Below are 115,343 nucleotides of genomic sequence, written 5' to 3' on the forward strand. Positions count from 1 at the left end.
GTCAGAGATCCAATCACTGAATAACATTAGCAACCCAGATAAAATTCAAGTCGGCCAAGTATTGAAAGTTTACGCTAGTGGCAATGATTCTGGCGGTGATGGTTCCACACGAAAAACGACCACTTATACTGTTAAATCTGGAGACAATTTAGGAAGTATCGCTCAACGATTTGGAATGACATTGTCAGAGATCCAATCACTGAATAACATTAGCAACCCAGATAAAATTCAAGTCGGCCAAGTATTGAAAGTTTACGCTAGTGGCAATGACTCTGGCGGTGATGGTTCCACACGAAAAACGACCACTTATACTGTTAAATCTGGAGACAATTTAGGAAGTATCGCCCAACGATTTGGAATGACATTGTCAGAGATCCAATCACTGAATAACATTAGCAACCCAGATAAAATTCAAGTCGGCCAAGTATTGAAAGTTTACGCTAGTGGCAATGATTCTGGCAGTGATGGTTCCACACGAAAAACGACCACTTATACTGTTAAATCTGGAGACAATTTAGGAAGTATCGCCCAACGATTTGGAATGACATTGTCAGAGATCCAATCACTGAATAACATTAGCAACCCAGATAAAATTCAAGTCGGCCAAGTATTGAAAGTTTATGATAATGGTAGTAACGATGATACAAAAGATGACAACTCGACTCCAGATAAAGGAGATGATGGTTCATCTGTAACTTATGTAACCGAGAGTCAGTTAAATCAAATTGGATGGTCAAGCTCTTATATTTCAAAAGCTATGTTGCAAGATTTGAATAATTGTTTAGAAAGATACAACATTACAACTAGATCTAGACTTTGTCATTTTATTAGTCAATGTAGTCATGAATCCGGAGCTGGACGATGGAGAAAAGAATTAGCATCAGGGAGAGCGTACGAGGGACGCGCAGATCTAGGCAATACTCAACCAGGTGATGGTCCAAAATTTAAAGGAGCAGGTTATATTCAATTAACAGGTCGTTATAACTACACACGTTTTTCCAACGCAATTGGTGATTCTAAAATTATAAGTCTAGGTGTTGATTATGTAGCTAATAATTATCCATGGACTAGTGCGGGATTTTGGTGGCATTCAAACAATATGAATGCACTATGTGACACTAATCCATCAGTTGAGGCAGTAACACGAAGGGTCAATGGCGGTTATAATGGATTAGAAGATCGTAGAATGTATTATAATAGATGTATTAAAGTATTCTAATTGATAGTGGAAATAGTATTTATCAGAGGGGCGGTTCAATGTATTGATGAACTGCCCCTTCTATTGAAAAATGTTTGGTATTTTCGTTTCAATAATTAGCGATGAATGATTAATGAATAACCATTATATCAATGAGTCGCTTAATTTTCTTATCGTCGCCTGTATCAACGTACACTTTTTTTGTATTTTTCTTAATGTCCTCAGTCTCTTTCTTCATTATCCCTTTATCTAAATTATCAGCGGAGTCCCAGCGTAAAGGAACATTGTATACATTAATCGTGCCATTCCCATTGCCGCTGTAAGTTACTGATCCATCCACTAACCGAGAACCTGCCAACTGGATCACATCTTCTGGATAGCTGGCACTGGAGTCATCATTAGGATTGATCGGTTCGCCGGCTGAAATATGGCGAACATTCAATTCATCTATATCTTGATTTGGCCCAAGCTGCAGCCAAACTCGGGCATATTCGATTTTATCGGATGAATATTCTCCCAGTACATTGTCATTTTCGCCTTTCCCCTCATTTCTTTCTTCTATTGAAGATGTTTCTTTTGAATGATCATCCGTTGCAGAACCTTTTGAAGAATTTTCCTCTGAATCCTTTGTTGCAGATTCTTTTGAGGAATTTTCCTCTGAATCTTTTGTTGCAGATTCTTTTGAGGAATTTTCCTCTGAATCCTTTGTTGCAGATTCTTTTGAGGAATTTTCCTCTGAATCCTTTGTTGCAGATTCTTTTGAATTTGGCTCCGATTCTTCCTTGCCTATTTGATTGCTATCTTTAGTCTCATCGTTATTTTCTTCAGAATGTAAAGCAGAATCATTATCTGAAGGATTTTTTGATTCTTCTTTCTTATTGCCCGAACATGCAGCAAGCAATAACACGAGCAGTAGCAGGGCAACATTACAATAAAATAGCTTTCTAAGTTTCTTCATTATTTTATTCCTCTCCTTCAATCAACAACATACCATACAGGGAAAATATGTCAAGATTCTATGAACCTTAAAGAGTGTACTTTGAAGTTCAACTCTAGGACGATTATTAATACTAATACTTAGATTGATTCCTCTAAGATCGCCCAAAGTAACAGTAAATTGCTGAGTTTGTTGGCTTCAATGGCCTCTGTCTGGTACACCCTGTGGCATTTCGCTAGAACTCCCTATTAGTATGGTAACATGGTGAATTTAGGAAAGGAGCGAAAACTGAAAAAATACAAAAAAACGGTTCTTTTTTACTGATTCTTTTTAATTATTTTACTCATGGGCAGGAGAAGCTGCTGAAGTCAGCTTCGGCGTGAATTCTCGTCAGCTTCTTGTACCAGTTCTATGTTTTTTCGCGTTTTGCCAGACTAAATGCATTAGCTAAGTTCATTAATGTTTCGGTTGGGTTTGCGGGATTGATTGATGACGCTATTTTGTTCCGTGCTTCCTGTTAGTCGGCTTGCTTTCAAGGAGAGACAGGGCTGGCTCCGGTTTGGAATGAGAAACTTGGCTGTTTCATTTATTCGTGCTTTTTAATGCCGGCGCGAATTATTTGGATGTGTATCTTCATTTAGTTTTCCCATTCATGCATGACGTTAAATCAATGCTGGGTCGGTTGGTTAATAAAGGAGATGATATCAAGTGCGTGAGAAAGATTCAAAATGCCGACATCATATTGTCCAAATGTGTTTAGAGAATTGTTGGCCTGAATTGGCGCATCGTTTGTCAGATTAGCTGCGCAGTTCTGCCAGTAGACGGCGTTTTTCTTTTTGATAGTGAATTTGGAGGTGCAAGAAGTGGAAAGGAACTGGTGATGCTTGGAACAAGACATCGGGGCTGGCATTTTGCAGGAGTGGATATGTCAGAGTGAATGCTAGATGAGTGTGAAAAAAATGATGTGCTGGAGAATCAAGCGGCTTTGATAGAAGAAGATATCACTCAACATTTATTTGATAGTGTGTTTTCGCGTGCGACATGTATGCTTGTGCTGCATTTTTTGCATGACTCTGAATGCAAACGTGAATTTTTGAGATGTATAACACATCAGCTGGAAAACGGAGATCTTCTGTGCTGGCTTCCATTTATGGGGAGTCCATTTATTTTCGTTTTAATGGCAGAGGGAAAGTAAGATCTTCTTATTTAGTTTTCTTTAATAAAAATTTATTTTTCAAATATTTCAGTTATAATGGTTTGGAACAGATAGGAGGGGCAAAGATGTATCAATCAAAGAAGGTTTTATTGTTAGGTTCAGGTGAGTTAGGTAAAGAGGTAGTGATTGAAGCCCAGCGTCTTGGGGTACTGACGGTGGCAGTTGACAGTTACGAGCATGCTCCGGCAATGCAGGTCGCGCATAACAGTTATGTCGTTGATATGCTGGACCCAGATCAGATCAGAACCATTATTGAGAAAGAAAAGCCGGATTTGATTGTGCCTGAGGTGGAGGCGATCGCGACGGATGAATTGCTGAAGCTTGAAGAGGAAGGATTTCACGTAATCCCGAATGCCCGTGCGGCCAAGCTGACGATGGATCGGGAAGGCATCAGACGGCTTGCGGCGGAAACGCTTGGACTTGCGACGGCTGGCTATGAATTTGCGAATACATATGATGAATTTATACAAGCGGCAGCACAGATCGGTTTTCCTTGTGTCGTTAAACCATTGATGAGTTCTTCTGGAAAAGGCCAAAGTATCTGCCGCTCTGAAGCGGATTTAGAGAGCTGCTGGGAGACGGCGATGGAAGGCGGACGGGTGAAAAACGGCCGCGTGATCGTTGAGGAGTTTATCCCATTCGAATCAGAAATCACACTCTTAACCGTACGTGCGGTTAACGGTACGGCATTTTGCGAGCCGATCGGTCATGTGCAAAAGGTCGGGGATTATATCGAATCATGGCAGCCGCATGATATGACAGAGCAGCAAATAGAAGAAGCGAAGCATATTGCGAAAACGATCACGGATGAGCTTGGCGGATACGGCCTGTTTGGTGTTGAGCTGTTCCTTGCGAAAGATAGGGTATATTTCAGTGAGGTATCTCCTCGTCCGCATGATACGGGTCTTGTCACGCTGGTGACGCAAAATTTGTCAGAATTTGCGCTGCATGTCCGGGCGATTCTGGGCTTTCCGATTACAGAAATCACACAGCTTTCTCCTGGCGCCAGCAGGCCCCTCAAAGCGCCGGAAGAATTAGCGGATTACACTGTTGAAGGATTGGAAAACGCACTGGCAGTCCCAAAGACTCAAGTGCGCGTCTTTGGAAAGCCGATAACGAAAGCCGGACGTCGTATGGCAGTTGCGCTTTCTGCTGCTGATACAGTTGAAACGGCAAGAGAGAATGCAAAGAAAGCGTTGGACCAGCTAATTTTAAAATAGAGTTTGAACAGGCCTTGTCATGGTACAAGGCCTGTTTTTTTCTTCCTCCATAAAAGTTTTATCATAAGAATCAGAAACCTGATTATAATGTAAAAGTCTTCCATCAATGCGGGTGGTTGACACTAAAGGAGGGAGATGACAAAATGAAATTAGTTCCAAGATTCAGAAAACAATGGTTCGCTTACTTAACGGTTTTGTGTTTGGCTTTGGCAGCAGCGGTTTCTTTTGGCGTACCGGCAAAAGCGGCAGAGAACCCGCAAACTTCTGTATCGAATACCGGTCAAGAAGCTGATGCTACGAAAAACCAAACGTCAAAAGCAGAACAGGTTTCCGCCCCTTATGAGGGAACCGGAAAAACAAGTAAATCGTTATACGGCGGCCAAACGGAACTGGAGAAAAATATTCAAACCTTACAGCCTTCGAGCATTATCGGAACTGATGAACGCACCAGAATCTCCAGCACGACATCTTTTCCATATAGAGCAACTGTTCAACTGTCAATCAAGTATCCCAACACTTCAAGCACTTATGGATGTACCGGATTTTTAGTCAATCCAAATACAGTCGTCACGGCTGGACATTGTGTGTACAGCCAGGATCATGGATGGGCTTCGACGATAACCGCCGCGCCGGGCCGCAATGGTTCGTCATATCCGTACGGTACTTATTCAGGCACGATGTTTTACTCCGTCAAAGGATGGACGGAAAGCAAAGACACTAATTATGATTACGGAGCTATTAAATTAAACGGTTCTCCTGGAAACACAGTTGGCTGGTACGGCTACCGGACTACAAACAGCAGCAGTCCCGTGGGCCTTTCCTCGTCAGTGACAGGATTCCCGTGTGACAAAACCTTTGGCACGATGTGGTCTGATACAAAGCCGATTCGCTCCGCTGAAACGTATAAGCTGACCTATACAACCGATACGTACGGCTGCCAAAGCGGCTCGCCTGTTTATCGAAACTACAGTGATACAGGGCAGACAGCTATTGCCATTCACACGAACGGAGGATCGTCATATAACTTGGGAACAAGGGTGACGAACGATGTATTCAACAATATTCAATATTGGGCAAATCAATAAATACAGCAAACTAGCCATATTCATGTCTATTTTGTTTTTATGCGGGTGCAGTTCGCAGACGCATTCTTCTCAAAAAGAAACGACTAATCCTGTCACTCTTCATGTGGAGGATGCTAAGGGGCTGCCGGTCGAAGGGGTTCAAGTGACGATTGTCAAAGCGCCCTCTTCAGATGAGGAGCCGAGTACAGAGATTGGCGAGATACTCGGTAAAACAGACAAAAACGGAGATATCAAATGGGATACCGGCAGAAAAGGCGATTACTCAGTCGCGTTGACGAAGGGTGAAACATCAGTAACCCATCACATCTCGTTAACAGAGGATAAAAAAGATCATGCCATTCCATTAGTCTTCAAAGAATAGCAGTTTCCTTGATTTTAAGGGAACTGCCTTTTTTATTTATTGCAGGAAACCAAACTATATACTGGAAATTTATTATGTGAGATAATAAGAAATAGGTATTTTTTCTTACGAGACAAAAGGGGCGTTATCCTTTATATCAATCAAACCCGGAGGAAAAAGAAGAAGATGATACAAGATTCAATGCAGTTTGCCGCGGTTGAAAGTGGTCTGCGCTTTTACCAGGCATATGATCAAAGCCTTTCTTTGTGGCCGATTGAGTCGGAAGCATTCTATGTTTCTACTCGTTTTGGAAAAACACATATCATTGCAAGTGGGCCAAAGGACGCACCTTCGCTCATTTTGCTTCACGGAGGCCTTTTCAGCTCTGCGATGTGGTATCCGAATATCGCAGCGTGGAGCAGTCAATTTCGTACATATGCGGTCGATATAATAGGAGACAAAAATAAAAGTATACCATCAGCAGCCATGGAAACGAGAGCTGATTTTGCAGAATGGATGAAAGATGTCTTTGATTCTCTTGGACTTGAGACGGCACACCTGGCCGGCCTTTCGCTTGGCGGGTCCCATATCGTGAATTTCTTACTCCGCGCGCCTGAAAGAGTAGGGCGGGCGGTTGTTATGAGTCCCGCTGAAGCGTTTATTTCATTTCATCCGGATGTCTATAAATACGCTGCAGAGCTTACAGGGGCAAGAGGAGCTGAATCATATATCAAGTGGATCACAGGCGACAGTTATGATCTGCATCCTTTACTGCAAAGACAAATTGTGGCGGGCGTGGAATGGAAGGATGAACAAAGGAGCCTGAAGCCGACAGAAAACGGCTTTCCGTACGTGTTCACAGACCAGGAATTGAAATCGATACAAGTCCCGGTACTGCTGATGTTCGGTGAGCACGAGGCCATGTACCATCAGCAAATGGCCTTTGAGCGGGCTTCGGTATTGGTGCCGGGAATTCAGGCTGAAATCGTAAAGAACGCCGGACATCTGTTATCTCTGGAGCAGCCAGAGTACGTCAATCAACGCGTCTTGTCCTTTTTATGCGGGGGGATAAAATAGTAAGGAACATGAAAAGATTGGCATTCATTTTTCAAAAGGTAACAAATGTTGTATAATAATAGAATTTGAATGCTGCTTTTTTTGGGAGCATTCTATGTTATCATGCTTATTGGAGAAAAATTTTTCCTGTAACGCTATTCGATCACTATCGTCAAATAATATAGATGGTTTTACAATTGGAGGTTTGGTTACACTGTGAATTACATCCCCTGTATGATTACGATAGGAAACTTCATTTGCGGATTGCTGGCGATTCATTCCTTGCTATATCACAACATTCATTCAGCAGTGCTTTTTATTTTTACAGGCATGTTCCTTGATTTCTTTGACGGGATGGCTGCTCGTAAGCTGAATGCCGTTTCTGATATGGGGAGAGAACTGGATTCGTTTGCCGATCTGGTTACGTTTGGGGTGGCTCCTTCTATGCTTGCTTACAGTGTCGCGTTGTATACCCTGCCATTTATCGGGATCTTATGCGCATTGACGTACAGCATTTGCGGAATGCTTCGCCTCTCTAAATTTAACATTGAACAAAGCAAGCTCCCGACATTTATCGGTATGCCGATTCCGTTTGCGGGCATGTGTCTCGTTATTCTAAGCTTCACCTATAACCCGATCCTTCTGGCAATCGGCACTTGCGGACTCTCATATTTGATGGTGAGTAAAATAAAATTCCCTCATTTTAAAAAACATGCGGCAGAAAACCTGGAGTCTGGGAGATGGAATTAGTTCAGCAGCTCATAGCGGATTACGGTTATCTCGCTATTTTTTTGATGCTGGTATTAGGAATTGTAGGATTGCCGATTCCAGATGAAGTGATGATGACCGTTGTTGGCTATTTCACGCATACCGATGTATTGAATTATGAGCTTTCGATATTGATTAGTTTTGTCGGGGCTTTGTTAGGTATGCTGATCAGCTACATGATTGGCAGAAAAGCCGGACGCCCGTTTATTGACAAGTACGGCAAGTGGGTAGGCTTAAAAGAAAAAAGAATGATGAAAGTGGAAAAATGGATGAAGAAATACGGTCCATATTCTCTTATTTTAGGTTATTTTATTCCCGGCGTCAGACATGTGACGTGCTACTTTTCGGGGATCGGCAAAATGGATCTGAAAACGTATGTTGCGTTTGCGGCAATCGGCGCCTTTTTATGGTGCTTTGTTTTTATTACAATCGGAAGGGTTATAGGGATTATTCATGTTTAATACGGCTGTAAAGATTCTGTATCGATCATTGATAGAGCTGACGAATCATCGTCTGTCATCCTATCTGATTAAAGGATTTTGCGAGTCGAAAATCAGCAAACCGGTCATTCCGCTTTTCTCAAAACATTTTCGGCTGAATTGGGATGATGTGGACGGTACGGCTGCTGATTACGGATCGCTGTCCGAATTGTTCATTCGACAAATAAATCTGGAGCGGCGCCCTGTGTCAAAAGAGGCGCATGCGGTGGTCAGCCCTGTTGACGGTGTGGTTCAGACGGTAGGAATCATCAACCCGAATCAAACCTTTACGGTGAAGGGAAAAGATTACTCATTCGCTGAACTCACCGGCTGTAAAAGCGCAGACCATCAATACAACGGCGGATATTTCGTCGTGCTGTATTTAAGCCCGAGGCATTATCACCGTTTCCATTCTCCGATCAGCTGCAGGTATCAAAAGCTGGCCGAGCTCGGAAATCGCTCATACCCGGTAAATCAACTTGGCTTAAAATACGGGAAAGATGTGCTGTCGAAAAATTACCGGTTTGTGTACGAGCTGAATAGCGGCAGCCGAAATGTCCTGATGATTCCTGTCGGCGCGATGAATATTAATTCTATCGTGCAGACGAGCACCCGTGCTGAATTGAAGATCGGCGAAGAGCTGGGATACTTTTCATTTGGCTCAACGGTCATTTTGATTTTTGAAAAAGACGCATTCCAGCCGTCCGCCCATTTAGCAGAAGGCCAAGAAGTCCAAGTCGGAGAACTGATAGGTTATGAAGAGTAAAAAGAGGAGCTTGCATAAACGCAGCGCCTCTTTTTTTGAAGAAAGGTGAGGCTTATGGAGAAACAAATCATCAGCTGGATTACAGATTATCAGAACACCGGAGATGAAGCCGTCCTGCGGCAAGTGCGAGAAGTGTGCTGGCCGATCGTTGAAGCGGTTTTGCAAGAGAAGGCAATAGATGATGAACAAGCGAACAATTTGCGCGAAAAAGGAATCGAGCGGTTTCCATTCATCATCAGCAAATACCAAGCGGATGTGCAGCTTCCGGTTGAGACATTTTTACGAAATACGTATCGGTTTTACTTTCATCAGGTGATGAGAGAATTCAGCTAAAGCTTCTTTCAACAGAGAAGCTTTTTTTTGTTGGTGAAAAAAGGAATCTTTTTCTATATCTATCTCGTAATGACTAGAGAACCTAGCAGAAAAGGAGAGATAGAATTGAAACGAATGATAGTGAGAATGACTCTGCCGCTGCTGATTGTCTGTCTGGCGTTTTCTTCTTTTTCAGTCTCGGCACGTGCTGCTTCTGAAGAAAAATATTGGGATTCATGGATTGAACGACATGCACAGCCACTGGATGCTTCTAATTCTTCAAACAAAGACCTTCGATTTCTAAAGAAGGTGCTGAAAGGGAAACGAATCGTTCAGTTAGGGGAAACGACACACGGCGCTGGTGAAATCAACGCCACAAAGGTCAGAATGATCAAATATCTCCACGAAGAGCTGGGATACGATGTATTGGCATTTGAGTCTGGCTTTCCTGATACAAATGCATCCTACCTTAATATGGACCAATTAACCCCTAAAAGCACGATGAAAAACTCCATTTACGCTGTATGGCACACAGAAGATGTCGTTGAATTGTTTGATTACATGAAAGAGCAAAAAGAGAAAGGCGATCCGCTGATCCTTACCGGTTTTGATATTCAGAGCATGAAGAATTCATTCAATGATGCTGCGACTCATTGGGTAAAAGCGGTGGACCCTGAGAAAGCAGAGTTGCTCTCCCAATCAGAAAATGATTTTTCAACATTAGTGACAGACAGCAATACGTTTGATGAATTTTCGCAAAAGAAGGAAAAGCTTGTGAAAAACTATCAGAAGCTGATCAAGTTCACTAAAACACATGCTTCAGAGCTAAAAGAAAACCTTCCAAAAGAGCCGAAAGCTTATGAGATGTTTATGCATTCTCTTCAGCTGAGAATTGACGTAATGGAAACGTTTATGCTGGAAGAAATGAAAGAAAAACTAGAGGAGTATCCGGAGAATATTGAGGATTTTTCATTCTTTATGAGAGACCGCATGATGGCTGAACAATTTCAGTGGGTAGCTGACACCCTTTATCCGAAAAAGAAAATCATTGTCTGGGGCCACAATTACCATCTACGCAAACAGAATACGAAGATGATAAAGGACTGGGTACAGCTAAACGGCCCTAACATGGGTGATTATTTGCCGGAGCAGCTGAAAAAACAAACATATACGATTGGCATTTATGCTTACTCAGGTGCGAGTCTTGATAGCTCCGATAATAAGACTGTTAAGCCGGTTACAAGCCCGCCGCCGTCTGAGAGCCTTGAAGCTTTGCTGAAAGCGGCGGACCGACCGGCTGTTTTTGTTGATTTTCTCCATACAAAAAACAAGAAAGGCACTTCGTGGATGTATACCCCCCGGACTGCGCTCTATTGGGGGTACATGGAAGAGCAGATGATCCTGAAGGAACAATATGACGGTGTCATTTGGCTGGAGCATATCACGCCCTCTGTCATTATCAAGTGAGCGGTGTCCCCTGTGGTAAACAGGGGATTTTTACATATCGCAAAAATAATCAAAACATATAATCCGTGATCCATTATTCTAAAACAGAAAGGAGATTGGAGCGTGCAATGTATTATGAAAAAGCTGTCCAGAAAACAATCAATTGGATTGAATCACATTTACATGAGCAAATATCAAACGAGGATATTGTTAACGTTTCAAGCTTTTCAAAATTCCATTTTCATCGGATTTTTCAAAAAGAAGTCGGCATGTCGGTTGCTTCTTATATTCGGTTAAGACGTCTTGCGAATGCGGCGGCAGCTTTGCTTTATACAGATCATCGTATTATCGATATTGCTTTGTATTATCAGTTTGAATCTCAAGAAGCATTTACGAGGACGTTCAAAAAGATGTATCACATGCCGCCAGGAGCATACCGAACATTTATGAAACGCTTTACTTCAAAAAAGGAGGAATCTTACATGGAGAAAAAAATGAAAGGCTGGTTATTGAGCGGGAGCCATCCGTTCCAATTCGAAATGGGGATTGACCGGGAAAATGTACATCAGGGAAAAGCTTCAGGGTATTTAAAGTCAACGATGGTTCAGGATATCGGTGAATTTGCGACGATGATGCAGCAATTCAAAGCAGATCGCTATCTAGGAAAAAGGCTTCGTCTATCAAGTTTTATCAAAACAAAGGGGGTGCAGCATTTTGCCTCACTTTGGATGCGGGTTGACAGTGCTGCTGATGATGTTCTCCAATTTGATAATATGAGCAACAGACCTATTACCGGAACAACCAATTGGAATCATTATGCTATCGTTTTAGATGTCCCAGAAAATAGCGCTGTGATATCTTTTGGCGTTCAATTATCTGGGCCGGGTCAGGTGTGGATGGATCATGTTGTTTTTGAAGAGGTAGATGAGAGCGTTCCTTCAACAAACCTTGAAATGCCGGGAGAACTTTTAGATGAACCGGTAAATTTATCTTTTGAAGAGGAACTACAAAAATAGTTTTCAGACAACTACTTTTATTAGTGAGTTAATGGAAAATACTATTTGTTATTAATAAACCCTTGTGCTGCTTAGGTTTGTAAGAGCTTGGATATTTTTATCAGTCTGGGCGGATCTGTTCATCTTTGCGGCATTTTCCTGTATGATATAGTAAGAGTGTGCATAGCAACTAACTATAATTGAACAGGGTGTTTAAACATGGAAAAACAATACAGAGTATTACTTTACTATAAATATGTTCCGATTGAAGATCCAGAGGCGTTTAGAGAGCAGCATCTGGCTTTTTGTAAGGAGCTTGGTTTGTTAGGCCGTATCCTTGTTTCTTCTGAAGGAATTAACGGTACGGTATCAGGTACGGTTGAACAGACTGAAAAATATATGGAAACAATGAAAGCTGATCCTCGTTTTGCGGACATGGTATTTAAAATTGATGAAGCAGAAGGCCATGCCTTCAAAAAAATCTTCGTCCGCCATAAAAAAGAGCTTGTAACGCTTCGTCTTGAAGATGATGTCGATCCGAACGAAACAACAGGCCAGCATTTGAAGCCTGCAGAATTTTATGAGAAGATGCAGGATCCAAACACAATTGTAATCGACGCGCGTAACGATTACGAGTATGACCTTGGCCATTTCAGAGGTGCGGTCCGTCCTGACATCGAAGCCTTCCGTGAATTACCTGAATGGATTGAAGAGCACAAAGATATGCTTGAAGGCAAAAAGATTTTAACGTACTGTACAGGCGGCGTGCGCTGTGAAAAGTTCTCAGGATGGCTGGTGAAGCAAGGCTTTGAAGATGTAGCACAGCTTGACGGCGGAATCGTGACATACGGAAAAGATCCAGAGGTGCAAGGCAAGCTTTGGGACGGCCAGTGCTACGTATTTGATGAAAGAATCAGCGTGCCTGTCAACCGTGTTGAGCATGTGATTGTCGGCAAGGACTACTTTACAGGAGAACCGTGTGAGCGTTATGTGAACTGCGCAAATCCATCTTGCAATAAAAAAATGATATGCACACCGGAAAATGAGTATAAATATATGCGCAGCTGCAGCCACGAATGCCGCACGAACCCAAGAAACCTGTATGTGAAAGAGCATAATATGACAGAAGAAGAAGTAAACGCAAGACTGGCAGCGATTGAAACAGAAGATCACGCTGCTGCTGAATAAAAAAAGAACACCTCGTATTGAGGTGTTCTTTTTTTCTATATGCTTTCAGTTTGGCTGTTTGCGGAAACCCATTCTTTTTGGCGGAAGGCCTTTTCCCATTTTGATACCACGATACAGGCGATCGCATGTCCCGGTACGTTCACGCCCGTTCTCGCCATGTCCATGACGCGGTCAACACCCGCGATAATGGCAACGCCTTCAGCCGGCAGTCCTACAGCATTGGCAGTCGCCAGAAGAACTACAAGCGATCCTGAGGGTACAGCTGCAATGCCTTTACTGGTCATCACAAGCACAAGCATCATGAGCAGCTGCTGGGACAATGTCATGTCTACTTGAAAGGCCTGTGCGAGAAAGATACAAGAAACCGATAAATATAAGCTGGAGCCGTCACAGTTCAATGACAAGCCGGAGGGAACGACAAATGATACCACTCGTTTGGGACAGCCGTATTTCTCCATTCTATCCATTAGCTGAGGGAGAATGGTTTCAGTGCTGGTGGTGGAAAATGCAATTAAAAACAGATCCCATATCATTTTCAATACTTCGAAATACTTAATCTGAAAGATGAGACCGACAAGCGGAAAGAGGACAAAGAGGATCAGGAACAGGCCAAGGAATACGGTGCCAACCAGCTTAAACATAGGGAGGAGGAGTTCAATGCCATATTGGCCCACAGAAGCTGCCATCAGGGCTAACACGCCGATAGGAGCAGTGACCATGACGATTTGCGTGAGCTTGAACATAATCTGAGCGGTAGATTCAAAGAACTTCATTACTGGTTCAGAAGCTTTGCCGATACCAGCGGCGGCGACACCAAATAAAATGGCGAAGAAAATAACGGCAAGCAAATCATTTCTGGCCATGACATCAATAATGTTTGTAGGGATAATATCCAGGATCATTTGCTTGAAATCAACAACTTTGTCTGTGTAGCCGGAAAGTTCATGAATATCTTTTTTTGCCAAATGGGAGAGGTCAAGCCCGACACCTGGTTTTAAGACATTCGCTAATAAAAGTCCAAGCCCTAATACCAACGTTGTAATCACTTCGAACCAAATGATCGTCTTGATGCCGAGACTGCCCATTTTTTTCATGCTTCCGCTTCCTGCGGCTCCAATGACAATGGTAGAAAACACAATCGGCACAACAATCATTTTAATCAGGCGGATAAATCCATCTCCGACAGGCCTCAGTGCCATCCCGAAATCAGGAAAAAAGTGGCCGATCACCGCGCCGACAGCCAAAGCGATTAAAATTTGAAACGCGATTAATTTTTTCAAATGAATCCCCCTTTAGAACGATAGAATGTAGGCATATTCATATCATTCGTGATTCAAATGCAAACACCTTTTTTCAAGTTATTTTATTTTGACAGCGCTTTTATTATGTTGGCGAAAAAGTCCCCCGCAGCAGGGGGGACTTTTTTACTTCATTTGAATGTGCTTTAGATCTTCTTCAGAGGTATTTGTGAAAATAACCGGTGTTATGGCTGAAGCGGCATGCTGCTTGATGTAATTGAGATCAAAGGTGAGAAGCAGTTCGCCTTGTTTGACGGCTTGTCCGCTTGTGACATGTGCTTCAAAGCCTTCCCCATTCAGTTTGACGGTATCGATGCCGACATGAATCAGGATTTCAGTGCCGCCGGCGCTCATAAAGCCGATGGCGTGTTTTGTCGGAAAAATCGAGACGATCTCGCCGTCCGCAGGTGCAACGACTTTTCCTTCTGATGGTATAATCGCAAATCCCTCGCCCATCATTTTTTCTGAAAAGACTTGATCAGGCACATCCCCTAAAGAGACTGTTTCTCCTTTAATCGGATAGATAAAGGTCTCACCGGAATCGGGCTTCTGCTGTTTGTCAGTTACCGTGTCCAGCGCGGCGGCGGTGGAAGGGACGCCTCCGGCCATGATTGTTTTGATGTCGTCTTTTAAGGCATCGGACTTGGTTCCGAATATTGCCTGGAAGTTGTTGTTGACCTCCAGTACACCTACTGCACCAAGCCGTTTTAATTCATCCTTGCTGACTTGGCTTGGCTGATGAACGGTCACACGAAGCCTTGTGATACATGCATCCAGGTTAGCGATATTTTGCTGTCCGCCCAAGGCCTGCAGCACGTGAAAGGCAAGCTGGTCTTTTGCAACTGGAGCTTTCTCCTCATTCTGACCGTCTTCATCTGTCTCACGGCCGGGCGTTTTCAAATTCCATTTCAGAATCGCAAATCGGAACAAATAATAATAAATGAAAGCAAACACGATCCCGACAGGAATGACAACCCAGCCGTTTGTAGACAGTCCGTAGTTCAAGACGTAGTCAATTCCGCCGCCTGAGAACGTATAGCCGTGGCGGACATGGAATAAATCACAAACGACAAAGATGACGCCGGCAAGAATAGAGTTAATCAAATAGAGCACGGGCGCAACGAACAAGAAAGAAAACTCAACCGGTTCTGTAATTCCGGTCAGCATAGATGTGAGCGCCGCAGAAATCATCACGCCGGAGATCATTTTTTTCTTTTCCGGACGCGCGGTATGGATAATGGCAAGAGCAACTGCCGGCAGACAGAAAATCATGTAAGGGAAATCCCCCATCATAAAGCGCCCGGCTGTCGGGTCTCCCGCGAAAAACCTTGTCAGGTCTCCGGTTACGGTGTTGCCTGTTGATGGGTCTGTGTATTCTCCCATCATAAAATAGAAAGGCGTATAAAAAATATGATGCAGGCCAAAAGGAATCAGCAAACGATAGATCGTTGCATAAAAGAACAGGCCGACTGTTGAATCGGCAATTAAACTGCTGGCTGCGTTAATTCCGTTTTGGATTAGCGGCCAAACGAATGAGAAAATGACGCCGATCACCAATGAACTGACGGAAGTAATAATCGGGACAAAGCGTTTTCCAGAGAAAAATCCAAGGACCGGATGCAGCTCGATTGATGAAAATCGCTTATATAAATAGGCGGCGAGAAGCCCGATAATGATTCCTCCGAAAACCCCCATATCAATCAGGTGCTCGGCTCCTTCATACGGAGGCTGAAGGCCGAGTAATTTTCCCATATTGTCGAGGGTGACGGTTAAAATTAAGTATCCGATGACAGCTGCAAGTCCGGCTACACCTTCTCCGCCGGCTAATCCGATCGCGACCCCCACGGCGAAAATCAGCGGGAGATTATCGAATACAACGCCGCCCGCATCCTTTATAATAGGAATGTTCAGTAAATCCTTGTCTCCGAAACGGAGCAAAAGACCGGCTGCCGGCAGGACGGCAACCGGAGTCATCAACGCGCGGCCAAGCTGCTGCAGAATTTGAAATGCCTTTTTAAACATGACAGTCTCCTTTTATTGTTTTATGAGCATGGTGCAATCTTTAATTTTTGAGCTGCTTTATAATCGGCGATAACGGTTACATGATTGTGTATTTGAAGAATAGAGGCTGGTACATCTGTCGTGACAGGACCTTCAGCCATCTTTTGAATAGCGTCTGCTTTTTCCTCGCCGCTTGCTAAAAGCACAATATGTTTGCTGAATTCCATGATGGTTTTAATGCCCATTGAAATCGCGAGTCTCGGAACCAGCACCGGATCGCCGCCGAAGAATCTGGCATTTGCCTGTATCGTGCTTTCCGAGAGCTTCACAACACGTGTCCGGTCTTCAAAATCAGATCCCGGTTCATTAAAACCGATATGGCCATTGGTGCCGATGCCGAGAATTTGGACATCAATGCCTCCCGCCTGGCGGATGAGATCCTCGTATACTTTGCATTCCGCCTCAAGCTGCGGATTGTCTCCTTGCGGGATATGAATATGATCAGGCTGCATATTGATATGCTGAAAAAGATGCTCATGCATAAAATGGTTATAACTTTGCGGATGAGATGGAGAGAGACCAGCGTATTCATCCAAATTAAATGTAGTAACCTTTGAAAAATCAATTTCGCCTGCCTGATAGTCTGAAATCAACTGCTTATACAAGCCGACCGGTGTGCTTCCTGTTGCCAGGCCGAGAACGGCATCTTTCTTAGCCTGTATTTGTTCTTTAATAATGGCAGCGCTTAACTTACAGAGTTCTTCGTAGTGCTCGGCGATCAGAATCTTCATGTGACACCCCCTCAAAGAGATAGACAAGCACCATATTTGTTATGACCAATTTATGATACTTGTCATTACGAATTTAGCACCGCCCTTATCAAACTGTCAATATTAATTTCTGAAAATTTGTTATAAAAGAAGGATACAAATCTTTCATATTGGGATGGCAAATGGTATTATGGTCTCAATGAAAAAGAACGGAATGCATACAGAATGGGGAGAATGAAATGACAGCTTTATATTCTGTTATCAAGTTTAAAATCATTGAGTTAATTAAATCGGGCAAATATCAGGCGAATGATCAGCTGCCGACGGAGAGTGAGTTTTGCGAACAATATGATGTCAGCAGAACAACTGTGAGACTGGCTCTGCAGCAGCTAGAGCTTGAGGGATATATTAAAAGGATTCAAGGAAAAGGGACATTTGTATCGGCGGCCAAAATACAAACGCCGATTCCGCATAAGATTACGAGCTTTGCAGAACAAATGAGAGGACTTCGTTCTGAATCAAAAGTGCTTGAGCTTGTGGTGATTCCTGCCGATCATTCCATTGCCGAGCTTTTGAAAATGAAAGAGAATGAACCTGTCAACAAGCTTGTCAGAGTCAGATACGCCGAGGGGGAACCTTTGCAGTATCATACCTCATATATTCCCTGGAAGGCGGCACCGGGGCTGGCACAGGAGGAATGCACCGGCTCACTGTTTGAATTGTTAAGGACAAAATACAATATTGAAATCAGCAGGGGCACGGAATCGATCGAACCGATTTTAACGGATGAAACGATCAGCGGCCACTTATTAACCAATGTCGGAGCGCCTGCGTTTTTATCAGAATCCCTTACCTATGATAAAAATGAAGAAGTGGTGGAATATGCGCAAATTATTACCCGTGGAGACCGAACGAAATTCACCGTTGAACAGTCATATCATTCATAAAGCAATGTGTTTTAAGAAGGGAATGGTGGTTCTATGTTTTTATTGACGAATGGAAAAGTGCTGTGGGGAGCAGTGATTGCTGCATTCATCCTTTCAATTGTATTTTACCCTTTTCTGCCGACGCAGATGCCGATTCATTATGATGTTGCGAACAGTCCGGATCTGACGGTTAACAAGCTGGCGGGGACTGTGATGCTGCCTGTTTTGATGGTGGTGTTTGCATGGGCGCGGAAGATCAATTGGCAATTAGTGTTCGCAGTGTATATTTTGCTGATTTGCCACATTGTCGTCCTTTGTTTAGCGCTCTAAATCAAACAGCCAGAATAAAACTGGCTGTTTTTCTTTAATTTCAGCTTCATCTGACAATGAATGTGGTGTATAATAGCTGATGATCCTAAAGAATATTCTGAAATTTATCGGTGTGGAGCGGCGTATCATGAAAGGAAGGGCTGTATGTTTTTTGCAGCCTTAAAAAGACTGAATATTTAAACAATTATGCGAAAGGTGTGCTGATTAGATTGAATAAGCTTATTGAACGAGAAAAAACTGTATATTATAAGGAAAAGCCCGACCCGTCTTCCTTGGGGTTTGGACAATATTTTACAGATTATATGTTTGTGATGGACTACGAAGAGGGGATTGGATGGCATCATCCGAGAATTGCGCCGTACGCACCGCTTACGCTTGATCCGTCTTCATCTGTTTTTCATTACGGCCAGGCTGTTTTTGAAGGATTAAAAGCATACAGAACAGACGACGGCAGGGTGCTCCTGTTCCGTCCGGATCAAAATATCAAACGGCTGAACAGATCGTGTGAGCGCATGAGCATGCCCCCTTTAGACGAAGAGCTGGTCCTTGAAGCATTGACACAATTAGTTGAGCTGGAGAAAGATTGGGTTCCAAAGAAAAAAGGAACGTCACTGTATATTCGTCCTTTTGTCATTGCCACAGAACCGAGTCTCGGTGTGAAGGCATCCAGGAGCTATACATTTATGATCGTGCTTTCGCCTGTCGGCTCCTATTATGGCGACGATCAGCTGAAGCCGGTTAGAATCTATGTCGAAGATGAGTATGTGCGGGCAGTCAACGGAGGAGTCGGGTTTGCAAAAACGGCTGGAAACTATGCCGCCAGTCTTCAGGCACAGCGGAAAGCGAATGAACTGGGCTATGACCAGGTACTGTGGCTGGACGCCATCGAAAAGAAATATGTGGAAGAAGTAGGGAGCATGAACATCTTTTTCGTCATAAACGGGGAAGCTGTCACACCTGCTTTAAGCGGAAGCATTTTAAGCGGGGTTACACGTGCGTCTGCGATTGAATTGATTCGAAGCTGGGGCATTCCGGTTCGTGAAGAGAGAATATCGATTGATGAGGTGTATGCGGCCTCTGCACGCGGAGAATTGACAGAGGTCTTCGGCACAGGCACGGCAGCCGTCGTTACGCCTGTCGGTGAACTCAACATTCATGGAAAAACGGTGATTGTAGGCGACGGGCAAATTGGGGACCTCTCGAAAAAGCTGTATGAAACGATAACAGATGTTCAGCTTGGCAAGGTGAAGGGCCCGTTTAACTGGACAGTGGAAGTGTGAAAATCGAAAAAGAACCTGCCCGGAGGCAGGTTCTTTTTATTTTGAATGAGTCATATCAGCAGCCGGCTGGCTTTTGCGGTTTTTTACATAATATATTGCATAGCAAATGGCCATAAATGGAACGCCGCAATAGAGTGCGATTCTTTGATTCGGATCAAAGGCAATGCCAACAACGGAAGCCAGGCATAACAGGAACGCTGCAATCGGCACGAACGGATACAAAGGGGTTCTGTATTTCAAATCAGTAACCTTGTTTCCCGCTTCGATATAACGTTTTCTGAACATGAATTGAGAAGCAGCGATTCCCATCCACACGACAACGACGGCAAAACCGGAAATCGACACGAGCACAACGTATACAGTGTCTGGCGCAAATACGCTGGACAGCAACGACAGAATGCCGCCGATCATGCTGAACACCAGCGCGTTAAAAGGGGTTCCTTTTGACGTCAGCTTTGCAAATGTCGGATGAAGCGTTTTTTCTTTTGATAAAGACCACAGCATCCGGGAAGAAGCGTAGAGTCCGGAATTAGCCGCTGACAGGATCGCTGTCAGGATAACAAAGTTCATGATATCGGCTGCGTATGGTACACCGACTCTGTCAAAGACAGCGACAAACGGGCTTTTGATGACACCTGCATCTTGAATCGGAATCAGCCCTGACAGCACAAAAATTGTTCCGACAAAGAAGAGTGAGAGACGCCAGACCGTTGTTTTAATCGCTTTTGGTATTGTCTTGTCAGGATCAACGCTTTCACCGGCTGCGATTCCGATTAGTTCCGTTCCCGAAAAGGCAAAATTAACGGACAGCATCGTCATCAAAATCGGGACAAATCCATTTGGAAAAAGCCCGCCTTCCGCGGTGAAGTTGGACAGCATCGGTGCGGCTTCTCCGCCTTTGATCGGGATGATGCCGAACATGGCAGAGCCGCCTAAAAGAATAAATAATACAATGGCTAATACTTTGATGCTGGAAAACCAAAATTCTGATTCAGCGAAAAACTTGACCGAAAATGCGTTAAGCAAGAAAATGAACAGCGCAAAGACGGCACTCCACATCCAAACCGATGTATGGGGGAACCAGCGCTGCATTAACAGGCCGACTGCTGTGAATTCTGATCCCAATGCCACGGTCCATGTCAGCCAATACAGCCAAGCGACCGTAAATCCGGTGCCCGGCCCTATGTATTTGGCTGCATAGGTGTGAAAGGCGCCGGTCACAGGCATGGCGACTGACAGCTCACCGAGGCATAGCATGACAAGGTAGACGATGCCGGCCCCGACTAAGTAGGCAAGTATCGTTCCGGCCGGGCCTGCTTGCTGAATGGTATAACCAGAGCTTAAAAACAGCCCGGTTCCGATGACACCTCCCAAGGAAAGCATAAAGAGGTGCCGGCTTTTCATACTTCTCTGAAAGGTTGTCTCATTCTTGTTGTGGGCAGCGTTCATCTTTTTCCAACTTTCTATCGGCGATTTATTTCCTTCCTAATAAAAAATCTCATGTCAGGAAGTGACACGAGACTCCGGCGAACCGGCTTTAAGTTAGAATATACAAACTATTCCGATAAGTCAAGTTGTTTTTAAAGAGCGGGCCCAAGCCGCAATTTCTTGAATATCTTCGGGTTTTGTCCGGCAGCAGCCGCCAATCAGCCTCGCTCCTTTTTCATGCCAGGTGCGGGCGCCCGCCCCGTAAGATTCTGCGCATGCTGCGCCGTTCCACGTTTTTGTTTCCGGATCATATTGCTCACCTGAATTCGGGTAGACAATGATCGGTTTTGACGTGTTCTTTTTTAACTCCTCTATCAAGGAAGGGATATGCTGAAGCGGCGTGCAGTTGATGCCGAGTGCTGCAATTTGGCGGTGTTCATCAAGCCATGATGCGCAGTCAGCTGCAGGTGTTCCGTCACTGATATGCAGGCCGTCTTTAGCACTGAAGCTGATCCATGCATACGTTTCAGGAAATTCCTTCAACAGCCGAACAATCGCTTTGGCTTCAGTCAGACACGGAATCGTTTCGCATGCCAAAACATCAGCTCCGGCTTCAATCAGCGCCTTCATCCGGGGGCGATGAAATTCAATCAGTTCATCTTCTGATATTGCGTAGTTGCCGCGATACTCAGACCCGTCTGCAAGATAAGCGCCATAAGGGCCTATAGAAGCCGCAATGATCGGTTTTGGCCGATTCAAACGGTTCTCTTCAAGCGACCAAAATTCATCACGTGCTTCAGCTGCGATGCTGACGGACAACTCGATGAGCCGGCGTGCTTCCGCTTCGCTCAGCCCGCGTGCGGCAAAGCCTTCAAATGTAGACTGATAGCTGGCAGTGATTGTACAATCGGCGCCTGCCGCGAAATAATCAGTATGAACTTGTTTAATCAGATTTGGCTCTTCCATCAGGATTTTTGCCGACCACAGACTGTCGTTCAAATCACAGCCCTTGCGTTCAAGCTCGGTCGCCATGGCGCCGTCTAGCACAATAAGCGGGTATGTATCTAATATGTGTTGGATAGGATTCATAGAATGTACCGATGCCTTCTTTCAGATTTTTTTGAAAAAGATATGAAAATCGTAATGGAGGCTTACGTGTTTGTCAATAAACGCAAAAAGGGAAAGGTGTTCAGCCCATATGTCTGAACACCCTTTTCTTATGATATTTGTTTGTTGTGCGTGTCAGTCTTTGTGTCTGAAACCGGCCAGCACTCAATGCCATTATGGTTTTTGAGCACATCTTTATAAAAGACCGGATCCTTGCCTGCTTTTTTCTGGCGTGTATAGTCTTTCAGCGCAGTAAAAACGATCTTTGATAGTAAGAAAATCGCGATTAAATTCACGACGACCATCAAACCCATGAACAAATCAGCAAGATCCCAGACGAGCTGGACTTTGGCAACACAGCCAAACACGATCATTGCCAGCACGCCGATACGGTAGACAAAAATCAGTTTTTTGCTTTTGTTCAAAAAGCCGATATTGGTTTCGCCATAATAATAGTTTCCAATTAAAGCACAGAATCCGAATAACAAAATCAGAATGGCGAGAAAGCCTGATGCCCATGATCCGACATGGGAGCTGAGAGAGGCTTGTGTCAAGGCGATTCCGCTCAGACCCGGAGTATGATAGGCATCCGAAAACAGGATGATAAAGGCGGTGCTTGTACAAATGACCAGTGTATCCGTCAGTACACCAAAAGCTTGGATCAGCCCCTGTTTGACGGGATGGCTTGTTGTGGCGGTGGCAGCGGCATTCGGTGCACTTCCCATTCCCGCTTCGTTTGAAAAAATTCCCCGTCTGACGCCTTGCATGAGTGCCGCGCCCAAAGCCCCGCCGGCGGCCTGATCAAAACCAAACGCATTTTTCACGATTAGCGCAAGCACACTTGGCAGCTGCGTAATGTTGGTGAAAATGACGAAAAACGCAACTCCGATATACAGGACAGCCAATACGACGACAATGGATTCAGCCAGCTTTGCAATGCGCTTGACTCCGCCAAAAATAATCGTGCCGAATACAGCAATTAAAATGAGTCCCAATGTCAGGCGGTTTGTGCCAAACGCGTTTTCAAAGGCAAGGCTGACTGTATTGGATTGAACCGAGTTGAAGACGATACCGAACGATAAGGTGATTAACACAGCGAACAGCGCGCCCATCCACCTTTTGTTCAGCCCTTTTTCCATGTAATACGCCGGCCCGCCGCGGAAGCCGTTTACATCTTTTACTTTATAAATCTGAGCCAGTGTGCTTTCCACAAAGCTGGATGCTGATCCGATAATGGCGATAATCCACATCCAGAAGATTGCCCCGGGCCCGCCGAGTGCAATGGCGATGGCAATGCCCGTAATATTTCCCGTTCCGACACGGGCCGCCATGCTGATGCAAAAGGCTTGAAACGGAGAAATGGTGTTTTTCGACCGGGAAGCAGCACCTTCTCTTAATACCCTGACCATTTCTTTCAGCATGCGAACCTGTAAAAACTTAAGCCTGAACGTAAAATAGATTCCCAGAGAAAGGAGCAAAACAATTAATAGCTTTGACCACAAAAGATCATTTGCAATACCGACGATATGTTCTAGGATTTGCTGCATACAATCACCTCTTTTTTCATATTTAAAAAATGCTGAGCTCCCATTCCTGCGCCATATGCTTCAGCAGCATACCGCCAGTGAGGCTGTTGCCGTATTCATCAATGGCAGGCCCGTAAATGCCGATGCCGCATCCGGATTGAAAAGGCTGTTCTCTTCTGGCGCTTGGAGGCACCAGCGCCATGATGCCGCCGGAGACGCCGCTTTTGGCCGGCACGCCGACAAACGCCGCATATTTGCCTGAAGCGTTGTACATGCCGCACGTCAGCATTAATGCCTTGGCTAATTTTGCCACATCTTTTGGAATCACCTGCTCGCGTCGAATCGGATGATACCCGTCATGAGCAAGGATCAGGCCGATCAACGCAATATCTTCTGTAGTGCTCTCCATAGCGCATTGCTTCAAGTACACCTCAAGTGTTTCTTCTACTTCAGCTTCTAAAAAGTTTGTTTCTTTTAAATAGTAGGCCAGCGCTCTGTTGCGGTGGGCGGTTTCCCATTCAGAACGGAATACTTCCTCATGAATTCTCGGCCGTTTTCCTATCAAAGTTTCCATCACCGAGTAAAGAAACTCGAGCTTTTCGTATGCCGATTCTCCGGGAAGGATCGAAGCGATGGTGAGGGCACCCGCGTTGATCATGGGATTGAACGGCTTTCCCGGCTTGTTGATTTCGAGCCGAATAATTGAATTAAAGGCGTCACCTGTCGGCTCGACATCCACGCGGTCCAGCACATAGGGAATGCCACGGCTCATGCAGGCGGCAATAAAGCTAATCACTTTTGAAATGCTTTGCAGGGTAAAAGAGACGTTCCAGTCGCCGGCGTGTATCATCGTTCCATCAGGCTCCAATACACAGATGCCGAGCTGTGAATCATTGACTTTTCCTAAAGCGGGGATATAGTTTGCGCTTTGTCCATTGGCGGCAAAAGGGCGATAGTATTCAACCCAATCATGAAGCTGTAACGCCGGGTTTATGTCTTTCTGGTGCTCTTTTATCAATTCTTTCATCGAATTCCTCCTCACTGATTTTTTTCTTAAAGGACTGAGGTGTATCAAAACGAAGGCTAAGGGGGCGTTAAACGCTTTCATAATAGCGGAAGGTATAATTACTGTATAATGGAGACTACAGAATCATACAAAATACGACAAAAACATTTTGAAAATAAGCAGTAAGATTTATAAAAACCTCATGTTCTGGGTCAAAAGCAATTTGCAGGTTTTCTCCCGATTCCCCAAAATAAAAAGCGAGGATGTGATCAACATAAAACTGGAACGGTTTATTGAAAAAGACGGATATATACTGGCCCTCATGCTGATTACGGTGCCGCTGGCCGGTGAACTGAAATTTTATCCCCTCAATGAAGAATTCCGGGTCAGCTTTGGGGCACCGGTTTTTTTCTTCTTTTTATCATTGTTGCGGCATGTGCCCGCTGTGCTGCCGGGTTTTCTGACTGGAGCGGCTGTTTTCATCTTTCGCGTCTTTCTGGAATTATGGGGCGGAGGACACAATGGGCTGACTCCGATTCTGTATGATCAAGCGTCTGGCTTTTTCTTTTATATGACTTACGCCTGTCTGTTTTCCATATTAAAGGCCAATCGTTTCCGTGAACGGCCGATTATGCTCGGTTTCATTGGGTTTATGATTGAAGTTGTGTCAGATTGTGTCGAGCTGGCTGTACAATTTCTCATTTTTCATACGGTTGTCACGCCTGAGAAAATCACTGACATTGCGGTGATTGCGATTTCTCACACATTTATTGTGATGAGCTTTTATAGTGTGCTGAAGCTATATGAAACACAATCGAGAGAAAAACAGACAAGGCAGCAGCACGAGCACATGCTGATGATCGTTTCCAATTTATATGAAGAAACGGTGCACCTAAAAAAGACATTGAAAACGACAGAGAAAGTGACAAACGATTCGTATCAGCTCTATCGGGAAATCAAGGGAAAGGATGTTCAGCTGAGCGGCAGAATCCTGAGACTGGCCGGAGAGATTCATGAAGTGAAAAAGGACAACCAGCGGATATTCGCAGGGCTTTCAAAACTGATTTCGAATGAGAGTTTGAGAGATTATATGAGGCCTTCTGATTTGCTGCAGCTCGTGATTCGAATGAATGAAAAGTACGCTGAAGCACTAGGGAAGCAGATTGATTTTTACTGCTCGATCGAGGGAGAGCATGACGAATATCACGTATTTATCGTGCTTTCGATCATTAATAATCTAACAGCAAATGCGGTAGAGGCTATGGATGAAGAGGGAATGGTCAGCCTGAGGCTCCGTAAGCCAAATGAGAGTATGGTAGAATTCCAGGTGGAAGACAATGGCCCCGGGATTTCCGAGAAAATCGGAGACATTGTGTTTGACCCGGGCTTTACTTCAAAATATGACGAATTTGGCACGCCTTCTACGGGTATCGGACTTTCCTACGTAAAGGAAATCGTGACAGAGCTAGAAGGGGATATCACGTTTGATAATCAGCAGCGGGGAGTGGTGTTTGCCATCAGGCTGCCTGTCCGGCATTTGATTCAGAAAGGGTGAACCAAAAGCTATGCGTTTTTTTATTGCAGATGATGACCGTGCGGTGCGGTCAATTTTAAGGCAGATCATTGAGGACGAAGATCTCGGGGAAGCTGCTGGTGAAGCAGACGACGGAAGCCAAGTGGAAGGGCATATGCTGCAATTTAAGCAGATTGATATTTTATTAATCGATCTGTTAATGCCCGGAAGAGACGGCATTGAGACGATTCGTCAGATCCAGAATATGTACTCCGGCAAAATCGTAATGATCTCTCAAGTGGAGGCGAAGGAAATGGTCGGGGAAGCGTACTCGCTCGGCATCGAATATTTTATCCATAAGCCGATTAACCGCATTGAAATTGTCGCGGTTCTCCAAAAGGTGAAGGAGCGGATCGAGCTTGAACACTCGATTGGAGCCATTCAGCATTCTCTAAGCCGGCTTGTTAATCGGACTGAACGGAAAGCGCGTCCCCAGCAGAAGAGTGACAGCGGTTTAAAAGAGGCAGGAACATTCCTGTTGTCCGAGCTGGGCATGATGGGAGAAGGCGGCGCACATGATCTCATGGCGGTCCTGCAGTATTTAGCAGAACACGAGCAATCCGAGCCGCACGAAAAACAAAGCCCTTCGCTAAAACAAATATTCACCCAAGTAGCGGTACGGAAGCTGGGGACAGGGGCCTCACAGACGGAAGTCAATCGCGAAATGAAAGCCTCGGAGCAGCGTATCCGCAGAGCGATTATTCATTCGCTGCACCATTTTGCTTCACTGGGCACAACTGATTTTTCGAATCCAAAATTTGAAACCTATGCATCCAAATTCTTTGATTTTCCGGTTGTCAGCCAGAAAATGAAAGAACTCCAATCCAAGGATGCAAAACCCCTTGCACCTGCTAGAATAAATATGAAAAAATTCATCCACGTGTTTTTTTTGGAAGCAAAGCTTTTGCATGAGACGATGAAACAAAGAAGGATATAAACCAAACAGCCGGCTGACCTGGCTGTTTTTTTGCTGCGCAGAATCCCGGCCGGACAGTGATTTACCGCTTTTTTATAAAATATCAGAAAATAAAGATATTGACTTATTGTTTATTTGTCTTACAATTAAACAAAAGGATATATGGGAAGGAGCGGATGTGAAAGAAAAATTAATAAAAGCGCTTACAGATAGAGGCTGTATACACAAATAACAGGAGGTTATGTTGATGAGCCGTATCAGAAAAGCACCCGCTGGAATTTTAGGTTTTCCGGTTGCTCCTTTTAACACACAAGGAAAACTGGAGGAAGAAGCTCTTTTTCAAAACATTGAGTTTTTGCTGAATGAGGGCTTGGAAGCGATATTTATCGCTTGCGGGTCTGGTGAATTCCAATCTCTCAGCCAGAAGGAATATGAGCAAATGGTGGAAGTCGCAGTCTCGGCAGCCGGAGGAAAGGTGCCGGTCTACACGGGGGTGGGCGGCAACCTCAGCACAGCGCTTGATTGGGCGCAGCTGTCGGAGAAAAAAGGCGCCGACGGCTACTTGATCCTGCCTCCGTATTTGGTGCATGGCGAACAGGAGGGGCTGTACCAGTATGCGAAAACGATTATTGAAAGCACTGACTTGAACGCAATTCTTTATCAGCGCGATAACGCCGTTCTCTCTGTTGAACAGATCAAACGTCTGACCGAATATGAACAGCTTGTCGGTGTCAAAGACGGGGTAGGAAATATGGATTTGAATATCAACCTCGTCTATACGATCGGCGACCGCTTAGGATGGCTCAACGGAATGCCGATGGCTGAAGTGACGATGCCGGCTTATCTGCCGATCGGGTTCCACTCTTACTCTTCAGCGATTTCAAATTATATCCCGCATATTTCGCGAATGTTCTATGATGCATTGAAAAACGGAAATGACGAGCTTGTGAAGGAACTCTATCGGCATGTGATTCTGCCGATCAACGACATTCGCAAACAACGAAAAGGCTACGCCGTATCCTTGATTAAAGCCGGTATGGAAATCATGGGTTTGAATGTAAGGAATACAGCCAGACCGCCTGTCGGCCCGGTTGAAAAAGATCATTATCAGCAATTGGAAGCAATTTTGAAGCAGGCGGCTGACCGTTTTCCGAAAAAAGCCGCGACGGTTTGACCAGAAAAAACACGAAAGGGGCAATGGGCATGTCTGTGATCACGGAACAAAACACGTACCTCAACTTTATTAACGGAGAGTGGGTTAAGTCTCAATCAGGCGATATGGTCAGGGTCGAAAACCCTGCCGATGTGAATGATATTGTCGGATATGTACAGAATTCAACAGCTGAAGATGTGGAACGTGCCGTCGCCGCCGCCAATGAAGCCAAAACGGCTTGGAGAAAGCTGACGGGTGCCGAACGCGGCCAATACTTATACAAAACAGCGGAGATCATGGAGCAGCGCTTGGAGGAAATCGCCGCCTGTGCAACGCGTGAAATGGGTAAAACATTGCCGGAAGCGAAGGGAGAAACAGCCCGGGGGATTGCCATTCTGCGCTATTACGCCGGAGAGGGCATGCGAAAAACGGGTGACGTCATTCCGTCTACTGACAAAGACGCGCTCATGTTTACCACCCGAGTTCCGCTCGGTGTGGTCGGCGTGATTTCTCCGTGGAACTTCCCAGTGGCGATTCCGATTTGGAAAATGGCGCCGGCATTGGTATACGGCAATACCGTTGTCATCAAACCGGCGACAGAAACAGCTGTGACATGCGCGAAGATCATTGCTTGCTTTGAGGAAGCGGGGCTCCCGGCAGGGGTCATCAATTTGGTGACAGGCCCGGGGTCTGTTGTCGGGCAGGGGCTTGCTGAGCATGACGGTGTAAACGCCGTTACGTTTACCGGTTCGAATCAAGTCGGAAAAATCATCGGGCAAGCCGCTTTAGCGAGGGGAGCCAAATATCAGCTTGAGATGGGCGGCAAAAACCCTGTCATCGTAGCTGATGACGCTGACCTTGAAGCTGCGGCAGAAGCAGTCATAACAGGGGCCTTCCGTTCAACCGGCCAGAAATGCACCGCGACAAGCCGTGTCATTGTACAAAGCGGAATTTATGAGCGCTTTAAAGAAAAACTGCTCCAGCGCACAAAAGATATTACAATCGGAGACAGCTTAAAAGAGGATGTCTGGATGGGGCCGATAGCCAGCAAGAATCAGCTTGATCACTGCCTGTCATACATTGAGAAAGGCAAACAGGAGGGCGCTTCCCTTTTAATAGGAGGAGAAAAGCTGGAGAACGGAAAGTATCAAAACGGCTATTATGTTCAGCCTGCCATCTTTGACAATGTGACATCTGAGATGACAATTGCCCAGGAGGAAATTTTCGGTCCGGTGATCGCCTTGATCAAGGTGGACTCGATGGAGGAGGCGCTGAACATCGCCAATGATGTGAAGTTCGGTTTAAGTGCATCCATCTTCACGGAAAACATCGGCCGAATGCTTTCTTTCATTGATGAAATCGATGCCGGGCTGGTTCGGATCAATGCAGAAAGCGCAGGTGTTGAGCTGCAGGCGCCTTTTGGCGGCATGAAGCAGTCGAGCTCCCACTCCCGAGAACAGGGTGAGGCAGCGAAGGACTTTTTCACAGCGATCAAAACTGTTTTTATGAAGCCGTAATGGTGCTGGAAAGAGGCGTGCGTCTCTTTCCCGGCTTTATCACAGCCAGCATATGATTCTCTACTTTGAAAAGGAGAAGATACTATGAAAAAAGACTTTGCGAGTGTTACTCCGGCGGGCAAAAAAACGTCCGTGCGCTGGTTCATCGTGTTTATGCTGTTTCTTGTGACCTCTATTAACTACGCGGATCGAGCGACGCTTTCCATCACCGGAGATTCCGTCCAGCATGATTTGGGATTGGACTCGGTCGCCATGGGATATGTCTTTTCTGCCTTTGGCTGGGCCTATGTCATCGGACAGCTTCCGGGCGGCTGGCTGCTGGACCGTTTTGGTTCAAAGACTATCATTGCGTTAAGCATCTTTTTCTGGTCGTTTTTTACGCTGCTGCAAGGGGCGATTGGCTTTTTCTCCGCCGGCACAGCGATTATCCTGCTGTTTGCACTGCGTTTTCTGGTTGGTTTATCAGAAGCGCCTTCATTTCCCGGAAACGGCAGAGTTGTTGCCTCATGGTTTCCAAGCTCCGAGCGCGGGACAGCTTCAGCCTTTTTTAATTCAGCACAATACTTCGCAATCGTCATTTTTTCTCCTTTAATGGGCTGGCTTACCCACTCTTTCGGCTGGCATTCCGTCTTCGTTGTTATGGGTATTGCGGGCATTCTTCTAGCTGTCATCTGGCTAAAAACGGTGTATGAACCGAAAAAACACCCAAAGGTTAATGAAGCTGAGCTTGCGTACATCGAACAGGGCGGCGGGCTGATTTCCATGGATGACAGTAAAAGCAAACAAGAAACAGAATCGAAATGGCCGTATATCAAACAGCTGTTAACGAACCGCATGCTGATTGGTGTGTACATCGCGCAATACTGTATTACGACTCTCACCTATTTCTTTCTCACATGGTTTCCGATATATTTGGTTCAGGCCCGCGGCATGTCTATTCTTGAAGCTGGGTTTGTCGCTTCCCTGCCGGCGCTGTGCGGATTTGCCGGCGGCGTGCTTGGGGGCATTGTGTCAGACATCTTGCTCAAAAAAGGCCGTTCACTGACCTTTGCAAGAAAAGTGCCAATCATTGCCGGCATGCTGCTGTCTTGCAGTATGATTGTCTGCAACTACACAGATTCAGCATGGCTCGTCGTTATCATTATGTCGCTCGCGTTTTTCGGAAAAGGCTTCGGCGCACTGGGTTGGGCTGTCGTGTCGGACACGTCTCCGAAAGAATGTGCAGGATTAAGCGGCAGTTTGTTCAACACTTTCGGCAATATTGCCTCAATTACAACACCGATTATTATCGGATACATTGTCAATGCCACTGGATCTTTCAATGGCGCGCTTGTGTTTGTCGGCGCTAACGCGATTGCGGCGATCCTCAGCTATTTGCTGCTGGTCGGGCCGATCAAACGGGTCGTGTTAAAGAAACAAGAACAAGACCCCGATCAATCGTTGCCTGTCTAATATTTATGAAAGCGCTTTATAAAGGGAGGAAAATGCATGAGTTCACCGATACAAGAGCAGGTTCAAAAAGAGAAAAGATCGAATATTCCCTCAATTACTGAAATGAAGGTGATTCCTGTTGCGGGACATGACAGCATGCTGCTGAATCTAAGCGGAGCACACAGCCCGTTTTTTACCCGGAATATCGTAATCTTAACGGACAGCAGCGGAAATCAGGGAGTCGGCGAGGTGCCTGGCGGAGAGCATATTCGGCGCACACTGGAGCTGTCAGAGCCGCTTGTTGTCGGAAAATCTATCGGTGCGTACCAAGCGATATTGCAAACGGTCAGAAAGCAGTTTGGCGATCAGGACAGGGGAGGGCGAGGAAACCAGACGTTTGATTTGCGCACCACTGTGCACGCCGTCACCGCACTGGAAGCGGCTTTGTTAGATTTGCTTGGAAAGTTTCTTCAGGAACCGGTCGCGGCTTTACTGGGCGAAGGGAAGCAGCGTGATGAAGTAAAAATGCTCGGTTACCTCTTTTACATCGGCGACCGAAAGCGGACGACCTTGCCGTATCAAAGCGATGAGCAGTCAGATTGTGCGTGGTTCCGTCTGCGCCATGAGGAAGCGCTGACGCCGGAGGCCATTGTGCGTCTTGCCGAATCCGCACAAGAGCGCTATGGCTTTCAGGATTTCAAATTGAAAGGCGGGGTGCTGCGGGGAGAAGAGGAAATCGAAGCTGTTACCGCATTATCGAAACGTTTTCCAGAGGCAAGGATCACTCTTGATCCGAACGGGGCATGGTCATTAGAGGAAGCTATTGCATTATGCAAAGGAAAGCAAGATGTGCTCGCGTATGCGGAAGATCCATGCGGGGATGAGAATGGCTACTCCGCTCGTGAAGTAATGGCTGAATTCCGCCGCGCGACAGGGCTTCCGACTGCGACAAATATGATTGCGACTGACTGGCGGGAAATGGGTCACGCGATTCAGCTCCATGCGGTCGATATACCGCTGGCTGATCCGCATTTTTGGACGATGCAAGGGTCGGTGCGGGTTGCGCAAATGTGCAATGATTGGGGTTTGACATGGGGCTCGCACTCCAACAACCACTTTGATATTTCCCTTGCGATGTTTACCCATGTGGCAGCAGCGGCTCCGGGGCGGATCACGGCGATTGATACCCATTGGATCTGGCAGGACGGGCAGCAATTAACGAAACAGCCTTTTAAGATTTCTTCTGGCTGTGTCAAGGTGCCGGATAAGCCTGGACTAGGCGTCGATATTGATATGGAACAAGTGGAAAAAGCGCATGAGATCTACCGGAAAATGAATTTAGGCGCACGGAATGACGCGATCCCAATGCAGTTCCTGATCCGCAACTGGGAATTTGACCGGAAGCGCCCGTGTCTTGTGCGATAAGTTTGTTTGTAAATATTGTCATATCCGCTATTTTGTCTTACAATTGAACAACTGAAGGGAGAGTTGTTCGTGTACGAAGGTTTAGAGGATTTGAAAGTCGATACAGTCAATCGGAAAACATTAGCCAAGCAGGTCATCGAACGGATTGTCCATTTATTATCGAGCGGACAGTTGAGGGCTGGAGACAAATTGCCGACCGAAATGGAACTGATGGACATTTTGCATGTCAGCAGGCCGGTGCTTCGGGAGGCACTCAGTTCACTTGAAACGCTGGGCGTCATTACGAGAAAAACACGAGGGGGCACATATTTCAACGATAAAATCGGCATGCAGCCATTTTCCGTCATGCTTGCTTTGGCCACTGATAATCTTCCGGCTATCATTGAAGCGCGGATGGCGCTAGAACTCGGACTCGTGACAATTGCCGCGGAAAAAATCAATGAGGAAGAGCTTCAGCGTTTGCAGAAGACGATCGACGATATTGCCAACAGCACTGACAATCATTATGGTGAAGCGGATAAAGAGTTCCATCGAATTATTGCGTTAAGCGCCAATAACCCCGTCGTTGAAGGGATGATTCAGTCCCTGCTGATCACCCATGCGAAAATTGACAGCCAAATTCCGTACAGGGAGAGAGATGTAACGGTCGAATATCACAAAAAAATCTACGACGCCCTTGCCAAAAGAGATCCGTACAAAGCACATTACCACATGTATGAGCATCTGAAATTTGTCCGTGACAAAATTCTAAAAGGAATGGATGAAAAATAATGGTGAGCAACCGCAGTTGAAACGTAAGAGCTGCGGTTTTTTTAAACCAATTTAGAAAACGCTTACTAAAATATGAGGAGTGATTTTCATATGGCGATGAACCTCAGGAAGAACCAAGCCCCCCTTTACATCAAAGTGCATGAAATAGATAACACCGCGATTATTGTAAATGATGGAGGACTTCCAAAGGGCACTGTTTTCTCATGCGGGCTCGTACTTGAAGAGGATGTTCCTCAAGGCCATAAGGTGGCCCTCACCGATCTCAATCAAGGGGACGAGATCGTGCGTTACGGAGAGGTGATCGGATTTGCTGATGAGACGATCAAACGCGGGAGCTGGATACGGGAAGCCCTCGTGAGAATGCCCGCTCCTCCGGCGTTAGACGATCTTCCTCTCGCAAACAGGGTGCCGCAGCCGCGGCCCCCACTTGAAGGATATACATTTGAAGGCTACCGGAATGCGGATGGCAGTGCGGGGACAAAAAATATCCTCGGCATCACGACAAGTGTTCAATGTGTTGTTGGCGTTTTGGATTATGCAGTCAAACGAATAAAAGAAGAGCTGCTGCCGAAATACCCAAATGTCGATGACGTTGTGCCGCTGCATCATCAATACGGATGCGGCGTGGCGATCAATGCGCCCGACGCTGTCATTCCGATCCGCACGATTCAAAATCTTGCGAAGCATCCGAACTTCGGCGGTGAAGTAATGGTAATCGGATTAGGATGTGAAAAGCTCCTCCCGGAAAGAATTGCCTCCGAAAATGATGATGACATTCTATCGCTCCAGGATCACCGAGGTTTTGCGGCGATGATCCAATCCATTTTGGAAATGGCGGAGGAACGGTTAATCAGGCTGAACAGCAGAACCCGGGTGTCATGCCCTGTTTCGGATCTGGTTATCGGCCTGCAATGCGGCGGCAGTGATGCGTTTTCCGGCGTGACGGCGAACCCTGCCGTGGGGTATGCGGCTGATTTATTGGTTCGCGCAGGTGCAACGGTTTTGTTTTCTGAAGTGACAGAGGTGCGGGATGCTATTCATTTATTAACGCCGCGGGCTGTCAGTGAAGAGGTCGGACAATCACTGATCAAAGAGATGAAGTGGTATGACAGCTATCTCCGGCGGGGAGACGCAGACCGAAGCGCAAACCCGTCACCAGGCAATAAAAAAGGCGGATTATCCAATGTGGTGGAAAAAGCGTTAGGCTCGGTAGCGAAATCAGGCACAAGCCCCATCTCTGGCGTGCTCGGCCCTGGTGAAAGAGCAGAGCAAAAAGGCCTGCTGTTCGCGGCGACACCGGCAAGCGATTTTGTGTGCGGCACCCTGCAGCTGGCTGCGGGCATGAATCTGCAGGTGTTTACGACAGGGAGGGGAACACCATATGGCCTGGCTGCTGCACCGGTGCTGAAAGTATCGACTCGGCATTCCTTATCAGAGCATTGGGCTGATTTAATCGATATCAATGCCGGCCGAATCGCGACAGGAGAGGCCAGTATTGAAGACGTAGGCTGGGAAATCTTCAGGACGATTTTGGATGTAGCAAGCGGCCATAAACAAACGTGGGCAGACCGTTGGGGCCTTCATAATGATTTGTGCTTGTTTAATCCTGCTCCAGTGACTTGATTCATGTTTTTATAGCGGGAAGATGGAATATGCTGTAAAATGAAAATCAGCGTATAGGAAACGGAGGGGTTACAGCATGGCATTCATTAGATTCCGAGTGACACGAATTCAATAGTGAACAACTCTCGCCTGAATGCGGGAGAATCGGGATGAATCCGCCTATGTATAAGCCCTTATATGGTTATCAAAAAAAGAGGGTGGCGTGCCTGCCCTTTTTTGTGCCTTCAAGCATCCCTTCTCTCTACTGCAGGCCTGAGCATGAGAAAGGGGAAATGGGATGACAAACCTTAACGAAAAACAGCTTATCACTGAGATTGTCGGGCTTGCACGCAGCCAAGGTTTGACGGTTCATTCTGAGAACGCGCAATTGAATGAAACCGGAATGGACTTTCAAGTTGTATTTGCCAAGGACGACACAGGTATGCCATGGGTGCTGCGAAAACCGCGGCGAAGTGATGTTGTGGAAAGAGCATCTGCAGAAGGCATAACGCTTGCCTTTCTCCGAGCGAATCTGACTGCTGATGTGCCGGATTGGAGAATTCATACACCGGAATTGATCGCTTACCCCATGTTAAAAGGAACGCCGGCTGCTGGAATTGACTTGGAACAAAAGCAATATGTATGGAATATGGATCATCAGCCGCCGTCAGACGACTTTGTCCGCACACTTGCCGACATACTGGCTGAATTACATGGCACGGATCAAATATCTGCTGGGCAATCCGGAATAGAAGTGATAAGGCCAGAAGATTTCAGGCAAATGACAGCAGACTCTATGGTTGATGTGAAGAATAAGCTTGGTGTATCTAGTCAGCTTTGGGAAAGATGGCAAAAGTGGATAAATGATGATGCATACTGGCCTGGTTTTTCTGCACTGATACACGGCGATCTCCACCCGCCGCATATTCTTATCGACCAAAATGAACGTGTCACAGGACTTCTGGATTGGACAGAAGCGAAGGTTGCCGATCCAGCCAAGGATTTTGTTCTTTATCAAACCATTTTCGGGGAAAAAGAAACTGCCCGTTTACTTGAATACTATAATCAAGCAGGCGGCCGGATATGGGCAAAAATGCAGGAACACATTTCAGAGATGCAGGCGGCGTATCCGGTGGAAATCGCCAAGCTCGCTCTGCAAACACAGCAGGAGGAGCACGTCAATATGGCGCTAGAAGCACTCGGTGTAATATCGGATTAAGAATTGACTTCATTTCATGAACCAAGTATTATAAACTTTACAAATAATAGAACGGAACAACAATCGTGAGGAAGAGCAAGTACGCATCAGAATGGAGGTTCAGAGAGTCGGTGGCAGGTGTGAACCGATCCTCCCCTGATGCCGAATGGGCTTCTGAATTGCTTTGCTGAACGGATAGTAGGCGATGCCGGGTTTCTCTCCCCGTTACCAAGAGAGGAGTATCGAAACATAGGTTTTCTGTACTTAGAGTGAACGGCTGTATAGCTGTTAATAAAGGTGGTACCGCGAGACCCTCGTCCTTTGCATAGGACGGGGGTTTTTTGTGTTTCTTAAAGGAGGTGACGGCCAATGGACGATGGCTGGTGGTGGCATAGCAGATGAGTTAGAAAGGAGGATATCAAATGGTCATTGCAACTGATGATCTTGAGGTCGCATGTCCTAAATGTGAAAGAGCGGGAGAAATCGAAGGAACACCTTGCCCGGCCTGCAGCGGAAAAGGTGTTATTCTGACTGCTCAAGGATATACGCTTCTGGATTTTATCCAAAAGCATTTGAATAAGTAAAGGAGAAAAGCTGAGCTGAGATGAGAGCAGAAGAGCAGAGTAAGATTCGTGAGGCCGCAGCAGGTACGATTTTTTTGCTGATCGGAACAGTTTGTTTTGCGTCTAAATCGATTTGGATAAAATGGGCATACCAAATGGGTGCTGAGCCAGATGCCGTGCTGCTATACAGGCAGCTGCTGGCTGTTCCGCTGTTTTGGCTGATTTTTTTAATATATCGTCCTCCAATGCCAGACGGTAAGAAAAAAGGAGACCTATGGAAGGCTTGTGGCGCGGGAGTGTTTTGTTTTTTTCTGTCTCCCTTGCTTGATTTTATCGGGCTGAACCATGTATCCGCAATGGTTGAACGTATATTGCTGATGAGCTATCCGTTGTTTGTGTTTGGATTCACCGCGTGTCGTGACCGGAAAATGTCCTCAATTCAGGACCTTTTCGCAGTTCTGGCGGTCATGTTTGGGCTTTTCTTGGCGCTGGGCGGCTGGAATGCTGAGCTTTTCCAGGCGAATATGATTGGAGCTGTATTCATTTTGTTATCTTCGGCCGTCTATGCTGGTTATCTTGTCCTTTCCGGGCATCTCGTCCATCAAATCGGAGGGATCCGTCTCAATGCATACGGGATGACAGCTGCTGGAGCTGCCATGATGCTTTACACAGGGATAAAATCGGCGGCTGGCATGAATACGCCAATGGCAGCATATCCGCTTTCTATGTATGGTTTGTTCGCGGTAATTGCAGTCGTTACCACAGTGATTCCATTTGTGCTAATGCTTGAGGGCATAAAACGAATCGGGGCACAGCGAGCCGCCGCCATTTCAATGGCAGGGCCTATCCTGACGATTTTCTATGGAGCTTTATTTCTCGGTGAACGGCTCGGGCTCATTCAAGTCATTGGATGCGGTGCCGTATTTTTTGTCATTACGGTGATGGAATACAGGAAGCTGAAAACAGGAAAATAAGAATAATTTATATAAAACACACACGTTTTTCAATTACAATAAGTGTAATTACGTGTGTGTTTTTTGATTTTGTAAAGGTTAGGTGAGAAGATGCAGCGCATATTGCTTGTAGAAGACGACCACTCAATCAGTGAAATGGTGGATCATTATTTAACAAAAGAAGGCTTTGGAATTGTGCATGCTTTCGACGGAGAAGAGGGCATCCGGCTGTTTCAGCAGAGTTCATACGATTTGGTCCTCCTTGATATCATGCTCCCGAAGCTGAACGGCATGGATTTTCTGAAAATCATCCGGGAAAAAAGCAACGTTCCGGTCTTAATGATTTCGGCAAAAGATGGAGATGTGGACAAGGCATTGGGACTGGGCTTTGGGGCGGATGATTATATCGCCAAACCGTTTTCGATGATTGAGCTGACAGCCAGAGTAAAAGCCGCGATACGGCGGGCGACGCAATATTCGGCAGAGGAGCCGGCTGTGAATAAGGTGATCCGGATTCACCAGCTTGCGATAGATATAGACAATGTTTCCGTTTTGAAAAACGGAGAGCCGCTCCAGCTGACGTCAACAGAATGGCAGCTGCTGTGCTTATTTGCATCAAATCCTAAAAAAGTGTTTACGAAAGAACAAATCTACCGTTCCGTTTGGAATGAAGAGTACTTTGAAGATCAGAACATCATTAACGTACATATGCGGCGGCTCAGAGAAAAGATTGAGGATGACCCCTCCTCCCCTCAATATATTAAAACGTTATGGGGCATCGGTTATAAATTAGGAGAGTTTTAGAATGACAGTGCTATGGGTGGCCGCTGTCATCGCTCTGGCGTGTCTGAATGTGATTCAATTCATAATGAAAAAGAAGCGGGACGGGAATCTGGCTTACACGGCTGACCAGCTTAGCTACATGCTCAGCCGGGATTCGGCAGGACAAATTTTGCTTCCTACAGACGATCATGCGCTCAAAGACTTGCTTGTTAACATCAATCTTATCGTTGAGAATCGTCAGCAGATCAGCGCCCAATTTGCCAAAACAGAGCAATCCATGAAGCGGATGCTGACCAATATGTCTCACGACCTGAAAACGCCGTTAACGGTCATTCTCGGTTATATCGAAGCCATTCAAAGTGACCCGAACATGCCGGACGAAGAGCGGGAAAGATTGCTGGGGAAGCTCCGCCAGAAAACAAATGAACTTATTCAGATGATCAATTCCTTTTTTGATTTAGCGAAATTAGAATCTGAAGATAAAGACATCCCAATCACCAAAGTACATATGAACGACATATGCAAACGAAATATCCTGCACTATTATGACGCTGTTCAGTCAAAAGGCTTTCAAGCAGCCATCGATATCCCGGATACGCCGGTGTATGCGCAGGCGAATGAAGAGGCTCTGGACAGAATCCTGCAAAACCTATTGTCCAATGCGATTCAATATGGCGCGGCCGGCAAGTTAATCGGGCTGACGCTGTCTTATGATGAGAGGAACATCGCCATCACCGTATGGGATCGCGGAAAAGGGATTAGTGAAACCGATCAGCAGCGGGTGTTTGAGAGGCTGTACACACTTGAAGAATCCAGAAATAAAGCATTTCAAGGAAGCGGCCTGGGTTTAACCATCACAAAACGGCTTACAGAAAAAATGGGAGGCACCATATCCGTCCAAAGCAAGCCGTACGAACGGACTGCATTTACGATCACCTTGAAACGCATGACATATTAATCGTAAGAATTTCTTAAGGTTTGAGAAATAAAAATGACAGGGCTCGCCGCTACAATAGAAAACAGGAAAAGAGAGGGAAGGAGAAACAAAGTTGACTTATATCGTACAAACAAACGGGCTGACCAAAACGTATCAGGGCAAAGAGGTCGTATCCAATGTCAGCATGCATATTAAAAAAGGTGAAATCTACGGCTTTCTCGGCCCGAACGGCGCGGGGAAAACAACCATTATGAAAATGCTGACGAGCCTTGTCAAACCGACAAGCGGTGAAATCATCATTCTTGGGAACAAGTTCACCCACACGTCATATGAGGTGCTGGGGAACATCGGCAGCATGATTGAATATCCGATTTTTTATGAAAACCTGACAGCTGAAGAAAATTTAGATCTGCATTGTGAATATATGGGATACCACAATAAAAAAGCCATACAAGAAGTGCTGGATATGGTGAATTTAAAACAAATCGATAAAAAACCCGTCAAAACCTTTTCCCTCGGGATGAAGCAGCGCCTTGGAATTGCGCGTGCCATCCTCACGAAGCCGGACCTGCTTATTCTGGATGAGCCGGTGAATGGTCTTGACCCTCTCGGCATTAAAAAGATCAGGCAATTGTTTCAAGTGCTGAGCAAAGAGTACGGTATGACGCTGCTGATCTCAAGCCACCTGCTGGGTGAAATCGAACAAATCGCGGACACAATCGGCGTCATTCGGGACGGCAGGCTGCTTGAAGAGGTATCAATGGAGGATGTCAGGGGCCAGAACACTGAATACATCGAGCTTGTCACGCCGAATCAGACAAGGGCCTGCTTTGTGCTGGAGAAAGAGCTGCAATTAACCAACTTTAAAATTTTAAATGAGAAAACAATCCGAATTTACGAGGCTGAAGCCTCTCAGGCTGCCATATCCAAAGCATTGATTTTAAATGATGTAGACATTGAATCAATGAACAAAAAGTATACGTCGCTGGAGGATTATTTTATCAAATTGATCAACGGCAATAGCATCAGTGCGTAAAGGAGGAGAGACACGTTGATGAATTTGATCAGAATCGAATTAAGAAAAATGAAAATGGGCTGGTATATGAGAGGTGCCCTCATTGCCAACGTGATCATTATGGGCTTTATGTGGCTGATCAGTTATTCCGAAAAAGCCGATGGCGGGGTTTCGTTCCAAAGTACGGATGAAGCATTCCTCATCATCGGCACCTTCGTCAGAGCGGTATTTATCGTATTTGGCGCTGTGCTGATCGTAAAATTGGTGATTTCGGAATATAAAAACAAAACCATTCTTGTGATGTTCACGTACCCGATCAGCCGTAAAAAGCTGCTCACCGCTAAGCTCATCATCGCGGGCGGACTGACGTTTATCACGATTTTACTTTCAAATATACTCATAGCCGCCGGTTTCTTTTGGCTGAACTCGATCTGCCATTTCATACCGGGAGAGCTTACTTCCGAGATCATTTCTCAACAGGCGGTCAAAATGGCGGTTTTCGCTTTTGGCGCCGCTGGAACCAGTTTAGTTCCCATCTTTTTTGGGATGCGTAGACACTCGGTTCCGGCGACCATCATTTCATCTGTAGTAATTGTGATGCTCATCAGCTCAACAAGTCCGGGCTTCTCGATTTCATCTGTTGTGTATATCCCGTTATCGTTAGCGGCATTCGGATTGTTCTTTTCCTACATGGCGATCAGGAATGCAGACAAGCAGGATGCGTAAACAAAGGCGCCCAATATGTATAAAAGGCCGATGCTGTCAGCATCGGCCTTTCCATTATGAGTCTGTTCTTGTTTCAAGATAATGCTTCTTGCCAATCTCTTTGCTCATCATATAGAAATGGAAGCAATATTCACCGATTGCCATGACGATTGCGCCGAATAAAGCCGCCAACGCAACTTCACCGCCAGTCATCCCCAGGGAAAGCGGCATGCCCATCAGCCAGATCACAAGAAAGGCCAAGCCAAAATCAGCCAAAGTTGCAATCATATTATTCCATCTCGGCAATACATAAAGATCGCCCAGCAAATAAGAAATAACCCCTAACACAATCGTCATTAGCAGCGTATCACCAAACGTGAAACCAAAGCCCAGACCAAGCACCAGATACAACACAATAATCGTCATAATACCTTTAATAGCGAGCGCTTTCACATGTGTCATTACAATTCCTCCTTTTGTCATTTGATTTGTTATGTATAATTCCTCAAATGTAAAAAGTTAAACCTTATTTCTTTTCGGAGGCGGGTGCAAATCTGCTGGGGAGGGGTCAATGATGTGAATCCAGGAATTGAGGCTGCGGCGCTTCGACAGCGGAAACGTGAAGCTTGTACTGCACCGGACGCTGCTTTGATGCCCAACAGCCCATTATGTTTGCTGTTTTTAGATGAATAAATTTAAAAACTTCTCCTGTCCCTCCGTCATCACTTCTGAAGTAATGAAATATGATGAAAAGAGATCAAGGGGAGGTGACGTGATGGCGGTCGTGAGAGCAACGAGTGCGGATGTCGATTTGATGGCAAGGCTGCTCAGAGCGGAAGCGGAAGGCGAAGGCAAGCAGGGGATGCTGCTTGTCGGCAACGTTGGAATTAATCGGCTGCGGGCGAATTGCTCAGATTTTAAAGGCCTCCGCACCATCAGGCAGATGATTTATCAGCCACACGCGTTTGAGGCTGTGACTCATGGATATTTTTATCAAAGGGCGCGAGATAGCGAGCGTGCCCTTGCACGCCGGTCGATTAATGGTGAAAGGCGCTGGCCTGCAAAATTTAGTTTATGGTACTTCAGGCCGCAGGGGGACTGTCCAGCCCAGTGGTATAACCAGCCGTTTGTGGCCAGATTTAAGTCACACTGCTTTTATCAGCCGACGGCGGAGACGTGTGAAAATGTATATAACACATTTTAGAGACAGGACACCGTTCAAATTGAACGGTGTTTTTCTTTGAAAAGATGCAATGCAAAATATTCCTGTGAGATAATCAAAGAAAAAAGAGCTGACGGAGATGACAGAATGGCAACAATTGACCTGCAAAAGAAAAGTGTAAAGATCGTACTGGAGAAAAAGCAGTTAACGAAGGTGACGGCTCGTGTTGGACTGGTTCTTGATATTACGGGATCGATGAGACCGCTCTACAAAAACGGGAGGTTCAAAATGTGGTGGAGCGGATTTTGGCAGTGGCTGATCAGTTTGATGATAACGGTTTGCTGGATGTATGGGTGTATGATAATGAATTTTCCCGATTAAAGCCAGTTTCAGAAAAGGATTTTTCGGGCTATGTCGATCGTGAAATTTTAAATAATGACCGCTTGCATAAATTCGGCAGAAATGATGAGCCGCCAGTCATGAAGGACGTGCTGCGCAAATATGTTACGGAGGAACCGAGCTCGTATCCTGCTTTCATTGTTTTTATCAATGACGGGGGCTGTAAAAAGTCAATCAAACCGATAATTGAAGCTTCTTCTGATAAACCGGTGTTCTGGCAGTTTGTCGGCATCGGAAACGGAAACTTTGATTTTCTCAATAAACTGGATACGTTAGAAGGGCGTGTCATTGATAACACGAACTTCCTGCATATCGAAGAGATTGACCGCATTTCTGATGATGAGTTTTATGATGCTCTGCTTGCTGAATTTCCATTTTGGCTGAAAGAAGCGAAGGAAAAAGGGATCGTAAGAGAACAAGAGCCTCCTGCTGAAAAGCCGAAAAAGAAGGGCTTTTTCAGCAGATTGTTTTCGAAATAACTGATAAAGAGCACTGAGTCATTCTGCGAAATGGCTCGGTGTTTTTGTTTTTTTAAGATCATGTGAAGAAAAATAGGCCGAATGGGCGGCTTGCAAACGACAGGATATGCAGAAAACGCGTCATTCAGCCAGCTTTCGGCATGTTTCAGCGGCAGGCTTGTGAGGGAAGACCTGTTTTTGATGTTCAGCGCTTACAATCGGTTCACACTTCTTCACAGTCGTTTAACAATGATTTCCTATAATGGAGATGATCAATGAGGAGAGAGGGGATCTTGAATGGCATACGACAGTCGTTTTGATGAATGGGTACAGAAACTGAAAGAGGAAAGCTTTCAAAACAATACGTTTGACCGCCGCAAATTTATTCAAGGAGCGGGGAAGATTGCAGGACTTTCTCTTGGATTAACGATTGCCCAGTCGGTTGGGGCCTTTGAAGTAAATGCTGCGCCTAAATTCTCAAGCTATCCGTTTACATTAGGGGTAGCGTCAGGTGATCCGCTTTCTGACAGTGTCGTGCTCTGGACGCGCCTGGCACCAGATCCGCTGAACGGCGGAGGAATGCCGAAGCAAGCGGTGCCTGTCAAATGGGAGGTCGCAAAGGATGAGCATTTCCGCAAAATCGTAAGAAAAGGCACTGAAATGGCTAAACCGAGTCTTGCCCATTCCGTTCATGTGGAAGCGGACGGGCTTGAGCCAAACAAAGTGTACTATTACCGTTTCAAAACCGGCCATGAATTAAGCCCTGTCGGAAAAACAAAAACACTGCCTGCCCCTGGCGCCAATGTGCCGCAAATGACCTTTGCATTTGCTTCCTGCCAGCAATATGAGCACGGATATTATACGGCCTACAAGCATATGGCAAAGGAAAAGCTTGATCTTGTCTTCCATCTCGGTGATTACATATATGAATACGGCCCAAATGAATATGTATCAAAAACAGGCAATGTCCGCACGCACAACAGCGCGGAAATCATTACGCTGCAAGACTATCGGAACCGTCACGCTCAATACCGTTCTGACGCCAATCTTAAAGCTGCACATGCGGCATTCCCTTGGGTTGTAACTTGGGATGACCATGAAGTTGAAAACAACTATGCCAATAAAATACCTGAAAAAGGACAGTCGGTTGAAGCATTCGTGCTCCGCCGCGCGGCAGCATACCAGGCATACTATGAACATATGCCGCTCCGCATTTCCTCTTTGCCGAATGGCCCAGATATGCAGCTGTACCGGCACTTTACGTACGGAAACCTGGCGTCCTTCAATGTGCTTGATACCCGCCAGTACAGGGACGACCAAGCCAATAATGACGGCAATAAGCCGCCTTCTGATGAATCGCTCAATCCGAATCGGACCCTGCTTGGAAAAGAACAGGAGCAGTGGCTCTTCAACAATTTGGGCAGCTCGACAGCCCACTGGAATGTGCTGGCGCAGCAGATTTTCTTTGCCAAGTGGAATTTCGGGACAAGCGCAAGCCCGATCTACAGCATGGATTCGTGGGACGGCTACCCGGCTCAGCGCGAACGGGTGATCAATTTCATTAAAAGCAAAAATCTGAATAATGTTGTCGTACTGACAGGTGATGTACACGCAAGCTGGGCATCGAATTTGCATGTCGATTTCGAGAAGACAAGTTCAAAAATATTCGGAGCCGAATTTGTTGGAACCTCGATCACTTCCGGAGGGAACGGAGCGGATAAGCGAGCGGATACGGACCAAATTTTAAAAGAAAATCCGCACATCAAGTTCTTTAACGACTATCGCGGATATGTCCGCTGTACAGTGACGCCTCACCAGTGGAAAGCCGATTATCGGGTGATGCCATTTGTGACCGAGCCGGGCGCAGCCATTTCCACGCGGGCTTCATTCGTTTACCAGAAAGACCAAACCGGGTTGAGAAAGGTATCATCCACAACAATCCAAGGCGGGGTGAAGCAATCCGATGAGGTCGAAGAGGATCGTTTCTTTGCGCACAACAAAGCCCACGAAAAACAAATGATTAAGAAGCGGGCAAAAATTACGAATTAAGGAGTGGAAATTATGTTTTCAAACATTGGAATACCGGGCTTGATTCTGATCTTCGTCATCGCCCTCATTATTTTTGGCCCTTCCAAGCTGCCAGAAATCGGGCGTGCCGCCGGACGGACACTGCTGGAATTTAAAAGCGCCACAAAATCACTTGTGTCTGGTGATGAAAAAGAAGAGAAATCAGCTGAGCTGACAGCGGTAAAGCAGGACAAAAACGCGGGCTGAATGCTGATGAGGCAGACACCGGGTCTGCCTCTTTTTTTATGAAAGGGAGGGCTTTTTTGAATGGATAAAAAAGAAACCCATTTGATCGGGCATTTAGAAGAGCTTCGCCGCCGGATTATCGTAACCCTCGCGGCATTTTTTCTATTTCTCATCACGGCTTTTTTGTTCGTACAGGACATTTATGACTGGCTAATCAGGGATTTGGATGGAAAGCTGGCTGTGCTTGGGCCGAGTGAAATCCTCTGGGTGTATATGATGCTTTCCGGCATTTGTGCCATTGCGGCTTCTATCCCTGTTGCCGCGTACCAGCTGTGGCGTTTCGTTGCACCGGCGCTGACGAAAACGGAGCGCAAGGTGACGCTCATGTACATACCAGGTTTATTTGCGTTGTTTTTGGCGGGCATCTCCTTCGGATACTTTGTCTTGTTTCCGATCGTGCTCAGCTTTTTGACTCATTTATCCTCCGGCCACTTTGAAACGATGTTTACGGCTGACCGCTACTTTCGGTTTATGGTGAATTTGAGCCTGCCGTTCGGCTTCTTGTTTGAGATGCCCTTGGTGGTGATGTTTTTAACAAGGCTGGGCATCTTAAATCCTTACAGACTGGCCAAAGCGAGAAAGCTGTCCTATTTTCTGCTGATTGTCGTATCTATATTGATTACACCGCCTGATTTTATTTCTGATTTTCTCGTGATGATCCCGCTTCTTGTCCTGTTTGAAGTGAGTGTCACCCTATCGGCGTTTGTCTACAAAAAGAGGCTGAGGGAAGAAACAGCGGCGGCCGCTTAGTGCAGCGTACCGCCCGGTGACTTCACATCCTCATCATATTGTGCGGCCGTAACAGCGGCGATTCTCAATGCCCGGACAATCTTGTCCAGGCTGAGGCTCGGCGCTGTTTTGTCGATTGTTTGCTGCGGAATGTAAGGAATATGAATAAAACCGCCGCGAATGTGCGGGGATGTCCGGCTAATGTGATCCATTAACCCGTAGAACAAATAGTTGCATACAAAGGTCCCCGCTGTGTAGGAAACCGCAGCTGGAATGCCGTGTTCCTTCATCTTAGCAGTCATTCGTTTCACGGGAAGCCCTGTCCAGTAAGCGGCGGGCCCATCTGGAGAAATTTCTTCATCAATCGGCTGATGTCCTTCGTTATCGGGGATTCGCGCATCTGCAAGGTTGATCGCCACTCGTTCCGGTGTAATCTGCATCCGTCCTCCTGCTTGGCCGACACAAATTACGATATCCGGTTGATGTTTTTGAATGGCTTGGCGCAGAGTGTCCAGAGCGGATCTAAAGACAGTAGGAATTTGTTCCGCTGTAATTATGGCTTCTTCCGTCTCGAAGCCATTAAGCCGTTTCGCCGCTTCCCATGATGGATTGACGGTTTCTTTGTCAAAAGGGTCAAAGCCAGTGATCAGCACTTTTTTTCTCATTCTCCCATCTCCTTTTTCTTTTATTCTATTGTTTATTTATGGGTTTTTCATCAAAATAATGTAAAGGAGTGAATCATAATGGAGCATTTGCCGCAGCAGTATCGTCATTTATTCCCAACCTTGCAGACGCATACGATGCTTGCCAGCTGTTCTCAGAGCGCATTGGCAGAGCCTGTATCAAGGGCGATCCAGGATTATCATGATAGCCTGCTGTATATGGGGACGAACTGGAAAGAAGCGATCGAAAAAACAGAGTTTGCGAGAAACGAGTTTGCAAAGCTGATCGGGGCTGAACCGGATGAAGTGGCGATTGTGCCGTCAGTTTCTGATGCGCTGGTTTCTGTAGCATCGTCCTTAACTGCATTTGGAAAGAAGCACGTTGTATATACAGATATGGATTTTCCGGCGGTGCCTCATGTTTGGCAGGCACACTCCGATTATACCGTATCCGTCATTCCATCAATAGACGGTGTGATGCCGCTCGAACAGTATGAAACGCATATTTCGGATGAAACAGTACTGACGTGTGTTCCTCACGTTCATTATCGTGACGGCTATGTTCAGGATATAAAAGCGATTGCCGAGATTTCTCAGAGAAAGGGCTCTTTATTGTTTGTAGATGCTTATCAATCAGCCGGGCATATTCCCATTGATGTGAAGGAATGGGGCGTAGATATGCTGGCGGCAGGCACCCGGAAGTATTTGCTCGGCATACCGGGTGTGGCGTTTCTTTATGTGAGGAAGGAGCTGGCTGACGCACTGAAGCCGAAAGCATCAGCTTGGTTCGGCAGAGAGAACGGATTTGATGGGGCTTATGCGAAAGGCGCGCGCCGTTTTCAAACGGGCACCCCAGCTTTTATCAGCGTATCCGCAGCTGTAGCGGCTTTATCGCTGCTGAATTATATTGGGGTTTCTCATATCCGGGATCATGTGAAAACGATCTGTGTCGATGCAGTTCAATATGCCGCTGAAAAAGGCCTGAAGCTGGCGGCGGCACAAGGTGGGGGTCAGCCGGGCATGGTTGCGATCCGGGATGAGCGGGCATCGGAAACGGCGGCGTTGCTGAAGAAGAAAAAAGTGATTTGTGCGCCGCGGGACAATGTCATCCGTCTCGCTCCCCATTTTTATAATACGAAGGAGGAAATGCGGCACGCGATTGATGAAATCGCGGCGAAAACGATCCACAAGTAAACATAAAAAAAAGCCCCTGAACACTAGTCAGGGGCTTTTCATATTAATGATCTACCTTCACGCGCTTCATAAAGAAAGCGCCAATTAAACCGATAATGGCAACAATCATTGCAAACACAAATGCGTGCTGTACGCCTGCTGTCAAAGCTTGCGGGATGACTGCCGGATCGGCAGGGTTTTTAACTGTATTCATATAATCATGCTGGCCTGCAGCCATAATGCTGACCGCAACCGCTGTTCCGATAGCGCCGGCCATTTGCTGCAGCGTGTTCATAATGGCGGTGCCGTCTGGATAAAATTCACGCGGCAGTTGGTTTAAACCGTTTGTCTGTGCAGGCATCATGATCATAGAAATCCCGATCATCAAGCAGGTGTGCAGGATGATAATCAGCACAGCCGTTGAAGTGGTCGTGACATTTGAGAAGAACCATAGTACAACAGCGACAATCACAAACCCCGGAATGACAAGCCATTTCGGCCCGTATTTATCGAACAAGCGGCCTGTAACAGGGGACATAAATCCATTTAAAATACCGCCCGGCAAGAGAACAAGACCAGATGCAAATGCAGTCAGGACTAAGCCGCCTTGCAGATACATCGGCAGAAGCAGCATAGATGACAGAATGACCATCATACAAATGAATACCATGATCACACCCAAAATAAACATCGGGTATTTGAACGCACGGAGGTTCATCATCGGCTGCTTCATTGTCAGCTGGCGGATTGAAAATAGGATAAGGCCGACAACGCCGACAATCAGCGACACGATAACAGTCGGGCTGGACCATCCCCCGGAGCCTTCACCCGCGTTGCTGAATCCGAACACAATGCCGCCGAAGCCAATCGTCGACAGGATGATAGACAATACATCGATTTTCGGCTTTGTCGTTTCAGATACATTCTGCATATATGCGATACCGAAAACAAGCGCCAGCACAAGGAATGGAAGAGAGATCCAGAAAATCCAGTGCCAGTTGAGATGCTCCAGAACCAATCCTGAGAAAGTCGGGCCGATGGCGGGCGCGAACATAATGACAAGCCCGATCGTTCCCATTGCGGCGCCCCGTTTATGAGGCGGGAAAATCACCAAGATTGTGTTAAACATCAGCGGCAGTAAAAGACCGGTTCCAAGTGCCTGAACGATCCTTGCCGCCAATAAAAACGGGAAGCTTGGCGCGAGTGCCGCGATCAAGGTTCCTATAATTGAAAAGATTAGTGACACGGTAAAAAGCTGTCTTGTTGTGAACCACTGCAACAGCAGTCCTGAAACAGGAACAAGGATACCGAGTACAAGCAGGTAGCCCGTCGTTAACCATTGGACGGTTGCCGCTGTAATGTTCAATTCCTTCATAAGGTCGGTTAACGCAATATTCAGTGCTGTTTCACTGAACATGCCGATAAAACCGGCCAACAGCAAGGAAATCATAATCGGCATCACTTTGTATTGCTGAGATGCTTTAGCTGTTGTTTCCAAAATCATTTCCCCTCTCTATCAACTGCATGTAGTATGTCGTTTTTTTATCTCTTCAGCAGGTCAGGAATGCAGCTGGAGATATGAAGGAGCGGCGTACTGTTTTTTGCCGTCAAAGATAAAAGAATGCCGCCTTCAATCATCGCGTTAACCACAGTGCTGGCTTCTTTTGCACGGTTCTCGCTGCAGCCAGTCTGCCGCAGTTTTTCCTCATATACAGAGGCCCATTCTTTGTAGGCTTCATGACAGGCTTCGCGCAACGGTTCGCTTTTCAATGACGTCTCAGCCGCTAGCAAGCCCACAGGCAAGCCTTCAATGTCTTCCGTACATGAAAACTGGCAGGAGAGCTCCTTCAAAAAGGCTTGAATGCCTTCCGCTGGATCGGTGCAGGCTTCCATGCAGTCCGCGATTTTCTGACGGATATACTCCTTCATCTCATTCACGGCTTCGATCGCAAGCTGTTCTTTACCCCCGGGAAAGTGGTAGTAAAGAGAGCCTTTAGGCGCGCCGCTTTCCTTTATAATCTGGTTCAGCCCCGTGCCGTAATACCCCTGCAGCTGAAAAAGCCGGGTAGCTGCCGAAAGGATTTTCTCACGGGAATCTCCATAACTCATAACATTCCCACCTTACTGAATTGCAATCAAAAATATAGTGACTGGTCTATTATCTTGATTCAATCATCAATTGTCAAGAAAAATTCATTGTATGAAAAGACAAAAAAAGAAGGATATGACAACAAAAAATACTGAGAGAAAAGCTGACTGATCTTTTGACTGAATAGATAAAATGTTCAATGATTAATCATCATATGGATGTAAGGAGAGAAATAGATGAAAAAACAACGAATGCTCGTACTTTTTACTGCACTATTGTTTGTTTTTACCGGATGTTCACATTCTCCTGAAACAAAAGAATCCCCGAAAGAAAAAACGCAGACACAAAAAGTCTCTTCGGCTTCTGCCTCTGCCTCTGAAAAAAAGGATCTGCCGAATATTAGAATTTTAGCGACAGGAGGCACGATAGCTGGTGCCGATCAATCGAAAACCTCAACAACTGAATATAAAGCAGGTGTTGTCGGCGTTGAATCACTGATCGAGGCAGTTCCAGAAATGAAGGACATTGCAAACGTCGGCGGCGAGCAGATTGTTAACGTCGGCAGCACAAATATTGATAATAAAATATTGCTGAAGCTGGCGAAACGCATCAACCACTTGCTCGCTTCAGATGATGTAGACGGAATCGTCGTGACTCATGGAACAGATACATTGGAGGAAACCGCTTATTTTTTGAATCTTACCGTGAAAAGTGATAAACCGGTTGTTATTGTCGGTTCGATGAGACCTTCCACAGCCATCAGCGCTGATGGGCCTTCTAACCTGTACAATGCAGTGAAAGTGGCAGGTGCCCCTGAGGCAAAAGGGAAAGGGACGCTTGTTGTTCTTAACGACCGGATTGCCTCAGCCCGATATGTCACCAAAACAAACACAACCACAACAGATACATTTAAATCAGAAGAAATGGGCTTCGTCGGAACAATTGCAGATGATATCTATTTTAATAATGAGATTACTCGTAAGCATACGAAGGACACGGATTTCTCGGTTTCTAATCTTGATGAGCTGCCGCAGGTTGACATTATCTATGGATACCAAAATGACGGAAGCTACCTGTTTGACGCTGCTGTAAAAGCCGGAGCAAAGGGGATTGTATTTGCCGGTTCTGGGAACGGGTCTTTATCTGACGCAGCCGAAAAAGGGGCGGACAGCGCAGTCAAAAAAGGCGTCACAGTGGTGCGCTCTACCCGCACGGGAAATGGTGTCGTCACACCAAACCAAGACTATGCGGAAAAGGACCTGCTGGCATCGAACTCTTTAAACCCCCAAAAAGCACGGATGTTGCTGATGCTTGCGCTTACCAAAACAAATGATCCTCAAAAAATCCAAGCTTATTTCAATGAGTATTGAAGAAAAGAAGGCGAATAAGCCTTCTTTTTTTGGCTTTTTAGGACCAATAATGACCTCTGAATCTTAAAATTTCTTTAAAAATAAGCCAAAATTACCCTTTACTTAATTAATTTGGTAACGTAATATAATTGAAGAATTTGTTACAAAAAAAGGAGGATATTATGAAATTTGTAAAAAGAAGGATCATTGCACTTGTAACAATTTTGATGCTGTCTGTTACATCGCTGTTTGCGTTGCAGCCGTCAGCAAAAGCCGCTGAACACAATCCAGTCGTTATGGTTCACGGTATTGGAGGGGCATCATTCAATTTTGCGGGAATTAAGAGCTATCTCGTATCTCAGGGCTGGTCGCGGGACAAGCTGTATGCAGTTGATTTTTGGGACAAGACAGGCACAAATTATAACAATGGCCCGGTATTGTCACGATTTGTGCAAAAGGTTTTAGATGAAACGGGTGCGAAAAAAGTGGATATTGTCGCTCACAGTATGGGGGGCGCGAACACACTTTACTACATAAAAAATCTGGACGGCGGAAATAAAGTTGCAAACGTCGTGACGCTTGGCGGCGCGAACCGTTTGACGACAGGCAAGGCGCTTCCGGGAACAGATCCAAATCAAAAGATTTTATACACATCCATTTACAGCAGTGCCGATATGATTGTCATGAATTATTTATCAAGATTAGACGGTGCTAGAAACGTTCAAATCCATGGCGTTGGACACATCGGCCTTCTGTACAGCAGCCAAGTCAACAGCCTGATTAAAGAAGGGCTGAACGGCGGGGGCCAGAATACAAACTAATGAGATAAATAACCTTGAAGAGTCCTATTCTTCAAGGTTATTCTGCTTTCAGCACAATGGTTTTCGCCGCCATATCATGAACGGTTTGTTTTTTCTTCGTAAATGCGGCTGTCAAATAGATCAGGCGGGAGAATACATGCACCCACGCTATGATGTAACGGACAATCGCCTGTAGGAAAGAAATTTTCTCGTGTGTTTCGTCCCTCACGATTTGCAGCCCGATGATTTTTTTGCCCAGTGTGCCCTTCCAATTTGTCAGCGGCATCAGCAAAGGGTACACAATCAGCATCAATATGGCGACAATAATGACACCGGCGGACCCATCGCCAAACGTAAATCCGGCTGCCAAAATCACTGCTGCGGCAATGATTACATCAAGTAAAAGAGCGCAGGCGCGCAGCATGAAACCAGCTAGTTCCAATAGAAACACTCCTTAAAATGTTAAATAAACACCTAATGATTGTAAAAAAGAAGGGCCTAAAGTGGGAATAGGTGATAAGCCTTAAATCACAAAAGTTGGTGAAAATGTCATAGGTAAATTGGCATAATCAGCCAGCTTATCACATTACCAAATTCTTTTTTAGCCCGAAACCAAGCCCTCAGAAGTTATTTTTGTTAAAATAGAAAAGTTACAACAGAATTCGGAGGGTTTATTGTGGGAAAAGTGAAACGAAATGCCCCTTGCCCATGTGGCAGCGGCAAGAAATATAAAAAATGCTGCGGAAGTAAAGTTGTCGACTTCCCGGCGGAACTAGCGGCAAAAGAAGCGAAACAAATTCAGGAAGACTTAGTGGAGTATGCCTTCACAGTACATAGAGAAAGCATTTCAGGCTTTATCAACCAGCATGATTTTCTTTCTGCTATGGACAGACAGACGAAAGACATCAGCGTATTTAATTTGGGTATCTGGGGAATCTTCTTCCACCCGCTTGCTGGTGAGAAGACAATCTTCGAAGAGTACCTTCAGAAAAAAGGCGATTCGATCACTCGTCCGAAAACGCGTGAGATCGTAGAATCATGGCAGAGCATGACGCCTGCTTTATTGCTGCTGAAGGACCTGAAGGAAGGCATCATTCACTTTGAAGATGTCATTACGGCAAAACAATTCGAAGTGGAAATGGACGCCAGCAATCAAGACCTTCCTCCAGTGGGAAGCCTGATTCTTGGATACCCAATCCACGAAGCGGAAAAAGCAGAATTCTTCATGCAGTTCACGATCTTCCCGGTGAAGAGAACAGAAGCGCTGATCAGCAAGGTGAAGAAATATGCGGATGCCGCTGTGAAGGAAGGCAAAACGCCGGAGGACTTCATGAAGCAGGAATTCAACAACGTTCTGTTCGCGTTGTTAGCTGAGAAAGATGAAGAGCCACAAGCAGAGAAAGCGGAAGTAAGCACTGTTGAGTGGGCAAACGACTTGGAGAAAGAAACCGCTGCGGCTATTGAAGAAGGCATGAGCGGGGAAGAGTATCCGACTGAATTGATCCCAGCTGTTATTGACATCTGGAAAACATTCTGCGAGAAAAAATCACCTGTCATCAGAAAGCCGGAAGCTTTTGCGGCGGCAGTTGAATATTATGTAAACGCGATTTCTCTTAACGGCGCGTCCGTTTCTCAAGCTAAACTGGCGAAAAAATACGGCGTCAGCGCATCAACGATTTCCAGCCGTTACAAAGAAATTGAAAGCACGCTGCAAGATGAAGCAGATCGTTTTGCCCAAGCGTTATCCTCATAATGAAAAAAACCTTGAAAAGCCGGGCTTTTCAAGGTTTTTTTATTTCTGAAACGGAATTTTGATTTCTAACCGGAAGATGGGGTGGCGGTAGGTAAAATCCAGCCTGCCAAAAGCGCCCTTCACCAGTTTTTGAATGATATATGTGCCCATGCCTTCATGAGCGCCGTTTTTCGTTGAGCAGCCAAACGCTTGATAAATTGTATCGAGCACTTTTGGGTCCATCCCGGGAGTGCTGTTTTCACAAGTCAGTACATAAAGTCCGCTGCGCAGTGAAGTCTCCAGTTTAATCTCTGCTTTTTCTCGGGTCTCCGCTGCGCTGTCGAGCGCATTTTCTAATATGTTGCCGACCAAGCTGACCTGATCAGCAGGCGAAAACGGAAGGGAAGAAAGCGGTGTATGCATATGCAGCGAAACACTCACATTCGAGGCGCGGGCTTTTTCTAAAAAATCATAAAGCACCCCTGCAACGTACGCGTTCTCTCCTTTCAAAAAACGGTCATATTGACTGAATTGATCCGCCCAGTTTTGAATATATGCTTGTGTATCTGCCTTGGGCTGAGCTGATTTGATTGCAGTGATATGTTTCATTGTGTCATGATTCCGGCTTCTGACATCAATCAGCATTTGATTGGCGTGCTGTTCAGCTTGAGTCAGCTTATCAATTTGATCAGAAAGCCTTGCCTGTAAAGCAGACTGTCCGATACGGAGCCCTTCACACCCTGCAAATATCGCGATTACACATAATGCCTGCATGATGTCTGTGCCGATCAGCACCACTCCCGCCGACATCACTTGAATCACGGCAATCCATGCACAAAGCCCTGAGGAACAGTGTTTCCACACCCGCTTCGTATTCCAAATGTACAATCCTGCAGCAGCTGCGCCTAAAACAGCGGTGAGCCAAGAGACGGCTGTGCTGTGTGAAAAAGCAGCAGCTCCCTGATAACATATGAAACTAAATAAAACCAGATAAAGACATTGAAAAAGGGTAATCACGTTCTGAACTCCTCAAAAGTAGTAGTTTTGAAAATAATCAAGCTGCTGCTTGGTGATCATCGCTTTTTTAGACGTTCCCTCAAAGGAAACTGTGAATGAATGCTTGGTATAAGCGGAAAAATGCTTTATGTAATGAATGTTGATAATAAAGGAACGATGCGAACGAAGAAAATCTTTTTCGGGCAGGTCGCCTTTAATATCATTTAATGTTTGATACGTTTGCACCTCTTCGGCGGTTGTCACAATCGTCGTCGAACGTCCCGTCCGTTCTGCGAAAATAATATCCTTCTTTTGCAGGACGTGCATTTCAGACTTTTGCTTTATCAATATACGCCCATTCAAACTCGTTTCCGTTTTCTTTTTCAAGTAGCGGTCGAAGGAAGCGGCCAGACGGTCGGCATAGTACGGCTTCATAATATAATCATGGACATTTAGGTCAAAGGCGTGAACCGCATAACCGCCGTGACCGGTAACAAAAATCACATCCACATCAAGTGAATGGGATTTGATCAAATCAGCAAGCTCGTAGCCAGACATATGGGGCATCTCGATATCGGCAAGCAGAAGATCAATGTCTCCGTTCTTTACCCGCCTGTAGGCTTCCTTCGCTGAATCGGTGGAAAAGACAATTTCGACGTCCTGCATTCTGGACACGATCGCTTCCAGCTTCTCTAAATCTACTCGATAATCATCTACAAGTCCGACTTTTACCATTATCATTCCCCTAGTTACATAGAATCATCTTTATTCTATCCCATTTCGCGACATAAAAAGAACTCTTCGCGACAACTTTATCCAACTAATCCAGCTTTTCGTATATAGTCATTACTAGAAATAAAGATAAGGGAGATTGTGACATGATTACACTGACCGATTGCAGCCGCAGGTTTCAGGATAAGAAAAAAGTAGTCAAAGCGGTGCGAGATGTAAGCTTAACAATTGAAAAAGGAGAAGTCGTCGGCATTCTCGGAGAAAACGGTGCCGGCAAAACGACGATGCTGAGAATGATTGCTTCCTTGCTTGAACCATCACAGGGTGTAATCACAGTAGACGGCTTTGACACGGTCAAGCAGCCGGCTGAGGTCAAACAAAGAATCGGTGTCTTATTCGGAGGAGAAACCGGGCTTTACGACAGGATGACCGCTAAAGAAAATCTCCAATACTTCGGCAGGCTGTATGGGCTGAACCGCCACGAGATCAAAGCAAGAATAGAAGATTTATCGAAACGGTTCGGCATGCGCGATTATATGAACCGGAGAGTGGGCGGGTTTTCGAAAGGGATGAGGCAGAAAGTCGCCATTGCCAGAGCGCTGATTCACGATCCGGACATCATTTTATTTGATGAGCCGACAACTGGGCTTGATATTACGTCAAGCAACATCTTCCGCGAATTTATACAGCAGCTGAAAAGAGAACAAAAAACGATTCTTTTCTCCAGCCACATTATGGAGGAAGTGCAGGCGCTCTGTGACAGTGTCATCATGATTCACAGCGGAGAGGTGATTTACCGAGGGGCGCTTAAATCACTATACGAGAGCGAGCGCAGTGAGGATTTGAATTACATCTTTATGTCTAAGCTTGTCAGGGGGATTTCTTAAATGCTGAGCCATATTTATAAAAAAGAAATGATCGACGCTTTGCGCGACAGAAAAACGATATTACTCACAATCTTAGTGCCGATGATTATGATGCTTGGACTTGTCTTTTTTTATGAAAGCATGCTGTCCGACAAAGGGGAGCAGTACACGCTGGCTGTCGGCCATTCGCTTCCGCCCGCACTGGAAAGCAAGCTTAATGAGATTGACGAAATCAGCGTAAAAACATTTGCAAAGCCTGAAGAGGCAGTTGATGAAGGAAAAGCAGATGCCTATCTGAACGTCCCGAAAGAGTTCGACTCATATGTCAACAGCATGACACCTTTTAAGGTTGATGTTTACGGCAATTCAATCGATCAAGGGTCGTCAAATGCCATGCAGCTTGTGCAGTCTGCCTTAGATCAGTACAAAAATGAAATTGTGCAGCAACGTTTAACAAATAAGCATATTGATCAATCGGTGATCCAGCCGTTTACAATTCAGCAAAAGGAAGCGGATGAGGAGAAAGGGACTTCCGCTATTATGCTTTCCGCCATTCTGCCCATGCTGATTCTGACTTCCATTGTTTCCGGCGCAATGCCGATCGCTCTTGATATCATGGCCGGTGAAAAGGACCGAAAGTCAATCGAGGCGCTGCTATTAACGCCAGTCAGCAGAAACAAAGTGCTGGTCGGCAAGTGGCTTGCGGTTTCCACTTTTGGCGTGGCTTCAGGTGTATTTGCTTTGGTGTTTTTGATTTTGTCCACTGTGTTATTTACCGAAAATTTAAAAACGGCCTTCCAGCTGGGAGATCATATGTGGAGTGTAATCGGCGCTTCAGCCTTAATCATTGTGCTCTCTGCATTGCTGATATCTGCGATGGAGCTTTTCATCAGCATCATGTCCAGCTCGGTAAAAGAAGCGCAAAGTTATATGTCTCTCGTCGTCTTTCTGCCTGTGTTCCCGATGTTTTTCATCTTCAGCAAGGCACCGAACCAATTTGACTTATCATACTTTCTCATCCCGTTTCTGAACCTGCATGCGTTATTTAAACAGCTTTTATTCGGGATGGTTGACCCGGCTGCCATTTTGTCTACGTCAGGAACCATCGCCGTGCTCATCGCCATCTTCTTTTTACTAGCCAGAGCCTGCTTCCTGAAAGACAAATGGGTTCTCCCAAAATAAACTTGCGAAAGGAGAAATACACTTTCTCCTTTTTGTATATCCTGAAAAAAGAAGGAAAATAGAAAAAGGATATCTAATACAAAAAGTGACCCTGCACTATTTTTCATCAAAATTGGTTTCAAAGGAGAAGGAACAATGGATCAAACACGTACACTCGGCAAAACGAAGCTGAAGGTGAAGCGGATCGGATTCGGCGCGAATGCGGTCGGCGGGCATAATCTATTTCCAAATCTAAATGATGAAACAGGGAAGGATTTAGTGCGCACGGCATTGGATGGCGGCGTCAATTTTATCGATACCGCCTTTATATATGGATTGGGGAGATCTGAAGAATTAATCGGCGAAGTCGTACAGGAACGCGGCGTGCGGAATGAGCTCATCATCTCCACCAAAGGAGCTCATAAAGAAGTGGACGGCAGCATTGAATTAGACAATAGCCGGGAGTTTCTTCGCAGCGAGGTCGAGAAGAGCCTGAAGCGGCTGAAAACAGATTATATTGATTTGTATTATGTTCACTTTCCGGATGGAAAAACACCTCTCGCTGAAGTGGCGGGCACTTTGAAAGAGCTGAAGGATGAGGGGAAAATCAAAGCAATCGGCGCTTCGAACCTCGATTATCAGCAATTGCAGGATTTTAATGCTGATGGCTATTTGGAGGTCTTCCAGGCCGAATATTCTCTCATACAGCGTGATGCCGAGAAAGAGCTTCTTCCATACTGTGAAAAACAAGGCATCTCCTTTATTCCTTACTTTCCGCTTGCGTCCGGACTGCTGACAGGAAAATTCACGCGAGACACAGTCTTTGATGATTTCAGAAAGGATAAACCTCAATTTCAGGGTGAAACGTTTATCCACAATCTCAAAAAAGTAGATAAGCTGAAAGCAGTAGCGGAGGAAAAACAAGTGGATACGGCACATGTCGCCTTGGCGTGGCTGTTAACGAGACCGGCGATTGATGCCATTATTCCAGGAGCTAAACGACCTGAGCAATTACAGGATAACCTGAAAACCTTGAACATTGAACTCACCGAAGATGAAGTGAATTTCATCAGCGACATTTTTAAATAAAAAGGAAATAGCCGTCATGGCTATTTCCTTTTGGTGTTTTATTCTTTGATGAATGCTTCGACTAATTCTGCTGCTCTGTAATCATCCATATCAAGCTGCCATTGGTCGATGTCATTTTTCTTCATTTTTACTTCGACTGTTTTTTCAGATGAAGCAGGTCCAAGCTTTTTAAATTCCTCAGGGTAGACTTGAAGCGCGTATTTCACTGCCTCTTCATAGCTGGCACTAGAGTTTTTACTGTAGTAGTCTTTCACTTTGTCTTCGATACGGTCTGAAAGAGAAGATGCATCTACAGGTTTAACTGTGGCTTCAACAATTGCTTCGTCTTTAGAGATTGAAGTCGTTTTTGCTTGAATGGAAGAGTTTTTGCTTAATCCCTCTTTAATGCCGTTCACGATATTATCAAGCGCTTTGCTGTCCGCATATGTGCTGGAAAGGCCGGAAGCTGAGAGATAACCGTCTTTGGCTGATTCATTGAAATCATTTACAATTTCATTTTTGTTAGCGCCGGTGATTTTTTCGAAATCGGCGTTATCTTTGCCGAAAAGAAGGACATCAACATAAGCTGATAACGCTTTTGCAGAATCTTGGAGCTTATCTGCCGTCGCCAGGATTTTTTTGTCTTTTCCGTCAATTTTAAAAGTAACTGATTTTGGCTTTTTATCACCGTAAGATTCCGGCGTATAGTTAAGCTCGTATTGCTTGCCTTTATCTACAACGAAGAAAAGATTTCCTTCAACGGATTTGTCAGCGTTAATGGTGCTGCCTTGAAGCTTTTCGCTATAGTCTTCAGGGTCTGTGTCAGACATTTTGGTATCACCTTGATACAATGTGAAATCCATACTGTCTACATTCAGCGGGTCTTTTCCTGTGTTTTTCACCGCGACATTGACTTTTAACACGAGCTGGTCATCTGAAGTGGACTTATCATATTTAGACGGAAGTGTGTAAGAGACATCCTTGATTTTGACTTGAGCTATATCTGAGCTTTTTTCTGTTTCTGATTCTTTCTTCTCCGCGCTTGTTTTGCTGCCGGAACAAGCAGCTGTAAACATCATCAGCAGAAGAATTAGGAAAACAGCGTACGTTTTTTTCTGAAACATTCATTTTTCCTCCTCAAATGGTTTAGGAAAGGGGAGTCTTTTGTCTTTGAGAAATGGATCTTTTTGAATGGATTAGCATCATATAACCAAAAAAATCAGTTCTTTTCTCACGGTTCTCACCGGATTTTCTGGAAACTCCGCCCTCCTTTGTCATGAATGGACCTATAAAAAGTTACAACGGAATTAATTTTAAGGTTATTAGCTTTTATATTGAATAGGTTCATCATCCTATTTTTGGTGAAAAATGTTCTGGTAAAACTGGTAAACTCAGAAAACTGTGTATTTTAGACTATTACTTTTTGATTAGTTGGAGGGAACTTAAGAAGGATGAAAGGGGCCGCCTTTGTGAAGAAAGAGGGACTGAAACAAAAAGCACTGGAAATCGGCCGGGTGCCGACACACTTAAAACTGGAAATTGAAGATTATGGCGGTGATGATAAAAGAGCTCATTTTTGTTGGGCAGATCCTCAGGATGAGAATACCGGCATTATCGTGGAGCTTGGACCGGACGGAGAGCTGGAATCCCTTTCCCGTGATATTGAGCCTGAAAGCGGAGAAAGGCTGTCTGAGGAGAAACTAGAGGATATCATGCGCCAATTTGTCGAGACTCATCATCCGGGGGCACTCTCTGCCTTTGTTCGTGAAGAAAATGACCGTGCATACGGCGATAAAGTGAGATTTTCATATGTTCAAATGGAGGCTGGGCTTCCTCTCCCCATGAGCGGATTTATGGCTGATGTTTCCTTATCAGGTGAGATTGTTTACTTCCGTTATTACGGCGAAGCGGGCAGCATCATCAAGCCAAAGCGGGTCGCGGATGTTGAAGAGGCACTTGCCTTTATCAAGAAGGACGTGGAGTTCGACCTTTTGTTTCAGGTTCTCCATCGTTCTGTTTACAAAAACGGAGATGATCAGCCGCATTTGGTGTACGAGCCTGAATGTAGGGCGATTACCGTACCTGCGGATTTGGTTCAAGAAGAACAAGCAGTTGATGATGACGATGATTACAGGGAGCCGGAGAGCTTTCCTCTCCCTTTATTCGAGGGCATCCGCGAAAAGGCCGATCCTGACAGCATGATTGGTATTGAAAATGGGTTTGTCAAAGAGCGGGAAGCGGATTTGGGAGATGGGAGAATTGGAATCGTTTGGCGGAATCCGGATGACCCTGTGTATCAGCCGGCGGATAAAAGCATGGACAGCTGGTTTAAGGGACGGACTCATCAAGTGCTGAAAACCATCTATAACAAAGAAACCGGAAAACTCGAAGGCGTCATGTCATTTATGGAGAAAAAAGGGCCGCTGACAGTAACCTTGGCAGAGTGTGAAAAAATCGCGCTTCGCTTTCTATTTGCTTTATTTCCGAATGCCGATCAATATTTTAGGATCAGATACGACGAAAAAGATGAAGAAGAAAACGCAGTCGCTGGTTTTACGTTTGAAGCGCATTGTCACGGAGTTCCGATCCGATTTGGGCAGATCAGAATTTGTGTCAGCCGCCAGACAGGGGATATCACTGTTTATATGGGACCGGATATTGACCCAAATAAGCTGGCAGCCATTGATCCCATTCCGGCCATTTCAGTTGAACAAGCCAAGGCTATCTTTTGGCAGCATTTTAAAGTTGAGCTTGGCTGGGAAAGAGAGTACGGAGATGATGAAGAACACAGCTACCGGCTCGTCTATAAGCCGGTGTATCCGCGTTTTATCGATGCACATACAGGAGAGCCTGTCTTCAGCTCATGGTAAAACAGCCAAAAGTCACGCAATTGCCTCAGGCATAGAAGAGAGTGCGTGATGAAAGTAACAGAAAGAATCTCGAAAAACAATGACAATAATAGAAAAGGACCTTTCTTCACTTTAAAAGAAGAAAGGTCTTTTTATATAATAAACAGGATTCTCTTTGTCGTAGACTCTTTGAAAGGGATGACTTCATTGGTTAATAAACAGCTGAAAAAGAAGGCGCAGGAGATCGGAAATGTACCGACGCATTATGAGCTTGAGATAGAAGATTACGACCAAAAGCAAAAGAAGAACGGGCAGGCATATTTTATCTGGAAGGACCCTAAAGATCCGGAAAAGCACATTACAGTTGAACTTAGAAATGACGGCGCTTTGCTCACCTTTTCAACAACTGTCCGCTCCGAACCAGACAAACAACTTCCAGATGCCGAGCTGAAGCTGACGGCTCTTCAGTTTGCCGCTGCCAATCATCCCGGCACATTTATGAATTTTCATTTTCAAGGCAAGGAAGAACGGGGGCAGCACATCCGGTTTGTCTATACCAAAATGGAGCTGGGGCTTCCGATTCCCAATTCCGGCTTTTTAATTGATATGACACGCAGCGGTCAGATTGTCCACTTTCTATATTACGGGGAAGGGCATAAAGCCGAAGTTCCGACGGAATTTGTAGCAAAAGAGAAGGTTGTGTCCCATTACTTAAACACAATGTCTTTTGAGCTGATGTACGATGTCATTGATGGCGAACAGGAACCAAGGCTTGTTTATGAACCGATTCTCCCGGGATACAGCTATCCCGCAGATGTAGACGAAATTGTGCCCGACCAGCATATCGCAGATGAAAGAATAGAAAACACGGCGCCACTGCCGCCGCTTCAGAACAAGGAAGAAGTTGATATATTTGCCTTGCTGGGTTTTACCTCTGATATGCAGAAAGTCAGTGAAAGAGACTTTGGAGAACAAATTGGAAGCACATGGCGCAGGGGCGCTGCGCCGGAGCGTAAGGATTTAAGCATAGGAAGCTATTTTGAAACGAGAAATAAAAACACAATCAAAATGAAGACGGATAAAAGAACCGGAAAATTAAAAGCAGCGCTTTCTTTTATGGAGCGGCAGAACAACCGCCAATGCTCCACGGAAGAATGCCAAGAGATAGCGCTTCAATTTTTGTATGCCCTCTATCCGAGAGCGGCTGAGTTTTTCAGGGTGAATCCCGTCCGAATTGATGAAAGAGGGAGAGTCCGCAACCATTTTTCTGTCTGGTATAAAGGAGTGCCGCTGCGGTTCGGCGCTGCCCGCATCATTGTCAATCCGGAAACTGGGTTGGTTGACGCTTTTATGGCGCCTGATATTGAACCTGAACAATTGGAAGCGATAAATCACAGGCCGGATGTTTCCGCTGAAGAAGCGAGAGAAGCGTTTTTAGGCGCTTTTGATGTGAAGCTGGAATGGCAGCCTGATTTTACAGCAGGCAGTGACCAGCACTACAAACTTGTCTATAAGCCGGTTTACCCTTCCTATATTGATGCGCACATAAGGAAAAAGAAAAGGCTGTGAGGGGTGTCTAGTTATGAATCATCTCCAAGTGGGGGTAGTCCTTGAATCGTTTCCAATCCCCGCCCCATTCAAAACCGAGTGTCTTAGCGATCTCGACAACCTCCAGCCAATCTGATTTTCCGTTTTGATTGCCGTCATATTCCATATCCCATATGATGCTCCCATCCTTTTTTTGAAGGGCGAAATCAATCGCTAAACCATAGTTATGATACGATTCCCCTCCTCTTGCATAGGTGACAATATTCCCTTTTTTTGTACGTCCCTGTTTATATAATTCATCTTGTTCCTTAAAGGACCTGAATCCTTCAGTAATGACGACGGTAATGCCTTTATTCGCTGCAGCGGCTTTGAGTGCATCGGCATTCTGCTTCACAATCGGATGAAGATCCGAGGGGACAGGCATGTCCTGCAAGGCGTTTTGAGAATGCCATTCATGCCGAATATAACTAAAACAAAGATCTAGAAGAAATAGAATACATAAGATAACAAATGTTTTTGCGGGTAACTTCATATCGGTCTCACTTTCTCAAGATGTGCTGAATGTTAACGCTTTTAAGTGATTGACTCTCTCTAAAAGCGAACAGCTATGATAAAATATAACATAAATAGTAGCAGGAGGAAGGAGGCAGACCGATGAGAGCAAAGATTCCATCAGAAGAAGTAGCAGTAAAGCTGAATGAATGGTACAAGCTCATTCGCGCATTTGAAGCAGATCAAGCAGAAGCGTTAAAGCAGGAGATTGAATACGATTTAGAAGATATGGAAGAGAACCAGGACTTGCTTTTATATTTTTCTTTGATGGAATTCCGGCATCGAATCATGCTTGATAAGCTGATGCCGGTGAAAGACAGCGACACCAAGCCTCCGTTCTCTGATATGCTGAACGAAATTGAAAGCAATCAGCAAAAACTCACGGGCTTACTGGAATACTACTTTTATTATTTCAGAGGAATGTACGAATTCAAGCAGAAAAATTTCATATTAGCGATTGACCATTATAAACATGCCGAGGAGAAGCTCGAGTATGTCGAGGATGAGATCGAAAAAGCTGAGTTTCTTTTTAAAGTCGCAGAAGTGTATTATCACATCAAACAAACGTATTTTTCCATGAATTATGCGAGCCAGGCGCTTGATATCTATACGAAATATGAACTGTACGGTCGCCGCCGGGTTCAGTGTGAATTTATCATCGCCGGAAATTTGACCGATGTGTATCATCATGAAAAAGCACTGACCCACTTGTGCAGCGCTTTAGAACATGCCAGGCAGCTTGAAGAAGCGTACATGATCGCCGCTGCCTATTATAATGTCGGACACTGTAAGTACAGTCTGGGTGATTACAAAGAAGCGGAGGGCTATTTCAAAACAGCCGCCGCCATTTTTGAGGAGCACAACTTTCAGCAAGCTGTTCAAGCTGTATTTTCACTGACCCATATCTACTGTAAAGAGGGAAAATACGACAAGGCAGTAGAGGCGTATGACCGCGGGATAAAGAGCGCGGCTGAATGGGAGGATGACATGTACTTGACGAAATTCCGCCTCATTCATGAGCTGTATCTTGGAAGCGGCGACCTGAACGTGCTTACAGAATGCTTTGACCTGCTGGAATCCAGGCAGCTTCTTGCTGACGCCGAAGATCTGCTGCATGATACAGCGGAACGTTTCAATCAGCTGGAACATTACGAGTCCGCCGCTTTCTTTTACCGCAGGCTGATGAATATTAAAAAGAAGCTTGCCGAGCAGCGTTTTCAATAGGAAATGGCAGAGAACTACAGGTTCTCTGCTTTTTTTGTGCTGTTTTCAACTCGGAAAAACAGGGTATTTTCCACTGCATAGTGAGAAACAGAGGAGGATATCAAGTATGTACAAAGATTTAACCGGAAAAACAGCGATTGTGACAGGGTCTTCAAAAGGAATCGGGAAAGCCATTGCGGAACGGTTCGGACAGGAGAGAATGAATGTTGTTGTAAACTACCACAGCGACCCGTCTGGAGCCGATGAAACCCTGGAAATCATTAAACAGAACGGAGGGAAAGCCGTCGCAGTTGAGGCGGACGTGTCAAAAGAAGAGGGGATTCAGGCGCTCTTGGACACAGCTTTAGAGCATTTCGGCACGCTCGATGTGATGGTAAACAACTCTGGTTTTAACGGCGTTGAGGCGATGCCGCATGAGATGAGTCTTGAAGATTGGCAGAGAGTGATTGATGTCAATGTTACCGGAACCTTTCTGGGAGCGAAAGCAGCACTTAACCACATGATGAAAAACAATATCAAGGGCAATGTGCTGAATATCTCAAGTGTTCACCAGCAGATTCCGCGCCCTGTAAACGTTCAGTATTCCACATCCAAAGGCGGCATCAAGATGATGACGGAAACGCTGGCGCTCAATTATGCGGATAAGGGAATCCGCGTCAATGCGATAGCGCCCGGCACCATTGCCACAGAATCAAATGTTGATACGAAAAAGGAAGAGAGCAGGCAAAAACAATTGAAAAAAATCCCGATGAAGGCCTTCGGAAAGCCTGAAGAAGTGGCGGCAGCAGCAGCTTGGCTCGTATCTGAGGAAGCAAGCTATGTGACCGGCGCAACACTTTTCGTCGACGGCGGAATGACACTTTATCCGTCTCAGCTTGAATAGAAGACAAAACAGGGGGATTGCGGGATGAAAACGGACTGGTGGAAGGATGCAGTGGTGTACCAAATTTACCCGAGAAGCTTTCAGGACAGCAATGGAGACGGAATTGGGGACTTGCGGGGGATTATTTCCCGTCTTGACTACATAAAGGAGCTCGGGGCAGATGTGATTTGGATTTGCCCGATCTATCCTTCTCCGAATGTTGATTACGGCTATGATGTGACAAACCATAAGGCGATTATGGATTCTTACGGAACAATGGACGATTTTCACGAGCTGCTGGACCAGGTGCATCAGCGGGGATTAAAGCTGGTGATGGACTTTGTGTTAAATCACACCTCGGTCGAGCATCCGTGGTTTAAAGAAGCGGAGCTGGACAAAAACAGCAAATACCGCAGCTATTATTATTGGCGTCCCGGCACAAAGAACGGCCCGCCGACGGACTGGCTCTCAAACTATGGATGCCCGGTCTGGCAATACGAAGAGCACACCGGAGAATACTATCTCCATATGAATGCCGTCAAACAAGCTGATTTAAACTGGGAAAATCCCGAAGTTCGCCAGGCGGTGTATGACATGATGAAATTTTGGCTCGATAAAGGGGTCGACGGTTTGCGAATTGATCAGCTCCATCTCATTTCTAAGAAAGAATATCTTCCTTCGTATGAGGACTATATCAATCAGCAGGCAGAGCCGAAGCCTTTTCAGCCAAATGGCGAACAAATCCATGACTATTTAAAAGAAATGACAGATGAAGTGTTTTCCCAATATGATGTCATGTCTGTCGGAGAGGTCGGCAGTGTCACACCGGAAGAAGGCCTGAAATATACGGGAACAGATAAGCATGAGCTGAATATGATTTTTCACTTTCAGCATATGGAGCTTGATCAGCAGCCCGGAAAAGAACATTGGGATTTGAAGCCCCTTGAGCTTTCTGATTTAAAATCGGTTTTGACAAAATGGCAAAAGAAGCTTGAACATCAAGGCTGGAATACATTGTTTTGGTGCAACCACGACCAGCCCCGGATTGTGTCCAGATTCGGAGACGATGGGGAATACCGCAAAGCATCAGCGAAAATGCTGGCAACCGTACTTTATTTTATGAAGGGCACGCCGTATATTTATCAGGGAGAAGAAATCGGGATGACAAACGCGCCGTTCACCCGGATTGAAGACTACAAAGATATCCAAACGATCAATATGTATCATAAACGGGTGTTTGAAAAAGGCTATGATCCAAATGATGTGATGAGATCGATCTTAGCCAAAAGCCGGGATCACGCCCGGACCCCGATGCAGTGGAACAGCGGCAAAAATGCCGGATTTACTGACGGCACGCCTTGGCTGAAGGTCAACCCAAACTTCACCGCAATCAATGTGGAGGAAGCGCAGGGAGATCCTGATTCTGTCTTAATCTATTACAAAAAGCTGATCAGCCTGAGAAAGCAGTATGCTGACCTCATGAAAGGGAGCTTTGATCTTTTGCTTCCGGATGATCCGCAGTTGTTTGTATACATGAGAGAAAACAGTAAACAGCAGCTTTTGTCGGTCAATAATTTTTCAAAAGAGCAGGCTGTTTTTCAGTGGCCTAAGAACTGCGGCAAAGCTCAGGCCTCTCTGCTTCTCAGCAATTATAACAACGATGATCTTGCTGACGAAATGGTGTTCCGGCCTTATGAGAGCAGGGTCTATCTTCTGGACAAAACAAACTAATGATTGAAGTAGCCCGGCATTCTTAGCCGGGTTTTTTTAGTACATATATTCGCTCTGCAGGCGGGAAGAATAAATGAAAATGAAATTTATTCTTGCAAAACGTAATGACTTCGGTTTATTATGATATAGGATTACAAAATCGTTATCATTTTGATTTAAAGTTACTGAAAAAGAGGGGATATACGATATGTTTAAAAAATGGAGCGGTTTGTTTGTGATTGCAGCGTGCTTTTTATTAGTTGCAGCATGCGGCAACTCATCAACAAAAGGGTCGGCGGATTCAAAGGATGATAAACTGCACGTTGTCACAACGTTCTACCCGATGTATGAATTCACAAAACAAATTGTAAAAGACAAAGGCGATGTGGATCTGTTAATCCCATCTTCCGTTGAACCGCATGATTGGGAACCGACGCCGAAAGACATTGCCAACATTCAGGATGCTGATTTGTTCGTTTATAATAGTGAATACATGGAGACATGGGTTCCGTCAGCTGAAAAAAGCATGGGCCAAGGCCATGCCGTTTTCGTTAATGCAAGCAAAGGCATTGATTTAATGGAAGGCTCTGAAGAAGAACACGAAGAGCATGAGCACAGTCATGCAATGGACCCTCACGTATGGCTCAGCCCTGTTCTGGCACAGAAGGAAGTTAAAAATATTACAGCGCAAATCGTGAAGCAGGACCCGGATAACAAAGAATACTATGAGAAAAATAGTAAAGAATATATTGCAAAACTGCAGGATCTTGATAAACTATATCGTACAACCGCAAAAAAAGCGGAGAAAAAAGAATTTATCACGCAGCATACAGCTTTTGGCTATCTGGCAAAAGAATACGGCTTGAAGCAGGTTCCGATTGCAGGGCTGTCACCTGACCAAGAACCGAGCGCAGCCAGCTTGGCAAAGCTGAAAACATATGCCAAAGAACATAATGTAAAAGTTATTTACTTTGAAGAAATTGCATCCTCAAAGGTCGCAGATACGCTCGCCAGTGAAATCGGCGCAAAGACAGAAGTGCTGAATACACTGGAAGGCTTGAGCAAAGAAGAACAGGATAAAGGTTTAGGGTATATCGACATTATGAAACAAAACCTCGATGCCCTGAAAGATTCACTATTGGTTAAATCATAAGATAGTGTGCGCCGGAGGGTGCACACTATTTCTTTGTGAGAAAGGAAGATTAACATGAATCTCGTCTCATTGAAAGATATCGTTTTCGGCTATTCCCATACGCCTGTTTTAGATAAAGTATCACTTGATATTGAAAGCGGTGAGTTCGTCGGCATCACTGGACCAAACGGCGCCTCTAAATCGACGCTCATAAAGGTAATGCTCGGCATGCTGAAACCGTGGGAAGGCACAGTGACGATCAGTAAAAGGAATACAGAAGGGAAACGCCTGACCATAGGGTACGTCCCGCAGCAAATTTCTTCATTTAATGCCGGCTTTCCGAGCACGGTGCTGGAGCTTGTTCAGTCAGGCCGCTATACAAAAGGGAAATGGTTTAAACGTTTAAATGAAGAAGATCATCTTGAAGTAGAAAAAGCACTGAAAATGGTGGAAATGTGGGAGCTCCGTCATCGTAAAATCGGTGATTTATCAGGCGGACAGAAACAGAAAATCTGTATCGCCAGAATGCTCGCCAGCAACCCGGATCTGCTGATGCTGGACGAACCGACGACAGCTGTTGATTACGACAGCAGAAAAGGATTTTACGAATTTATGCATCACCTTGTGAAAAATCACAACCGCACAGTTGTGATGGTTACTCACGAACAAAACGAAGTACAGCAATTTTTAGATAAAGTGATTCGATTAGAGAGAGGAGAAAAAGGCGGATGGAAATGTTTGACTTGGAATTCATGCGACGAGCTTTTCTAGCAGGCGGCATGATCGCCGTCATGGCTCCGATACTAGGAGTGTATCTCGTTCTCAGAAGACAGGCCTTAATGGCTGACACACTTTCACATATCTCATTGTCAGGTGTTGCCATCGGCTTTTTTCTCAGCACCAATATAACCGCAGCAAGCATAGTCGTCGTGACCATCGGCGCGATCGGAATTGAATACATGCGGCGGGCGTATCGGACTTATTCAGAAGTGTCCATTGCCATCTTAATGGCAGCTGGTTTGTCCTTCGCGATGTTTTTAATCAGCCTTTCCAAAGGCACAGCCAGTATGAGCATCGATCAATACCTATTTGGATCGCTTGTGACAGTAAACCAGCAGCAGGTCTATATTATCAGTATTATCACACTGCTGATCCTGCTTTATTTTATCGTACTGAGAAGGCCGCTCTACCTGCTGACGTTTGATGAAGCAACAGCCAAAACATCGGGAATCAATACAAACGTTCTCTCGTTGTCATTCAGTATTGTCACAGGCCTTGCGATTTCAGTCATTATTCCGATCATCGGGGTCCTTCTTGTATCGGCCCTGCTCGTATTGCCGGCAGCATTCGCCATCAGAATTGCAAAAGGCTTTAACATGGTTTTCATTACAGCCATACTCATTTCATTATTCAGCGTATTTACGGGACTGACATCATCCTATCAGCTCGGGACGCCGCCAGGTCCGTCTATTACCCTGCTATTGATCGTTTTGCTATTAATCGGATTTGCAGTTCAGGGAGTTTGGACGTTTATCAAAAAAGAAGCTCAGCGCAAAAAAAGGAGCCGATAACATGAAAAGCAGTTTTCCCTAGGGAAAACTGCTTTTTTTATAGAAACAATCCGGCAAGGCGCTCATAAGATTCTTTTTTCGCCTCAAAATCAAACACATTGCACAGAACCATGATTTCATTTGTTTCGTAGCGGCCTGTGAGGTCTAACAGCTGTTGTTTGACAGTGGTTGGAGAACCGATCACCATCCGCTTTCTGTTTTCTTCTATGAGTTTTTTATCGGACGCTGTGTAGGGATAGGCTTTCGCCTCCTCGATGCTTGGCACGCGGCTGTCCAAGCCTTTTCCGACGCGAAGAAGCCACAAATCCTGGCTTAATGCGAGTTCTTCTGCCTCTTCATCTGTTTTCGCGCAAATGACAAAAATCGTAAACAGTGCGGACGGATTCGAAAAATGGGCTGAGGGCCGAAAGCTTTCCCGGTAGATGCGGAATGCATTTTCTCCTCGCTCGGGATTAATGAAATGCCCAAACACATATCCAATCCCCTGGTGCGCCGCGCGTCTTGCGCTGTTTTCACCAAGACCAAGCGCCCATAGCTCGGGTGCAGTGTCAATAAGGGGTGCCGCTTTGATTCCGGCATACGGATGGTCGGGAGGAAGGGAATCTGTTAGAAAATAAGAGACATCCTGCAGCTGTCTGTTAAATTCGGTTAAGCTTTTTTTCACCCCGTCCGTTAACGCAATCCTGGTTTTTGTCGTGCCGCCGGGGGAACGACCGACGCCGAGGTCAATCCGGTTTGGATACAGGGCCTCAAGCTGGCGAAAGGTTTCAGCCACTTTAAATGGGCTGTATTGGGGCAGAAGCACGCCGCCTGATCCGACACGAATTGTGTTTGTCTGTGCTGCGATGCGGGCGATCATGATTTCAGGCGCTGTGCTTGCCAGTCCTTTCGTGCTGTGATGCTCGGCAAACCAATAACGCTTATAGCCCCACTCTTCGCTTAATTGGGCAAGCTCAACCGAATGCTGAAGAGTTGTCACAGGGCTCTCTCCTTTAGAAACAGGTGCCTGATCAAGTATGCTTAAATGAATCAAAAGGCCGCTTCCTTTCTGTCTGTTTTTAGATGGTGACACCAGAATAGGCAAAATGACTTGCCCGCGTCAAATGGTTTGTTTAAGAAGCGCACTTTATAGCATTTGCAAATCATATATCAAATATGGAAGTTTTTTTTCGAGGTTTTTCGTCAATTATTCTTAACTTTTACGAAACTTTGATATAATAACAAACGTATATATTAGTAATTTACGGCTTATTTTCCTTGTGAGCGTAAAAATAAATGTGACTATCTTCACATTTTGATGAGTAGGAGTGAATCGTGTGGCAATTTCTTTAGAAAAAGGTCAACGAATTGATTTAACAAAAGGAAAAGCCGGTCTGTCAAAATTGATGGTCGGTCTCGGCTGGGACCCAGTGTCCTCAGGCGGAGGATTCTTCAGCAAACTGCTTGGCGGAGGCGGTCCGAATATCGACTGTGACGCTTCAGTGCTGATGCTGGAAAACGGAAAATTCACCGATAAGAAAAACCTGATTTATTTCGGCAACCTGAAAAGCCGCTGCGGCGGTGTACAGCATACAGGCGACAACCTGACGGGTGACGGTGCGGGCGATGACGAGCAAATTATGATAGATTTAGATAAAGTGCCTGCAAACATCGATAAGCTTGTATTTGTAGTAAACATTTACGATTGTGTCAGAAGAAAACAAGATTTCGGCATGATTCAAAATGCTTTTATCCGCGTAGTTGATCAATCTAATCACGAGGAAATGCTCAAGTACAATTTGAGAGACAATTACGCCGGCAGAACAAGCCTGATTACAGCAGAAATCTACCGCAGCGGCAGTGAGTGGAAGTTTGCGGCGATCGGTGAAGGCACGAACGATACGAGATTAGAAGATATTATCAGCCGATACGTATAAAAGAAAAGGAGTGGATGAAACATGACAATTTCATTGGCAAAAGGACAAAAAGTAGATTTAACAAAAACAAATCCGGGTCTTTCAAAGGTTGTTGTCGGTTTAGGCTGGGATACGAACAAGTATGACGGCGGGCACGACTTTGATCTTGACTCAAGTGTGTTTCTGTTAGACGCCGCAGGCAAATGCGCGTCACCAAACGACTTTATTTTCTACAACCAGCTTGAAGGCGGCAACGGTTCAGTCGTTCATTCAGGCGACAACCTGACTGGTGCTGGCGAAGGCGACGATGAGAATGTAAAAGTAAATCTCAGCGCTGTACCGGCAAACATTGATAAAATCTCATTTGTTATTACCATTCACGATGCAGAAGCGCGCAGCCAAAACTTTGGACAAGTATCAAACGCGTTTGTCCGCATCGTAAATGAAGAAACAAATGAAGAGCTCATCCGTTACGATCTTGCAGAAGATTTCTCTATTGAAACGGCAATCATTGCAGGGGAGCTTTACAGACATAACGGCGAGTGGAAATTCTCAGCAATCGGCTCAGGCTACCAAGGCGGCCTTGCCCGCATTGCAACAGACTACGGTTTGCAAGTCGGTTAAGACAAATACGAAGAGCAGAAAGGAGAGAGGCAGTATGGCCATTCAATTATCAAAAGGACAGCGCATTGATTTAACAAAAACAAATCCGGGACTGACTAAAGCGGTGATCGGCTTAGGCTGGGATACAAACAAGTACTCCGGCGGACACGATTTTGACCTGGATGCTTCGGCCTTTTTAGTTGATGCGCATGATAACTGCGTAAATGATCTCGATTTCGTCTTCTATAATAACCTTGAACATCCGAGCGGCGGTGTCATCCATACGGGTGACAACCGCACGGGTGAGGGCGACGGAGATGATGAGCAGATTATCGTTGATTTCTCAAAAATCCCTGCTCACATTGAGAAAATCGGCATCACAGTGACCATTCACGACGCTGAAGCACGCAGCCAAAACTTTGGACAAGTTTCCAATGCATTTGTCCGCGTTGTGGATGAAGAAACGCAGAATGAGCTTCTTCGCTTCGATTTGGGAGAAGACTTCTCCATTGAAACAGCTGTTGTCGTTTGTGAGCTTTACAGACACGGCGGCGAGTGGAAATTCAATGCAATCGGCAGCGGATTTTCCGGCGGGCTGGCTGCATTGTGCCGGAATTACGGTTTGCAAGTGTAAGCGAGTGACAAATAGAGAAGTCACCGTTTCAAATTATAGGAGGAAAAAACTTGGACTTTTTACATCATATTTTGTCTACGTATGCTTCATTTTTCGATTGGAAAATGTGGGGGGAAGTTCTGACTGATCCTGTTTCCTGGGGTTTGATCGGTTCCCTTGTTGTTCTGGAAGGCCTTTTATCGGCCGATAACGCGCTTGTTCTTGCGGTCATGGTTAAACACCTGCCGGAAAAACAGCGGAAAAAAGCGTTAACGTATGGTTTGTTTGGAGCTTATATTTTCAGGTTTATTTTCATCGGGCTCGGTATGCTTCTCATTAAATTCTGGTGGATCAAGGTGCTTGGCGCGCTTTACCTGGCTTGGCTCGTCATTAAGCACTTCTGGATAGGCGAAAAAGAAGAGGAAGCGGACGGCATGAAGAAAAACTCTTGGATGGTCCGCACGTTCGGGATCTTCTGGGCGACTGTCATTTCAGTAGAATTAATGGATCTTGCCTTCTCTGTGGACAGCATCCTGGCCGCGTTTGCAGTATCTGAAAAAGTATGGGTGCTTCTGATTGGCGGTATGCTTGGTATTTTAATGATGCGTACAGTGGCAAAAGTGTTCCTTGTGCTGATTGATAAAATTCCTGAGCTGGAAAACACAGCATTCGTCTTAATCGGCATTATCGCGCTGAAAATGGCGGGGAGCGCTTTCCATTACGAAATGCCGCACTCTGTATTCTTCATTATCATTATCGCTGCATTTGCGGTAACATTGATCATTCACTACATCAATAAACAAAAGCAGGTGCGCGAACAAACAGCCGCTTCAAAAGAAGAATAAAACAAAACAAGGAGGGAGGTTCAATGTCCTTCCTTTTTTGTTACCGAAATATCGTTTCAATGACAAACCGGAAAGGAGGATATGATGAGACAAGAAGAACTAACCATTCATAAAGCACTTCCGGCTGATGGCGATTGGAAAAGCCTGCTGTTTCAGCCATTGCCGGAGCGGGATCACTATGAAACTGCACAAGGCCTTTCTTTTTCTCGTCTTGCCGGTCAGATATTGGGCACGCCTATTGATGAGACGGACTACTATAACGAGCTGTATGAGCTGTCTGTAAACGACCGCATAACGATTTTGAGTGAAACGCTTGATAAAACAATCGAACCGGAAACATTTCAAAAGCTTCAGCATATTCATTCCATCAATCAGAAAGAAAAAGGGCTGTCAGTCAGCCGCTTTGTTGCCTTTCTGGACGGGGAAAAGCTGATTGCGAAGCACTCAAATCCCTTGATGCACCGCCATTTAAGAAAAGCGTTGATGACGCTTTTACATACCTTTGCGGACAGTCATGAAAAGGGGCTGAATCATCCTGATTTTCGCAGAGTGCTGCTTGATGTCTCGAAGTTTTCCTTAAACCATCTGAACCCTTGGCTGGAAAAAACCGATATAGAGCGGGAGATGCCGAAGGTTGTTTGGTATGGAGATGCGACGAAAAGCCAGCTCTATTTCTTATATTATCTGATGCTGGTCGGCTGTGATGTACTGCTGTTCCATCCGGCGGGAACGGATCAGCTGGCGCTTGTCGACCCGAAGCAGGAGCTCGGTTTTACGGAAAAGCTCCCGGATGTTTCGGAGCTTCAGCCGTTTCCGAAAGAAAAACCAGACCGGAAATCAACAGTGGCTTACCGCTCAACAAAGGAAATTGAACATGTGCTGAATCACGAGGAATCCATGCTATATAAGCCGTGGCAGTTCAGAGATCACACACCGGTGTCCGTTACGCTGAAAACGACCTATGATGAATTGTTTTTAATCACGAAAGAACGCGCCTTTATTCGGCCGAATTTCAAAGCTGATAAACATTCCATTGAGATTCCGAATGTATTCGCCAAAATTATGGGCGTGTCGAAAGACAATAAGGAATATTGGAACAGGCTTCATACTCTAGCGGATTATCAGGAAACAGAAATGGTCAGAAGCTTTCCATTTACAGAAGAAATAAAGTCGAACTATCAATTTCACTACAGCCACGCACTTGATCAAGAAGGGAACATTGATCCGGACAAGCTGATGGCAAGCAATGTGTGGCAGTACAAACAGCTGCCGGCGGGCGTTCAGACTGCCATTGCCAAAACGATTTCGAGAATGTGCAGGTACCCGCGGCTTAAAGCCTTGCATCAGGAACAAGTCAAGGATGTTCAAATCTATTTGTTTAAACAAACAACAAACCTGCCTGCTAATCTGCTGAAATTGATTCAAATGTTCGACTATGCGCAAACCGTTCCGAAACTCGTTTTATATCATACGGAAATGAGCGGCGGACTCACGCGTTCGGATGCTGCCGCCCTGCTGTTCCTGAATGAAATCGGAATCGATATCATCATTTATAATCCGCCCGGACACCAAGATATTGAGCAGTTTATTGAAGAGGATCAGTATGATATCCACTGGCTGGATGACATGGTGTTTCAGCAGGACTACAAAGAGCCTTCGCTTGTGAAAAGGCTCTTCAGAACCATTACCCAAAAATAAGGAGAGAAGAAAAGCATGACAACAGAAAATCAAAATCCGCTTGTTCTCGATAAAAATGAAGAGATTTCCCAGCAAAAAGCTGACGATATCCGTCTTCAGCTCCGTCAGGAACCAGAAGTGAAGCGGCTTGCTCAACAAATTGACGTCAAAAACCAAATGGAGCTGCTTGAGTACGGCAAGGAGCCGGCCGTTGAAATATCCAAGTTCTCTGACCGCATCTTGGGGATGATGAAAACAACAAGCGTGACAGACTCCGGCACAATGCTGACTCAGCTTGGGAAAATCATGGACCGCTTCGACAAAAATGATTTTGATGAGCCAAAGGGATTAATGGCGAAAATTTTCAAACGCGGCGGCAGCATGATTGAAAAAATCTTTAAAAAGTATCAGACGCTTGGCGGAGAGATTGAAAAAATCCACGTTGAGATTTCAAAATACAAAGATGAGATGACGAAGACGAACTACACGCTCGATGAAATGTATGAAAACAATATCAAATACTATATGGAGCTTGAAAAATACGTCGTTGCCGGGCAGATGAAACTGGAAGAGATGCAGTCGATCCTTCCTTCATATGAGGAAAAAGCGGCAAGCGGGAACCAGCTGGCGCAAATGCAGCTCGATACGTTGCGCAACGGCATTCAGGCGCTTGAGGAACGGGTGTATGATCTTGACATGGCACGGATGGTGGCGCTTCAAACCGCACCTCAAATCCGTCTCCTGCAGCGAGGAAATGCAAAGCTGATCGGGAAAATCAACTCCGCGTTTATCATTACCATTCCGATTTTCAAAAACGGCATTATTCAGGCTGTTACGGTAAAGCGGCAAAAGCTTGTGGCTGATTCCATGAGCGAGCTTGACCGCCGGACAAACGAGATGCTGAAACGAAATGCTGAAAACATCTCGAGCCAAAGTGTTGAAATTGCGAGAATGGCCGGCAGACCGAGCATAGATATTGAAACGATTGAATCGTCTTGGAACACGATTGTCAGCGGCATGCAGGAAACAAAACAAATCGAAGAAGAAAACAAGCGCCTCCGCGAAGACGGCGCGAGACGAATTGCCCAGCTTCAGGATAATATTAAAAAAGCAGCATTGCAGCAATAATAAAAACCCCGCTTGTGGAACATAAGCGGGGTATTTCAATTACATCATTTAGTTAATGACAATGTGTAAAGACAGGTGTAAACTTAAACGGTAATCATTTTGCATATCAGAGGTGTTGGCAATGGGAAAACAACAGCCTATATCCCAGCGTAAACTGCTGGGCGTCGCCGGTTTGGGGTGGCTGTTTGATGCAATGGATGTCGGAATATTATCGTTTATTATCGCCGCGCTCCATGTAGAGTGGAATCTGTCGCCCGAAGAAATGAAATGGATCGGAAGCGTCAATTCCATCGGCATGGCTGCGGGTGCGTTTTTGTTTGGTTTGCTTGCTGATCGAATCGGCCGCAAAAAAGTGTTCATCATCACCCTTTTATGCTTTTCCATCGGAAGCGGCATTTCCGCTTTTGTGACGAGCTTATCGGCATTTCTAATCCTTCGTTTCGTGATTGGTATGGGACTTGGCGGCGAGCTTCCAGTCGCTTCAACACTCGTTTCGGAAGCGGTTGTGCCTGAAAAGCGGGGCAGAGTGATTGTGCTTTTGGAAAGCTTTTGGGCCGTGGGCTGGCTCGCAGCGGCCTTGATTTCTTACTTTGTGATACCAAGCTTCGGCTGGCAGGCTGCCCTTCTGTTAACTGCGCTGACTGCTTTTTATGCGCTGTACCTGCGGACGAGTCTACCTGATTCGCCGAAATATGAATCGCTTTCTGCCAAAAAGAGGTCGATGTGGGAGAATGTAAAAAGCGTCTGGGCAAGACAGTATATACGGCCGACGGTGATGCTGTCGATCGTTTGGTTCTGTGTGGTGTTTTCTTATTACGGCATGTTCCTATGGCTCCCGAGTGTCATGCTGCTGAAAGGCTTCAGCATGATTCAAAGCTTTGAATATGTCCTGCTGATGACGCTTGCTCAGCTACCTGGCTATTTCTCTGCCGCATGGCTGATTGAAAAAGCGGGCCGGAAGTGGATACTCGTCGTTTACTTGATTGGCACAGCAGGAAGCGCCTATTTCTTCGGAACGGCGGATTCCTTAAGTCTTCTGCTTACGGCTGGAGTGCTGTTATCGTTTTTCAATCTCGGTGCGTGGGGCGTGCTGTATGCTTATACCCCGGAGCAATACCCGACTGCGATTCGAGCAACAGGTTCAGGAACGACAGCAGCGTTTGGAAGAATCGGCGGCATCTTCGGGCCTTTGCTCGTCGGAACCCTGGCAGCCCGTCATATTTCGTTTTCGGTCATCTTTTCAATCTTTTGCATTGCAATCTTACTTGCGGTTGCTTGTATTTTGATTATGGGGAAAGAAACGAAACAAACTGAGCTAGAATAGGAAAAGCACCTCTTAAAAGAGGTGCTTTCAGCGTGTCGACAAACCCTCGCATTCGTTGTCAGGACTGCGCTTCGGTGCTCAATGCGAAGTGGATCAACGGCTAAATTCTCAGGCGTCCTGCCTAAACGCCGTCGTCATCACATCCTGTGAATGTCCGCTCCTATGCTCGTCCTTCCTAGACTTCAAGGGTTTTCAATCACGCTGAAAAGATTTTGTCAACAATCTGAGGCACCTCTTGAATGAGGTGCTTTTTTACAATTGCGCCCGGGCTGTGGATTGGCGTTTCCCGGTTTTACTGATTGTCTGGTAGAGCGTCATAGAAAGTATGAACAGAATGGCAGTAAATCCTGTGACAGCTCCGAAATGCTGTGTGCTTTGATATAAAAAACCTGCAATACTTGTACCGACAGTGGTTCCGGCATACATAGCGGCATTGGAAAGGGAAGCGATGGTTCCTCGCGCATTTGGTGCAATGGATTGAAAGACACCCATCATTAACGGAAAGATGATGCCAGCTGTAAAGAACGTGAGAAAAAAGCCGGCTTCTACTAAAAACAAGTTTGGAAAGAACGGAAGAGCGAAATAGAGAGCGCCCATTAGCAGCATCCCGCTGATCAGTGTTTTAAACATGCCCAGCTTTTCTGAAACCCGGCTGCCGATAAGGCTCCCGAGCATATTTCCCAGTCCGAGTACAAGCATAGCTGCGCCAATTTGTGACACGGTTAAATGATAATCCGCGGAAAGCCAAGTACCCAGAAAGCTGAACGATGCGAAGTTTCCGGTTTGAAACAGAAAATAGGCAAGCAGAATGACCGATGTTTTCGGCAATGAAAAAAGCTCCCGATAGGGGTTGACAATTGATGGGCGCGCCAATGGTTCAGAAGGCCGGATGCCAGGCATGACCGCCGCCAGGATCAATAGAAGAATAAGCGAGCACGCTGACAAAACGAAAAATGGCGTATGCCATGTAAAGGAAGCGAGAAACCCTCCAATAGGAAGTCCGAGCATTTGTGAAGCGGCCAAACCTGCTGTCGCAATCCCCATGCCTTTTATGATCTGAGAAGGCTGGACAATGACTGGGATGGACGCCCAAATTTGAGGCGTCACAAACGCAGCGCTAACGCCTGCGGCAAAACGGAACAGGCACATGGCGGCAAAAGAGGGAGCGATGCCGCATAAAAATGTGGATACGATAAAGCCTGCAAGTCCCCACAGCATGACTGTTTTCCTGTTCAGCCGGTCTGAGATTGGGCCTGCAATGAAAGCGAAGAGTGCATAACCGAGTGCATAAGCACTGACCATCCAGCCTGACAAATCAGTAGAGACATGAAACTGATCCTGTAAAAGGGGGAGAAGCGGCGAAAGCAAAAAGGTATCCGTGCCAATGACAAACATGACACTGAAGAAAAGCCAAATGCGATTCAAATTTTATCACTCCTATTGTTTTATAACTTTAAAACTATGAAACAGATATGTATAGAGAAAACCCTTTGTTAGAGGGTTTCCAAAAAGCCAGGCAGGTATGTTTGAAATGTGTCTTCACGCAGACTGACGTATTTTGTCCGCGAATCTTTCCGGGTTGCCGTCAATCCCGCTTCACGCAGCGTTTTAAAATGATAAGATGCCGTGGTTTTGACAATATTGCACTTTTCACCTACTTCACCGCAGCTGAGTTCTTTTCCGCTGACATAAAGCGTACGAATAATGGCAAGCCTTGATTCATCAGACAGTGCTTTAAAAATTTGCGCTCTGATTTGATCATCTGATTGTTTCATAGTCATGAAACTATAATACATAATGGGTGTTGAAAAAGCAACTTATTTTTCCAGTAAAGGAGCAGGAAGTCATAAGAGGAAGGAGGAATTCAATTCCAATAAAAGCGTTTTCAACTAAAGGTAGGAGAAAAATCACCCGTAAAATACAATCATATAGGAGGATTACAGAGCATTTAGAAGCATAAATAAGATCATGTGGTCACATGGATGTTTATAAAGAAATGGTACAGAATAAAAGAGAATATGCTGTTTGTGTGGGAAGTTACATAAATGTTACGGTAATAAAGATTGCTTAATATGGAGGGAAAATATGAGTGTAGATGAGAAACCAATTAAGATAAAAGTCGAGAAAGTCTCTAAGATTTTTGGGAAACAAACAAAGAAGGCAGTTCAAATGCTTGCCAACGGAAAGACAAAAAAAGAGATCCTGAAAGCAACCGGATCAACCGTTGGGGTTAATCAGGCAGATTTTGAAGTATATGATGGTGAGATATTTGTCATCATGGGTCTATCAGGGAGCGGTAAATCAACTTTAGTACGGATGTTAAACCGGCTTATTGAACCGACTGCCGGAAATATTTACATTGATGGTGACATGATAACAAATATGTCAAAAGACCAGCTCCGGGAAGTCCGCCGGAAAAAAATCAGCATGGTCTTCCAAAAGTTCGCTCTGTTTCCGCACAGAACGATACTTGAAAACACAGAATACGGACTGGAGCTTCAAGGTGTAGACAAACAAGAGCGGCAGCAAAAAGCGCTTGAGTCTCTTAAGCTCGTTGGACTGGAAGGATTTGAACACCAATATCCCGACCAGCTTTCCGGCGGGATGCAGCAGCGTGTCGGCCTTGCCCGCGCGTTGACGAATGACCCGGACATCCTTCTGATGGACGAAGCGTTCAGTGCGCTCGATCCACTGATTCGTAAAGATATGCAGGATGAGCTTCTTGATCTTCACGATAATGTCGGAAAAACAATTATCTTTATTACGCATGACTTGGACGAAGCGTTGCGGATCGGCGACAGAATTGTCCTAATGAAGGACGGCAACATCGTTCAAATCGGCACGCCTGAAGAAATCCTGATGAATCCATCTAACGAATATGTTGAGAAATTCGTCGAAGATGTTGATTTGTCTAAAGTCCTCACAGCAGGCCACATTATGAAACGCGCTGAAACAGTGCGGATTGATAAAGGGCCTCGCGTAGCATTGACACTGATGAAAAACCTTGGAATATCTTCAATTTATGCAGTGGATAAACAAAAGAAATTATTAGGTGTTATCTATGCGTCTGATGCGAAAAAAGCGGCTGAGTCTGATTTGTCACTTCAAGACATCTTGAATACAGAATTTACGACTGTACCAGAGAATACGTATCTGACTGAGATTTTTGACGTTGTGTCCGATGCGAATATTCCAATTGCGGTTGTGGATGAGAAGCAAAGAATGAAAGGAATTGTCGTAAGAGGCGCGCTGATTGGCGCACTTGCCGGCAATAACGAGTATATCAACGCTGAAGGCACTGGCGAACAAACACAAGATCCTTCTGTACAGGAGGTGAAGTAAGATGGATAGACTGCCTAGAATACCTTTAGCAGATATCATTGACCGTTTTGTTGACTGGATTACGATGACGTTTGGCGGATTCTTCGACGGAATTGCAAACGGATTGGCCGCTTTTGTAAATGGAATTGTCACCGGTCTTGGATTTATTCCATCTATTTTGTTAACGATTATTTTCGCCGCACTTGCGTGGTGGATCAGTACAAGGGGAATTGCGTTATTTACGTTGATTGGATTCCTCCTGATCGATTATTTAGGATATTGGGACCCAATGCTGCAAACATTGGCGCTTGTTTTGACATCTGTGATTATTTCGATTGTGGTCGGGGTTCCGATTGGAATTTGGGCGTCTCAGAAAGAAACGGTTCGCCGTATTGTAACGCCAATTCTTGATTTAATGCAGACAATGCCTGCTTTCGTATATCTATTGCCGGCGATTTTCTTCTTTAACATCGGTGTTGTGCCGGGTGTTGTTGCATCTGTTATCTTCGCGATGCCGCCGACAATCCGCATGACTGTTCTCGGTATTAAACAAGTGCCGGCGGATCTGATTGAAGCGACTGAGGCATTCGGTTCTACAACAGCTCAGCGTTTGTTTAAAGTTCAGCTTCCGCTTGCGACAAAAACGATTTTGGCCGGAATTAACCAGAGCATCATGCTTGCGTTATCAATGGTTGTTATCGCCGCAATGGTCGGTGCACCGGGACTTGGTTCTGAAGTATACAGTGCCGTTACACAGCTGAAAACCGGGGTCGGAGTAGAGGCTGGTATCGCCATCGTTATCGTTGCCATTACCCTGGACCGTATTACTCAAAATATTAAAGTGAAGAAGAAAAGCAGGGGGAATGCCTGATGCTTAAAAAAATCATCGGCATCGGCGTTTCCGCCATGCTGGCGCTCTCACTTGCGGCTTGCGGTTCAGAAAACGATGAAAATGCATCCGCAGCAGAACAGGTGAATAAGACCATCATCGGGATTGACCCCGGTTCAGGGATTATGTCCCTGACTGACAAAGCGATGAAGGATTATGACCTGAATGACTGGACATTGATTTCAGCGTCAAGTGCTGCGATGACCGCTACGCTTAAAAAGTCATACGACCGTAAGAAACCGATTATCATTACAGGATGGACACCGCACTGGATGTTCTCCAGATATAAGCTGAAATATCTCGATGATCCGAAACAATCTTATGGCAGCGCAGAGGAAATCCATACGATCACACGCAAAGGCTTCAGCAAAGAACAGCCGAATGCCGCAAAGCTTCTGAGCCAGTTTAAATGGACGCAGGACGAAATGGGCGAAATCATGATCAAGGTGGAAGAAGGCGAGAAACCTGCCAAAGTTGCTGCTGAGTACGTGAATAAACACAAGGATCAGATTGCCGAATGGACAAAAGGCGTTCAAAAGGTGAAGGGAGACAAAATCAACCTTGCCTATGTGGCGTGGGACAGTGAGATTGCAAGTACAAACGTCATAGGCAAAGTCTTAGAAGACTTGGGCTATGAGGTAACACTTACTCAGGTAGAGGCTGGGCCAATGTGGACTGCAATTGCAACGGGAAGTGCGGATGCATCCCTTTCCGCATGGCTGCCGAATACCCATAAAGCATACGCCGCTAAATATAAAGGCAAATATGATGATATTGGCACCAGTATGACGGGTGTGAAGATGGGGCTTGTTGTTCCTCAATATATGAAAAATGTCAACTCAATTGAAGATTTGAATAAATAATGAAGAAAGCAGCCTGTAGCCAGGCTGCTTTTTTGCGTTAAGAAGCGTTAGCGGCAGCAAGTGATTCCGCCTTCTGAAATGTTTTGAGCACGGCATTCGCTAAAATGTGAATGCCGTTGAACATCGCATTTCTGTCAAAGGTCATGTGCGGATGATGGAGCCCCGGCTGGAGCCCGCAGCCTAGGCCAAGCATCGTTGTTTTCAGATTCGGCACCTTCACGGCGTAAAAATGGAAATCCTCTCCGCCGGTAGTGACAAGCGGGTCATCAAGCCGCTCAGCCCCGATGATATCTGTAATGGCTTCTGCCATGATCGCTTCAGCTTCTTTGTTTTGTGTTGCCGCAGGAAGGCTGTGTTCTTTTTGCAGCTCGATTTTTGCGCCGAATGCAGCGGCGGCCGCTTCACAGGCTCTTTCTGTTTCGGCGATTAACGCCTCCATGGCTTCATTGGTCTGTGCGCGCAAATCAAGGCTGAACGATGCTTTTCCTGGAATGATGTTAGAGCTTTCACCGCCGGCTTGAAGTTTTGTCATTTTGACGGTATGCGGGATTTGCGGGTCAATATGAATGAGTCCGAGCTTATGTACAAGAAATGCCGCAATTTCAATGCTGTTTTTCCCGAGGTGCGGACGGGCGCCATGAGCTTCTTCCCCGATGATCGTTCCCTCAATGTGCTGGCTTGATCCGTGCAGAATAGACGGAGCGCAGCGGCCGTTCTGTGTTTCCTGGATCGGACGGACGTGAACGCCATACAAATAGTCGATATCATCAAGCACGCCTTCTTCTATCATTTTCAAGGCGCCGCCGCCTTTTTCTTCTGCCGGCTGAAAGATAAAACGGATTGTGCCCTTCGGAAGCTCAGGTTGTTTTTTTAGCAGCATTAATGTGCCCAATGCCATTGTCATATGTGAATCGTGTCCGCAGGAATGGTTGGCGCGAAATGTGCCGTTAACCTCCTGCCACAGCGCGTCAATATCAGCGCGTACCGCTACAACAGGTGAGCCTGAGCCGATTTCGCCGACAACCCCGGTGCAGTCTGAAAACGTGCGCGTCCGGCACCCTAAATCCTCAAGCTTTTGTTTCAAAAATGAAGTTGTCTCATATTCCTTCCAGCTGACTTCAGGGTTCGCGTGCAGATGCTCGAAGATGTCCATAATGGTTTGTTTCATGTCTTCTGAAAGCTTTTGCATGGTAAGAAATACCTCCTTCTATCAGAATGAATTTTTACCTTCTTTACTTTATTTATATTGAAACAGGAAGATAGGCTGTATATAATATAGCACATATTGCTACTATTCAGAATAATTAATATTTTCAAACAGAGGGGATGGATCGAAATATGAGTATGCCAGCAGCCGAAACACAGCCTAAGAAAAAACGAATGACATTTAAAATGCCTGACGCCTATGTCCTCTTATTTATGATTGCTTTCATTTGCGCAATCGCTTCATATATTGTGCCGGCAGGTGAATTTGACCGCGTGACAAAGGGGGATGTCACGACCGCTGTTCCGGGAAGCTATCATTCAATTGAACAGTCTCCGGTCAGCTTGATCAGCTTTTTTACTTCTCTACAGGATGGAATGGTTGGATCAGCACCCATCATCTTTCTGATTCTATTCACAGGCGGCACCATTGCTATTCTAGAAAAAACGGGTGCCATCAATGGCCTGATTTACAATGTCATCAGCAAATTCCGCACAAAGCAATTATTATTTATTTGTATTGTCGGCGCATTGTTCTCCATTCTCGGAACAACCGGGATTGTCGTGAATTCAGTTATCGGTTTTATCCCCATCGGCCTCATTGTGGCACGATCCTTAAAATGGGACGCAGTCGCGGGAGCCGCTGTTATATACATCGGCTGCTACGCTGGATTTAACTCCACCATATTATCACCGTCACCGCTCGGTTTATCACAATCAATCGCGGAGCTCCCTCTTTTCTCAGGAATCGGCCTGCGAGTTGTGATATACATATGCTTTTTGCTGTCTTCTATTATTTATATCTATTTGTATACGAGAAAATTAAAAAAATCAAAAGATGCCAGTGTGTTAGGAACAGATTGGTTCCCTGCGGCAGGAATGGCCGAAGCCGGTAAAGAAGAAGATCAGTCAGTGCCGTTTACCGTTCGCCATAAGCTGATTTTGGCTGTGGCGGGACTCTCACTTGTCGGATTTTTATACGGCGCTTTGAAGCTTGGCTGGTCAGATTCCCAAATGGCTGCGACATTTATTTTTATTTCTGTCCTTGCCGGTTTAATAGGCGGGCTTGCGGCGAACGATATTGCCAAAACCTTCATTACGGGCTGCCAAAGTCTTGTATACGGGGCGCTGATTGTCGGGATGGCACGAAGCATTTCCGTTATCCTTGAAAATGGAAAGCTTCTCGATACTGTCGTCAATGCTTTGGCTTCACTTTTGGATGGATTCAGCCCGATTGCCGGGGCAATCGGCATGTATATCGCCAGTGCGCTGCTTCATTTTCTCATCTCTTCAGGTTCTGGCGAAGCCGTTGTATTTATTCCAATCCTGGCGCCGCTCGCTGATTTGATGGGAATCACGAGACAGGTTGCGGTGGAGGCAGTTATGCTTGGAGAAGGGGTCGTCAACTGTGTGAACCCGACATCCGGCGTTCTCATGGCGGTGCTTGCCGCCAGCGGTATTCCGTATGTCAAGTGGCTGCGGTTTATGGTGCCGCTTGCTCTGATTTGGTTCTTGATCGGGCTTGTCTTTATCGTGATCGGCGTCATGATCAATTGGGGGCCGTTTTAACGATTGCTGCCCGCCGGCTTGTACGGCGGGCTTTTGAGTTATTCATTGCAGAAGCGCAAGCTGTTATTGTAACATGTAAGCCATAAGCCATTCGTAAAAGTGCGGGAGGAAGGTCATGAATAATCTGCGTAATAGACTTTCAGGCGTGAATGGGAAAAATAAGAGAGTAAAAGAAAAAGAACAAAAAATCTGGTCGGAGATTGGGATGATAGCGGGAGCATTTGCGCTGCTTGATGTGATCATCCGCGGCATTATGTTTGAATTTCCGTTTAAAGAATGGGCTGCAAGCCTTGTGTTTTTGTTCATCATTATCTTATATTACTGCATCAGGGCTGCGGCATCCGGAATGCTCATGCCGAGAATAGACACCAAAGAAGAACTGCAAAAACGGGTGAAGCAGCAGCGAATAGAATCAATTGCGGTCGCCTTTGCGGTAGTGGTGCTTACGATGTACGACAGGGGGATTCCCCATACATTCTTCGCTTGGCTAAAAATGATTCTTCTTTTTATCGTCTGCGGCGGTGTTCTGTTTCTGCTTCGGTATGTGATTGTGAAGCTGGCTTACAGAAGAGCGGTAAAAGAAGAAATAAAAAAGAAATCATCTTGAAAAATAGATGGTTTCTTTTTTTGTTTGGAAAGCGAGGGAAGCGTTCACAGTTTCGGGCAGCTTTTTTTATAGGAACATTGATTTGTATTCACTCTGCCAAGTTGTTTTGATAGAGTGATTGTGATAATTTAAAATGTAAGCGTTAACAAAATTATCCAGTCTTCACATCAGGTTGAAAGGAGGAAGCGGAAGATTGAAGTAAGAGCGATTTTTGACTCCGAAGTAAGTCTTCAAAAAATCAAATAAGGAGTGTCAAGAATGTTTGCAAAACGATTCAAAACCTCTTTACTGCCGTTATTCGCTGGATTTTTATTGCTGTTTCATTTGGTTCTGGCAGGACCGGCGGCTGCGAGTGCTGAAACGGCGAACAAATCGAATGAGCTTACAGCACCGTCGATCAAAAGCGGAACCATTCTTCATGCATGGAATTGGTCGTTCAATACGTTAAAACATAATATGAAGGATATTCATGATGCAGGATATACAGCCATTCAGACATCTCCGATTAACCAAGTAAAGGAAGGGAACCAAGGAAATAAAAGCATGTCGAACTGGTACTGGCTCTATCAGCCGACATCGTACCAAATTGGCAACCGTTACTTAGGAACTGAACAAGAATTTAAAGAAATGTGTGCAGCCGCTGAAGAATATGGCATAAAGGTCATTGTTGACGCGGTCATCAATCATACCACCAGTGACTATGCAGCGATTTCCAATGAAATTAAGAGTATTCCAAACTGGACACATGGAAACACACAAATTAAAAACTGGTCTGATCGATGGGATGTCACGCAGAATTCATTGCTCGGGCTGTATGACTGGAATACACAAAATACACAAGTACAGTCCTATTTGAAACGGTTCTTAGAAAGAGCATTGAATGACGGGGCAGATGGATTTCGCTTTGATGCCGCTAAACATATAGAGCTTCCGGATGATGGGAGTTACGGCAGTCAATTTTGGCCGAATATCACAAATACAGCTGCAGAGTTCCAATACGGAGAAATCCTGCAGGATAGTGCCTCCAGAGATGCTGCATATGCGAATTATATGGATGTGACAGCGTCTAACTATGGGCATTCCTTAAGGTCCGCTTTAAAGAATCGTAATCTGGGCGTGTCGAATATCTCCCACTATGCATCTGATGTGTCTGCGGACAAGCTAGTGACATGGGTAGAGTCGCATGATACGTATGCCAATGATGATGAAGAGTCGACATGGATGAGCGATGATGATATCCGTTTAGGCTGGGCGGTGATAGCTTCTCGTTCAGGCAGTACGCCTCTTTTCTTTTCCAGACCTGAGGGAGGCGGAAATGGTGTGAGGTTCCCGGGGAAAAGCCAAATAGGCGATCGCGGGAGTGCTTTATTTGAAGATCAGGCTATCACTGCGGTCAATAGATTTCACAATGTGATGGCTGGACAGCCTGAGGAACTCTCGAACCCGAATGGAAACAACCAGATATTTATGAATCAGCGCGGCTCACATGGCGTTGTGCTGGCAAATGCAGGTTCATCCTCTGTCTCTATCAATACGGCAACAAAATTGCCTGATGGCAGATATGACAATAAAGCTGGGGCAGGTTCATTTCAAGTGAATGATGGTAAACTGACAGGCACGATCAATGCCAGGTCTGTGGCTGTGCTTTATCCTGATGATATTGCAAAAGCGCCTCATGTTTTCCTTGAGAATTACAAAACAGGTGTAACACATTCTTTCAATGATCAACTGACGATTACCTTGCGTGCAGATGCGAATACAACAAAAGCCGTTTATCAAATCAATAATGGACCAGAGACGGCGTTTAAGGATGGAGATCAATTCACAATCGGAAAAGGAGATCCATTTGGCAAAACATACACCATCATGTTAAAAGGAACGAACAGTGATGGTGTAACGAGGGCCGAGGAATACAGCTTTGTTAAAAGAGATCCAGCTTCGGCCAAAACCATCGGCTATCAAAATCCGAATCATTGGAGCCAGGTAAATGCTTATATCTATAAACATGATGGGGGCCGGGCAATTGAATTGACCGGATCTTGGCCTGGAAAACCAATGACTAAAAATGCAGATGGAATTTACACGCTGACGCTGCCTGCGGACACGGATACAACCAACGCCAAAGTGATTTTTAATAATGGCAGCTCCCAAGTGCCCGGCCAGAATCAGCCTGGCTTTGATTACGTGCAAAATGGTTTATATAATGACTCGGGCTTAAGCGGTTCTCTTCCTCATTGAGGGCAATGCTAGACGGGACTTACCGAAAGAAACCATCTATGATGGTTTCTTTTTTGTTCATAAATCAGACAAAACTTTTCTCTTGCAAAAGTTTGTGAAGTATTGCACAATATAAATGTGAAATACTTCACAAATAAAAAGACATCAAAGAGAAACATACCCTGGAAGGATGATTAATGATGAACAAACATGTAAATAAAGTAGCTTTAATCGGAGCGGGTTTTGTTGGAAGCAGTTATGCATTTGCGTTAATTAACCAAGGGATCACAGATGAGCTTGTGGTCATTGATGTAAATAAAGAAAAAGCAATGGGCGATGTGATGGATTTAAACCACGGAAAGGCGTTTGCGCCACAACCGGTCAAAACATCTTACGGAACATATGAAGACTGCAAGGATGCTGATATTGTCTGCATTTGCGCCGGAGCAAACCAAAAACCTGGTGAGACACGCCTTGAATTAGTAGAAAAGAACTTGAAGATTTTCAAAGGCATCGTTAGTGAAGTCATGGCGAGCGGATTTGACGGTATTTTCTTAATCGCGACAAATCCGGTTGATATCCTGACTTACGCAACATGGAAATTCAGCGGCCTGCCAAGAGAGCGGGTGATTGGAAGCGGCACAACACTTGATTCTGCGAGATTCCGTTTCATGCTGAGCGAATACTTTGGCGCAGCGCCTCAAAACGTGCACGCGCATATTATCGGAGAGCACGGCGACACAGAGCTTCCTGTTTGGAGCCACGCGAATGTCGGCGGTGTGCCGGTCAGTGAACTCGTTGAGAAAAACGATGCGTACAAACAAGAGGAGCTGGACCAAATTGTAGATGATGTGAAAAACGCAGCTTACCATATCATTGAGAAAAAAGGCGCGACTTATTATGGGGTTGCGATGAGTCTTGCTCGCATTACAAAAGCCATTCTTCATAATGAAAACAGCATATTAACTGTCAGCACATATTTGGACGGGCAATACGGTGCAGATGACGTGTACATCGGTGTGCCGGCTGTCGTGAACCGCGGAGGGATCGCAGGTATCACTGAGCTGAACTTAAATGAGAAAGAAAAAGAACAGTTCCTTCACAGCGCCGGCGTCCTTAAAAACATTTTAAAACCTCATTTTGCAGAACAAAAAGTCAACTAACCGCAACTTTAGAGTAAAGGGCTGATTGTCAATGTGGGAGCAGTTGTATGATCCGTTTGGAAACGAGTATGTGAGCGCACTTGTGGCGCTCACACCGATTCTCTTTTTTCTTTTGGCTTTAACTGTTTTGAAAATGAAAGGCATTCTTGCGGCATTTCTTACCCTAGCCGTCAGTTTCTTCGTCTCCGTTTTGGCATTTCATATGCCGGTTGAAAAAGCGATTTCTTCTGTTTTGTTAGGAATCGGGAGCGGGCTGTGGCCTATTGGCTACATCGTCCTGATGGCGGTGTGGCTGTATAAAATCGCAGTGAAAACCGGGAAATTTACCATTATTCGGTCCAGCATTGCCGGCATTTCGCCTGACCAACGATTACAGCTATTATTAATTGGTTTTTGTTTTAACGCGTTTTTAGAAGGCGCGGCCGGTTTTGGTGTTCCGATTGCGATTAGTGCGGCGCTGCTCGTCGAACTTGGTTTTAAACCGTTAAAAGCGGCGGCGCTCTGCTTGATTGCAAACGCCGCCTCCGGAGCCTTTGGGGCGATTGGGATTCCTGTCATCACAGGGGCGCAGATTGGTGATTTGTCTGCTCTTGAGCTGTCTCGGACATTAATGTGGACACTGCCGATGATCTCATTTTTCATACCATTCCTGCTTGTATTCCTATTAGACCGAATGAAAGGAATCAAACAGACATGGCCCGCTCTTCTGGTTGTGAGCGGTGGGTATACAGCGGTTCAGACACTGACAATGGCGGTGCTCGGGCCGGAATTAGCAAACATTTTGGCGGCCTTATTCAGCATGGGCGGGCTTGCCCTCTTCCTCCGCAAATGGCAGCCGAAAGAGATTTACCGCGAGGCAGGGGCCGGCGATGCTGGTGAGAAAAAGGCATACCGTGCCGCTGACATTGCGAAAGCGTGGTCTCCTTTCTACATTTTAACTGCGGCGATCACCATTTGGAGCCTTCCTGCCTTCAAAGCGCTTTTCCAAGAAGGCGGGCTGTTATATCAATCAACGCTCCTGTTCAAAATGCCTTTTCTGCATCAGCAAATTATGAAAATGCCGCCGATTGCGCCATCTGCCATGCCGTTAGATGCAGTCTTTAAAGTTGATCTGCTGTCAGCGACTGGAACAGCGATTTTAGCGGCGGTCATCGTGACAGGGCTGTTCAGCAAAAATTTCTCTTATCGGGATGCCTTTGCTTCCTTGAAGGAGACGGGAAAAGAGCTGTGGGTGCCGATTATCACGATCTGCTTCGTGATGGGGTTTGCCAATCTGGCCAACTTCGCAGGGCTCAGCTCTTCAATTGGGTTAGCATTGGCGAAAACAGGAGACCTGTTCCCGTTTGTCAGTCCTGTTCTCGGCTGGATTGGCGTGTTCATCACCGGTTCTGTTGTCAGCAATAATGCTTTGTTCGGCCATTTGCAGGTTGTCACGGGAGCGCAGATCGGTGCGGGTTCAGATTTGCTGTTAGCCGCAAATACGGCGGGCGGTGTCATGGCGAAACTTGTTTCTCCTCAATCTATCGCCATCGCTGCCGCAGCGGTCGGCCAAACAGGCAAGGAATCTAAACTGTTTAAAAGGACAGTGGCGTACAGCCTGATTCTGTTATTGATCATTTGTATATGGACGTTTATTCTTGCAAGATTAGGAGTGTAATATAAAAAAGCAGTACATGCCCAGCATGTACTGCTTTTTTATGTTAATTTGCTTTCTTTGTCATTTCGGCTGTTGTTTTCACTCTGGCTTTCCCCATAAATAAAATGGTAACCGCCGCGAGGACAATTGGAATCAAAGCGAGCAAAAACACATACGTAATACTTGATGACATCGCGTCAATAATGCGATTCAGGATCGCATCAGGAATCTGGGAACGTGTTCCCGCTTGGAATATCTCCTGCGGGTCGCCAATATTTTGCGCAGCACCTGATCCCGCTGAGCCTTTCATACCGCTGAAGGCGTCGCTCAGCTTGTTCGTGAATACGTTTGTTTGCACCGTTCCGAAAATGGTGACGCCTAAGGTCATGCCAAATGATCGCAAAAATGAATTTGTAGAGTTTGCCGTTCCCCGAAAGCGAGGTTCAAGATCATTCATCGATGCCGCCGGCAGCAGGGAGAAGTTAAAGCCTACACCAAAGCCTGAAATCATCATAAAGACTGTCAGCCATACCCGTGCTGTGTCAGGCGTCATATTGGAAAGAAGCAGCATGCCGATAAAGAAAGCTATAACAGATATCAGCATCAAATTGCGGAAGCTTGCCTTCGTTTGGAAGATCCCGCCGATCATGCTTCCGATGACTGATCCAATCATCATCGGCGTCAGAATGAAGCCCGCGCTTGTCGCCGAGCTGCCGTAGACCGCCTGAACGAAAATCGGAATAAATACCGCTAAAATAATAAATGTTCCGCCATACAGGAAAGCGAGAATCTGCGCTGTGGCAAACAAGCGGTTCTTAAACATCCAGAAAGAAATAATCGGCTCTTCTGCTTTTCTCTCCACAATAAAAAAGGCAATGAAGAAAACGGCGAATACAATAAACAGCCCGATGATCTGAATGGAATTCCAATCGTATGTTTTGCCGCCAAGCTCAAGGGCGAACATCAGACATACAATGGATACGACTAAGGTAATCGCGCCGCCCCAGTCTATTTTCTGCTTTCTGTGCTCCAGAGATTCTTTGTAGTAGCGAATAATGAAAAACAATGACAATGCGCCGATCGGCACATTGATGTAAAACACCCAGTGCCAGCTGATCGAATCTGTAATGATCGCGCCTAAGAGCGGACCAAGAACACTGGATAATCCAAATACAGCACCGAACATGCCGGACATTTTTCCGCGTTTTTCCGGCGGAAACAAATCAAAGATAATGGTAAAGGCAATCGGCAGGAGCGCGCCGCCTCCGATCCCTTGAATGGCCCGGAAGATGATCAGCTGATTCATCGTCTGGGCAATCCCGCATAAAGCAGAACCGATTAAGAAAAAAATAAGTCCAAACAGGAAAAAACGTTTTCGGCCGTACATATCGGAAAGCTTGCCGTAAATCGGCATGCCAGCCATAACCGCCACCATATAGGATGCCGTCACCCAGGCAAATTTATCGAAGCTTCCAAGATCGGCTACGATATTGCCCATCGCGGTGGCAACAATCGTATTGTCCATTGCAGACATCAAGATGCCCAGCAGGAGACCGAGGACCACAAATTTGGTGGAAGCCTGTTTTGCTGTTGTTGTGTCCATTTGTTCTACCTCCTCTTACTTTTCTATGTAAGTTCTGATATCATGATAATAGTTTGATTGTTGAATATCTCGATTATCAAGATAAACTCGATTTTATAGGGAGGACTGTCAGTTGTCAACAAGAAATTCCAGAAGTGAGTTGGAAAAGACTGCTGTTCAGCTTTTTCGAAAACTGGGCACAAGAACGGTTCTGTTTCATCAGGCAGCCGCTCAAGCTCTCGGTCTGTTTCCCACCGATTTGAAATCAGCTGACATTTTAAATGAAGCAGGGCCGATGACGGCCGGAGAGTTGGGGAAAAAAACCGGCCTCAGCACGGGTTCCGTCACGGCGCTTGTTGACCGGCTGGAAAAAGCGGGGTATGTGGCTCGTGAAAAGGACCCGAACGATCGCAGGAGAGTCGTAATCGTCCCTTTGACTGCTTCGAAAAAACATATAAAGGATTTGTTCCGTCCTCTGTCTGAGTCAACGATGGATTTGTGCCGCGAATATACGGAAGAGGAGCTGGAACTCATTTTCAGTTTTGTAGGCAAAGCCGCCGATATTATGGAGGAAGAGCTTGAACGTCTGAAACAGTAAGTGAATTTGTGCATAGCTTGGCCCGTTCCCGAATAAATTGTACAAGTTACATAAGAGAAGGGAGTACGGGCCGGTGAACATTTTTTTGAGCTATATTGTGCTGGGACTGTCCTTGTCTGCGCCTGTGGGGCCAGTGAATGCGGCGCAAATAGACAAAGGAATTAAAAACGGTTTTTGGCATGCATGGATTTTCGGTTTAGGCGCCATGACAGCGGATGGGCTGTACATGCTTTTTATCTATTTCGGGTTGTCGCAGTTCTTGACCGCTCCATTTGTGAAAACGTTTTTGTGGCTCTTCGGCTTTTTTGTCCTGACCTATACCGGAATTGAAACGCTGAAAAACGTCAGAGAACCGATGGATGTGCGAAGCTCGCGGGGGAAACCGTCATACAGGAAAACATTCGCATCGGGTTTTCTCATTTCATTGTCAAACCCATTGAGCATCCTTTTTTGGCTTGGAATTTACGGAAGCATTCTTGCGAAAACAGCAGAGGCCTACAATATGAATCAGCTTCTAATCTATAGCTCCGGCATCATGATCGGCATTTTAATCTGGGATTTCTGCATGGCTATCACAGCCAGTACGTTCAGAAACCTGCTTCATGAAAAGCTATTGAGAGGATTGACCGGAATCGCCGGTGTATCCCTCCTTGTGTTTGGCTTTTACTTTGGTTATCAGGGCATCCAACAGTTATTGGGCTGATTCATGAAGGACAGTCACCTGCCGCTTCCAGTTTTAATATAGTATCCAGATGATACTGGAGGTGGATCAATGGTGAATGGGATTTACACCAAAAGTTTTCTGGAACGTATTCAGGAAGAGCTTCCTGAATGGCAAAGAATCGCTTTTGAGCTGCTGGCAGAAACTCTGGGGGACGACGCGGATACGTTTCCGTGCATTCCCGGACGCCAGGCGTTTCTGACTGATCAGCTTCGGATTGCTTTTGCCGGAGATCCGCGGGAAAACTGTACAGCGGAGGAACTGGCTCCGTTGCTTGCGGAGTACGGCAAGATATCGCGGGACACGGGAAAATATGCATCCCTCGTTGTGTTGTTTGATACACCGGAAGATTTGGCGGAGCATTATTCGATTGAAGCGTATGAAGAGCTGTTTTGGCGCTTTTTAAATAGACTGAGTCATCAAGACGAAAAAGAATGGCCGGAAGACATTCCGGCCGATCCTGAGCATTATAAATGGGAGTTTTGTTTTGACGGCGAGCCGTATTTCATTCTGTGCGCTACACCGGGGCACGAGGCAAGAAGAAGCCGGAGCTTTCCTTTTTTTATGGTCACGTTTCAGCCAAGGTGGGTGTTTGATGACCTAAATGGATCAACTGCATTTGGCCGTAACATGAGCAGGCTGATCCGATCTCGTTTAGAGGCCTATGATCAGGCTCCGATTCACCCGCAATTAGGCTGGTACGGAGGAAAGGATAATCGTGAATGGAAGCAGTATTTCCTCCGTGATGACGAAAAACAGGTATCGAAGTGCCCGTTTTCTTATTTAAAGAACATGTTCAACAAAATGAAATAAATCAAGGACTGGCAGGGCGATCTTTATGACCCTGCTTTTTTTGATAGATCATGGTAACGATGGCGATGATCACGAGAAAACCTATGCTGACGAAAAAACCGGGCCGGCTTGATTTTTCAAACAATGTACCGGACACAGCCGCAGCAATCAGAACCATCGCTAAATAAATTTGCGTTTTTCCCATGCCCTCGGGATCAGTCAGCTTTTTGCTGGAGAACAGGATAAACAGCCAAGTGTATAAAAGCATAAGCCCCGCAGCTGTTGTCATATGCTCATAAATGTTTTTAGGCAGCACTAACGACAGAATAATGGAGAGAACAAGCCCCGCAAACGTCAGCCCAAGTGCCGGCCAGCATATTTTTTTGCCTTCCTTGAGAGTAAAGCATTTCGGCGCGTCGCCGTCATCAGCCATCGTACAAAGCAATGTCGTAACGGCAAAAAGCGAAGCGACAAGGGTCGAGAACCCGGCGATGATGAAAATCCCGTTAAATATATCAAGGATGATCTCAAGGTTATATCCTTTTAATGATGTAATGAACGGACTGTCCTGTTCAGTAAACGCGTGTAACGGAACCAAAAGCAGAGCAAGCCCGATTGAAATGATATAAATAATCGCCAGCGTCGCCAGCATCAGTTTCCCTGATTTAGACGCTTCCTCAGGTTTTTTTAAGTGAACCGCCATCAGCCCCATGACCTCAATTCCGCCAAAAGCGTAAAACGCGTAGATTAAACCTGTCCACAGCCCCATGGCGCCGTATGGGAAAAACTCACTCGTCTTATTTGGAACATGTATGCCATGATTTCCGCCGGACAGGATACCGCATAAAGCCAGGATGGCAATGACAATAAACATAAAAATAGCAGCTGTTTTAATCACTGCCAGCACGTTTTCTGTTTTTTCAAAGACGGACAGGCCGGTGAAAATAATAAGGAGCCCAAGTACTGCGTAGATTGAGGCAAACACCCATAGCGGCACTTGAGGAAACCAATGCTTCGTAAAGAGCGAAATGGCTGTCAGCTGGCTTCCGGTAATCAGCATTTCTGATGTCCAGTACACCCAGCCGTTGCTGAAGCCTGCCCATTTGCCGAATGCTTTTCGGGCATACGCACAAAACGAGCCCTTTTCCGGCTGCTTCGCCGATAGCTTGGCGAGCTGTTCAAAGACAAAATACGTACCGATCCCTGCGATCAGAAATGAAAGGAGAACGGAAAAACCGCTTTTTACAATTGCGATGCTGGAACCGAGAAAGAAGCCTGTTCCAATCGTGCAGCCGACTCCGATCAGTGACAGCTGCCACCAAGCCAGATTCCCTTTTGGCTGGTCTTTTTTTGTTTGGCTCATTATTTATTCAACCCCTTTTATCTAAGGTTAGATTGTGATCTGTCCGAAGCTTATATACATCGGATTTTTGCCTCTTTTTACATGGAGAAGGAAGCGGACGCTCATACTAATGAAAAAAGGAGCAAACCAATGACACAGCAATATATTGTGGAGCCGAAAAAAGGGCTTGGGCTGAAGCTGAAAAAGGGTCAGATTTTAAAGGTGGTTGATGTAGAAGGGCAGCAGGTGGCTGATTTTGTCGCATACCATGCCAAGGATTTTTATGAACACCTTGATCAGGGAGCGACGATAGACGCCAATTACTCCATTCATGTGAAGGTCAACGACCATCTCTACTCCAACCTGTATAAGCCGATGTTAACCCTGATTGAAGATACGGTCGGCAAGCATGATCTGCTGCTGCCCGCCTGCCGTCCTGATATGAACAGGCTCTTATATGGGAAGCAAAAGGATGAGTTTCAGGATACGTGCTATGACAATATGAACCGTGCGCTTGAGCAGTTTGGCGTACCGAAGCCTCACATGCATTACCCATTTGCGATTTTTATGAATACTGTCCTTGATGAGAAAGGGAATCTGTCTGTGGAAACGCCGCTTTCGAATGCCGGAGATTATGTAAGGCTCAGGGCGGAGATGGATTTAATTGTCGCGTTTTCTTCCTGCCCGATTGAAAAAGGGAAATGCAATGGCGACAGTGTGACATCCATACGGGTTGAAGTCAGCTGATCTCTCTTGTTCACTGTGAATGAAGACCTGTGCTATATTTAATAGGGATACATAACAGTCATGATTCATTTTCATTGATTTGGGGAAATGATCAGTAACAAGGGAAAATGTACAGGAGGAATGATTGGGATGAGCATGCAGGAAAAGATTATGCGTGAGTTACATGTGAAGCCCTCAATTGATCCAAAGCAAGAAATTGAGGACCGAGTCAATTTTTTAAAACAATATGTAAAGAAAACTGGTGCTAAAGGCTTTGTATTGGGAATCAGCGGCGGCCAGGATTCAACACTTGCGGGAAGACTCGCTCAGCTTGCGGTGGAGAGCATTCGCGAGGAGGGCGGAGACGCTCAATTTATCGCTGTCCGTCTTCCGCATGGCACACAGCAGGATGAAGACGATGCCCAGCTTGCTTTGAAGTTTATTAAGCCGGATAAATCATGGAAGTTTGATATTAAATCAACAGTCAGCGCTTTTTCTGATCAGTATCAGCAGGAAACAGGCGATCAGCTGACTGACTTTAATAAAGGAAACGTAAAAGCAAGAACAAGAATGATCGCGCAATACGCGATCGGCGGCCAGGAAGGCCTTCTTGTGTTAGGAACAGACCATGCTGCTGAAGCAGTGACTGGTTTCTTTACGAAGTACGGTGACGGCGGAGCAGACCTCCTGCCGCTGACAGGCTTGACGAAGCGCCAGGGAAGAACCCTGCTGAAAGAGCTGGGTGCACCGGAACGCTTATACTTAAAAGAGCCGACTGCCGATCTGCTCGACGAAAAACCGCAGCAGTCGGATGAAACAGAGCTTGGCATTTCCTACGACGAGATTGACGATTATCTCGAAGGAAAAGAAGTATCAGCGAAAGTATCAGAAGCGCTGGAAAAACGCTACAGCATGACTGAACATAAACGCCAGGTCCCGGCGTCTATGTTTGATGACTGGTGGAAATAAGTTGAAGAAAGCCCGCTCTCGGAGCGGGCTTTTGTCGTGTACAGAAGCTTTATTTGATGCGGATATGATTCAGCTTTACCATTAATCTGTCGGCGAACCTTCGGAGGCTGCCTCTCGTATCAGGATCTAATGGGAGTTCGGCTCTCGCGGCAATGTTCTCTGCCACATCCTGAATCGACAGGTTGTCTGTTTGAATGTGGTCCTCAAAAATGGGTGATGATAAACCTTCAATGCAGCGGTCAATTTGTTTGGCGGCCCAGGAGTTTTTTCCTTCTGCTCTGGTGCGCAGCCTTTTTAACAAGGTTTCCTTTGAAGCCATTAGTGTAAAGTGGCGAACGATCCTGCCTTCATGCCTGAGCCTGCCGATGATCTCATTGAAGTATTCAGGATGTACAATCGTCATAGGCACAATAATGATGCCGCGGTATGTATCTGTCAGAGAAGCTAGCAAACTGTAATTGAACGCCCGCCATAAAGGATAGCTTTGAAAATCGTCCTTTGCGATCTCCTGCGGCACCATGGAGCGCAGCGCAAAACCCATTTTCTCGGGATCATACACGTAAGATGGGTTCAGCCTTCTGTGCAGTTCGAAGGCTGTTTGTGTTTTTCCGGAACCGAATGCCCCGTTTATCCAAATGATCATCGCCATTTCTCCCTTCCTATTTATCATACAGAAAAAGACCCTTCCATCGAAGAGTCAGCTGGAAAAACAATAAAGGCGGAAGGTTTTAACGCTTTTTTGCGTCGAAGTATTAAAATACCTGCAGAAATGTTGTACAATGAATGTCATTCAGGCAAAAATGATTAAAAAAAAAAGCGCACTATAAGCTTGACCGGTAAAGCCGGTATCTATATAAATATTCGCTAAATAAGCATATAATGAATATAAAATTTCATTCCTTAGGAGGATTTCGCCGAAGATGAACGCTAAACGAGCCATCCCAGTAAGAGAAAGAAATATCGTCCTGATCGGATTCATGGGTGTAGGAAAAACGACAATCGGCCAATTGGTCGCTAAAAAATTATATAGAGATTTTATTGATATTGACCAACAGATCGAAAAGGATTTCAATATGTCAATTCCTGAGATATTTGAGAAAAAGGGGGAAGACTTTTTCCGGAAAACGGAGAAGGAATATATTTTAGACATCTGCCATCATAAACGATTCAAAATCGTATCTCTGGGCGGGGGATCTTTTAAACAAGAAGAAATCAGAAATTGCTGTCTGGAAAACTGTCTCGTGCTTCATCTGGACCTGTCATGGGAGAACTGGAAGCAGCGCGCGGATTTATTGATCGAAAGCCGCCCTGTACTGCATAACCGTTCAATGGATGAAATGGAACAGCTGTTTAACGAAAGAAAAGTCATTTATGACAAGCACAATTCAAAAGTGGCAACAGACAACCTTTCCCCGGAAGAGGTTGCCGATTACATTGTTGAGACATTAAAAATTGGCTGGGATCTTTATCAGCCGATGTAAAAAGCCGTGCGCAGCGCACGGCTTTTTTTATCGTTTTATCCCTTGTATCAAAATCGCTTTTAAACAAAAGGAGATGGGCTGTCCGTTTTGGTTCAATGTAATACAGAACGTGTCGCGTGCTTCGTCTGATGCGTGATTCAAGTGGGTAATGATTTGTTTTTTCCGGTCAGCGGGAGTTCCGCCTCGTTTGATCCAGCTATCGTATTGAATCGGCAAGTTCCACTTTTGGATGTCTTGATAGGGCAGTTGATTGGCGCTGAACATCGACTGCCATTCTGATAATGAGCTTTCTCGAACATGGGAAGGGTCTCGAAGCCGGTTCAAATGATTGACAAACTCATCAAGAACGGGATCTTCAGGCGCGTAATGATCAACTAAGAGAAAACGTCCGTCCTGTTTTAGTACGCGTGCAACCTCGCTGACAGCTTTGCGGACATCTGAAAAATGGTGGGCTGCGTATCGGCAGGTGATGATGTCAAATGAATCGTCGGGGAAGGGGAGTGACTCTGCCGTTCCTTGCTGAAAGCGTACGTTTTCAGCTCCTTTTTCTTGCGCGAAGGAGGACGCAACCTCAACCATCTCTTTCGTCGCATCAACACCGATGCACTCCTGTACATAAGGAGAAAATGCCAGCGCCGTATGGCCGGCGCCCGCTCCTATATCCAGCACTCGATGCTCTGCCCGGCATTCCGCTGTTTTGATCATCAACCCCAAATCTTCCCCCTCGGCAAATACCTTTTCATCCCGATACATCTCGGCGTTTTTAGAAAACGGTGTTTCATTAGTCATTTGAACCAGCTCCTTCTTTTCGTAAATGATGATATGGATTATGTTAGCAATTTTTGTTATGATTCGTCCAAGATATAAAAATGATGAAAATGATAGGTTCAACCTATGGAGGCTGAAATGGATATTAAAGTGATGGAATATGCAGCGGAAATTGCCCGGCGCCAAAGCTTTACAAAGGCGGCGGAACATCTTCATATCGCACAGCCGTCTCTCAGCCAGCAAATCAAAAAGCTTGAGGCTGAGCTGGGGCTTACCCTTTTTCACAGATCCCATAGCTCTGTTACACTGACACCTCACGGCAGGCGTTTCATTGAAAAAGCCGAGGACATCATTCGTTCCAGAGATGATTTGCTTCGGGAAATGCAGGAGCGATCACAGGGAATCGGTCATAAATTATCCATCGGGATTCCTGCTGTAACAGGGAGATATCTCTTTCCCCCGCTGCTGAAGCAGTTTTTGGCGCGCTATCCTCATGTGGAGGTTCAGCTTGTTGAAAAAGATCCGGTTTCATTGGAGGAGATGACGGCAAAGGGAGAAGTTGACCTTTCTGTTATATCCTTGCCCATCGAGGATGAACGGCTCTCCATTACACCCTTGCTCACGGAACCGGTTGTTCTCGCGGTGCCGAAGGAAAAACAAAGGTGGATGCCGCCGGAATTGGTCGCGCTGATTGAGAAAGCGCTGGAAGAAGATGAGGGACGCCAGCCGTGTGTGCCGATTGACATGGTAAGGAACGTGCCCTTTATTCTGTTAAAAGAAGGCTTCGGCTTTCGCAGGACAGTTCTCGATCTCTGTGCGGAAAGCGGCTTTAAGCCGAATGCTGCCTTTAAGACGAGCCATATTGAAACCGCCCAATCTCTTGTGGCTAATGGATTAGGTGTGACTATGGCACCGAATATGGTCAGAAGGGATAAAGATCCGGGTGTGATCTATTTATCGATTCAATCCGCGCCATCACGAACCCTCGTCTTTGTCTTTTTAAAGAACCGCTATGTCAGTCTGACGGCCCAGGCCTTTATGGAACTAAGCCGGGAAAGTCTTAAACAAACGTTTGATGAAGGCTGTCTGGGAAACAAAGATGAAAATATTTAGAAAACAAAGACGAAACGTGGTAGTATAGGAATACAAACTAAATCTTATAAAACAAAGGGGAATAATCGGAAATGCAACTATTCGATCTGCCGCTCGACCAATTGCAAACATATAAGCCTGAAAAAACAGCACCGAAAGATTTTTCTGAGTTTTGGAAATTATCTTTGGAGGAACTTGCAAAAGTCCAAGCAGAACCTGATTTACAGCCGGTTGACTATCCTGCTGACGGAGTAAAAGTGTACCGTCTCACATATAAAAGCTTCGGAAACGCCCGCATTACCGGATGGTACGCGGTGCCTGACAAGGAAGGCCCGCATCCGGCGATCGTGAAATATCATGGCTACAATGCAAGCTATGATGGTGAGATTCATGAAATGGTAAACTGGGCACTCCATGGCTACGCCGCATTCGGCATGCTTGTCCGCGGCCAGCAGAGCAGCGAGGATACGAGTATTTCACCGCACGGTCACGCTTTGGGCTGGATGACGAAAGGAATTCTTGATAAAGATACATACTATTACCGCGGTGTTTATTTGGACGCCGTCCGCGCGCTTGAGGTCATCAGCAGCTTCGACGAGGTTGACGAAACAAGGATCGGTGTGACAGGAGGAAGCCAAGGCGGAGGTTTAACCATTGCCGCAGCGGCGCTGTCAGACATTCCAAAAGCCGCGGTTGCTGATTATCCTTATTTAAGCAACTTCGAACGGGCCATTGATGTGGCGCTTGAACAGCCGTATCTTGAAATCAATTCCTTCTTCAGAAGAAATGGCAGTCCGGAAACAGAAGTGCAGGCGATGAAGACACTTTCATATTTCGATATTATGAATCTCGCTGACCGAGTGAAGGTGCCTGTCCTGATGTCAATCGGCCTGATAGACAAGGTCACGCCGCCGTCCACCGTGTTTGCCGCCTACAATCATTTGGAAACAGAGAAAGAGCTGAAGGTGTACCGCTACTTCGGACATGAGTATATCCCTGCTTTTCAAACGGAAAAACTTGCTTTTTTTAAGCAGCATCTTAAAGGCTGATAAATGTGAAAAGCCGCCGCATATCATCAGGCGGTTTTTTTCTGCAAACTGCCGGAATGAGAACAGACTGGAGACGAATAGATATGAAACAAAGAATCATTGATGAATTAAAACGGATCGAGCAGTCATACGGAGTCAAAATCGTGTATGCCGTCGAGTCAGGAAGCCGCGCATGGGGATTTCCCTCGCAGGATAGTGATTACGACGTCCGCTTTATTTATGTGCCGAAAAAGGAGTGGTATTTTTCAATTGAGCAGGAGCGTGATGTCATTGAGGAACCGATTCACGATTTGCTGGATATCAGCGGCTGGGAGCTGAGAAAAACGCTTCGGCTTTTCAAAAAATCAAACCCTCCGCTCCTCGAATGGCTGTCCTCAGACATTGTGTATTATGAAGCATTTACGACCGCAGAGCAGTTAAGAAAACTGCGCACGGAGGCATTTAAGCCTGAAGCAAGCGTGTATCACTATATCAATATGGCAAGAAGGAACGTCAAGGATTATCTACAAGGACAAGAGGTCAAAATTAAAAAGTACTTCTACGTTCTTCGGCCTATTTTGGCCTGCCAATGGATTGAAAAGCACGGAACCATACCGCCAATGGACTTTACTGTTTTGATGAATGAACTTGTTGCTGAACCCGAGCTGAAGGCTGAAATGGAAACCTTGCTTGAACGGAAAAGAAGAGGGGAAGAGCTTGACCTCGAAGCAAGAATCGATGTTATTCACCAATTCATTGAAACGGAAATTGAAAGAATCATGGAAGCGGCAAAAGAACTGAAGGCAGAGAAAAAAGATATGACATCTGAATTGAACCGTTTGCTTTTGAATACGGTTGAAGAAGTGTGGAAGGATGGAGGAAGCTGATGTTTTTTGTCGCTTCCTTTTCTCCTTTATTCGACAGAATACCCCCCGACTTTCTAACTATCTGATTGTGGCAAACCCACAAAAATAATCAGAATCTTTGTATTTTGAGAATATTGTGAACGCCTGTTTTGTCCATTTACAATAAACTCATACAAATACTTCTTAGATTGCGGGGTGTTGAGGTTGGAAGTGATCACAAGAGATTTTTTCTTATTTTTATCCAAAAGCGGCTTTCTCAATAAAATGGCGAGGAACTGGGGAAGCCGGGTAGCAGCGGGTAAAATTATCGGCGGGAATGACTTTAATAGTTCAATCCCGACCATTCGACAGCTTAACAGCCAAGGCCTGTCAGTTACTGTCGATCATTTAGGCGAGTTTGTGAACAGTGCCGAGGTCGCACGGGAGCGTACGGAAGAGTGCATTCAAACCATTGCGACCATCGCGGATCAGGAGCTGAACTCACACGTTTCTTTAAAAATGACGTCTTTAGGTTTGGATATAGATATGGATTTGGTGTATGAAAATATGACAAAAATCCTTCAGACGGCCGAGAAACATAAAATCATGGTCACCATTGACATGGAGGACGAAGTCAGATGCCAGAAAACGCTTGATATTTTCAAAGATTTCAGAAAGAAATACGAGCATGTGAGCACAGTGCTGCAAGCCTATCTGTACCGGACGGAAAAAGACATTGACGATTTGGATTCTTTAAACCCGTTCCTTCGCCTTGTAAAAGGAGCTTATAAAGAATCAGAAAAAGTAGCTTTCCCGGAGAAAAGCGATGTCGATGAAAATTACAAAAAAATCATCCGAAAGCAGCTCTTAAACGGTCACTATACAGCGATTGCCACACATGACGACAAAATGATCGACTTTACAAAGCAGCTTGCCAAGGAACATGGCATTGCCAATGACAAGTTTGAATTTCAGATGCTGTACGGCATGCGGTCGCAAACCCAGCTCAGCCTCGTAAAAGAAGGTTATAACATGAGAGTCTACCTGCCATACGGCGAGGATTGGTACGGCTACTTTATGAGACGCCTTGCAGAACGTCCGTCAAACATTGCATTTGCTTTCAAAGGAATGACAAAGAAGTAAAAAAGGAGAGATTATCATGACAACACCTTACAAACACGAGCCATTCACAAATTTCCAAGATCAAAACAACGTGGAAGCGTTTAAAAAAGCGCTTGCGACAGTAAGCGAATATTTAGGAAAAGACTATCCGCTTGTCATTAACGGCGAGAGAGTGGAAACGGAAGCGAAAATCGTTTCAATCAACCCGGCTGATAAAGAAGAAGTCGTCGGCCGAGTGTCAAAAGCGTCTCAAGAGCACGCTGAGCAAGCGATTCAAGCGGCTGCAAAAGCATTTGAAGAGTGGAGATATACGTCTCCTGAAGAGAGAGCGGCTGTCCTGTTCCGCGCTGCTGCCAAAGTCCGCAGAAGAAAACATGAATTCTCAGCTTTGCTTGTGAAAGAAGCAGGAAAGCCTTGGAACGAGGCGGATGCCGATACGGCTGAAGCGATTGACTTCATGGAGTATTATGCACGCCAAATGATCGAACTGGCAAAAGGCAAACCGGTCAACAGCCGTGAAGGCGAGAAAAACCAATATGTATACACGCCGACTGGAGTGACAGTCGTTATCCCGCCTTGGAACTTCTTGTTTGCGATCATGGCAGGCACAACAGTGGCGCCGATCGTTACTGGAAACACAGTGGTTCTGAAACCTGCGAGTGCTACACCTGTTATTGCAGCAAAATTTGTTGAGGTGCTTGAAGAGTCAGGATTGCCAAAAGGCGTAGTCAACTTTGTTCCGGGAAGCGGAGCGGAAGTAGGCGACTATCTTGTTGACCATCCGAAAACAAGCCTTATCACATTTACGGGATCAAGAGAAGTTGGTACGAGAATTTTCGAACGCGCGGCGAAGGTTCAGCCGGGCCAGCAGCATTTAAAGCGTGTCATCGCTGAAATGGGCGGTAAAGATACGGTTGTTGTTGATGAGGATGCGGACATTGAATTAGCGGCTCAATCGATCTTTACTTCAGCATTCGGCTTTGCGGGACAAAAATGCTCTGCAGGTTCACGTGCAGTTGTTCATGAAAAAGTGTATGATCAAGTATTAGAGCGTGTCATTGAAATTACGGAATCAAAAGTAACAGCTAAACCTGACAGTGCAGATGTTTATATGGGACCTGTCATTGACCAAGGTTCTTATGATAAAATTATGAGCTATATTGAGATTGGAAAACAGGAAGGGCGTCTAGTAAGCGGCGGTACTGGTGATGATTCGAAAGGATACTTCATCAAACCGACGATCTTCGCTGACCTTGATCCGAAAGCAAGACTCATGCAGGAAGAAATTTTCGGACCTGTCGTTGCATTTTGTAAAGTGTCAGACTTTGATGAAGCTTTAGAAGTGGCAAACAATACTGAATATGGTTTGACAGGCGCGGTTATCACAAACAACCGCAAGCACATCGAGCGTGCGAAACAGGAATTCCATGTTGGAAACCTATACTTCAACCGCAACTGTACAGGTGCTATCGTCGGCTACCATCCGTTTGGCGGCTTCAAAATGTCGGGAACGGATTCAAAAGCAGGGGGGCCGGATTACTTAGCTCTGCATATGCAAGCAAAAACAATCAGTGAAATGTTCTAAGCGGGACTAAATGGGCATCCTCCCTGCGGGGGTGTCCATTTCATCCATATACTATAAAAAAGAGGAGGAAGTGCCATAGAAAACACACAGCTGATTATTTCGATTTGTATTTATATGGCGGGAATGCTGCTAATCGGCTACTTTGCTTACAAGCGTACGTCGAATCTGACGGATTACATGCTGGGAGGACGCTCTTTGGGTCCGGCAGTAACTGCTCTCAGTGCCGGCGCTGCCGATATGAGCGGCTGGCTGCTAATGGGGCTTCCGGGCGCCATGTTTTCTACTGGTCTGAGCGGCGCTTGGATCGTCATCGGACTTTGCCTTGGAGCGTGGGCGAACTGGCTTTACGTCGCACCGCGGCTGAGAACCTATACTGAAAAAGCGGGGAATTCGATTACAATTCCCGGATTCCTGGAAAATCGCTTCGGAGATCAAACAAAGCTTCTCAGACTGTTTTCAGGAATTGTCATTTTAGTCTTTTTCACGTTTTATGTATCGTCCGGAATGGTGTCCGGCGGCGTCTTATTCAACAGCATCTTGGGGATGGATTATCACACCGGCCTGTGGATTGTGACGGGTGTTGTTGTGGCATATACCCTGTTTGGCGGCTTTTTGGCAGTCAGCTGGACAGATTTTGTTCAGGGGATCATTATGTTTGCCGCACTCATTCTTGTGCCGATCGTTACGTTTTTCCACACGGGAGGAGCAGGTGATACAGTTGCTGAAATCCGCTCTGTAGATCCTGATATGTTTAATATTTTCAAAGGAACGAGCGTCCTTGGCATTATTTCTTTGTTTGCCTGGGGGCTGGGATACTTTGGCCAGCCGCATATTATTGTGCGTTTTATGGCGATAACGTCCGTAAAAGAGATCAAAAGAGCGCGCAGAATTGGGATGGGCTGGATGATTTTGTCTGCAGTAGGCGCAGTGCTGACCGGTTTGGGCGGAATCGCTTATTACCATCAGCGCGGCATGACACTGAAGGACCCAGAGACGATTTTTATTCAATTAGGGAATATCTTGTTCCATCCGATTATCACGGGTTTTCTGATTTCAGCGATTTTGGCCGCGATTATGAGTACAATTTCTTCCCAGCTGCTTGTGACATCAAGCTCTCTGGTAGAAGATTTGTATAAGTCGATGTTCAGACGCTCAGCTTCAGATAAAGAACTGGTGTTTTTAGGCCGTCTGGCTGTTCTGGCTGTTTCAATTGTCGCGTTGGTTCTGGCTTGGGAGAAAAATAACACCATCCTTGGATTGGTCAGCTACGCGTGGGCGGGCTTCGGTGCATCATTCGGGCCGGTTGTACTGCTCAGTCTGTTTTGGAAACGAATGACCAAATGGGGGGCACTCGCCGGCATGATTGTGGGAGCAGCGACTGTAATCATTTGGGCGAATGCCGGTCTTTCGGACTTTCTGTATGAAATGATACCTGGTTTTGCTGCGAGTCTATTATCCGTCTTTTTTGTCAGCATATTGACGCAGGCTCCGTCACAAGCTGTCACAGACCAGTTCAACGACTACCAAGATACAATGTCACAATAAAGATCGAAAGGAGGAGGAAGGGGCTGTCCCTTTTTCCTCTTTTCTCCTTTTAAGCGGCCATTTTTTTCTTTTGGAAACAAACGTATTTTTTTCTATACAAAAAGACCCCGTATGGATATGATTAAAGTAAAAAAAGTATAGGAGAAAAAGGTATGGAAGAGCTTTTAGAGAGAGTTTTTTCATTTTCAGATGTTGATAAGCTGATTGATTTTATTAGCTATGAACTGCAAAAGCCAGTGATACTGGAAAGCGCGGATTTCTTTTTGTTAGCCTATAATTCTTACTATATTAACCATTTTGATTCTGCCAACCAGCAGACTATTTTTTCGAAAAAGTGTCCGGTCCAGATTTTTGAGAGGTTTCTGAAGGACGGAATTATTGAAAAATTGAAAACAGAGCCTGAGCCTTTTCGCGTCAATAAAATTGAAAGCATTGGGTTAAACCAGAGGGTGGTCGTGAGTGCAAAGCACAAAGGGGAAGTCATGGGCTACATCTGGATTCAGGAGCTGGACCAAAATCTGACGGATGAAGAGCTCGACTTTTTGTACGAGACCTCCTTCCATGTCGGGAAAATCATTTATAAAACGAATAAATTGAAACAGGAAAAGGAAGAAAAAGCAGAGGATCTCATCAAACGGGCGATCTATCAGCAATTTACCTCTGAGAAGGAACTCAGACGGGAAGCTGAAAGGATCAACACCGTGCTGCCTTCCATGTTTTCAGTTGTTATCCTGCACGCCGCAAATGGGGATGGGGAAGCGGTTGAGGATTTAAAGGAAAATATCAGGTCGTACCTGAATTTACGGGATAAGGTCAGTCATGTCTTAACGATCGAATCAAACATTGTCATCGTCGTAGCGAGTTTTTCCCAAAAAAGCTCCGTCTCCTCAGCAGCTTCTGAGTTTATTAACAAGCTGTTAACACATTTTCACTTTCAAAAAATACCTACCCCTATTTATATCGGTATCGGAAACGAATATAATCACCTATTAAAACTTGGCAAGAGCTACACAGAAGCACTTGAAGTCATCAAAGCCGCAGAAATCACCGGCAATCAGGAAAACATTCCATATGAATATGCCAAACTCGGCATTTACCGCTATTTAGAAAGCATCGAACAGAAAAATGAATTTTTAGAATACGAGAATAAAGATTTAGCTTTATTAAAAGCAAAAGACGAAGAAAGCAGCACTGAGCTGCTCAAAACCTTGGAAATCTATCTCCTCAACAACTGCAAAACAAAACCAGCGGCAGAACAGCTGTTTATTCACCAAAATACATTGAATTACCGCATCAAACAGATTACTGAGATGACGTCGATCGATTTAAGCGATTTCAGAACGCGGTGCCAGCTCTATCTCGATTTGATGCTGATGAAAAAGAAATAAAAAAGAAACCAGTACTTGTACTGGTTTCGTCTTCACTTAAAATCCTCTGTAAACATACGGATCATCAGGTTTTTTAATGGTATTCCAGTCAGTTACTTTGACGACAGGGAGAGTTGACTTGAATGGCTGGTAATATTCTGAGGCCAGAGTGCCCTTAATGTGAATCCATTCATCATCCTTGATGTCCATGTCCTTCGGAAATTCCACAAGCATCCCGTACACGCCGGAATCAGCGATACAGTGAATGATGCCAAACCTTAATACGAACAACTGATTTTTGTTAATTGCGTTTCCTTTGTAAGCAAATCCATGAAATTCTATCGTCCGTCCGAGAAATTCACCCGGATAGTTATAGATGGTTTCCATTCCTTTTAGGAAATCGTCATCGGTCAGAGAAATCTCTTTTTTGCTGGAATACTTATTAAACAGCTGTTTCATTTGTTTGTCATAGCTGTCTTGCGCGTAATAAAGGCTGGCATCAGGCCGCAAATACTGTGTTTGGGAGTAGTGATCTCCGCTCTCCATCGCCTTAAACGAGAACCCTTTTGTTTTGACAATGGATGAGTCAAGCGTTGCAATCGGGAAGAAGATGCCTGACACCAAAGGAAAAAGAAAAACAACATAAATCAAATAACGCTGATAAAATGGCTTGTTTTGTTCATGGTCATGCTCGTGATCATGGCCGCACCCGCAATCATGGTCATGGTGATGCCCGCTTTTTTCAGGCGACTTGATAAATAGGTACGCTTGGACGGCGGTCAGAATAGCCAGCAGGAAGATCGCAATAAAGGACAGATAGGAATATTTCATATTGATATATTTTGTTAGATTTCCTGAGGCATGCAGATGATAAAAGAAAAACGTAAATCCCATCAGCACCAATAGACGAAACACCCAATCACCCCTTTACCAGTAGTGATCCCGCTAAAACAATCACGACAATGTATGTAATCAGCAGGAAAACAAATCGTTTTTTGAAGGCCGCAAGCATCATCAATAGATTCTTAATATCCACCATTGCGCCAAAGACGAGAAAGGCGATTAACGATCCTAATGAAAATGTGCTGCTGAAGGAAGACGCGATGAACGCATCAACTTCTGAACAAAGCGACAGGACAAACGCCAGACCCATCATCACGAGGGAAGAGGATACATCATTCTGCCCGATCGCAAGCAGAGTGGATGTTTTGACATACGTCTGCATAGCGGCTGCGATAAAGGCGCCGATGATTAAGTATTTTCCCACGGAGAAAAATTCATCAATGGCATGCCGCAAGGTCCCGCCCAGTTTTTGGAGCAAGGTGCCGTGATGATGATGGTGGTGCCCGGGTTCATCAGGCTTCAAAAGCTGGTTATCCTTAAATTGATAGGATAAGATGACCCCGATGATCAGCGAAACGGCGAGAGCCAGTCCGCCTCTGTAAAAGACAACGCTCCATCTATTCCCGAACGCAATATAAGTAGAAAATAAAACGATAGGATTAATGATAGGCGCGGTCAGCATGAAAGCAACCCCCGCATGCAGAGGAACTCCCTTTAACAGAAGCCGCCTCGTAATCGGGATGATGCCGCATTCGCAGGCGGGAAATAAAACGCCGGCCAGCGCACCGAATAAAACGGCGAGAAAACGGTTTTTCGGCATGATTCTTGCAATCATTTCTTCAGAAACAAACATTTGAATGATTCCGGAAAGTATGACGCCAATCAGAATAAACGGAATGGCTTCTATTAAAATGCTGATAAAAATAGAATTCAGCTGAAGAAAAGATGATTGTGCTGTCACAATAAAACCTCCGCTCATGTTAAGCTGCCTTTCTTATGATACCAGAAAAAAAAGGCACTGCTTGTTTGACGGAGGAGGGGAAAGGATCGTTTCACTTTGGTTAGGATTCCAAAAAGCCGAGTAAGATACTGTCTGTTTCTGCAGCTTCTTTTCCGAGCCAAATCAGGTGTCCCCATGAGTGAAGCAAACAGAGAGCAGCGCCACGAATGTGCTCTTTTGCATGATGTGCATGTGACAAGTCAACCAATCCATCATAAACACTTTGCATAATCAGCACAGGACATATGATGGCTTGCAGGTCTTTTAAAGAGACAGCGGCGGTTTGTGACAAGTCAAGCAGAAATCCTTCACCCGAGCGCTGCCGGTTGTTCATTTTCCGAAATGCTTCTATGTCTTTTTCATCCATCAAGGACTTGATTCGCTGAAACGGAAGCGTGCTGAATTGGGGGCTCATAGCTCGAAACATCAAACCCGGGAAAGCGTTATTCAAAGAAGAAATCAGCTTCCATATCCACTTTTCCACCGGCGGGCGGAAGAGAATTCTCCCCAATTTATATTCAGTGTCTTTTGGGGTGAGCCACTCTTTGGTGACCGCGGATTGCAGAGTCAATGTATTTACTCTTTCTGGATAATGTGAGGCAAAGCATATGCCGCTCGGCCCTCCCTGCTGAGATGGCGATCACATGGACACTGTCGATTTGTAAATGATCTAATAATTTCACATAGAAACGGCAGGCGTTGGCAAGACTTTTTCCAATTTCTTTTGACGTTCGTCTATAGCCGGGCCTTGAAGGCGTAATGATGGAATACCCTTGCTCAATCAACGCTGTGTATCCGAATTCCTCGTAACAATTTGAATGTCCGCCATGCATGACAAGGATGGGGGTACCCTTGCCTGTCACAGAATATTCTAGTGTACTGCCATCGAAGGTGATCGTTTCGACTCGTCTTTTCATCTGTTACTCCCATTTGTTTTTTGCCTATTATAGAGTTTTCAGCAATTGACCACAAGGAGAAGAAATGAATAAACAAAGGCCCTTGAAATATGATATACTTTTTATTGATATTCATTCTCAATTAAAACTTTGATATAGATGTGAACGGGAGGCAGGACGGATGGCTGAGAATCAAGAGGTATATGACGTTACGATTATAGGCGGGGGGCCGATTGGGCTGTTTACTGCTTTTTACTGCGGGATGCGGGAGCTAAAAACAAAGGTAATCGAATTTTTGCCGAAGCTCGGAGGAAAGGTGTCTTTATTCTTTCCTGAGAAAATCATTCGCGATATCGGCGGCATACCGGGGATTGCGGGAAAGCAGCTGATCGAGCAGTTGAAGGAGCAGGCGGCAACGTTTGATCCTGATATCGTATTGAATCAGCGTGTGACCGGGTTTGAACGCCTGAATGACGGCACCATTGTACTGACGGGTTCTGAAGGGGAGAAGCACTATACAAGAACTGTGATTTTGGCTTGCGGCATGGGTACACTTGAGGTCAATGAGTTTGACAGCGAGGATGCGGCCAGATATGCGGGCAAAAATCTTCATTATGGAGTGGAGAAGCTCGATGCGTTTAAAGATAAGCGCGTGGTGATATCAGGCGGCGGAGATACTGCGGTCGATTGGGCTAATGAGCTTGAACCGATTGCGGCGTCTGTGACTGTCGTTCATCGGCGTGAGGAATTCGGCGGAATGGAAAGCAGCGTGACGAAAATGAAGCAATCATCGGTGCGGGTGCTTACGCCTTATCGGCTGGAGCAGTTGAACGGAGATGAAGAGGGCATCAAAAGCGTGACCGTTTGTCATACTGAGTCTGGCCAGAGGAAAGACATAGAAATTGATGAGCTGATCATTAATCATGGGTTCAAAATTGATCTCGGGCCGATGATGGAGTGGGGGCTGGAGATTGAAGAAGGAAGGGTGAAAGCTGACAGACATATGCGAACGAATCTTCCGGGCGTGTTTGTGGCGGGCGACGCGGCTTTTTATGAAAGCAAGCTGAGATTGATTGCCGGCGGATTTACGGAAGGCCCGACAGCGGTCAACAGTGCCAAGGCTTATCTGGACCCTAAGGCCGAGAATATGGCGATGTATTCCACCCATCATAAAAAATTGGTGCATAAATAAAACAGCCCTTGGGGGAAAGGGCTGCCAGCCATCAGCTGTGAAGGAGCTTTTTCTGCGTCTGTTGATTCTGAATGAAAGCTAGCAATTCATCCTGTTCTTGTACAGCTGTGAATCCATAAGCTTCGGCAGCTGAGTCATCGCCTATACAGACGATAGGGGGCCGGCTTGCTGACAATTCCGGCGAAATGCCAATTTGTTCGCCACCATTGATCAATTGCTGAACGGACAGCTTGTTCGGGCAAATGACCATGTGCAGCGGGGATTCACTGATGGTACGCTGAATCATGTGGGTGAACCGGTCATCTATGACGTTTTCATGAGTGATATAAAACGAACAGGATTCATGCTTTTGCATGTTTTCCACTGCATGGCGGCTCCCGACAACAAGACGTTTCTCTGAATCAGGCTGAATGGCGGTGACAAGAAAGCCCCGTTTCTCAAGCTCTGTCTTTGCTTGCTCAGATGCTGCACTCAGTTTGGCTGTCAGCTGGCGGATGTCGATTTTCTGAGAAGCCAGTGCTCTGAAAAATTCACAAACCGCCCGGCGCGATGTGAAAAAAACGTCTTCAAAGGTGCCAATCTTTCGAAGAATTTCTTCATTGACAGGCATGTTTTCGGTCCGCCATTTCGGCCACTCGATGAGATCGGCGCCGGAATCGCGCAGCTTGTCTGCAAGCGGGTCTTCATCTTCGCCATGAGTCACAACCATCAAATGCCGTCCGATGAGCGGTTTGCTTTCAAACCAGCTGTGTGTTTGAAAGTTGACGATGTCTCCGATGACGATAATCGCAGGGTTTGTAATCTGGTGTTCCTGCACTTTTTGCTGAATGTTCTCAAGTGTTCCTTTCACACTCCGCTGGCGGCCCCACGTTCCCCATTGGATGACAATGACAGGGACAGAAGGCGATTTCCCGTATGAAATAAGCTGCTGGCAAATATAAGACAAGTTCTTGACACCCATGTAAAAAACAAGGGTTTGAACGCTTCGGGCCAGCCCTTCCCAGTCAAGGTTCGGCGTGCCTTTTAATGATTTATCATGCGCTGTAATCATGGCAAAAGACGATGCAAAATCCCGATGCGTGACGGGGATGCCCGCATATAGCGGCGCTGCAATTCCAGAGGTGATTCCCGGCACCATTTCATAGCGAATGCCGTGCTCATGAAGAGCATCTGCTTCCTCGCCGACTCTGCCGAATACGCTCGGATCTCCGCCCTTCAAGCGAACGACGGTTAACCCATTTAATGCTTTTTCAACCAGCAGGGCGTTAATTTCTTTTTGTTTCATAAAATGGCGGTTTGGCAGTTTTCCGCAATAAATAAACTGGCAGTCCGGTGATGCAAATTCGAGCAGCTTCGGGTTGGCGAGCCGGTCATATAAAATCACATCTGCTTCCTTGAGCGCCTGTTTTCCTTTGATGGTGAGCAGGCCTGGGTCGCCGGGTCCGGCTCCCACGAAATATACGATTCCGTTCTTCATGATCATGTCATCCTTCCGTCACTGTAAAAAATGAAGGACCACTAGAAAAGTGATCCGGTCTTTTGATCAATATACGAGATAAACATGTTCTCCTTCGATCAGCGTTTCATATGTTTTGACACATCCGTGGTCAGGTTCTTGGACGATTCCGTCTTCTAAGGAAATTTTCCAGTCATGCATCGGGCAGAAAACATATTCACCGCTGACGATGCCTTCTGCCAGGACGCCGCCCTTATGCGGACAGCGGTTTTCGATGGCGCGGATGCTTCCGTCTGAAAGCTTGAAAACCGCGAGCTCCTTATCTTCAATATACACTGTTTTGCCTAATTGTTCAGGCAATTCTTCAATTTTTCCGATACATACTTTTGTTACGTCTTTGTTTACCATGTCCATTCCTCCTCAATGATTGTTTTTGTCATTATGATGTGGTCACGACATTTTCAAATAATTCTTTAGAGGTTT

General features: G+C 45.6%; 110 protein-coding genes, 3 pseudogenes and 1 other annotated feature (2 of these 114 running past the window's edge). Of the genes and pseudogenes, 80 read left to right on the plus strand and 33 right to left on the minus strand.

The features are described from left to right. On the plus strand, positions 1–1,219 hold the 3' portion of the coding sequence (locus NSQ16_RS01315; protein ID WP_339232521.1) for a LysM peptidoglycan-binding domain-containing protein. Its footprint begins 818 nt before the window's first position; the window shows 1,219 of its 2,037 coding nt (coding positions 819–2,037); its start codon lies off the left edge, out of view; it ends in the stop codon at positions 1,217–1,219. Positions 1,220–1,328: 109 nt separating this feature from the next. Here the strand turns inward: NSQ16_RS01315 and NSQ16_RS01320 are convergent, their stop codons facing one another. Beyond that, the gene (locus NSQ16_RS01320; protein ID WP_327837459.1) at positions 1,329–2,156 is read right to left on the minus strand and encodes a hypothetical protein; all 828 of its coding nucleotides are present in this window, start codon (positions 2,154–2,156) and stop codon (positions 1,329–1,331) included. 1,245 nt (positions 2,157–3,401) lie between these two features. Here NSQ16_RS01320 and purT point away from each other — a divergent pair. The 11 genes from purT to NSQ16_RS01375 all read left to right on the plus strand — a co-directional run bounded on the left by purT (position 3,402) and on the right by NSQ16_RS01375 (position 13,006). Next, complete coding sequence (gene purT, locus NSQ16_RS01325; RefSeq protein ID WP_329956612.1) at positions 3,402–4,571, plus strand: phosphoribosylglycinamide formyltransferase 2; 1,170 nt, start codon at positions 3,402–3,404, stop codon at positions 4,569–4,571. 143 nt (positions 4,572–4,714) lie between these two features. Further along, complete coding sequence (gene mpr, locus NSQ16_RS01330) at positions 4,715–5,656, plus strand: extracellular metalloprotease Mpr (protein ID WP_041850652.1); 942 nt, start codon at positions 4,715–4,717, stop codon at positions 5,654–5,656. Beyond that, positions 5,619–6,017 carry a YbfJ family protein gene (locus NSQ16_RS01335; RefSeq protein ID WP_230488388.1) on the plus strand — a complete coding sequence of 133 codons (399 nt, stop codon included), beginning with the start codon at positions 5,619–5,621 and terminating at the stop codon, positions 6,015–6,017. Before mpr ends, NSQ16_RS01335 begins: the two co-directional genes overlap by 38 nt. A 165-nt stretch (positions 6,018–6,182) precedes the next feature. Next, positions 6,183–7,073 (plus strand): enantioselective carboxylesterase CesB, encoded by an 891-nt coding sequence (gene cesB, locus NSQ16_RS01340; RefSeq protein ID WP_230488387.1) that lies wholly within the window; start codon positions 6,183–6,185, stop codon positions 7,071–7,073. Positions 7,074–7,268: 195 nt separating this feature from the next. Beyond that, positions 7,269–7,802 carry a CDP-diacylglycerol--serine O-phosphatidyltransferase gene (pssA, locus tag NSQ16_RS01345; protein ID WP_009966430.1) on the plus strand — a complete coding sequence of 178 codons (534 nt, stop codon included), beginning with the start codon at positions 7,269–7,271 and terminating at the stop codon, positions 7,800–7,802. Further along, entirely contained in the window at positions 7,793–8,281 is a 489-nt protein-coding gene (locus NSQ16_RS01350; RefSeq protein WP_003234861.1) for a DedA family protein, read from the plus strand. The genes pssA and NSQ16_RS01350 overlap by 10 nt, the downstream gene beginning before the upstream one ends. Further along, on the plus strand, positions 8,274–9,065 hold the full coding sequence (locus NSQ16_RS01355) for a phosphatidylserine decarboxylase (protein ID WP_024573652.1): 792 nt from the start codon (positions 8,274–8,276) through the stop codon (positions 9,063–9,065). Before NSQ16_RS01350 ends, NSQ16_RS01355 begins: the two co-directional genes overlap by 8 nt. 54 nt (positions 9,066–9,119) lie before the next feature. Beyond that, complete coding sequence (locus NSQ16_RS01360) at positions 9,120–9,398, plus strand: hypothetical protein (protein WP_121591389.1); 279 nt, start codon at positions 9,120–9,122, stop codon at positions 9,396–9,398. Between the two features lie 105 nt (positions 9,399–9,503). Further along, on the plus strand, positions 9,504–10,844 hold the full coding sequence (locus NSQ16_RS01365) for an erythromycin esterase family protein (RefSeq protein ID WP_230488386.1): 1,341 nt from the start codon (positions 9,504–9,506) through the stop codon (positions 10,842–10,844). Positions 10,845–10,951: 107 nt separating this feature from the next. Then, entirely contained in the window at positions 10,952–11,839 is an 888-nt protein-coding gene (locus NSQ16_RS01370; RefSeq protein ID WP_230488385.1) for an AraC family transcriptional regulator, read from the plus strand. A gap of 198 nt (positions 11,840–12,037) precedes the next feature. Continuing rightward, positions 12,038–13,006: a rhodanese-related sulfurtransferase gene (locus tag NSQ16_RS01375; RefSeq protein WP_003246287.1), complete on the plus strand. Its 969-nt coding sequence runs from the start codon at positions 12,038–12,040 to the stop codon at positions 13,004–13,006. Positions 13,007–13,041: 35 nt separating this feature from the next. Here NSQ16_RS01375 and gltP read toward each other — a convergent pair whose 3' ends face one another. The 3 genes from gltP to nagB form a co-directional block, all read right to left on the minus strand. Next, positions 13,042–14,286, minus strand: a complete 1,245-nt coding sequence (gene gltP / locus NSQ16_RS01380) for a glutamate-aspartate/proton symporter GltP (protein WP_003234847.1) — start codon at positions 14,284–14,286, stop codon at positions 13,042–13,044. Between the two features lie 144 nt (positions 14,287–14,430). Then, complete coding sequence (gene ptsG / locus NSQ16_RS01385) at positions 14,431–16,326, minus strand: glucose-specific PTS transporter subunit IIBC (RefSeq protein WP_230488384.1); 1,896 nt, start codon at positions 16,324–16,326, stop codon at positions 14,431–14,433. Positions 16,327–16,346: 20 nt separating this feature from the next. Then, complete coding sequence (gene nagB, locus NSQ16_RS01390) at positions 16,347–17,096, minus strand: glucosamine-6-phosphate deaminase (RefSeq protein WP_080528870.1); 750 nt, start codon at positions 17,094–17,096, stop codon at positions 16,347–16,349. Positions 17,097–17,314: 218 nt separating this feature from the next. On the opposite strand from nagB, the gene gamR reads away from it, so the two are divergent. From gamR to NSQ16_RS01405, 3 genes are all read left to right on the plus strand, one after another. Continuing rightward, positions 17,315–18,022, plus strand: coding sequence for a transcriptional regulator GamR (gene gamR / locus NSQ16_RS01395; RefSeq protein WP_003234841.1), 708 nt, complete (start codon positions 17,315–17,317; stop codon positions 18,020–18,022). Between the two features lie 33 nt (positions 18,023–18,055). Beyond that, a complete protein-coding gene (locus tag NSQ16_RS01400) occupies positions 18,056–18,331 on the plus strand; it encodes a DUF1648 domain-containing protein (protein ID WP_043858201.1) in 276 nt (91 codons plus the stop codon). Positions 18,332–18,540: 209 nt separating this feature from the next. Further along, complete coding sequence (locus NSQ16_RS01405) at positions 18,541–19,611, plus strand: branched-chain amino acid aminotransferase (protein WP_144527522.1); 1,071 nt, start codon at positions 18,541–18,543, stop codon at positions 19,609–19,611. Between the two features lie 36 nt (positions 19,612–19,647). On the opposite strand, the gene mmuP is transcribed toward NSQ16_RS01405, so the two are convergent. The 4 genes from mmuP to NSQ16_RS01425 all read right to left on the minus strand — a co-directional run bounded on the left by mmuP (position 19,648) and on the right by NSQ16_RS01425 (position 24,699). Beyond that, on the minus strand, positions 19,648–21,060 hold the full coding sequence (mmuP, locus tag NSQ16_RS01410) for an S-methylmethionine permease (RefSeq protein ID WP_230488383.1): 1,413 nt from the start codon (positions 21,058–21,060) through the stop codon (positions 19,648–19,650). A 120-nt stretch (positions 21,061–21,180) separates the two neighbouring features. Further along, positions 21,181–22,128, minus strand: a complete 948-nt coding sequence (gene mmuM / locus NSQ16_RS01415) for a homocysteine S-methyltransferase (RefSeq protein ID WP_230488382.1) — start codon at positions 22,126–22,128, stop codon at positions 21,181–21,183. 128 nt (positions 22,129–22,256) lie between these two features. Next, entirely contained in the window at positions 22,257–23,693 is a 1,437-nt protein-coding gene (locus NSQ16_RS01420) for an alanine/glycine:cation symporter family protein (RefSeq protein ID WP_017694994.1), read from the minus strand. 22 nt (positions 23,694–23,715) lie between these two features. Continuing rightward, positions 23,716–24,699, minus strand: coding sequence for a glutaminase (locus tag NSQ16_RS01425; RefSeq protein WP_014475676.1), 984 nt, complete (start codon positions 24,697–24,699; stop codon positions 23,716–23,718). A 301-nt stretch (positions 24,700–25,000) separates the two neighbouring features. Here NSQ16_RS01425 and glnK point away from each other — a divergent pair, with 301 nt between their 5' ends. The 15 genes from glnK to NSQ16_RS01500 all read left to right on the plus strand — a co-directional run bounded on the left by glnK (position 25,001) and on the right by NSQ16_RS01500 (position 41,241). Then, the gene (glnK, locus tag NSQ16_RS01430; RefSeq protein WP_230488403.1) at positions 25,001–26,233 is read left to right on the plus strand and encodes a two-component system sensor histidine kinase GlnK; all 1,233 of its coding nucleotides are present in this window, start codon (positions 25,001–25,003) and stop codon (positions 26,231–26,233) included. 10 nt (positions 26,234–26,243) lie between these two features. Next, the gene (glnL, locus tag NSQ16_RS01435; protein WP_230488381.1) at positions 26,244–27,188 is read left to right on the plus strand and encodes a glutamine utilization two-component system response regulator GlnL; all 945 of its coding nucleotides are present in this window, start codon (positions 26,244–26,246) and stop codon (positions 27,186–27,188) included. 226 nt (positions 27,189–27,414) lie between these two features. After that, the gene (gene kdgD, locus NSQ16_RS01440; RefSeq protein ID WP_230488380.1) at positions 27,415–28,341 is read left to right on the plus strand and encodes a 5-dehydro-4-deoxyglucarate dehydratase; all 927 of its coding nucleotides are present in this window, start codon (positions 27,415–27,417) and stop codon (positions 28,339–28,341) included. A gap of 29 nt (positions 28,342–28,370) precedes the next feature. Then, the gene (gene gucD / locus NSQ16_RS01445; RefSeq protein WP_230488379.1) at positions 28,371–29,837 is read left to right on the plus strand and encodes an alpha-ketoglutaric semialdehyde dehydrogenase GucD; all 1,467 of its coding nucleotides are present in this window, start codon (positions 28,371–28,373) and stop codon (positions 29,835–29,837) included. A gap of 84 nt (positions 29,838–29,921) precedes the next feature. Then, on the plus strand, positions 29,922–31,289 hold the full coding sequence (gene gudP / locus NSQ16_RS01450; protein ID WP_230488378.1) for a glucarate transporter GudP: 1,368 nt from the start codon (positions 29,922–29,924) through the stop codon (positions 31,287–31,289). Positions 31,290–31,325: 36 nt separating this feature from the next. Continuing rightward, complete coding sequence (gene gudD / locus NSQ16_RS01455; RefSeq protein WP_072175257.1) at positions 31,326–32,693, plus strand: glucarate dehydratase; 1,368 nt, start codon at positions 31,326–31,328, stop codon at positions 32,691–32,693. Between the two features lie 69 nt (positions 32,694–32,762). Further along, positions 32,763–33,464, plus strand: a complete 702-nt coding sequence (locus NSQ16_RS01460) for a FadR/GntR family transcriptional regulator (protein ID WP_003246338.1) — start codon at positions 32,763–32,765, stop codon at positions 33,462–33,464. A 90-nt stretch (positions 33,465–33,554) separates the two neighbouring features. Next, entirely contained in the window at positions 33,555–35,087 is a 1,533-nt protein-coding gene (gene garD, locus NSQ16_RS01465) for a galactarate dehydratase (RefSeq protein WP_086343401.1), read from the plus strand. A gap of 277 nt (positions 35,088–35,364) precedes the next feature. Beyond that, positions 35,365–36,285 (plus strand): macrolide 2'-phosphotransferase MphK, encoded by a 921-nt coding sequence (gene mphK / locus NSQ16_RS01470; protein WP_230488377.1) that lies wholly within the window; start codon positions 35,365–35,367, stop codon positions 36,283–36,285. Between the two features lie 56 nt (positions 36,286–36,341). Further along, positions 36,342–36,589 (plus strand) — a binding site (T-box leader). Between the two features lie 97 nt (positions 36,590–36,686). Next, the gene (rtpA, locus tag NSQ16_RS01475) at positions 36,687–36,848 is read left to right on the plus strand and encodes an anti-TRAP regulator (protein WP_003234807.1); all 162 of its coding nucleotides are present in this window, start codon (positions 36,687–36,689) and stop codon (positions 36,846–36,848) included. A 20-nt stretch (positions 36,849–36,868) separates the two neighbouring features. Next, entirely contained in the window at positions 36,869–37,801 is a 933-nt protein-coding gene (locus NSQ16_RS01480) for a DMT family transporter (protein WP_038427307.1), read from the plus strand. 102 nt (positions 37,802–37,903) lie between these two features. After that, positions 37,904–38,584: a two-component system response regulator YcbL gene (gene ycbL, locus NSQ16_RS01485; RefSeq protein ID WP_327837656.1), complete on the plus strand. Its 681-nt coding sequence runs from the start codon at positions 37,904–37,906 to the stop codon at positions 38,582–38,584. Position 38,585: 1 nt separating this feature from the next. Next, positions 38,586–39,521: a two-component system sensor histidine kinase YcbM gene (ycbM, locus tag NSQ16_RS01490; RefSeq protein WP_327837477.1), complete on the plus strand. Its 936-nt coding sequence runs from the start codon at positions 38,586–38,588 to the stop codon at positions 39,519–39,521. Between the two features lie 91 nt (positions 39,522–39,612). After that, a complete protein-coding gene (locus NSQ16_RS01495) occupies positions 39,613–40,536 on the plus strand; it encodes an ABC transporter ATP-binding protein (RefSeq protein ID WP_003246292.1) in 924 nt (307 codons plus the stop codon). An 18-nt stretch (positions 40,537–40,554) separates the two neighbouring features. Further along, complete coding sequence (locus tag NSQ16_RS01500) at positions 40,555–41,241, plus strand: ABC transporter permease (protein WP_257433888.1); 687 nt, start codon at positions 40,555–40,557, stop codon at positions 41,239–41,241. On the opposite strand, the gene NSQ16_RS01505 is transcribed toward NSQ16_RS01500, so the two are convergent. Together NSQ16_RS01505 and NSQ16_RS01510 are read right to left on the minus strand one after the other, a co-directional pair. After that, positions 41,202–41,336 carry a hypothetical protein gene (locus tag NSQ16_RS01505; RefSeq protein ID WP_124073449.1) on the minus strand — a complete coding sequence of 45 codons (135 nt, stop codon included), beginning with the start codon at positions 41,334–41,336 and terminating at the stop codon, positions 41,202–41,204. The two genes, NSQ16_RS01500 and NSQ16_RS01505, sit on opposite strands and share 40 nt — an antisense overlap. Further along, positions 41,296–41,682 (minus strand): YndM family protein, encoded by a 387-nt coding sequence (locus NSQ16_RS01510; RefSeq protein WP_014478718.1) that lies wholly within the window; start codon positions 41,680–41,682, stop codon positions 41,296–41,298. Before NSQ16_RS01510 ends, NSQ16_RS01505 begins: the two co-directional genes overlap by 41 nt. A gap of 313 nt (positions 41,683–41,995) precedes the next feature. Here NSQ16_RS01510 and cwlJ point away from each other — a divergent pair, with 313 nt between their 5' ends. The 6 genes and pseudogenes from cwlJ (at position 41,996) to tatC (ending at position 46,302) form a co-directional block, all read left to right on the plus strand. Next, positions 41,996–42,424 carry a cell wall hydrolase CwlJ gene (gene cwlJ, locus NSQ16_RS01515; RefSeq protein WP_003246500.1) on the plus strand — a complete coding sequence of 143 codons (429 nt, stop codon included), beginning with the start codon at positions 41,996–41,998 and terminating at the stop codon, positions 42,422–42,424. A 105-nt stretch (positions 42,425–42,529) separates the two neighbouring features. Next, a pseudogene (locus NSQ16_RS01520) lies at positions 42,530–43,260 on the plus strand (VWA domain-containing protein). A gap of 81 nt (positions 43,261–43,341) precedes the next feature. Beyond that, positions 43,342–43,518, plus strand: coding sequence for a hypothetical protein (locus NSQ16_RS01525; protein WP_003234785.1), 177 nt, complete (start codon positions 43,342–43,344; stop codon positions 43,516–43,518). 18 nt (positions 43,519–43,536) lie between these two features. Beyond that, the gene (gene phoD, locus NSQ16_RS01530; protein ID WP_014478721.1) at positions 43,537–45,288 is read left to right on the plus strand and encodes an alkaline phosphatase PhoD; all 1,752 of its coding nucleotides are present in this window, start codon (positions 43,537–43,539) and stop codon (positions 45,286–45,288) included. A 12-nt stretch (positions 45,289–45,300) separates the two neighbouring features. Next, on the plus strand, positions 45,301–45,513 hold the full coding sequence (gene tatAD, locus NSQ16_RS01535) for a sec-independent protein translocase protein TatAD (protein WP_003223835.1): 213 nt from the start codon (positions 45,301–45,303) through the stop codon (positions 45,511–45,513). Positions 45,514–45,573: 60 nt separating this feature from the next. Continuing rightward, positions 45,574–46,302: a twin-arginine translocase subunit TatC gene (tatC, locus tag NSQ16_RS01540; protein WP_014475692.1), complete on the plus strand. Its 729-nt coding sequence runs from the start codon at positions 45,574–45,576 to the stop codon at positions 46,300–46,302. Here the strand turns inward: tatC and pcp are convergent. Continuing rightward, complete coding sequence (pcp, locus tag NSQ16_RS01545) at positions 46,299–46,946, minus strand: pyroglutamyl-peptidase I (RefSeq protein WP_339232525.1); 648 nt, start codon at positions 46,944–46,946, stop codon at positions 46,299–46,301. The genes tatC and pcp overlap by 4 nt on opposite strands. A gap of 78 nt (positions 46,947–47,024) precedes the next feature. On the opposite strand from pcp, the gene NSQ16_RS01550 reads away from it, so the two are divergent. Then, complete coding sequence (locus NSQ16_RS01550; protein ID WP_339232528.1) at positions 47,025–48,137, plus strand: aminotransferase class V-fold PLP-dependent enzyme; 1,113 nt, start codon at positions 47,025–47,027, stop codon at positions 48,135–48,137. A 43-nt stretch (positions 48,138–48,180) separates the two neighbouring features. On the opposite strand, the gene lmr(B) is transcribed toward NSQ16_RS01550, so the two are convergent. Both lmr(B) and lmrA read right to left on the minus strand, forming a co-directional pair. Further along, positions 48,181–49,620, minus strand: a complete 1,440-nt coding sequence (lmr(B), locus tag NSQ16_RS01555) for a lincomycin efflux MFS transporter Lmr(B) (RefSeq protein ID WP_128473559.1) — start codon at positions 49,618–49,620, stop codon at positions 48,181–48,183. A gap of 38 nt (positions 49,621–49,658) precedes the next feature. Next, positions 49,659–50,225, minus strand: a complete 567-nt coding sequence (lmrA, locus tag NSQ16_RS01560; RefSeq protein ID WP_029317230.1) for a transcriptional regulator LmrA — start codon at positions 50,223–50,225, stop codon at positions 49,659–49,661. 216 nt (positions 50,226–50,441) lie between these two features. Between lmrA and ansZ the strand changes: the two genes are divergently transcribed. Both ansZ and lipA read left to right on the plus strand, forming a co-directional pair. Next, on the plus strand, positions 50,442–51,575 hold the full coding sequence (gene ansZ / locus NSQ16_RS01565) for an asparaginase AnsZ (protein WP_230488373.1): 1,134 nt from the start codon (positions 50,442–50,444) through the stop codon (positions 51,573–51,575). A 161-nt stretch (positions 51,576–51,736) separates the two neighbouring features. Next, a complete protein-coding gene (gene lipA, locus NSQ16_RS01570; protein ID WP_003246250.1) occupies positions 51,737–52,375 on the plus strand; it encodes a lipase LipA in 639 nt (212 codons plus the stop codon). 37 nt (positions 52,376–52,412) lie between these two features. On the opposite strand, the gene NSQ16_RS01575 is transcribed toward lipA, so the two are convergent. Further along, complete coding sequence (locus tag NSQ16_RS01575) at positions 52,413–52,796, minus strand: RDD family protein (protein ID WP_029317228.1); 384 nt, start codon at positions 52,794–52,796, stop codon at positions 52,413–52,415. Between the two features lie 234 nt (positions 52,797–53,030). On the opposite strand from NSQ16_RS01575, the gene NSQ16_RS01580 reads away from it, so the two are divergent. Continuing rightward, the gene (locus tag NSQ16_RS01580) at positions 53,031–54,107 is read left to right on the plus strand and encodes a helix-turn-helix domain-containing protein (protein ID WP_003234762.1); all 1,077 of its coding nucleotides are present in this window, start codon (positions 53,031–53,033) and stop codon (positions 54,105–54,107) included. Between the two features lie 39 nt (positions 54,108–54,146). On the opposite strand, the gene natK is transcribed toward NSQ16_RS01580, so the two are convergent. Both natK and natR read right to left on the minus strand, forming a co-directional pair. After that, positions 54,147–55,103 (minus strand): two-component system sensor histidine kinase NatK, encoded by a 957-nt coding sequence (natK, locus tag NSQ16_RS01585; protein WP_230488372.1) that lies wholly within the window; start codon positions 55,101–55,103, stop codon positions 54,147–54,149. 12 nt (positions 55,104–55,115) lie between these two features. Then, entirely contained in the window at positions 55,116–55,817 is a 702-nt protein-coding gene (gene natR, locus NSQ16_RS01590) for a two-component system response regulator NatR (RefSeq protein ID WP_003234759.1), read from the minus strand. A gap of 143 nt (positions 55,818–55,960) precedes the next feature. On the opposite strand from natR, the gene natA reads away from it, so the two are divergent. The 3 genes from natA to NSQ16_RS01605 all read left to right on the plus strand — a co-directional run bounded on the left by natA (position 55,961) and on the right by NSQ16_RS01605 (position 58,930). Beyond that, on the plus strand, positions 55,961–56,701 hold the full coding sequence (natA, locus tag NSQ16_RS01595) for a sodium ABC transporter ATP-binding protein NatA (protein ID WP_230488371.1): 741 nt from the start codon (positions 55,961–55,963) through the stop codon (positions 56,699–56,701). Next, on the plus strand, positions 56,702–57,862 hold the full coding sequence (natB, locus tag NSQ16_RS01600) for a sodium ABC transporter permease NatB (protein ID WP_003234755.1): 1,161 nt from the start codon (positions 56,702–56,704) through the stop codon (positions 57,860–57,862). A gap of 135 nt (positions 57,863–57,997) precedes the next feature. Beyond that, on the plus strand, positions 57,998–58,930 hold the full coding sequence (locus tag NSQ16_RS01605; protein WP_088467508.1) for an aldo/keto reductase: 933 nt from the start codon (positions 57,998–58,000) through the stop codon (positions 58,928–58,930). A gap of 38 nt (positions 58,931–58,968) precedes the next feature. Here NSQ16_RS01605 and NSQ16_RS01610 read toward each other — a convergent pair whose 3' ends face one another. Beyond that, complete coding sequence (locus NSQ16_RS01610; RefSeq protein ID WP_003234750.1) at positions 58,969–60,033, minus strand: DUF4352 domain-containing protein; 1,065 nt, start codon at positions 60,031–60,033, stop codon at positions 58,969–58,971. 22 nt (positions 60,034–60,055) lie between these two features. Beyond that, positions 60,056–60,187, minus strand: a complete 132-nt coding sequence (locus tag NSQ16_RS01615) for a hypothetical protein (protein WP_003246334.1) — start codon at positions 60,185–60,187, stop codon at positions 60,056–60,058. A gap of 173 nt (positions 60,188–60,360) precedes the next feature. Here NSQ16_RS01615 and NSQ16_RS01620 point away from each other — a divergent pair, with 173 nt between their 5' ends. Together NSQ16_RS01620 and NSQ16_RS01625 are read left to right on the plus strand one after the other, a co-directional pair. Next, positions 60,361–61,779, plus strand: a complete 1,419-nt coding sequence (locus tag NSQ16_RS01620; protein ID WP_129138107.1) for a YcdB/YcdC domain-containing protein — start codon at positions 60,361–60,363, stop codon at positions 61,777–61,779. A gap of 186 nt (positions 61,780–61,965) precedes the next feature. After that, on the plus strand, positions 61,966–63,327 hold the full coding sequence (locus NSQ16_RS01625; protein ID WP_129138221.1) for a YcdB/YcdC domain-containing protein: 1,362 nt from the start codon (positions 61,966–61,968) through the stop codon (positions 63,325–63,327). Positions 63,328–63,334: 7 nt separating this feature from the next. On the opposite strand, the gene cwlK is transcribed toward NSQ16_RS01625, so the two are convergent. Then, positions 63,335–63,838 (minus strand): peptidoglycan L-alanyl-D-glutamate endopeptidase CwlK, encoded by a 504-nt coding sequence (cwlK, locus tag NSQ16_RS01630; protein ID WP_106074159.1) that lies wholly within the window; start codon positions 63,836–63,838, stop codon positions 63,335–63,337. A gap of 122 nt (positions 63,839–63,960) precedes the next feature. Between cwlK and rapJ the strand changes: the two genes are divergently transcribed. From rapJ to znuB, 6 genes are all read left to right on the plus strand, one after another. Then, complete coding sequence (rapJ, locus tag NSQ16_RS01635; RefSeq protein WP_003246478.1) at positions 63,961–65,082, plus strand: response regulator aspartate phosphatase RapJ; 1,122 nt, start codon at positions 63,961–63,963, stop codon at positions 65,080–65,082. Positions 65,083–65,188: 106 nt separating this feature from the next. After that, positions 65,189–65,965 (plus strand): SDR family oxidoreductase, encoded by a 777-nt coding sequence (locus NSQ16_RS01640; protein WP_029726977.1) that lies wholly within the window; start codon positions 65,189–65,191, stop codon positions 65,963–65,965. A gap of 24 nt (positions 65,966–65,989) precedes the next feature. Next, positions 65,990–67,675, plus strand: coding sequence for an alpha-glucosidase (locus NSQ16_RS01645; protein ID WP_326145521.1), 1,686 nt, complete (start codon positions 65,990–65,992; stop codon positions 67,673–67,675). 187 nt (positions 67,676–67,862) lie between these two features. Next, a complete protein-coding gene (locus tag NSQ16_RS01650; protein WP_230488368.1) occupies positions 67,863–68,807 on the plus strand; it encodes a metal ABC transporter substrate-binding protein in 945 nt (314 codons plus the stop codon). 54 nt (positions 68,808–68,861) lie between these two features. After that, positions 68,862–69,557, plus strand: coding sequence for a zinc ABC transporter ATP-binding protein ZnuC (gene znuC, locus NSQ16_RS01655; protein ID WP_014475714.1), 696 nt, complete (start codon positions 68,862–68,864; stop codon positions 69,555–69,557). Next, positions 69,515–70,357 carry a zinc ABC transporter permease ZnuB gene (gene znuB / locus NSQ16_RS01660; protein ID WP_230488367.1) on the plus strand — a complete coding sequence of 281 codons (843 nt, stop codon included), beginning with the start codon at positions 69,515–69,517 and terminating at the stop codon, positions 70,355–70,357. The genes znuC and znuB overlap by 43 nt, the downstream gene beginning before the upstream one ends. A gap of 37 nt (positions 70,358–70,394) precedes the next feature. Here znuB and NSQ16_RS01665 read toward each other — a convergent pair whose 3' ends face one another. Next, complete coding sequence (locus tag NSQ16_RS01665) at positions 70,395–71,390, minus strand: LLM class flavin-dependent oxidoreductase (RefSeq protein WP_230488366.1); 996 nt, start codon at positions 71,388–71,390, stop codon at positions 70,395–70,397. Between the two features lie 283 nt (positions 71,391–71,673). Here NSQ16_RS01665 and NSQ16_RS01670 point away from each other — a divergent pair, with 283 nt between their 5' ends. The 7 genes from NSQ16_RS01670 to niaP all read left to right on the plus strand — a co-directional run bounded on the left by NSQ16_RS01670 (position 71,674) and on the right by niaP (position 78,442). After that, entirely contained in the window at positions 71,674–72,273 is a 600-nt protein-coding gene (locus NSQ16_RS01670; RefSeq protein WP_042977278.1) for a TerD family protein, read from the plus strand. 21 nt (positions 72,274–72,294) lie between these two features. After that, positions 72,295–72,876 (plus strand): TerD family protein, encoded by a 582-nt coding sequence (locus NSQ16_RS01675; RefSeq protein ID WP_003234723.1) that lies wholly within the window; start codon positions 72,295–72,297, stop codon positions 72,874–72,876. A gap of 34 nt (positions 72,877–72,910) precedes the next feature. Beyond that, the gene (locus tag NSQ16_RS01680) at positions 72,911–73,489 is read left to right on the plus strand and encodes a TerD family protein (RefSeq protein ID WP_003241242.1); all 579 of its coding nucleotides are present in this window, start codon (positions 72,911–72,913) and stop codon (positions 73,487–73,489) included. A gap of 50 nt (positions 73,490–73,539) precedes the next feature. Then, a complete protein-coding gene (locus NSQ16_RS01685) occupies positions 73,540–74,313 on the plus strand; it encodes a TerC family protein (RefSeq protein ID WP_003246458.1) in 774 nt (257 codons plus the stop codon). An 84-nt stretch (positions 74,314–74,397) separates the two neighbouring features. After that, positions 74,398–76,011 carry a YceG family protein gene (locus NSQ16_RS01690; protein ID WP_003246317.1) on the plus strand — a complete coding sequence of 538 codons (1,614 nt, stop codon included), beginning with the start codon at positions 74,398–74,400 and terminating at the stop codon, positions 76,009–76,011. Between the two features lie 15 nt (positions 76,012–76,026). Then, positions 76,027–77,118, plus strand: coding sequence for a toxic anion resistance protein (locus tag NSQ16_RS01695; RefSeq protein WP_003234715.1), 1,092 nt, complete (start codon positions 76,027–76,029; stop codon positions 77,116–77,118). A gap of 121 nt (positions 77,119–77,239) precedes the next feature. Further along, the gene (gene niaP / locus NSQ16_RS01700; protein ID WP_003246397.1) at positions 77,240–78,442 is read left to right on the plus strand and encodes a niacin permease NiaP; all 1,203 of its coding nucleotides are present in this window, start codon (positions 77,240–77,242) and stop codon (positions 78,440–78,442) included. A 252-nt stretch (positions 78,443–78,694) separates the two neighbouring features. Here niaP and NSQ16_RS01705 read toward each other — a convergent pair whose 3' ends face one another. Together NSQ16_RS01705 and NSQ16_RS01710 are read right to left on the minus strand one after the other, a co-directional pair. Next, positions 78,695–79,867, minus strand: coding sequence for an MFS transporter (locus NSQ16_RS01705; RefSeq protein WP_003246304.1), 1,173 nt, complete (start codon positions 79,865–79,867; stop codon positions 78,695–78,697). A gap of 68 nt (positions 79,868–79,935) precedes the next feature. Then, positions 79,936–80,238: a metalloregulator ArsR/SmtB family transcription factor gene (locus tag NSQ16_RS01710; protein WP_010886398.1), complete on the minus strand. Its 303-nt coding sequence runs from the start codon at positions 80,236–80,238 to the stop codon at positions 79,936–79,938. A 289-nt stretch (positions 80,239–80,527) separates the two neighbouring features. On the opposite strand from NSQ16_RS01710, the gene opuAA reads away from it, so the two are divergent. The 3 genes from opuAA to opuAC are packed head-to-tail and all read left to right on the plus strand — an operon-like array spanning position 80,528 to position 83,515. Beyond that, the gene (gene opuAA / locus NSQ16_RS01715) at positions 80,528–81,784 is read left to right on the plus strand and encodes a glycine/proline betaine ABC transporter ATP-binding protein OpuAA (protein WP_024571578.1); all 1,257 of its coding nucleotides are present in this window, start codon (positions 80,528–80,530) and stop codon (positions 81,782–81,784) included. Position 81,785: 1 nt separating this feature from the next. Continuing rightward, a complete protein-coding gene (opuAB, locus tag NSQ16_RS01720) occupies positions 81,786–82,634 on the plus strand; it encodes a glycine/proline betaine ABC transporter permease subunit OpuAB (protein ID WP_003234703.1) in 849 nt (282 codons plus the stop codon). Further along, positions 82,634–83,515, plus strand: coding sequence for a glycine/proline betaine ABC transporter substrate-binding protein OpuAC (gene opuAC / locus NSQ16_RS01725; protein WP_003234700.1), 882 nt, complete (start codon positions 82,634–82,636; stop codon positions 83,513–83,515). Before opuAB ends, opuAC begins: the two co-directional genes overlap by 1 nt. A 37-nt stretch (positions 83,516–83,552) precedes the next feature. Here the strand turns inward: opuAC and NSQ16_RS01730 are convergent, their stop codons facing one another. Beyond that, positions 83,553–84,704, minus strand: coding sequence for a M20 peptidase aminoacylase family protein (locus tag NSQ16_RS01730; RefSeq protein WP_029317212.1), 1,152 nt, complete (start codon positions 84,702–84,704; stop codon positions 83,553–83,555). A gap of 149 nt (positions 84,705–84,853) precedes the next feature. Here NSQ16_RS01730 and NSQ16_RS01735 point away from each other — a divergent pair, with 149 nt between their 5' ends. The 5 genes and pseudogenes from NSQ16_RS01735 (at position 84,854) to NSQ16_RS01755 (ending at position 91,931) form a co-directional block, all read left to right on the plus strand. After that, complete coding sequence (locus tag NSQ16_RS01735; RefSeq protein ID WP_029727054.1) at positions 84,854–86,287, plus strand: YfcC family protein; 1,434 nt, start codon at positions 84,854–84,856, stop codon at positions 86,285–86,287. Positions 86,288–86,402: 115 nt separating this feature from the next. Further along, positions 86,403–87,004: pseudogene (locus tag NSQ16_RS01740) on the plus strand (DUF6773 family protein). 148 nt (positions 87,005–87,152) lie between these two features. Then, a complete protein-coding gene (gene amyE / locus NSQ16_RS01745) occupies positions 87,153–89,132 on the plus strand; it encodes an alpha-amylase (protein WP_230488365.1) in 1,980 nt (659 codons plus the stop codon). Between the two features lie 176 nt (positions 89,133–89,308). Beyond that, positions 89,309–90,274, plus strand: a complete 966-nt coding sequence (locus tag NSQ16_RS01750) for an L-lactate dehydrogenase (RefSeq protein WP_024572029.1) — start codon at positions 89,309–89,311, stop codon at positions 90,272–90,274. A gap of 31 nt (positions 90,275–90,305) precedes the next feature. Further along, a complete protein-coding gene (locus tag NSQ16_RS01755) occupies positions 90,306–91,931 on the plus strand; it encodes an L-lactate permease (protein ID WP_069322349.1) in 1,626 nt (541 codons plus the stop codon). A 43-nt stretch (positions 91,932–91,974) separates the two neighbouring features. Here the strand turns inward: NSQ16_RS01755 and bmr3 are convergent, their stop codons facing one another. Beyond that, a complete protein-coding gene (gene bmr3 / locus NSQ16_RS01760; RefSeq protein WP_003234681.1) occupies positions 91,975–93,513 on the minus strand; it encodes a multidrug efflux MFS transporter Bmr3 in 1,539 nt (512 codons plus the stop codon). Between the two features lie 112 nt (positions 93,514–93,625). On the opposite strand from bmr3, the gene NSQ16_RS01765 reads away from it, so the two are divergent. The 3 genes from NSQ16_RS01765 to NSQ16_RS01775 all read left to right on the plus strand — a co-directional run bounded on the left by NSQ16_RS01765 (position 93,626) and on the right by NSQ16_RS01775 (position 95,624). Then, positions 93,626–94,090, plus strand: coding sequence for a MarR family transcriptional regulator (locus NSQ16_RS01765; RefSeq protein ID WP_003246360.1), 465 nt, complete (start codon positions 93,626–93,628; stop codon positions 94,088–94,090). A gap of 73 nt (positions 94,091–94,163) precedes the next feature. Beyond that, entirely contained in the window at positions 94,164–94,793 is a 630-nt protein-coding gene (locus NSQ16_RS01770) for a LysE family translocator (protein ID WP_015252870.1), read from the plus strand. 69 nt (positions 94,794–94,862) lie between these two features. Next, complete coding sequence (locus tag NSQ16_RS01775) at positions 94,863–95,624, plus strand: YqcI/YcgG family protein (protein ID WP_044052645.1); 762 nt, start codon at positions 94,863–94,865, stop codon at positions 95,622–95,624. 1 nt (position 95,625) lies between these two features. Here NSQ16_RS01775 and NSQ16_RS01780 read toward each other — a convergent pair whose 3' ends face one another. Then, a complete protein-coding gene (locus NSQ16_RS01780) occupies positions 95,626–96,966 on the minus strand; it encodes an amino acid permease (RefSeq protein WP_024572720.1) in 1,341 nt (446 codons plus the stop codon). Positions 96,967–97,095: 129 nt separating this feature from the next. On the opposite strand from NSQ16_RS01780, the gene NSQ16_RS01785 reads away from it, so the two are divergent. Together NSQ16_RS01785 and nadE are read left to right on the plus strand one after the other, a co-directional pair. Then, on the plus strand, positions 97,096–97,692 hold the full coding sequence (locus tag NSQ16_RS01785) for a DUF1989 domain-containing protein (RefSeq protein ID WP_339232533.1): 597 nt from the start codon (positions 97,096–97,098) through the stop codon (positions 97,690–97,692). 129 nt (positions 97,693–97,821) lie between these two features. Continuing rightward, positions 97,822–98,640 (plus strand): ammonia-dependent NAD(+) synthetase, encoded by an 819-nt coding sequence (nadE, locus tag NSQ16_RS01790; RefSeq protein WP_003246440.1) that lies wholly within the window; start codon positions 97,822–97,824, stop codon positions 98,638–98,640. Between the two features lie 49 nt (positions 98,641–98,689). On the opposite strand, the gene tmrB is transcribed toward nadE, so the two are convergent. Continuing rightward, complete coding sequence (tmrB, locus tag NSQ16_RS01795; RefSeq protein ID WP_128442061.1) at positions 98,690–99,283, minus strand: tunicamycin resistance ATP-binding TmrB; 594 nt, start codon at positions 99,281–99,283, stop codon at positions 98,690–98,692. 277 nt (positions 99,284–99,560) lie between these two features. On the opposite strand from tmrB, the gene NSQ16_RS01800 reads away from it, so the two are divergent. Then, the gene (locus NSQ16_RS01800) at positions 99,561–100,121 is read left to right on the plus strand and encodes a shikimate kinase (RefSeq protein ID WP_003246473.1); all 561 of its coding nucleotides are present in this window, start codon (positions 99,561–99,563) and stop codon (positions 100,119–100,121) included. Positions 100,122–100,148: 27 nt separating this feature from the next. On the opposite strand, the gene NSQ16_RS01805 is transcribed toward NSQ16_RS01800, so the two are convergent. Then, positions 100,149–100,910, minus strand: a complete 762-nt coding sequence (locus NSQ16_RS01805; RefSeq protein ID WP_015715211.1) for a class I SAM-dependent methyltransferase — start codon at positions 100,908–100,910, stop codon at positions 100,149–100,151. A gap of 117 nt (positions 100,911–101,027) precedes the next feature. Here NSQ16_RS01805 and NSQ16_RS01810 point away from each other — a divergent pair, with 117 nt between their 5' ends. The 7 genes from NSQ16_RS01810 to putR all read left to right on the plus strand — a co-directional run bounded on the left by NSQ16_RS01810 (position 101,028) and on the right by putR (position 109,494). Continuing rightward, a complete protein-coding gene (locus NSQ16_RS01810; RefSeq protein WP_015715212.1) occupies positions 101,028–102,002 on the plus strand; it encodes a LysR family transcriptional regulator in 975 nt (324 codons plus the stop codon). Positions 102,003–102,073: 71 nt separating this feature from the next. After that, positions 102,074–103,030: a cephalosporin C deacetylase gene (cah, locus tag NSQ16_RS01815; RefSeq protein WP_015715213.1), complete on the plus strand. Its 957-nt coding sequence runs from the start codon at positions 102,074–102,076 to the stop codon at positions 103,028–103,030. 83 nt (positions 103,031–103,113) lie between these two features. After that, positions 103,114–103,896, plus strand: a complete 783-nt coding sequence (locus tag NSQ16_RS01820; protein ID WP_003246492.1) for a nucleotidyltransferase domain-containing protein — start codon at positions 103,114–103,116, stop codon at positions 103,894–103,896. Between the two features lie 189 nt (positions 103,897–104,085). Further along, the gene (gene putB, locus NSQ16_RS01825; RefSeq protein WP_003246421.1) at positions 104,086–104,997 is read left to right on the plus strand and encodes a proline dehydrogenase PutB; all 912 of its coding nucleotides are present in this window, start codon (positions 104,086–104,088) and stop codon (positions 104,995–104,997) included. Between the two features lie 16 nt (positions 104,998–105,013). Beyond that, positions 105,014–106,561 carry an L-glutamate gamma-semialdehyde dehydrogenase gene (gene pruA, locus NSQ16_RS01830; RefSeq protein WP_003234655.1) on the plus strand — a complete coding sequence of 516 codons (1,548 nt, stop codon included), beginning with the start codon at positions 105,014–105,016 and terminating at the stop codon, positions 106,559–106,561. A gap of 123 nt (positions 106,562–106,684) precedes the next feature. Beyond that, positions 106,685–108,106 carry a sodium/proline symporter PutP gene (gene putP, locus NSQ16_RS01835; protein ID WP_010886399.1) on the plus strand — a complete coding sequence of 474 codons (1,422 nt, stop codon included), beginning with the start codon at positions 106,685–106,687 and terminating at the stop codon, positions 108,104–108,106. A 152-nt stretch (positions 108,107–108,258) separates the two neighbouring features. Then, positions 108,259–109,494 carry a proline utilization transcriptional regulator PutR gene (gene putR, locus NSQ16_RS01840; RefSeq protein WP_003234651.1) on the plus strand — a complete coding sequence of 412 codons (1,236 nt, stop codon included), beginning with the start codon at positions 108,259–108,261 and terminating at the stop codon, positions 109,492–109,494. Positions 109,495–109,530: 36 nt separating this feature from the next. Here the strand turns inward: putR and NSQ16_RS01845 are convergent, their stop codons facing one another. The 3 genes and pseudogenes from NSQ16_RS01845 to NSQ16_RS01855 all read right to left on the minus strand — a co-directional run bounded on the left by NSQ16_RS01845 (position 109,531) and on the right by NSQ16_RS01855 (position 112,233). Next, positions 109,531–110,388 (minus strand): TIGR03943 family protein, encoded by an 858-nt coding sequence (locus NSQ16_RS01845; RefSeq protein ID WP_015252860.1) that lies wholly within the window; start codon positions 110,386–110,388, stop codon positions 109,531–109,533. Between the two features lie 4 nt (positions 110,389–110,392). Beyond that, positions 110,393–111,277 (minus strand): permease, encoded by an 885-nt coding sequence (locus tag NSQ16_RS01850; RefSeq protein WP_010886400.1) that lies wholly within the window; start codon positions 111,275–111,277, stop codon positions 110,393–110,395. Positions 111,278–111,377: 100 nt separating this feature from the next. Continuing rightward, positions 111,378–112,233, minus strand: a pseudogene (locus tag NSQ16_RS01855) (alpha/beta hydrolase). A gap of 160 nt (positions 112,234–112,393) precedes the next feature. On the opposite strand from NSQ16_RS01855, the gene ffoR reads away from it, so the two are divergent. After that, on the plus strand, positions 112,394–113,404 hold the full coding sequence (gene ffoR, locus NSQ16_RS01860) for a ferredoxin--NADP(+) reductase (RefSeq protein WP_327837515.1): 1,011 nt from the start codon (positions 112,394–112,396) through the stop codon (positions 113,402–113,404). A 31-nt stretch (positions 113,405–113,435) separates the two neighbouring features. On the opposite strand, the gene cobA is transcribed toward ffoR, so the two are convergent. The 3 genes in view from cobA to nasD are tightly spaced (at most 60 nt apart) and all read right to left on the minus strand, a layout consistent with a single transcriptional unit that may run on beyond the window. Next, positions 113,436–114,887: a uroporphyrinogen-III C-methyltransferase gene (gene cobA, locus NSQ16_RS01865; RefSeq protein ID WP_087614267.1), complete on the minus strand. Its 1,452-nt coding sequence runs from the start codon at positions 114,885–114,887 to the stop codon at positions 113,436–113,438. 60 nt (positions 114,888–114,947) lie between these two features. Further along, entirely contained in the window at positions 114,948–115,268 is a 321-nt protein-coding gene (nirD, locus tag NSQ16_RS01870; RefSeq protein ID WP_014475751.1) for a nitrite reductase small subunit NirD, read from the minus strand. A 31-nt stretch (positions 115,269–115,299) separates the two neighbouring features. Next, a protein-coding gene (nasD, locus tag NSQ16_RS01875) for an NADPH-nitrite reductase (protein WP_339232536.1) crosses the window boundary here: on the minus strand, positions 115,300–115,343 show its 3' end. It continues 2,374 nt past the right edge of the window; 44 of the gene's 2,418 nt are visible here — the last part of the coding sequence; its start codon lies off the right edge, out of view — the gene reads right to left on this strand; its stop codon occupies positions 115,300–115,302.

Source organism: Bacillus sp. PS108, from assembly GCF_037963335.1.
In the GTDB taxonomy this organism is placed as follows: Bacteria; Bacillota; Bacilli; order Bacillales; family Bacillaceae; genus Bacillus; species Bacillus subtilis.

Coding starts and splice junctions, on each gene's coding strand:
- glnK (WP_230488403.1), top strand. CDS start 25,001: ATGCTGATTACGGTGCCGCTGGCCGGTGAACTGAAATTTTATCCCCTC.
- NSQ16_RS01810 (WP_015715212.1), top strand. CDS start 101,028: ATGGATATTAAAGTGATGGAATATGCAGCGGAAATTGCCCGGCGCCAA.
- nadE (WP_003246440.1), top strand. CDS start 97,822: ATGAGCATGCAGGAAAAGATTATGCGTGAGTTACATGTGAAGCCCTCA.
- NSQ16_RS01500 (WP_257433888.1), top strand. CDS start 40,555: ATGAATTTGATCAGAATCGAATTAAGAAAAATGAAAATGGGCTGGTAT.
- NSQ16_RS01510 (WP_014478718.1), bottom strand. CDS start 41,682: ATGACACATGTGAAAGCGCTCGCTATTAAAGGTATTATGACGATTATT.
- NSQ16_RS01480 (WP_038427307.1), top strand. CDS start 36,869: ATGAGAGCAGAAGAGCAGAGTAAGATTCGTGAGGCCGCAGCAGGTACG.
- natR (WP_003234759.1), bottom strand. CDS start 55,817: ATGGTAAAAGTCGGACTTGTAGATGATTATCGAGTAGATTTAGAGAAG.
- NSQ16_RS01355 (WP_024573652.1), top strand. CDS start 8,274: ATGTTTAATACGGCTGTAAAGATTCTGTATCGATCATTGATAGAGCTG.
- NSQ16_RS01650 (WP_230488368.1), top strand. CDS start 67,863: ATGTTTAAAAAATGGAGCGGTTTGTTTGTGATTGCAGCGTGCTTTTTA.
- putP (WP_010886399.1), top strand. CDS start 106,685: ATGCTGCTAATCGGCTACTTTGCTTACAAGCGTACGTCGAATCTGACG.
- rapJ (WP_003246478.1), top strand. CDS start 63,961: ATGAGAGCAAAGATTCCATCAGAAGAAGTAGCAGTAAAGCTGAATGAA.
- gudD (WP_072175257.1), top strand. CDS start 31,326: ATGAGTTCACCGATACAAGAGCAGGTTCAAAAAGAGAAAAGATCGAAT.
- NSQ16_RS01335 (WP_230488388.1), top strand. CDS start 5,619: ATGTATTCAACAATATTCAATATTGGGCAAATCAATAAATACAGCAAA.
- nagB (WP_080528870.1), bottom strand. CDS start 17,096: ATGAAGATTCTGATCGCCGAGCACTACGAAGAACTCTGTAAGTTAAGC.
- lipA (WP_003246250.1), top strand. CDS start 51,737: ATGAAATTTGTAAAAAGAAGGATCATTGCACTTGTAACAATTTTGATG.
- pcp (WP_339232525.1), bottom strand. CDS start 46,946: ATGAGAAAAAAAGTGCTGATCACTGGCTTTGACCCTTTTGACAAAGAA.
- NSQ16_RS01695 (WP_003234715.1), top strand. CDS start 76,027: ATGACAACAGAAAATCAAAATCCGCTTGTTCTCGATAAAAATGAAGAG.
- NSQ16_RS01730 (WP_029317212.1), bottom strand. CDS start 84,704: ATGCAAAAGCTTTCAGAAGACATGAAACAAACCATTATGGACATCTTC.
- NSQ16_RS01710 (WP_010886398.1), bottom strand. CDS start 80,238: ATGTATTATAGTTTCATGACTATGAAACAATCAGATGATCAAATCAGA.
- tmrB (WP_128442061.1), bottom strand. CDS start 99,283: ATGATCATTTGGATAAACGGGGCATTCGGTTCCGGAAAAACACAAACA.
- NSQ16_RS01680 (WP_003241242.1), top strand. CDS start 72,911: ATGGCCATTCAATTATCAAAAGGACAGCGCATTGATTTAACAAAAACA.
- znuC (WP_014475714.1), top strand. CDS start 68,862: ATGAATCTCGTCTCATTGAAAGATATCGTTTTCGGCTATTCCCATACG.
- gudP (WP_230488378.1), top strand. CDS start 29,922: ATGAAAAAAGACTTTGCGAGTGTTACTCCGGCGGGCAAAAAAACGTCC.
- NSQ16_RS01645 (WP_326145521.1), top strand. CDS start 65,990: ATGAAAACGGACTGGTGGAAGGATGCAGTGGTGTACCAAATTTACCCG.
- NSQ16_RS01525 (WP_003234785.1), top strand. CDS start 43,342: ATGGGCGGCTTGCAAACGACAGGATATGCAGAAAACGCGTCATTCAGC.
- natB (WP_003234755.1), top strand. CDS start 56,702: ATGCTGAGCCATATTTATAAAAAAGAAATGATCGACGCTTTGCGCGAC.
- NSQ16_RS01350 (WP_003234861.1), top strand. CDS start 7,793: ATGGAATTAGTTCAGCAGCTCATAGCGGATTACGGTTATCTCGCTATT.
- ptsG (WP_230488384.1), bottom strand. CDS start 16,326: ATGTTTAAAAAGGCATTTCAAATTCTGCAGCAGCTTGGCCGCGCGTTG.
- mpr (WP_041850652.1), top strand. CDS start 4,715: ATGAAATTAGTTCCAAGATTCAGAAAACAATGGTTCGCTTACTTAACG.
- NSQ16_RS01750 (WP_024572029.1), top strand. CDS start 89,309: ATGATGAACAAACATGTAAATAAAGTAGCTTTAATCGGAGCGGGTTTT.
- znuB (WP_230488367.1), top strand. CDS start 69,515: ATGGAAATGTTTGACTTGGAATTCATGCGACGAGCTTTTCTAGCAGGC.
- NSQ16_RS01425 (WP_014475676.1), bottom strand. CDS start 24,699: ATGAAAGAATTGATAAAAGAGCACCAGAAAGACATAAACCCGGCGTTA.
- opuAC (WP_003234700.1), top strand. CDS start 82,634: ATGCTTAAAAAAATCATCGGCATCGGCGTTTCCGCCATGCTGGCGCTC.
- gucD (WP_230488379.1), top strand. CDS start 28,371: ATGTCTGTGATCACGGAACAAAACACGTACCTCAACTTTATTAACGGA.
- bmr3 (WP_003234681.1), bottom strand. CDS start 93,513: ATGGACACAACAACAGCAAAACAGGCTTCCACCAAATTTGTGGTCCTC.
- phoD (WP_014478721.1), top strand. CDS start 43,537: ATGGCATACGACAGTCGTTTTGATGAATGGGTACAGAAACTGAAAGAG.
- cah (WP_015715213.1), top strand. CDS start 102,074: ATGCAACTATTCGATCTGCCGCTCGACCAATTGCAAACATATAAGCCT.
- natA (WP_230488371.1), top strand. CDS start 55,961: ATGATTACACTGACCGATTGCAGCCGCAGGTTTCAGGATAAGAAAAAA.
- cwlK (WP_106074159.1), bottom strand. CDS start 63,838: ATGAAGTTACCCGCAAAAACATTTGTTATCTTATGTATTCTATTTCTT.
- opuAA (WP_024571578.1), top strand. CDS start 80,528: ATGAGTGTAGATGAGAAACCAATTAAGATAAAAGTCGAGAAAGTCTCT.
- niaP (WP_003246397.1), top strand. CDS start 77,240: ATGGGAAAACAACAGCCTATATCCCAGCGTAAACTGCTGGGCGTCGCC.
- NSQ16_RS01370 (WP_230488385.1), top strand. CDS start 10,952: ATGTATTATGAAAAAGCTGTCCAGAAAACAATCAATTGGATTGAATCA.
- NSQ16_RS01805 (WP_015715211.1), bottom strand. CDS start 100,910: ATGACTAATGAAACACCGTTTTCTAAAAACGCCGAGATGTATCGGGAT.
- NSQ16_RS01320 (WP_327837459.1), bottom strand. CDS start 2,156: ATGAAGAAACTTAGAAAGCTATTTTATTGTAATGTTGCCCTGCTACTG.
- NSQ16_RS01400 (WP_043858201.1), top strand. CDS start 18,056: ATGTTTTTATTGACGAATGGAAAAGTGCTGTGGGGAGCAGTGATTGCT.
- NSQ16_RS01620 (WP_129138107.1), top strand. CDS start 60,361: ATGAAAGGGGCCGCCTTTGTGAAGAAAGAGGGACTGAAACAAAAAGCA.
- cobA (WP_087614267.1), bottom strand. CDS start 114,887: ATGATCATGAAGAACGGAATCGTATATTTCGTGGGAGCCGGACCCGGC.
- garD (WP_086343401.1), top strand. CDS start 33,555: ATGGCGATGAACCTCAGGAAGAACCAAGCCCCCCTTTACATCAAAGTG.
- NSQ16_RS01615 (WP_003246334.1), bottom strand. CDS start 60,187: ATGACAAAGGAGGGCGGAGTTTCCAGAAAATCCGGTGAGAACCGTGAG.
- cwlJ (WP_003246500.1), top strand. CDS start 41,996: ATGGCGGTCGTGAGAGCAACGAGTGCGGATGTCGATTTGATGGCAAGG.
- pruA (WP_003234655.1), top strand. CDS start 105,014: ATGACAACACCTTACAAACACGAGCCATTCACAAATTTCCAAGATCAA.
- NSQ16_RS01360 (WP_121591389.1), top strand. CDS start 9,120: ATGGAGAAACAAATCATCAGCTGGATTACAGATTATCAGAACACCGGA.
- NSQ16_RS01640 (WP_029726977.1), top strand. CDS start 65,189: ATGTACAAAGATTTAACCGGAAAAACAGCGATTGTGACAGGGTCTTCA.
- NSQ16_RS01690 (WP_003246317.1), top strand. CDS start 74,398: ATGAGACAAGAAGAACTAACCATTCATAAAGCACTTCCGGCTGATGGC.
- rtpA (WP_003234807.1), top strand. CDS start 36,687: ATGGTCATTGCAACTGATGATCTTGAGGTCGCATGTCCTAAATGTGAA.
- lmrA (WP_029317230.1), bottom strand. CDS start 50,225: ATGAGTTATGGAGATTCCCGTGAGAAAATCCTTTCGGCAGCTACCCGG.
- NSQ16_RS01735 (WP_029727054.1), top strand. CDS start 84,854: ATGAGTATGCCAGCAGCCGAAACACAGCCTAAGAAAAAACGAATGACA.
- NSQ16_RS01785 (WP_339232533.1), top strand. CDS start 97,096: ATGACACAGCAATATATTGTGGAGCCGAAAAAAGGGCTTGGGCTGAAG.
- mmuM (WP_230488382.1), bottom strand. CDS start 22,128: ATGAATCCTATCCAACACATATTAGATACATACCCGCTTATTGTGCTA.
- amyE (WP_230488365.1), top strand. CDS start 87,153: ATGTTTGCAAAACGATTCAAAACCTCTTTACTGCCGTTATTCGCTGGA.
- NSQ16_RS01820 (WP_003246492.1), top strand. CDS start 103,114: ATGAAACAAAGAATCATTGATGAATTAAAACGGATCGAGCAGTCATAC.
- NSQ16_RS01780 (WP_024572720.1), bottom strand. CDS start 96,966: ATGAGCCAAACAAAAAAAGACCAGCCAAAAGGGAATCTGGCTTGGTGG.
- opuAB (WP_003234703.1), top strand. CDS start 81,786: ATGGATAGACTGCCTAGAATACCTTTAGCAGATATCATTGACCGTTTT.
- tatC (WP_014475692.1), top strand. CDS start 45,574: ATGGATAAAAAAGAAACCCATTTGATCGGGCATTTAGAAGAGCTTCGC.
- NSQ16_RS01775 (WP_044052645.1), top strand. CDS start 94,863: ATGGTGAATGGGATTTACACCAAAAGTTTTCTGGAACGTATTCAGGAA.
- NSQ16_RS01420 (WP_017694994.1), bottom strand. CDS start 23,693: ATGCAGCAAATCCTAGAACATATCGTCGGTATTGCAAATGATCTTTTG.
- ycbM (WP_327837477.1), top strand. CDS start 38,586: ATGACAGTGCTATGGGTGGCCGCTGTCATCGCTCTGGCGTGTCTGAAT.
- cesB (WP_230488387.1), top strand. CDS start 6,183: ATGATACAAGATTCAATGCAGTTTGCCGCGGTTGAAAGTGGTCTGCGC.
- NSQ16_RS01605 (WP_088467508.1), top strand. CDS start 57,998: ATGGATCAAACACGTACACTCGGCAAAACGAAGCTGAAGGTGAAGCGG.
- tatAD (WP_003223835.1), top strand. CDS start 45,301: ATGTTTTCAAACATTGGAATACCGGGCTTGATTCTGATCTTCGTCATC.
- NSQ16_RS01800 (WP_003246473.1), top strand. CDS start 99,561: ATGAACGCTAAACGAGCCATCCCAGTAAGAGAAAGAAATATCGTCCTG.
- NSQ16_RS01550 (WP_339232528.1), top strand. CDS start 47,025: ATGGAGCATTTGCCGCAGCAGTATCGTCATTTATTCCCAACCTTGCAG.
- mphK (WP_230488377.1), top strand. CDS start 35,365: ATGACAAACCTTAACGAAAAACAGCTTATCACTGAGATTGTCGGGCTT.
- NSQ16_RS01675 (WP_003234723.1), top strand. CDS start 72,295: ATGACAATTTCATTGGCAAAAGGACAAAAAGTAGATTTAACAAAAACA.
- gamR (WP_003234841.1), top strand. CDS start 17,315: ATGACAGCTTTATATTCTGTTATCAAGTTTAAAATCATTGAGTTAATT.
- NSQ16_RS01610 (WP_003234750.1), bottom strand. CDS start 60,033: ATGTTTCAGAAAAAAACGTACGCTGTTTTCCTAATTCTTCTGCTGATG.
- nirD (WP_014475751.1), bottom strand. CDS start 115,268: ATGGTAAACAAAGACGTAACAAAAGTATGTATCGGAAAAATTGAAGAA.
- putR (WP_003234651.1), top strand. CDS start 108,259: ATGGAAGAGCTTTTAGAGAGAGTTTTTTCATTTTCAGATGTTGATAAG.
- ansZ (WP_230488373.1), top strand. CDS start 50,442: ATGAAAAAACAACGAATGCTCGTACTTTTTACTGCACTATTGTTTGTT.
- NSQ16_RS01755 (WP_069322349.1), top strand. CDS start 90,306: ATGTGGGAGCAGTTGTATGATCCGTTTGGAAACGAGTATGTGAGCGCA.
- NSQ16_RS01375 (WP_003246287.1), top strand. CDS start 12,038: ATGGAAAAACAATACAGAGTATTACTTTACTATAAATATGTTCCGATT.
- glnL (WP_230488381.1), top strand. CDS start 26,244: ATGCGTTTTTTTATTGCAGATGATGACCGTGCGGTGCGGTCAATTTTA.
- mmuP (WP_230488383.1), bottom strand. CDS start 21,060: ATGAACGCTGCCCACAACAAGAATGAGACAACCTTTCAGAGAAGTATG.
- kdgD (WP_230488380.1), top strand. CDS start 27,415: ATGAGCCGTATCAGAAAAGCACCCGCTGGAATTTTAGGTTTTCCGGTT.
- ffoR (WP_327837515.1), top strand. CDS start 112,394: ATGGCTGAGAATCAAGAGGTATATGACGTTACGATTATAGGCGGGGGG.